The 113755-nt window shown below is 70.8% G+C and carries 104 protein-coding genes, 3 tRNA genes and 2 pseudogenes (2 of these 109 running past the window's edge); 44 read left to right on the top strand and 65 right to left on the bottom strand.

Going from position 1 to position 113755, the window contains the following annotated elements; translation table 11 throughout:
* Both ACIQCZ_RS02360 and ACIQCZ_RS02355 read left to right on the top strand, forming a co-directional pair.
* Positions 1-379, top strand: the final stretch of a protein-coding gene (locus ACIQCZ_RS02360) for a pyridoxal phosphate-dependent aminotransferase (RefSeq protein WP_351078066.1). It extends 848 nt beyond the left edge of the window; the window shows 379 of its 1227 coding nt (coding positions 849-1227); its start codon lies off the left edge, out of view; it ends in the stop codon at positions 377-379.
* A 122-nt stretch (positions 380-501) separates the two neighbouring features.
* Positions 502-1560 carry an adenosine deaminase gene (locus tag ACIQCZ_RS02355; RefSeq protein WP_402278895.1) on the top strand — a complete coding sequence of 353 codons (1059 nt, stop codon included), beginning with the start codon at positions 502-504 and terminating at the stop codon, positions 1558-1560.
* Between the two features lie 64 nt (positions 1561-1624).
* Here ACIQCZ_RS02355 and ACIQCZ_RS02350 read toward each other — a convergent pair whose 3' ends face one another.
* Positions 1625-2230: a TetR/AcrR family transcriptional regulator gene (locus ACIQCZ_RS02350; protein WP_402278893.1), complete on the bottom strand. Its 606-nt coding sequence runs from the start codon at positions 2228-2230 to the stop codon at positions 1625-1627.
* Between the two features lie 87 nt (positions 2231-2317).
* Here ACIQCZ_RS02350 and ACIQCZ_RS02345 point away from each other — a divergent pair, with 87 nt between their 5' ends.
* Positions 2318-2953, top strand: a complete 636-nt coding sequence (locus ACIQCZ_RS02345; RefSeq protein ID WP_402278891.1) for an NAD(P)-dependent oxidoreductase — start codon at positions 2318-2320, stop codon at positions 2951-2953.
* 223 nt (positions 2954-3176) lie between these two features.
* On the opposite strand, the gene ACIQCZ_RS02340 is transcribed toward ACIQCZ_RS02345, so the two are convergent.
* From ACIQCZ_RS02340 to ACIQCZ_RS02305, 8 genes are all read right to left on the bottom strand, one after another.
* Complete coding sequence (locus ACIQCZ_RS02340; RefSeq protein WP_402278889.1) at positions 3177-4232, bottom strand: UDP-N-acetylmuramate dehydrogenase; 1056 nt, start codon at positions 4230-4232, stop codon at positions 3177-3179.
* A 70-nt stretch (positions 4233-4302) separates the two neighbouring features.
* On the bottom strand, positions 4303-5733 hold the full coding sequence (locus ACIQCZ_RS02335; protein WP_402278887.1) for an MFS transporter: 1431 nt from the start codon (positions 5731-5733) through the stop codon (positions 4303-4305).
* Positions 5734-5808: 75 nt separating this feature from the next.
* Positions 5809-6357: a TetR/AcrR family transcriptional regulator gene (locus ACIQCZ_RS02330; RefSeq protein ID WP_402278886.1), complete on the bottom strand. Its 549-nt coding sequence runs from the start codon at positions 6355-6357 to the stop codon at positions 5809-5811.
* A 145-nt stretch (positions 6358-6502) separates the two neighbouring features.
* Positions 6503-6931 (bottom strand): MaoC family dehydratase, encoded by a 429-nt coding sequence (locus ACIQCZ_RS02325; protein ID WP_351085030.1) that lies wholly within the window; start codon positions 6929-6931, stop codon positions 6503-6505.
* Positions 6931-7383 carry a MaoC family dehydratase N-terminal domain-containing protein gene (locus tag ACIQCZ_RS02320; protein WP_402278883.1) on the bottom strand — a complete coding sequence of 151 codons (453 nt, stop codon included), beginning with the start codon at positions 7381-7383 and terminating at the stop codon, positions 6931-6933. Before ACIQCZ_RS02320 ends, ACIQCZ_RS02325 begins: the two co-directional genes overlap by 1 nt.
* 102 nt (positions 7384-7485) lie before the next feature.
* Complete coding sequence (gene rpmG / locus ACIQCZ_RS02315; protein WP_003956487.1) at positions 7486-7650, bottom strand: 50S ribosomal protein L33; 165 nt, start codon at positions 7648-7650, stop codon at positions 7486-7488.
* Positions 7651-7739: 89 nt separating this feature from the next.
* Positions 7740-7812: transfer RNA gene (locus tag ACIQCZ_RS02310), tRNA-Met, on the bottom strand.
* 45 nt (positions 7813-7857) lie between these two features.
* Positions 7858-7930 (bottom strand) — tRNA-Thr (locus tag ACIQCZ_RS02305).
* 303 nt (positions 7931-8233) lie between these two features.
* Between ACIQCZ_RS02305 and ACIQCZ_RS02300 the strand changes: the two genes are divergently transcribed.
* The gene (locus ACIQCZ_RS02300; protein ID WP_402278881.1) at positions 8234-9529 is read left to right on the top strand and encodes an amidohydrolase family protein; all 1296 of its coding nucleotides are present in this window, start codon (positions 8234-8236) and stop codon (positions 9527-9529) included.
* Between the two features lie 34 nt (positions 9530-9563).
* Positions 9564-10220 carry an SDR family oxidoreductase gene (locus ACIQCZ_RS02295; RefSeq protein ID WP_402278879.1) on the top strand — a complete coding sequence of 219 codons (657 nt, stop codon included), beginning with the start codon at positions 9564-9566 and terminating at the stop codon, positions 10218-10220.
* Positions 10221-10282: 62 nt separating this feature from the next.
* On the opposite strand, the gene ACIQCZ_RS02290 is transcribed toward ACIQCZ_RS02295, so the two are convergent.
* The gene (locus tag ACIQCZ_RS02290; protein WP_402280189.1) at positions 10283-10732 is read right to left on the bottom strand and encodes a DUF523 domain-containing protein; all 450 of its coding nucleotides are present in this window, start codon (positions 10730-10732) and stop codon (positions 10283-10285) included.
* Between the two features lie 98 nt (positions 10733-10830).
* Positions 10831-10912: transfer RNA gene (locus ACIQCZ_RS02285), tRNA-Tyr, on the bottom strand.
* A gap of 377 nt (positions 10913-11289) precedes the next feature.
* On the opposite strand from ACIQCZ_RS02285, the gene ACIQCZ_RS02280 reads away from it, so the two are divergent.
* The 3 genes from ACIQCZ_RS02280 to ACIQCZ_RS02270 all read left to right on the top strand — a co-directional run bounded on the left by ACIQCZ_RS02280 (position 11290) and on the right by ACIQCZ_RS02270 (position 13145).
* Positions 11290-11778 carry a YajQ family cyclic di-GMP-binding protein gene (locus ACIQCZ_RS02280; RefSeq protein ID WP_351085021.1) on the top strand — a complete coding sequence of 163 codons (489 nt, stop codon included), beginning with the start codon at positions 11290-11292 and terminating at the stop codon, positions 11776-11778.
* Positions 11779-11965: 187 nt separating this feature from the next.
* The gene (locus ACIQCZ_RS02275; RefSeq protein ID WP_402278877.1) at positions 11966-12475 is read left to right on the top strand and encodes a methylated-DNA--[protein]-cysteine S-methyltransferase; all 510 of its coding nucleotides are present in this window, start codon (positions 11966-11968) and stop codon (positions 12473-12475) included.
* Between the two features lies 1 nt (position 12476).
* Positions 12477-13145 carry an alpha-ketoglutarate-dependent dioxygenase AlkB gene (locus tag ACIQCZ_RS02270; protein ID WP_376210984.1) on the top strand — a complete coding sequence of 223 codons (669 nt, stop codon included), beginning with the start codon at positions 12477-12479 and terminating at the stop codon, positions 13143-13145.
* Between the two features lie 6 nt (positions 13146-13151).
* On the opposite strand, the gene ACIQCZ_RS02265 is transcribed toward ACIQCZ_RS02270, so the two are convergent.
* From ACIQCZ_RS02265 to ACIQCZ_RS02195, 15 genes are all read right to left on the bottom strand, one after another.
* A complete protein-coding gene (locus ACIQCZ_RS02265; RefSeq protein WP_376210982.1) occupies positions 13152-13424 on the bottom strand; it encodes a GlsB/YeaQ/YmgE family stress response membrane protein in 273 nt (90 codons plus the stop codon).
* A gap of 114 nt (positions 13425-13538) precedes the next feature.
* The gene (locus ACIQCZ_RS02260) at positions 13539-14096 is read right to left on the bottom strand and encodes an SMI1/KNR4 family protein (RefSeq protein ID WP_402278875.1); all 558 of its coding nucleotides are present in this window, start codon (positions 14094-14096) and stop codon (positions 13539-13541) included.
* A 179-nt stretch (positions 14097-14275) separates the two neighbouring features.
* Positions 14276-14668 (bottom strand): YccF domain-containing protein, encoded by a 393-nt coding sequence (locus ACIQCZ_RS02255; protein ID WP_376283555.1) that lies wholly within the window; start codon positions 14666-14668, stop codon positions 14276-14278.
* A complete protein-coding gene (gene htpX / locus ACIQCZ_RS02250; protein WP_351085008.1) occupies positions 14665-15528 on the bottom strand; it encodes a zinc metalloprotease HtpX in 864 nt (287 codons plus the stop codon). The genes ACIQCZ_RS02255 and htpX overlap by 4 nt, the downstream gene beginning before the upstream one ends.
* A gap of 213 nt (positions 15529-15741) precedes the next feature.
* Positions 15742-16200 carry an MscL family protein gene (locus tag ACIQCZ_RS02245; RefSeq protein ID WP_402278872.1) on the bottom strand — a complete coding sequence of 153 codons (459 nt, stop codon included), beginning with the start codon at positions 16198-16200 and terminating at the stop codon, positions 15742-15744.
* Positions 16201-16303: 103 nt separating this feature from the next.
* Positions 16304-17908, bottom strand: coding sequence for an NADH-quinone oxidoreductase subunit N (locus ACIQCZ_RS02240; protein WP_402278870.1), 1605 nt, complete (start codon positions 17906-17908; stop codon positions 16304-16306).
* Complete coding sequence (locus ACIQCZ_RS02235; RefSeq protein WP_402280187.1) at positions 17905-19455, bottom strand: NuoM family protein; 1551 nt, start codon at positions 19453-19455, stop codon at positions 17905-17907. The genes ACIQCZ_RS02240 and ACIQCZ_RS02235 overlap by 4 nt, the downstream gene beginning before the upstream one ends.
* Positions 19456-19482: 27 nt before the next feature.
* Complete coding sequence (locus tag ACIQCZ_RS02230) at positions 19483-21483, bottom strand: NADH-quinone oxidoreductase subunit L (protein WP_402278868.1); 2001 nt, start codon at positions 21481-21483, stop codon at positions 19483-19485.
* On the bottom strand, positions 21480-21884 hold the full coding sequence (gene nuoK, locus ACIQCZ_RS02225) for an NADH-quinone oxidoreductase subunit NuoK (RefSeq protein WP_351085000.1): 405 nt from the start codon (positions 21882-21884) through the stop codon (positions 21480-21482). The genes ACIQCZ_RS02230 and nuoK (ACIQCZ_RS02225) overlap by 4 nt, the downstream gene beginning before the upstream one ends.
* On the bottom strand, positions 21884-22447 hold the full coding sequence (locus tag ACIQCZ_RS02220; RefSeq protein WP_376210964.1) for an NADH-quinone oxidoreductase subunit J: 564 nt from the start codon (positions 22445-22447) through the stop codon (positions 21884-21886). Before ACIQCZ_RS02220 ends, nuoK (ACIQCZ_RS02225) begins: the two co-directional genes overlap by 1 nt.
* A complete protein-coding gene (locus tag ACIQCZ_RS02215; RefSeq protein ID WP_402278865.1) occupies positions 22444-23103 on the bottom strand; it encodes a NuoI/complex I 23 kDa subunit family protein in 660 nt (219 codons plus the stop codon). The genes ACIQCZ_RS02220 and ACIQCZ_RS02215 overlap by 4 nt, the downstream gene beginning before the upstream one ends.
* Positions 23103-24071 (bottom strand): NADH-quinone oxidoreductase subunit H, encoded by a 969-nt coding sequence (locus tag ACIQCZ_RS02210; RefSeq protein ID WP_402278863.1) that lies wholly within the window; start codon positions 24069-24071, stop codon positions 23103-23105. The genes ACIQCZ_RS02215 and ACIQCZ_RS02210 overlap by 1 nt, the downstream gene beginning before the upstream one ends.
* Positions 24068-25375, bottom strand: coding sequence for an NADH-quinone oxidoreductase subunit C (locus ACIQCZ_RS02205; protein ID WP_402278861.1), 1308 nt, complete (start codon positions 25373-25375; stop codon positions 24068-24070). The genes ACIQCZ_RS02210 and ACIQCZ_RS02205 overlap by 4 nt, the downstream gene beginning before the upstream one ends.
* Positions 25372-26049 carry an NADH-quinone oxidoreductase subunit B gene (locus ACIQCZ_RS02200; RefSeq protein ID WP_402278859.1) on the bottom strand — a complete coding sequence of 226 codons (678 nt, stop codon included), beginning with the start codon at positions 26047-26049 and terminating at the stop codon, positions 25372-25374. The genes ACIQCZ_RS02205 and ACIQCZ_RS02200 overlap by 4 nt, the downstream gene beginning before the upstream one ends.
* Positions 26040-26441, bottom strand: coding sequence for an NADH-quinone oxidoreductase subunit A (locus tag ACIQCZ_RS02195; RefSeq protein WP_189544080.1), 402 nt, complete (start codon positions 26439-26441; stop codon positions 26040-26042). Before ACIQCZ_RS02195 ends, ACIQCZ_RS02200 begins: the two co-directional genes overlap by 10 nt.
* Before the next feature lie 170 nt (positions 26442-26611).
* On the opposite strand from ACIQCZ_RS02195, the gene ACIQCZ_RS02190 reads away from it, so the two are divergent.
* The 6 genes from ACIQCZ_RS02190 to ACIQCZ_RS02165 all read left to right on the top strand — a co-directional run bounded on the left by ACIQCZ_RS02190 (position 26612) and on the right by ACIQCZ_RS02165 (position 36058).
* Positions 26612-27823, top strand: a complete 1212-nt coding sequence (locus tag ACIQCZ_RS02190) for a sensor histidine kinase (protein ID WP_402278857.1) — start codon at positions 26612-26614, stop codon at positions 27821-27823.
* Between the two features lie 402 nt (positions 27824-28225).
* Positions 28226-29581: a sensor histidine kinase gene (locus ACIQCZ_RS02185; protein WP_402278855.1), complete on the top strand. Its 1356-nt coding sequence runs from the start codon at positions 28226-28228 to the stop codon at positions 29579-29581.
* A gap of 185 nt (positions 29582-29766) precedes the next feature.
* On the top strand, positions 29767-30441 hold the full coding sequence (locus tag ACIQCZ_RS02180; RefSeq protein ID WP_305137553.1) for a response regulator transcription factor: 675 nt from the start codon (positions 29767-29769) through the stop codon (positions 30439-30441).
* 327 nt (positions 30442-30768) lie between these two features.
* Complete coding sequence (locus ACIQCZ_RS02175; RefSeq protein WP_376560851.1) at positions 30769-32724, top strand: 2-oxoacid:acceptor oxidoreductase subunit alpha; 1956 nt, start codon at positions 30769-30771, stop codon at positions 32722-32724.
* Positions 32717-33775 carry a 2-oxoacid:ferredoxin oxidoreductase subunit beta gene (locus tag ACIQCZ_RS02170; RefSeq protein ID WP_402278852.1) on the top strand — a complete coding sequence of 353 codons (1059 nt, stop codon included), beginning with the start codon at positions 32717-32719 and terminating at the stop codon, positions 33773-33775. The genes ACIQCZ_RS02175 and ACIQCZ_RS02170 overlap by 8 nt, the downstream gene beginning before the upstream one ends.
* Positions 33776-34102: 327 nt before the next feature.
* Positions 34103-36058, top strand: coding sequence for an APC family permease (locus ACIQCZ_RS02165; protein WP_402278850.1), 1956 nt, complete (start codon positions 34103-34105; stop codon positions 36056-36058).
* Here ACIQCZ_RS02165 and ACIQCZ_RS02160 read toward each other — a convergent pair.
* The gene (locus ACIQCZ_RS02160; RefSeq protein ID WP_402278848.1) at positions 36046-36468 is read right to left on the bottom strand and encodes a winged helix-turn-helix transcriptional regulator; all 423 of its coding nucleotides are present in this window, start codon (positions 36466-36468) and stop codon (positions 36046-36048) included. The genes ACIQCZ_RS02165 and ACIQCZ_RS02160 overlap by 13 nt on opposite strands.
* 107 nt (positions 36469-36575) lie before the next feature.
* On the opposite strand from ACIQCZ_RS02160, the gene ACIQCZ_RS02155 reads away from it, so the two are divergent.
* Positions 36576-37436 (top strand): SDR family oxidoreductase, encoded by an 861-nt coding sequence (locus ACIQCZ_RS02155; RefSeq protein WP_402278846.1) that lies wholly within the window; start codon positions 36576-36578, stop codon positions 37434-37436.
* A gap of 348 nt (positions 37437-37784) precedes the next feature.
* Positions 37785-38759 (top strand): EamA family transporter RarD, encoded by a 975-nt coding sequence (gene rarD / locus ACIQCZ_RS02150; protein ID WP_402278844.1) that lies wholly within the window; start codon positions 37785-37787, stop codon positions 38757-38759.
* Here the strand turns inward: rarD and ACIQCZ_RS02145 are convergent.
* Positions 38650-40098, bottom strand: a pseudogene (locus ACIQCZ_RS02145) (MFS transporter); the annotation flags it as partial. The gene rarD and the pseudogene ACIQCZ_RS02145 sit on opposite strands and share 110 nt — an antisense overlap.
* Before the next feature lie 140 nt (positions 40099-40238).
* On the opposite strand from ACIQCZ_RS02145, the gene ACIQCZ_RS02140 reads away from it, so the two are divergent.
* The 3 genes from ACIQCZ_RS02140 to ACIQCZ_RS02130 all read left to right on the top strand — a co-directional run bounded on the left by ACIQCZ_RS02140 (position 40239) and on the right by ACIQCZ_RS02130 (position 42658).
* The gene (locus ACIQCZ_RS02140) at positions 40239-40691 is read left to right on the top strand and encodes a winged helix-turn-helix transcriptional regulator (RefSeq protein WP_402278842.1); all 453 of its coding nucleotides are present in this window, start codon (positions 40239-40241) and stop codon (positions 40689-40691) included.
* Between the two features lie 70 nt (positions 40692-40761).
* Entirely contained in the window at positions 40762-42372 is a 1611-nt protein-coding gene (locus ACIQCZ_RS02135) for an FAD-dependent monooxygenase (RefSeq protein WP_402278840.1), read from the top strand.
* 94 nt (positions 42373-42466) lie between these two features.
* Positions 42467-42658 carry a hypothetical protein gene (locus ACIQCZ_RS02130; RefSeq protein ID WP_402278838.1) on the top strand — a complete coding sequence of 64 codons (192 nt, stop codon included), beginning with the start codon at positions 42467-42469 and terminating at the stop codon, positions 42656-42658.
* A gap of 32 nt (positions 42659-42690) precedes the next feature.
* On the opposite strand, the gene ACIQCZ_RS02125 is transcribed toward ACIQCZ_RS02130, so the two are convergent.
* Complete coding sequence (locus ACIQCZ_RS02125; RefSeq protein WP_402278836.1) at positions 42691-43332, bottom strand: CGNR zinc finger domain-containing protein; 642 nt, start codon at positions 43330-43332, stop codon at positions 42691-42693.
* Positions 43333-43354: 22 nt separating this feature from the next.
* Here ACIQCZ_RS02125 and ACIQCZ_RS02120 point away from each other — a divergent pair, with 22 nt between their 5' ends.
* Positions 43355-43804 carry a VOC family protein gene (locus ACIQCZ_RS02120; RefSeq protein ID WP_402278834.1) on the top strand — a complete coding sequence of 150 codons (450 nt, stop codon included), beginning with the start codon at positions 43355-43357 and terminating at the stop codon, positions 43802-43804.
* Positions 43805-44181: 377 nt separating this feature from the next.
* On the top strand, positions 44182-44988 hold the full coding sequence (locus ACIQCZ_RS02115) for an HAD family hydrolase (protein ID WP_402278832.1): 807 nt from the start codon (positions 44182-44184) through the stop codon (positions 44986-44988).
* A 97-nt stretch (positions 44989-45085) separates the two neighbouring features.
* On the opposite strand, the gene ACIQCZ_RS02110 is transcribed toward ACIQCZ_RS02115, so the two are convergent.
* From ACIQCZ_RS02110 to ACIQCZ_RS02085, 6 genes are all read right to left on the bottom strand, one after another.
* Positions 45086-45532: a hypothetical protein gene (locus tag ACIQCZ_RS02110; RefSeq protein ID WP_402278830.1), complete on the bottom strand. Its 447-nt coding sequence runs from the start codon at positions 45530-45532 to the stop codon at positions 45086-45088.
* Between the two features lie 51 nt (positions 45533-45583).
* A complete protein-coding gene (locus ACIQCZ_RS02105) occupies positions 45584-46177 on the bottom strand; it encodes a TetR/AcrR family transcriptional regulator (RefSeq protein ID WP_402278828.1) in 594 nt (197 codons plus the stop codon).
* A 196-nt stretch (positions 46178-46373) separates the two neighbouring features.
* On the bottom strand, positions 46374-47261 hold the full coding sequence (locus tag ACIQCZ_RS02100; protein ID WP_402278826.1) for an ABC transporter permease: 888 nt from the start codon (positions 47259-47261) through the stop codon (positions 46374-46376).
* Complete coding sequence (locus ACIQCZ_RS02095) at positions 47248-48234, bottom strand: ABC transporter ATP-binding protein (protein ID WP_351072649.1); 987 nt, start codon at positions 48232-48234, stop codon at positions 47248-47250. Before ACIQCZ_RS02095 ends, ACIQCZ_RS02100 begins: the two co-directional genes overlap by 14 nt.
* Before the next feature lie 138 nt (positions 48235-48372).
* Positions 48373-49635: an outer membrane lipoprotein carrier protein LolA gene (locus ACIQCZ_RS02090; RefSeq protein WP_402278823.1), complete on the bottom strand. Its 1263-nt coding sequence runs from the start codon at positions 49633-49635 to the stop codon at positions 48373-48375.
* 217 nt (positions 49636-49852) lie between these two features.
* A complete protein-coding gene (locus ACIQCZ_RS02085) occupies positions 49853-50863 on the bottom strand; it encodes a polyprenyl synthetase family protein (RefSeq protein WP_402278821.1) in 1011 nt (336 codons plus the stop codon).
* Between the two features lie 156 nt (positions 50864-51019).
* Between ACIQCZ_RS02085 and ACIQCZ_RS02080 the strand changes: the two genes are divergently transcribed.
* The 5 genes from ACIQCZ_RS02080 to ACIQCZ_RS02060 all read left to right on the top strand — a co-directional run bounded on the left by ACIQCZ_RS02080 (position 51020) and on the right by ACIQCZ_RS02060 (position 57407).
* Positions 51020-52519 (top strand): peptide MFS transporter, encoded by a 1500-nt coding sequence (locus tag ACIQCZ_RS02080; RefSeq protein ID WP_402278819.1) that lies wholly within the window; start codon positions 51020-51022, stop codon positions 52517-52519.
* A 9-nt stretch (positions 52520-52528) separates the two neighbouring features.
* Positions 52529-54523 carry a CocE/NonD family hydrolase gene (locus tag ACIQCZ_RS02075; protein ID WP_402278817.1) on the top strand — a complete coding sequence of 665 codons (1995 nt, stop codon included), beginning with the start codon at positions 52529-52531 and terminating at the stop codon, positions 54521-54523.
* A gap of 135 nt (positions 54524-54658) precedes the next feature.
* Positions 54659-55888 (top strand): fumarylacetoacetase, encoded by a 1230-nt coding sequence (gene fahA, locus ACIQCZ_RS02070; RefSeq protein WP_402278815.1) that lies wholly within the window; start codon positions 54659-54661, stop codon positions 55886-55888.
* Positions 55885-56562: a GPP34 family phosphoprotein gene (locus ACIQCZ_RS02065; RefSeq protein ID WP_402278814.1), complete on the top strand. Its 678-nt coding sequence runs from the start codon at positions 55885-55887 to the stop codon at positions 56560-56562. Before fahA ends, ACIQCZ_RS02065 begins: the two co-directional genes overlap by 4 nt.
* Positions 56563-56798: 236 nt before the next feature.
* Complete coding sequence (locus tag ACIQCZ_RS02060) at positions 56799-57407, top strand: Uma2 family endonuclease (RefSeq protein ID WP_402280185.1); 609 nt, start codon at positions 56799-56801, stop codon at positions 57405-57407.
* 28 nt (positions 57408-57435) lie between these two features.
* Here ACIQCZ_RS02060 and recQ read toward each other — a convergent pair whose 3' ends face one another.
* From recQ to ACIQCZ_RS01985, 15 genes are all read right to left on the bottom strand, one after another.
* Entirely contained in the window at positions 57436-59442 is a 2007-nt protein-coding gene (gene recQ / locus ACIQCZ_RS02055; protein WP_402278812.1) for a DNA helicase RecQ, read from the bottom strand.
* Between the two features lie 163 nt (positions 59443-59605).
* The gene (gene nuoN / locus ACIQCZ_RS02050) at positions 59606-61270 is read right to left on the bottom strand and encodes an NADH-quinone oxidoreductase subunit NuoN (RefSeq protein WP_402278810.1); all 1665 of its coding nucleotides are present in this window, start codon (positions 61268-61270) and stop codon (positions 59606-59608) included.
* Positions 61267-62838 (bottom strand): NADH-quinone oxidoreductase subunit M, encoded by a 1572-nt coding sequence (locus ACIQCZ_RS02045; protein WP_402278808.1) that lies wholly within the window; start codon positions 62836-62838, stop codon positions 61267-61269. The genes nuoN and ACIQCZ_RS02045 overlap by 4 nt, the downstream gene beginning before the upstream one ends.
* A gap of 5 nt (positions 62839-62843) precedes the next feature.
* Positions 62844-64739: an NADH-quinone oxidoreductase subunit L gene (gene nuoL, locus ACIQCZ_RS02040; RefSeq protein ID WP_402278806.1), complete on the bottom strand. Its 1896-nt coding sequence runs from the start codon at positions 64737-64739 to the stop codon at positions 62844-62846.
* A gap of 14 nt (positions 64740-64753) precedes the next feature.
* Positions 64754-65053 (bottom strand): NADH-quinone oxidoreductase subunit NuoK, encoded by a 300-nt coding sequence (gene nuoK / locus ACIQCZ_RS02035; RefSeq protein WP_093543641.1) that lies wholly within the window; start codon positions 65051-65053, stop codon positions 64754-64756.
* Positions 65050-65877, bottom strand: a complete 828-nt coding sequence (locus ACIQCZ_RS02030; RefSeq protein WP_402278804.1) for an NADH-quinone oxidoreductase subunit J — start codon at positions 65875-65877, stop codon at positions 65050-65052. Before ACIQCZ_RS02030 ends, nuoK (ACIQCZ_RS02035) begins: the two co-directional genes overlap by 4 nt.
* The gene (nuoI, locus tag ACIQCZ_RS02025) at positions 65874-66503 is read right to left on the bottom strand and encodes an NADH-quinone oxidoreductase subunit NuoI (RefSeq protein ID WP_402278802.1); all 630 of its coding nucleotides are present in this window, start codon (positions 66501-66503) and stop codon (positions 65874-65876) included. Before nuoI ends, ACIQCZ_RS02030 begins: the two co-directional genes overlap by 4 nt.
* Positions 66496-67899 carry an NADH-quinone oxidoreductase subunit NuoH gene (nuoH, locus tag ACIQCZ_RS02020; RefSeq protein WP_402278800.1) on the bottom strand — a complete coding sequence of 468 codons (1404 nt, stop codon included), beginning with the start codon at positions 67897-67899 and terminating at the stop codon, positions 66496-66498. Before nuoH ends, nuoI begins: the two co-directional genes overlap by 8 nt.
* Complete coding sequence (locus tag ACIQCZ_RS02015) at positions 67896-70403, bottom strand: NADH-quinone oxidoreductase subunit G (RefSeq protein WP_402278798.1); 2508 nt, start codon at positions 70401-70403, stop codon at positions 67896-67898. Before ACIQCZ_RS02015 ends, nuoH begins: the two co-directional genes overlap by 4 nt.
* Complete coding sequence (gene nuoF / locus ACIQCZ_RS02010; RefSeq protein WP_402278796.1) at positions 70400-71770, bottom strand: NADH-quinone oxidoreductase subunit NuoF; 1371 nt, start codon at positions 71768-71770, stop codon at positions 70400-70402. Before nuoF ends, ACIQCZ_RS02015 begins: the two co-directional genes overlap by 4 nt.
* Positions 71770-72531, bottom strand: a complete 762-nt coding sequence (gene nuoE, locus ACIQCZ_RS02005) for an NADH-quinone oxidoreductase subunit NuoE (protein ID WP_402280183.1) — start codon at positions 72529-72531, stop codon at positions 71770-71772. The genes nuoF and nuoE overlap by 1 nt, the downstream gene beginning before the upstream one ends.
* A gap of 29 nt (positions 72532-72560) precedes the next feature.
* Positions 72561-73919: an NADH-quinone oxidoreductase subunit D gene (locus ACIQCZ_RS02000; RefSeq protein ID WP_376271887.1), complete on the bottom strand. Its 1359-nt coding sequence runs from the start codon at positions 73917-73919 to the stop codon at positions 72561-72563.
* Positions 73919-74644, bottom strand: coding sequence for an NADH-quinone oxidoreductase subunit C (locus ACIQCZ_RS01995; protein WP_402278794.1), 726 nt, complete (start codon positions 74642-74644; stop codon positions 73919-73921). Before ACIQCZ_RS01995 ends, ACIQCZ_RS02000 begins: the two co-directional genes overlap by 1 nt.
* Entirely contained in the window at positions 74641-75195 is a 555-nt protein-coding gene (locus tag ACIQCZ_RS01990) for an NADH-quinone oxidoreductase subunit B family protein (RefSeq protein WP_030975705.1), read from the bottom strand. The genes ACIQCZ_RS01995 and ACIQCZ_RS01990 overlap by 4 nt, the downstream gene beginning before the upstream one ends.
* 18 nt (positions 75196-75213) lie before the next feature.
* Positions 75214-75573 (bottom strand): NADH-quinone oxidoreductase subunit A, encoded by a 360-nt coding sequence (locus tag ACIQCZ_RS01985; protein ID WP_003992243.1) that lies wholly within the window; start codon positions 75571-75573, stop codon positions 75214-75216.
* Positions 75574-76331: 758 nt separating this feature from the next.
* Here ACIQCZ_RS01985 and ACIQCZ_RS01980 point away from each other — a divergent pair.
* The 3 genes from ACIQCZ_RS01980 to ACIQCZ_RS01970 all read left to right on the top strand — a co-directional run bounded on the left by ACIQCZ_RS01980 (position 76332) and on the right by ACIQCZ_RS01970 (position 80100).
* A complete protein-coding gene (locus tag ACIQCZ_RS01980; protein ID WP_402278792.1) occupies positions 76332-77159 on the top strand; it encodes a C40 family peptidase in 828 nt (275 codons plus the stop codon).
* Positions 77160-77386: 227 nt separating this feature from the next.
* Entirely contained in the window at positions 77387-78607 is a 1221-nt protein-coding gene (locus ACIQCZ_RS01975; protein ID WP_402278790.1) for an MFS transporter, read from the top strand.
* 260 nt (positions 78608-78867) lie between these two features.
* Positions 78868-80100 carry an MraY family glycosyltransferase gene (locus ACIQCZ_RS01970; RefSeq protein ID WP_402278788.1) on the top strand — a complete coding sequence of 411 codons (1233 nt, stop codon included), beginning with the start codon at positions 78868-78870 and terminating at the stop codon, positions 80098-80100.
* A gap of 271 nt (positions 80101-80371) precedes the next feature.
* Here the strand turns inward: ACIQCZ_RS01970 and ACIQCZ_RS01965 are convergent, their stop codons facing one another.
* Together ACIQCZ_RS01965 and ACIQCZ_RS01960 are read right to left on the bottom strand one after the other, a co-directional pair.
* Complete coding sequence (locus ACIQCZ_RS01965) at positions 80372-81244, bottom strand: serine hydrolase (RefSeq protein WP_402280181.1); 873 nt, start codon at positions 81242-81244, stop codon at positions 80372-80374.
* Positions 81245-81258: 14 nt separating this feature from the next.
* A complete protein-coding gene (locus ACIQCZ_RS01960; RefSeq protein WP_402278786.1) occupies positions 81259-82188 on the bottom strand; it encodes a LysR family transcriptional regulator in 930 nt (309 codons plus the stop codon).
* Between the two features lie 115 nt (positions 82189-82303).
* Between ACIQCZ_RS01960 and ACIQCZ_RS01955 the strand changes: the two genes are divergently transcribed.
* Entirely contained in the window at positions 82304-83953 is a 1650-nt protein-coding gene (locus ACIQCZ_RS01955) for a penicillin-binding transpeptidase domain-containing protein (protein ID WP_402278784.1), read from the top strand.
* A 98-nt stretch (positions 83954-84051) separates the two neighbouring features.
* Here ACIQCZ_RS01955 and ACIQCZ_RS01950 read toward each other — a convergent pair whose 3' ends face one another.
* Positions 84052-85338: a geranylgeranyl reductase family protein gene (locus ACIQCZ_RS01950; RefSeq protein WP_402278783.1), complete on the bottom strand. Its 1287-nt coding sequence runs from the start codon at positions 85336-85338 to the stop codon at positions 84052-84054.
* Between the two features lie 97 nt (positions 85339-85435).
* On the opposite strand from ACIQCZ_RS01950, the gene ACIQCZ_RS01945 reads away from it, so the two are divergent.
* Positions 85436-85960: a GNAT family N-acetyltransferase gene (locus tag ACIQCZ_RS01945; RefSeq protein WP_402278781.1), complete on the top strand. Its 525-nt coding sequence runs from the start codon at positions 85436-85438 to the stop codon at positions 85958-85960.
* A 102-nt stretch (positions 85961-86062) separates the two neighbouring features.
* Here ACIQCZ_RS01945 and ACIQCZ_RS01940 read toward each other — a convergent pair whose 3' ends face one another.
* Positions 86063-86776, bottom strand: a complete 714-nt coding sequence (locus ACIQCZ_RS01940; RefSeq protein ID WP_402278779.1) for a demethylmenaquinone methyltransferase — start codon at positions 86774-86776, stop codon at positions 86063-86065.
* A 234-nt stretch (positions 86777-87010) separates the two neighbouring features.
* On the opposite strand from ACIQCZ_RS01940, the gene ACIQCZ_RS01935 reads away from it, so the two are divergent.
* The 4 genes from ACIQCZ_RS01935 (at position 87011) to ACIQCZ_RS01920 (ending at position 90542) form a co-directional block, all read left to right on the top strand.
* A complete protein-coding gene (locus ACIQCZ_RS01935; protein ID WP_402280179.1) occupies positions 87011-87643 on the top strand; it encodes a DUF3152 domain-containing protein in 633 nt (210 codons plus the stop codon).
* A 491-nt stretch (positions 87644-88134) separates the two neighbouring features.
* A complete protein-coding gene (locus tag ACIQCZ_RS01930; RefSeq protein WP_402278777.1) occupies positions 88135-88644 on the top strand; it encodes a SigE family RNA polymerase sigma factor in 510 nt (169 codons plus the stop codon).
* Positions 88645-88654: 10 nt separating this feature from the next.
* Positions 88655-89584: a hypothetical protein gene (locus ACIQCZ_RS01925; protein WP_402278775.1), complete on the top strand. Its 930-nt coding sequence runs from the start codon at positions 88655-88657 to the stop codon at positions 89582-89584.
* Entirely contained in the window at positions 89574-90542 is a 969-nt protein-coding gene (locus tag ACIQCZ_RS01920; RefSeq protein WP_402278773.1) for a DUF3152 domain-containing protein, read from the top strand. The genes ACIQCZ_RS01925 and ACIQCZ_RS01920 overlap by 11 nt, the downstream gene beginning before the upstream one ends.
* Positions 90543-90666: 124 nt before the next feature.
* Here the strand turns inward: ACIQCZ_RS01920 and ACIQCZ_RS01915 are convergent, their stop codons facing one another.
* From ACIQCZ_RS01915 to ACIQCZ_RS01900, 4 genes are all read right to left on the bottom strand, one after another.
* The gene (locus ACIQCZ_RS01915) at positions 90667-91320 is read right to left on the bottom strand and encodes an imidazolonepropionase-like domain-containing protein (protein ID WP_402278771.1); all 654 of its coding nucleotides are present in this window, start codon (positions 91318-91320) and stop codon (positions 90667-90669) included.
* A 7-nt stretch (positions 91321-91327) separates the two neighbouring features.
* Entirely contained in the window at positions 91328-92527 is a 1200-nt protein-coding gene (gene mqnC, locus ACIQCZ_RS01910) for a cyclic dehypoxanthinyl futalosine synthase (RefSeq protein ID WP_402278769.1), read from the bottom strand.
* A gap of 72 nt (positions 92528-92599) precedes the next feature.
* A complete protein-coding gene (locus tag ACIQCZ_RS01905) occupies positions 92600-94411 on the bottom strand; it encodes a serine/threonine-protein kinase (RefSeq protein WP_402278767.1) in 1812 nt (603 codons plus the stop codon).
* 442 nt (positions 94412-94853) lie between these two features.
* Complete coding sequence (locus tag ACIQCZ_RS01900; RefSeq protein WP_402278765.1) at positions 94854-95732, bottom strand: menaquinone biosynthetic enzyme MqnA/MqnD family protein; 879 nt, start codon at positions 95730-95732, stop codon at positions 94854-94856.
* A gap of 376 nt (positions 95733-96108) precedes the next feature.
* Here ACIQCZ_RS01900 and ACIQCZ_RS01895 point away from each other — a divergent pair, with 376 nt between their 5' ends.
* On the top strand, positions 96109-96312 hold the full coding sequence (locus ACIQCZ_RS01895) for a cold-shock protein (RefSeq protein ID WP_003967102.1): 204 nt from the start codon (positions 96109-96111) through the stop codon (positions 96310-96312).
* Between the two features lie 236 nt (positions 96313-96548).
* Complete coding sequence (locus ACIQCZ_RS01890; protein ID WP_402278762.1) at positions 96549-97376, top strand: MerR family transcriptional regulator; 828 nt, start codon at positions 96549-96551, stop codon at positions 97374-97376.
* Between the two features lie 73 nt (positions 97377-97449).
* Here ACIQCZ_RS01890 and ACIQCZ_RS01885 read toward each other — a convergent pair whose 3' ends face one another.
* Entirely contained in the window at positions 97450-98679 is a 1230-nt protein-coding gene (locus ACIQCZ_RS01885) for an amidohydrolase family protein (RefSeq protein ID WP_402278760.1), read from the bottom strand.
* 262 nt (positions 98680-98941) lie between these two features.
* Here ACIQCZ_RS01885 and ACIQCZ_RS01880 point away from each other — a divergent pair, with 262 nt between their 5' ends.
* Together ACIQCZ_RS01880 and ACIQCZ_RS01875 are read left to right on the top strand one after the other, a co-directional pair.
* Positions 98942-101911, top strand: a complete 2970-nt coding sequence (locus ACIQCZ_RS01880) for a BTAD domain-containing putative transcriptional regulator (protein WP_402278758.1) — start codon at positions 98942-98944, stop codon at positions 101909-101911.
* 203 nt (positions 101912-102114) lie between these two features.
* Entirely contained in the window at positions 102115-102288 is a 174-nt protein-coding gene (locus tag ACIQCZ_RS01875; RefSeq protein ID WP_402278756.1) for a hypothetical protein, read from the top strand.
* A 142-nt stretch (positions 102289-102430) separates the two neighbouring features.
* Here ACIQCZ_RS01875 and ACIQCZ_RS01870 read toward each other — a convergent pair whose 3' ends face one another.
* Entirely contained in the window at positions 102431-103993 is a 1563-nt protein-coding gene (locus tag ACIQCZ_RS01870; RefSeq protein WP_402278754.1) for a FadD3 family acyl-CoA ligase, read from the bottom strand.
* 92 nt (positions 103994-104085) lie between these two features.
* On the opposite strand from ACIQCZ_RS01870, the gene ACIQCZ_RS01865 reads away from it, so the two are divergent.
* From ACIQCZ_RS01865 to ACIQCZ_RS01855, 3 genes are read left to right on the top strand one after another with little or no spacing between them, the layout of a single operon-like run.
* Positions 104086-105234, top strand: a complete 1149-nt coding sequence (locus ACIQCZ_RS01865) for a lipid-transfer protein (protein ID WP_402280177.1) — start codon at positions 104086-104088, stop codon at positions 105232-105234.
* A gap of 9 nt (positions 105235-105243) precedes the next feature.
* Complete coding sequence (locus tag ACIQCZ_RS01860) at positions 105244-105696, top strand: Zn-ribbon domain-containing OB-fold protein (RefSeq protein WP_402278752.1); 453 nt, start codon at positions 105244-105246, stop codon at positions 105694-105696.
* Between the two features lie 6 nt (positions 105697-105702).
* A complete protein-coding gene (locus tag ACIQCZ_RS01855; protein WP_402278750.1) occupies positions 105703-106476 on the top strand; it encodes an enoyl-CoA hydratase/isomerase family protein in 774 nt (257 codons plus the stop codon).
* A gap of 76 nt (positions 106477-106552) precedes the next feature.
* On the opposite strand, the gene ACIQCZ_RS01850 is transcribed toward ACIQCZ_RS01855, so the two are convergent.
* On the bottom strand, positions 106553-107095 hold the full coding sequence (locus ACIQCZ_RS01850) for a hypothetical protein (protein WP_402278748.1): 543 nt from the start codon (positions 107093-107095) through the stop codon (positions 106553-106555).
* A 159-nt stretch (positions 107096-107254) separates the two neighbouring features.
* Between ACIQCZ_RS01850 and ACIQCZ_RS01845 the strand changes: the two genes are divergently transcribed.
* Positions 107255-107962 carry a hypothetical protein gene (locus ACIQCZ_RS01845; protein ID WP_402278746.1) on the top strand — a complete coding sequence of 236 codons (708 nt, stop codon included), beginning with the start codon at positions 107255-107257 and terminating at the stop codon, positions 107960-107962.
* A 108-nt stretch (positions 107963-108070) separates the two neighbouring features.
* On the opposite strand, the gene ACIQCZ_RS01840 is transcribed toward ACIQCZ_RS01845, so the two are convergent.
* The gene (locus ACIQCZ_RS01840) at positions 108071-110455 is read right to left on the bottom strand and encodes a PQQ-binding-like beta-propeller repeat protein (protein ID WP_402278744.1); all 2385 of its coding nucleotides are present in this window, start codon (positions 110453-110455) and stop codon (positions 108071-108073) included.
* 160 nt (positions 110456-110615) lie between these two features.
* Complete coding sequence (locus tag ACIQCZ_RS01835) at positions 110616-111557, bottom strand: VOC family protein (RefSeq protein ID WP_402278742.1); 942 nt, start codon at positions 111555-111557, stop codon at positions 110616-110618.
* 369 nt (positions 111558-111926) lie between these two features.
* On the opposite strand from ACIQCZ_RS01835, the gene ACIQCZ_RS01830 reads away from it, so the two are divergent.
* Positions 111927-112574: a TetR family transcriptional regulator gene (locus tag ACIQCZ_RS01830; RefSeq protein WP_376271933.1), complete on the top strand. Its 648-nt coding sequence runs from the start codon at positions 111927-111929 to the stop codon at positions 112572-112574.
* 360 nt (positions 112575-112934) lie between these two features.
* On the opposite strand, the pseudogene ACIQCZ_RS01825 reads toward ACIQCZ_RS01830, so the two are convergent.
* Together ACIQCZ_RS01825 and ACIQCZ_RS01820 are read right to left on the bottom strand one after the other, a co-directional pair.
* A pseudogene (locus tag ACIQCZ_RS01825) lies at positions 112935-113411 on the bottom strand (nitroreductase/quinone reductase family protein); the annotation flags it as partial.
* Positions 113411-113755 carry the 3' portion of an acyl-CoA dehydrogenase family protein gene (locus ACIQCZ_RS01820; RefSeq protein WP_402278740.1) on the bottom strand. The gene runs 942 nt beyond the window's last position, so 345 of the gene's 1287 nt are visible here — the last part of the coding sequence; its start codon lies off the right edge, out of view; its stop codon occupies positions 113411-113413. The gene ACIQCZ_RS01820 and the pseudogene ACIQCZ_RS01825, both read right to left, overlap by 1 nt.

Below are 113755 nucleotides of genomic sequence, written 5' to 3'. Positions count from 1 at the left end.
GGCCCAGGTGGCCGCGCTGGCCGCGGTCTCCGGCAGCCTGGACGCGGTCGCCGAGATGCGGACCGCGTTCGACCGGCGCCGGCAGACCATCGTCCGGATGCTCAACGAGATCGACGGCGTGCTGTGCCCCGAGCCCGAGGGCGCGTTCTACGCCTACCCCTCAGTGAAGGAGCTGCTCGGCAAGGAGATCCGCGGCAAGCGCCCGGCCACCTCGGTCGAGCTGGCGGCGCTGATCCTGGACGAGGCCGAGGTCGCGGTCGTACCGGGAGAGGCCTTCGGCACGCCGGGCTACCTGCGGCTCTCGTACGCCCTGGGTGACGACGACCTCGTCGAGGGCGTCTCGCGGCTCCAGAAGCTGCTGGGCGAGGCCAAGGCCTGACGCGTCCTGATTCCAGTGGGCGACCCCCCGGCTCCGGCCGGGGGGTCGCTTTCTTGTTCGGTGGCCAACTCGATAGGAAAAGCGGCTACCGCTGGACCCCACGCGTGCGGCAGGATCTTGGAATGGAGCGTGATGTACGGCTGTTGCCCAAGGCCCACCTGCACCTGCATTTCACCGGGTCGATGCGGCCCACGACCCTGCTCGAACTCGCCGACAAGTACGGCGTGCATCTGCCGGAGGCCCTGACCGGCGGCGAACCGCCCAGGCTGCGGGCCACGGACGAGCGCGGGTGGTTCCGCTTCCAGCGGCTCTACGACATCGCCCGCTCGTGCCTGAGGTCCGCCGAGGACATCCAGCGGCTCGTGCGCGAGACGGCCCAGGAGGACGTCGCGGACGGCTCGGGCTGGCTGGAGATCCAGGTCGACCCCACTTCGTACGCCCCGCTGCTCGGCGGCCTGATCCCGGCGATCGAGATCATCCTGGACGCGGTGGACAGCGCGTCGCGGGAGACCGGTCTGCCGATCCGGGTGGTGATCGCGGCGAACCGGATGAAGCATCCGCTGGACGCCCGGACGCTGGCCCGGCTCGCCGTGCGGTACGCGGACCGGGGGGTGGTCGGATTCGGGCTCTCCAACGACGAGCGGCGCGGGATGGCCCGGGACTTCGACCGGGCCTTCGCCATCGCCCGCGACGGCGGGCTGCTGGCGGCCCCGCACGGTGGCGAACTGGCCGGTCCTTCGAGCGTGCGGGACTGTCTGGACGATCTCGACGCGGCCCGGATCGGGCACGGTGTACGGGCCGCAGAGGACCCGCGGCTGCTGCGCAGGCTGGCGGAGCGCGGGGTGACCTGCGAGGTGTGCCCGGCGTCGAACGTGGCACTGGGCGTCTACGAGAAGCCCGCCGACGTCCCCCTGCGCACCCTGTTCGAGGCCGGGGTGCCGATGGCCCTGGGCGCGGACGACCCACTGCTCTTCGGCTCCCGGCTGGCCGCGCAGTACGACCTCGTACGGCGCCACCACGCGTTCACGGACGACGAGCTGGCGGAACTGGCCCGGCAGTCGGTGCGGGGCTCCGCGGCCCCGGCCGCGGTCCGGACGGAACTCCTGACCGGCATCGACGACTGGCTTTCGAAGCCGGCGGGTGAATCCGTCCAGGGCTTCCCGACAGCGAGCCCGGCGTGATCGGCATGATCCGAACAAGCGGCCCTGGCGCCTCTGGTTCCGGTGCCGCGGCATCCGGCCCGGCCTACACGCCCACCCCTCGCATCAGCACCCCGGCCAGGGACGCGGCGAAGTCGTCGAGGGACTGCGGCGGTGCTCCGGCCTCCGTGGCCTCGTAAGCGAAAGCCCGCTGCGCACAGGCCCCCAGGAGCAGTGAGGCGGCCGCGTACGTGTCCGCGTCGGCTCGCACCCGTCCGGCGGCCTGCTCGGAGCGCAGATAGGCGTCCAGGCCGCGGATGGGCATGTGCGGGCCGGTGCCCAGCTCCCGCATCGCCGCGTTGTGGCGTTCCTTGAGCGTGGGCTCGGCGTACAGCGAGGCGGCGATCGGGAAGCTCTGCTCGTAGAAGAGGGCCGCCTGGCGGGCGATCTCGGTGAGGTTCTGCTCGACGGTCCGCTCCCCCGCCCCAGGGCTCGCGATGAGCCGCTTCAGCAGCGGGTTGAGTCTGGGCAGCCGTTCCTTGAGCACGGCCACGAACAGCTCCTCCTTGCTCGGGAAGTGCTTGTAGAGCGCGGCCTCCGAGCAGCCGGCGGCCCTGGCGATCTCCTTGGTGGTGGCGCGGGCCAGGCCGATGGTGAGCATCAGCTGATGGGCGGCGTCGACGATGCGGACGCGGGCCGGCTTCTGCTCCATGTGGACTCCAGTGAAGCTTGACGAGGTGGTGAGTATCCGCTCACCCTAGGGGTGAGTGAATACTTACCCACCCCAGGAGGGTGCGCAATGAGGATCACAGTGTTCGGCGCGACGGGCGGGGTCGGTCAGGAGATCGTCCGCCAGGCGGTGGCGGCGGGGCACGAGGTGACGGCGGTCGTGCGCGATCCGGCGCGGCTGCAGGTCCCGCTCTCCGACGTACAGGTCCGCACGTTGGCGCGCATCGACGATCCGGAAGCACTGCGCGAGACGGTCACGGGCCGGGACGCGGTGCTCTCCGGACTCGGTTCGCGCGGCCGGAGGGCCGACGGCGTCGCGGAACGGCTCACCGGGTCGGTGCTGCGGGCGATGGAGGCCGAGGGGACGCGGCGGCTGGTCGTGGTCAGCGCCGCCCCGGTCGGACCCCGGCCCGCCGACGACCCGCTGCCGGACCGGCTGGTCCGCAGGGTGGTCGGAGCGATCCTCAAGGAGGTCTACGAGGACCTGACGCTGATGGAGGCCGCGCTCGCCAGGAGCGCGACGGACTGGACGTCCGTACGGCCGCCGAGGCTCACCGACGGGCCTCTGACGGGGAAGTACCGGACTGTCGTCGGCGGCAGTCCGCGCGGCGGCCGGACCATCTCACGGGCCGATGTGGCACACGCGATGCTGGCGCTGATCGACGATCCCGCCGCGGTGAAGCAGGGCGTGGGCGTGGCGTACTGAGCGGCGAGGCGGCGCACCGGGTGTCGCGAGCCGGTGAACCTTTCCGGTCACGTCGCTAGCTAGTGCTGTGGCCGGAAAGGTTTGCCGGGAAGCTCGCGGCGTTCGGTGCGGTGCTTCGCAAGGCGGAGGATCGCCCTCGTACGGGACGTACTCGGGTGATGCGACAACGCGGCGAGGTGCCGTGCCGGGCGTCGCGAGCCGGTGAACCTTTCCGGTCACGGCGCTAGAGGCTCACGCCGACCGTCACGGGTTCATTGACGAGCGTGACGCCGAAGGCCTCGTGGACCCCGGCGACGACCTCGCGGGCGAGCGCGAGCAGGTCCTCGGTGGTCGCGCCGCCGCGGTTGGTGAGCGCGAGGGTGTGCTTGGTGGAGATACGGGCCGGGCCGGTGCCGTATCCCTTGGTGAAGCCGGCCTTGTCGATGAGCCAGGCCGCGGAGGTCTTGGTGCGCCCTCCGTCCGCGGGGAAGGCGGGGGGCGTCACCTCATGACCGAGCCGGTCCTTGGCGCGGGCGAGGAACGTCTCGTACTCCGCCTGCTCCAGGATCGGATTGGTGAAGAAGGAGCCGGCCGACCAGGAGTCGTGGTCCTCGGGGTCCAGCACCATGCCCTTGCCGGCGCGGAGCTTGAGCACCGTTTCGCGGGCGGCCGCGACGGGCACGCGCTCGCCCTGCTCGACGCCCATGACACGCGCCGTTTCGGGGTACTTCAGGGGCGCGGACAAACCGCCTGCGTCTTCCAGTTCGAAGCGGACACGCAGCACCACGAAACGGTCGGGTTCGGCCTTGAAGCGACTGTGCCGGTACGAGAACGCGCACTCGGCGTTCGGAACGGTGACCGTTTCACGGGCGCGGCGGTCGTAGGCGACGACCTCAGTGATCGTGGAGGACACTTCCTGGCCGTAGGCGCCGACGTTCTGGATCGGCGTCGCACCCGCGGATCCCGGAATTCCGGCCAGACACTCGATGCCGGCGAGACCTGCTTCGACGGTGCGCGCCACGGCGTCCGTCCAGATCTCACCGGCGGCCAGTTCCAGCGTCGTGCCGTCCAGGGCGAAGCCCTTGGTCGCGATGCGCAGCGCCGTACCGTCGAAGCCCTTGTCGCCGATCACCAGGTTGCTGCCGCCGCCGATGACGAGGAGCGGGGTGCCGCTGTCGTCGGCCTCGCGCACGGCTTCGATCACCTCGGCGTCGGTCGTCGCCGTGAGGAGGCGGGCGGCGGGGCCGCCGAGCCGGAAGGTGGTCAGGGGGGCGAGGGGGGCGTCGTGGAGTTCCTGCACGGGGACAAGAGTACGGTCCGTGGCCCCGCCGCTCGGGCGGGGCCACGGACCGCGCGCACGGGACCGCGGTTCAGGCGGCCACGGGGACACGCTCCCCGGCGGCCTCGGGCTCCGGGACCGGGGCGTGGCGGCGGCCCGGTATCAGCAGGGCGACGAGGGCGGCCAGCGCCACCGCGCCGGCACCGATCCACACCGCCGGAACGGTCCCGTCCGTGAAGGACCGCGCCGAGTCGTAACCACCCTGCGAGGAGAAGACCGTGGCGAGCACGGCGACCCCGAGGGCTCCGCCGACCTCGCGCAGGGCGTTGTTGGCGCCGGAGGCGATGCCCTGCTCGGTGGGGCGGACGCTGGACATCACGAGGCTGGCGGCGGGTGCGAAGTACAGGGCCATGCCGGCGCCGCCGACCATCAGGCCGGGCAACTGCGAGACGTACGAGGTGTCGGGTCCGATGACCATCGCGAAGAAGGCCAGGCCGATCGCCTGGAGCGCGAGCCCGGCCACGACCACCGGCCGGCCGCCGAACCGGTCGGAGAGCGCCCCCGCGACGGGGGCGACCAGCATCGGCATTCCGGTCCAGGGCAGCATCCGCAGGCCGGCCTCGGTGGGCGTGTAGCCCAGCACGCCCTGGAAGTACTGGCTGAGCAGGAAGATCGAGCCGAACATCCCGAGGAACATCAGCAGACCGGCCATGTTGATCCCGAAGAACGCGCGGTCACGGAAGAGCCGCATGGGCAGCATCGGGTTCTTCGCACGGAATCCGTGGTGGATGAACCCGCCGATGAGCGCGGCGCCCACGAGCAGCGCGGTGAGGACGGTGGCGCTGGTCCAGCCGTCGGTGTTGGCGTTGACCAGGCCGTAGACGATGCCGAAGAGCCCGCCGCTGACCAGGAGTGTGCCGGGGACGTCGAGCCGCGAGTTCGGCGCGTACGACTCCGCCAGGCGCAGCCGCGCCAGTGGCAGCAGGACCAGACCGATCGGAACGTTCAGCCAGAAGATCCACTGCCAGGACAGGTGCTCGGTGAGGCTGCCGCCGATCAGCGGTCCGCTGGCCACGGCCAGTCCGGTGACGGCACTGAAGATGCCGAGCGCGGCGCCGCGGCGGGCGGCCGGCACGGCGGCCGTGAGCAGCGTGAGCGTCAGCGGCATCATGATCGCCGCGCCCACGCCCTGGACGGCCCGGAAGGCGATGAGTTCATTGATGCCGGGTGAGAGGGCGGCAGCGGCGGAGGCCCCGGTGAAGACGGTGAGCCCGGCGAGGAAGAGCCGGCGTCGGCCGAACCGGTCACCGAGCGCCGCCCCGAGCATCAGCAGCACGGCGAAGGTGAGGGTGTACGCGTTCACGGTCCATTCGAGCTCCGCCAGTTCACCGCCGAGACTCTTGCGGATGGAGGGCAGGGCGGTGGTGACGACGAGGTTGTCGAGAGCCGCCATGAATCCGGCGACGCTGGTGATCACGAGGGCCCAGACCGCTCCTGAGCGGCCTGCCGTGTGCTGGCTCACTGTTCCCCCTGGGGATTAGTTATCAATGACTAACTTGTCCGGGCAGAAAACCGGGCGGAACCCGGGTCGCACTGTTCAGGCGGCCGGCCTGGCCGAGTCGTAGAACCCCGACCAGACCCGGTGACCGGCCGGGAAGCCGAGCGAGGCGAGGGTGTTGACGAGCATGCCGTACGCAAAGAACGTCGTCGTCTCGTCGAGATCGGCACCGAGCGCCAGATGGACCTCGTCCCACATCTGCAGCCAGCCCGCACGGACCGACTCGCCGAACTCGTGATCCCCCGCCGCCTCGGCCGCCGCGACGGCCGCGTACATCTGCATCTGCATCAGCAGCTTGTCCGGGTCGCCGACGATCAGGCGCTGGTACGCCTCGGCCATGGCATGCAGCGCCTCGTCGCCCTCAAGACCCTCGGCCGCCTCCGAGAAGACCTTCCGGGTGTCCACGAGACAGCGCTCGGCGGCGGCCAGGAACATGGCCTTCTTGTTGGGGAAGAGGCGGAAGAGGTACGGCTGCGAGACCCCCACCCGCTTGGCGATCGCCTCGGTGGAGGTGGCGTCGTATCCGCCGCGGGCGAACTCGGTGACCGCCGCGCGGATGACGCTCTCGCGTCGCTCTTCTGCACTCATCCTTGCCATGCAATTAAGTTAGTACTCAATCACTAACTTGGTCAAGCGCGGGATCCCGGCCGCGACGGGCGCATGGGCAAGACGGGCGCATGCGTGAGGGGCACCGCCCCCACGGACGGTGCCCCTCACACCACATTCGGCGGCCTCAGCCGAGCTGCACCACGGCGCGGGACATGCCCAGCACCTTCTTGCCCTCGCTCATGACCGTCAGATCCACCCGCACCCGCTTGTCGTCCAGCAGGGCGGCCACCTTGCCCCCTACCTCGATCAGGGCGCCCTCGTCGTCGTTCGGGACGACGACCGGCTTGGTGAAGCGGACCCCGTACTCGACGACCGCACCCGGATCGCCGGCCCAGTCCGTGACCACCCGGATCGCCTCGGCCATGGTGAACATGCCGTGCGCGATCACGTCCGGCAGTCCGACCTCACGGGCGAACTTCTCGTTCCAGTGAATCGGGTTGAAGTCACCGGAAGCGCCCGCGTACTGCACCAGCGTGGCCCGGGTCACCGGGAAGGACCGCGCCGGCAGCTCCGTACCGACCTCGACCGACTCGTAAGCAACCTTCGCCGTCATCACGCCTCCTCGGCGGCGCGCGCCACCAGCTTCGTCCACGCGGTCACGACGTGCTCACCGGACTCGTCGTGGACCTCGCCACGGATGTCCAGGATGTCGTTGCCCGCCAAGGACTTGACGTCCTCGATCGTCGAGGTGACCGTCAGCCGGTCCCCCGCCCGAACGGGACGCGTGTAGGCGAACTTCTGGTCGCCGTGCACGACGCGGCTGTAGTCCAGACCCAGCTGCGGGTCCTGCACCACCTGCCCCGCGGCCTTGAAGGTGATCGAGAAGACGAACGTCGGCGGCGCGATCACATCGCTGTGACCGAGCGCCTTGGCGGCTTCGGGGTCGACGTACACCGGATTGGCGTCACCCACCGCCTCGGCGAACTCGCGAATCTTCTCCCGGCCGACCTCGTACGGCGGAGTGGGCGGATAGGTCCGCCCCACGAAGGAATGGTCGAGCGCCATGTGCTCGCTACCTCCTGATGAAAGATGAAAAGACCGAGGGACAGCCCCATACAACGACACGAGGCCGCCCCCGGTGGGGACGGCCTCGTGTACGAGCCTTTTTCAGCGCGTTTCGCGGTGCGCCGTGTGCGAGTTGCAGCGCGGGCAGTGCTTCTTCATCTCAAGACGGTCCGGGTTGTTACGCCGGTTCTTCTTGGTGATGTAGTTCCGCTCCTTGCACTCCACGCAGGCCAGCGTGATCTTCGGGCGGACGTCGGTGGCAGCCACGTGAGTGCTCCTTGGACGGACGGATGGACGGATGAACGCAAAAAAGAGTAGCCGATCGAAGGACCGACCCCACAATCGGCTACCGTAAGTAGCGGTGACCGGACTTGAACCGGTGACACAGCGATTATGAGCCGCTTGCTCTACCGACTGAGCTACACCGCTTTGATGAAGAGTCCCCCCGCCGAAGCGGGGTTTCCCGATCACCAGAGCCCCAATGCGGAATCGAACCGCAGACCTTCTCCTTACCATGGAGACGCTCTACCGACTGAGCTATTGGGGCGAGCGATGAAGACATTACACGGTTGGTCGCCGATCGCCCAAATCCGTTTCGGAGCCCCGTCCGGCGACCGTGACCGGCACCCGGCCGATCCCTTGACCGGCCGCTTTCCCGCCCGCCCATCAGCGGCTTGAGCAGCGCCTCGGCGACCACATGGACCGCTTCGGCCCCAGCAGCACACCCGTGCCCCGGATCCCTCTCGGGGGCCACACCGGTACGACTATTTCGCTCCTCCTCGAACCGGACCGAACACGCCCCTAGGCTCGTCTCACTCTGCGTGATCTTGTCCCCCTTCCCAGGAGCGCGATGCCCGACAGCCAGCCGTGGCAGCCGGACGACCACACCGCCGACGCGGCCGATGCGACCAGCAGCCCCGACACCGCCGAGACCGGCACCCTGGTGCTCTGCGGCGCCCGGCTCACCGACGGCCGCGTCGTGGACGTACGGCTCGGTGGCGGACGCATCGAGGCCGTCGGGACCGCGGGCAGCCTGACCACCCCCGGCCCGCGGGTGGACCTGCGCGGTCATCTGCTGCTCCCCGCCCCCGCCGAACCGCACGCCCACAGCGACACCGCGCTCACCGCCGGCGGTACGGGTCCCGACACCCCGGGCCCCGTGTCGCACCGCCCCGAGGACATCCAGCGCCGCGCCACCGAGGCCGCCCTGCTGCAGCTCGGCCACGGCGCCACCGCGCTGCGCGCGCACGTACGGATCGGCTCCGTCCAGGGCCTCGCCTCCCTGGAAGCGGTGCTGCGGGCCCGCGATTCGCTGCGCGGACTGGCCGAACTGACCCCCGTCGCCGTGCCTCGGCTGCTCACCGGCGTCGCGGGCGCCGACAATCTCGCCATGCTGCGTGAGGCGGTGAAGATGGGGGTCGGCGCGGTCGGCGGCTGCCCCGACCTCGATCCGGACCCGGCGGGGTACGTGGAAGCCGTCCTGGAGATCGCCGCCGAACAGGGCTGCCCCGTCGATCTGCACACGGACGGTGACGATCCGGCCCGGCTCGGCCGACTGGCCGCCATGTCCGGCGGGCTGCGGCCGGGCGTCTCCATCGGTCCGTGCGCCGGTCTCTCCCTGCTCCCTTCGCAGTCCTCGGCACGAGCCGCCGACCAGCTCGCCGCCGCCGGGGTGACGGTGATCTGTCTCCCCCAGGGCGGCTGCAGCGGGGTCGAGGGCCGGGGCACCGCGCCCGTACGGCTGCTGCGCGCGGCCGGCGTCCGGGTCGCGGCGGGCAGCGGGGCGCTGCGGGATGTCGCGAACCCGGTGGGCCGCGGGGACCCGCTGGAGGCGGCCTACCTGCTGGCCTCACAGAGCGGCTTGCGCGCCGACGAGGCCTACGAGGCGGTGTCCTCGGCCGCCAGGAGGGCGATGGGGCTGCCCGAGGTCCGGGTCGAGGCGGGCTTCCCCGCCGAGCTCCTCGCCGTGCGCGGGGAGCAGCTCTCGGGCGCGCTGTCGCTCGCCTACAGCCGGGTCGTGGTGCACCGCGGCCGGGTGGTGGCACGGACGAGCGCGGTGCGCGAGTACTGCGACTCGGAGACCGTCGTCGCCCTCGGCCTGCCGCGCCAGGGCCGGCCGGGTTCCGGCCCCTGCGGCGGGCCCTGAGCACGGTGGCCCGCGGCGGCGTACGGTCGTGAGCATGCGCATTGTCATCGCAGGTGGACATGGTCAGATCGCGCTTCGGCTGGAGCGGCTGCTCGCCGCGGGCGGGTACGAGGCCGTCGGCGTCATCCGTAATCCGGAACAGAGCCAGGACGTCCGGGCGGCAGGCGCCGAACCGGTCGTCCTGGATCTGGAATCCGCCTCCGTCGAAGAGGTGGCCCAGGTGCTGCGCGGCGCCGACGCGGCGGTCTTCGCGGCCGGCGCGGGCCCGGACAGTGGCGCGGCACGCAAGGAGACGGTGGATCGCGGTGCGGCCGTGCTGTTCGCGGACGCGGCGGAACGGGCGGGCGTACGGCGCTACGTCGTGGTCTCGTCGATGGGCGCCGATCCCGACCACCCGGGGGACGAGGTCTTCGACGCGTATCTGCGGGCGAAGGGCGCCGCGGACGCGTATGTGCGCTCCCGGAGCGCGCTCGACTGGACGATCCTGCGTCCCGGGATGCTGACGAACGACGCGGGCACGGGAACGGTCCTCCTGGCCGCTTCGGCGGGCCGTGGACCGGTGCCGCGCGACGACGTGGCGGCGGCGCTGGTGGAACTGCTGGAGACGCCGGCGACGGCGGGCCTCACGCTGGAGCTCGTCTCGGGGAGTGTGCCGGTGGCGGTCGCGGTGAAGGACGTGGCGGGGAACTGAGCCGTTGATTCGGCTCTCCGAGGCCGCGCGCCTCGCCCCGGCCGACGGCCCGCCCCTTCGGTTCAGCCGCCCGGCGCCGGGCGGACCGTGATGCCGTGGCGCTCCAGCAGGGCGGCGGTGACGCCGTCGCCCTCGCGGAGCTCGCCCGCGAACGTGCCGTCATAGACGCTGCCGCGCCCGCAGGAAGGGCTGCGGGCCATCAGCAGCGCCTCGGTGCACCCGGCCCGCCGGGCGGCCTCCAGTGCGCGCCGGGCGCCGTCCACGAACTGGTCCGTGACGTCGTGCCCGGTGTCGTCGACGACGCGGGCGCGGCCGTCGAGGACGTCGTGCCCGTCGCCCCCGACGATCTCGGCGGGGCGACGCGGGGTGGGCAGTCCGGCGGCGACCTCGGGGCAGAAGACGACGGGACGTCGGTCCCCGAGGGACCCGGCCACGGCGGCGGAGGTCTTGGCGCGGCCGTCGAAGCGGCAGGGCACACCGTGCAGACAGGCGCTGACCAGCACAGGTTCCATGTTCATGACCCTCCCGGCAGAAACGGCCCTCGCCGCAGGAACACTCCTCGCGGCAGACACAAAGAAGGCCCCCGTCCTAGGACAGGGGCCTTTCCATGTGGCGGCGCCAGGGTTCGAACCTGGGTAGGCTGAGCCGGCAGATTTACAGTCTGCTCCCTTTGGCCACTCGGGCACACCGCCAGGGATTGTCGCCATGAGAACCGCTTTTCGGCGGTGCTCCTTGGCAACGACGTAAACGATACCCGATGCCCAGGGGTGCTCCGCCACTGGATTGATCAGCGACCCGATCGGGCGCGGGTGACCGAGGGCTGTTCCTGTGTTCCCTGGTGGACCGGTGCGCGGCGTCGGCCCGCCGGGTCGCGGGCCGACGGGCGCCTTCGCGCCGGGCGCATTCGGGCGATACGGCGACGTGGCGGACTGTCGTGGCTGTCGTCGCACGCCCGCCGGGGACCACGGGACAGCCCTTAGGCTTTGATCGGCGACGCGGGGCCGGCAGGCCCGCCGCCGCCCGTATTGCACCCCGTTCCCAGCACCCCCGATACAAGGAGCCACACGTCATGGCCGACTCCAGTTTCGACATCGTCTCGAAGGTCGAGCGGCAGGAGGTCGACAACGCCCTCAACCAGGCCGCCAAGGAAATCTCGCAGCGTTACGACTTCAAGGGCACCGGCGCCTCGATCTCCTGGTCCGGCGAGAAGATCCTCATGGAGGCCAACGGCGAGGAGCGGGTCAAGGCGATCCTCGACATCTTCCAGTCCAAGCTGATCAAGCGCGGCATCTCGCTGAAGTCGCTGGACGCGGGCGAGCCGCAGCTGTCCGGCAAGGAGTACAAGATCTTCGCCACGATCGAGGAGGGCATCTCCCAGGAGAACGCCAAGAAGGTGGCGAAGACCATCCGCGACGAGGGCCCGAAGGGCGTCAAGGCGCAGGTCCAGGGCGACGAGCTCCGGGTCAGCTCGAAGAGCCGGGACGATCTGCAGGCCGTGCAGGCGCTGCTGAAGGGCAAGGACTTCGACTTCGCCCTGCAGTTCGTGAACTACCGGTAGGTCCTCGGCAGGTCGCGGGCCTTCCGGGCGCGGGGTGGCGCGGTGCGGGATGCGCCGCTCCGCCCCGCACCCGGGATGTGATGTCCGAATACCGCCGGTCGCGTCGGAGCGGGGGACGCAGACTTGTCCGTACCGGACGACGATCCTGTCGATTTCCGGCCGTGACGGACAAGGAGAGGGACGAGTCATGACCATGTACGCAACGGTCGACAGCCCGCTGGGTGAACTGCTGCTGGTCGGCGAGGAAGCCCCCGGCGCGGCCGGCGGGGTCGCTCTCACCTCGCTCTCGCTTCCCGGCCAGAAGGGCGCTGCGGTCGTCCAGGACGGGTGGGTTCACGCACCGGAGGTTTTCGCCGGGATCGCCGCACAGCTCCGGGAGTACTTCGAGGGACGGCTGACCCGTTTCGACATCGTCCTCGCGGACGGACTCGGCACCGATTTCCAGCGACGCGTCTGGGCCGCCCTGGACACGGTCCCGTACGGGGAGACCGTGTCGTACGGACAGATCGCCGAACGGATCGGTACGCCGGGGGCGGGCATGCGTGCCGTGGGTACGGCGATCGGGCGCAATCCCCTGCTGGTCGTACGGCCGTGCCATCGGGTGATCGGCTCCGACGGGATGCTGCGGGGTTACGCGGGGGGCGTGGGGCGCAAGGAACAGCTTCTGGGGCTGGAAGGCGCCCTGGCGGTGCGCTGACATGTCCGGGCTCTTCCCGAGGCCTCGGGCCGTCGTCGCGCCGGGGGCCGTGCATGTGCCCGAGTGGCTGTCGCCGCAGCGCCAACGGGAGCTGGTGGCGGCCTGCCGGGAATGGGCGCGGGGGCCCGTGCCCCTGCGGCACACCGTGCTGCCGGGTGGCGGGGTGATGTCCGTACAGACGGTCTGCCTGGGGTGGCACTGGCAGCCGTACCGGTACTCACGTACGGCCGACGACGTGAACGGGGCACGGGTCGCCGAATTGCCCGAGTGGCTCGCGGAGTTGGGACGGGAGGCCCTGCGGGAGGCGTACGGGGGCGAGGGCCCGGTGCGGACGTACGCGCCGGACACCGCCCTCATCAACTTCTACGACGGCACGGCCCGGATGGGCATGCACCAGGACAAGGAGGAGCGGTCCGGCGCTCCGGTGGTGTCGCTCAGCGTCGGCGACACATGCGTCTTCCGCTTCGGGAACACCGAGAACCGGGGAAGGCCCTACACGGACGTGGAATTGGCCTCCGGCGACCTGTTCGTCTTCGGCGGACCCTCACGCTTCGCGTTCCACGGTGTACCGAAGGTCTACCCCGGGACGGCCGATCCGGCGACGGGACTGAGTCGTGGCCGGCTCAATCTGACCCTGCGCGAGACCGGGCTGGGTGCTCCTGGGCGCTGACGGGCGTCAGCGGCGTTCGCGGGAGTTCCCGAAGAGCAGCCGGTAGAGGATCAGCAGGACCAGCGAACCGCCGATGGCCGCGACCCAGGTGGCCGTGTCGTAGAAGTCGTTGGAGATGGGGCGGTCGAGGAAACGCGAGGATATCCAGCCGCCGAGGAAGGCACCGATGATCCCGATGAGGGTGGTGCCGACCAGGCCGCCCGGGTCGCGTCCCGGGAGCAGGATCTTGGCGATGGCGCCGGCAAGCAGTCCGAGAATGATCCAACCAATAATGCTCATGCGTGCGAACCTACCCGTCACTCGGTCTTGGAATCCAAGACGTTCCTGCCGGTCGGACGGTTGCGAACGGGCGGTCGCGGCCGGCGGGCGGGCCGTGTCCCGCCCGCCCGCGGGTCATACGCGGGCGCTGAAATCCGGCCAGGGCGCCATCTCTGCCCCTTCATCCTCGGACTCCTCGCAGTACCACGCGGTGCCGTCCAGCCAGCCGCGCAGCCACTGGGCGAGATCGGGCTGATCCACGTACCAGGCGCGCTCCGGCTCGTCGGCGTTCGGCTCGAAGAGCAGCACCGTGGTGCGTTCGCTGCGGCAGTCGACGCAGGAATACATCCCGCATCCCAGGCTGCATATCGGCAGGACGCCCTCGGGCCACGGCCGGCCGTCCTCCTCGGCCGCGGCTCGGCGGTGGGCGAGGTACTGCGCGACGGCGGACTCCTCCCCGTCCGCGGCACGGTCGCCGATCAGCGGGAGCAGACCGTACTCCGGCCCGAAGCCCCCGTTGGCGATCCGGGTGTACAGCGCGGTGAGCAAGGGCGGCAGCGTGAACCCCAGGACGGCTTCGGCACGCGCGACGGCCTCGGTGGACAGGGGCGCCGGAAGGGGGTTCTTATCCCAGCGCGGGGTGGTGCGCGCGGTCTTCTCCGCGACTGCCAGCAACTGCTCGGTGTCGGTCATGGGTTCATGGTGAACGACGGCACTGACAATCGGCCGGGGCCGTCGGCGCGTGCGGCTCCCGGCGGCGCGCGCGGCGTCCGCACCGGCGCCGGGGTCCCGTCCCGGCCCTTCTCCCGTCGGCATCTCTCCCGTCGACGGATACCGGTGTCCTACCAGCCGGTGTCCTACCAGCCGGTGTCCTACCAGCCGGCGAACTGCTGGTCCGTCCGGACGATCTCCTTGCCGAAGGGCATCAGGGAGACGGGGATCATCTTGAAATTGGCGATGCCGAGCGGGATGCCGATGATCGTGATGCACAGTGCGATGCCGGTGGTGATGTGTCCGAGGGCGAGCCACCAGCCCGCGAGGATCAGCCACAGGACGTTGCCCGCGCAGGAGGGCGCGCCCGCGTCCCGGCGGTCGACGACGGTGTAGCCGAAGGGCCACAGCGCGTAGACGCCGATACGGAAGGCCGCGAGGCCGAACGGGATGCCGATGATCGTGATGCACAGCAGGAGGCCTGCGGCCATGTAGCCGAGGAACATCCAGAAGCCGCACAGGACCAGCCATATGACATTCAGGATTGTCTTCACGGACGATGACCTGCCATCTGCTCGAGTCGGGCGATGCGCTCCGCCATCGGCGGGTGTGTCGAGAACATCTTGGACATGCCCTGGCCGGGACGGAAGGGGTTCGCGATCATCATGTGGCTCGCGGTCTCGATCCTCGGCTCCGGGGGCAGCGGGAGCTGTTTCGTGCCGGCGTCGAGTTTCCGCAGGGCGCTGGCGAGGGCCAGTGGGTCGCCGGTCAGCTGGGCTCCCGAGGCGTCCGCCTCGTATTCGCGGGAACGGCTCACGGCCAGCTGGATGACGGACGCGGCCAGTGGTCCGAGGATCATGATCAGCAGCATGCCCAGGATGCCGGGGCCCTCGTCGTCGTTGGACCGGCCCACCGGGATCAGCCAGGCGAAGTTGACCAGGAACATGACGACGGAGGCGAGTGCTCCGGCGACGGACGAGATCAGGATGTCGCGGTTGTAGACATGGCTCAGCTCGTGCCCGATGACTCCGCGCAGCTCCCGCTCGTCCAGGATCTGCAGGATGCCCTCGGTGCAGCAGACCGCCGCGTTGCGCGGGTTGCGGCCGGTGGCGAAGGCGTTGGGGGCCTGCGTCGGGGAGATGTAGAGGCGGGGCATGGGCTGGCGGGCCGCTGTCGAGAGCTCGCGGACCATGCGGTAGAGCTGTGGCGCCTCGAACTCGCTGACGGGGCGGGCCCGCATGGCCCTGAGTGCCAGTTTGTCGCTGTTCCAGTACGCGTAGGCGTTGGTGCCGACGGCTACGAGGAGCGCGACGATCAGGCCCGTACGTCCGAAGAAGCTTCCGATGACGATGATGAGTGCGGACAGTCCCCCGAGGAGTACGGCGGTTTTCAGCCCGTTGTGCCGGCGGTGCACGGTACGCCCTCCAAGTGGTGCGGCAGGGGAACCCTTTGCTTGGTGGTCTCCACTCCCCCAGTGGAGCCTCCCGTACAGGTCAACGCCAGGCGAGGAGAGCTAGTTCCCTTGTGCGTGCGGCCGTGGGGCCGGGCCTGTCCGGCACATGTGGCCGGATCAGGCTCTGGGCCGTACGAGTGGAGGGGCCGCGTGCGACGGTCCGTGCCCGGTGGGTCAGCGCTGGGCGGGGAGGCCGGCGATCGCGAGGGCCTCGGGGTCCGGCTTGATCTCACTGGTGCAGTGGGCGCAGCGCGAGGCGATGGCCGGGATCTCGGTGTAGCAGCGGGGGCAGTCGCGCAGGGCGGCCTTGATGTCGACCTTCTCGTCCGCCTTGGAGAAGCGGCTCTGGACCTTCGTCATGGGAACGACGACGCCGAAGTAGAGCACCGCTGCGGTGATCAGGAAGGCGATGGCGGCGGCCAGGAACTTCCCGTACGGGAAGATGGCGCCCTCGATCGAGAACTCCGCCGAGCTGAAGTCGCCGACGGAGCCGGTGGCGAGCCCGATCAGCGGCGTGATGAAGGCGGTGCTGAATCCGGTGACGACTGCGGTGAACGCGGCTCCCACGGCCAGCCCGATGGCCATGGAGATGACGTTTCCGCGCAGGATGAAGTCCTTGAACCCGTTCAGCACTGCTCTTGCTCCTCTGGGAATGGGTGCGTGTGGGGATGTGCGGGCATGACCTTGCCCTGTGCGGGCGGTGCCGGGCAAACCGATCTTGGGAACGTCGGAAGAGTCAGAAGAGATTGACGGCGGCGAACCTGAGGACCGTCTGCGGGGCGCCGGAGAGCAGCACGCCGACGACTGCGGTGAGGGCGATCGCGAGGGTGAGGTGGGCCGGGGCGCGGTGCCCGGCGGGAACGGCGGCGCCCGCGGGTCCGCCTTCCGCCACGGGTACGGCTCCGCCCTCCGGGACCTCCTCCGGGGACCGGAAGAGCGCGGCGGTCCACTGCAGGTAGTAGTAGAGCGCGATCACGACGTTGACGGCCATGACGACGGCGAGCCAGCCGAGTCCCGCGTCGACGGCCGCGGAGAAAACCGTGACCTTGGCGAAGAGGCCGACGATGCCGGGCGGCAGGCCGGCCAGGCAGAGCAGGAAGAAGGCCATCGCGAGGGCGGCGAGGGGGCGGGTGGCGTACAGGCCGCGGTAGTCGGAGAGCCGGTTCCCCGCGTTCGTGCGGGCGACGAGCGCGGCGACCGCGAAGGCGCCGAGGTTCACGACGGCGTACATGAGGGCGTACGCGACGGTGGAGCCGATGTGTTCGTCACTGGAGTACGCGGCGGCGGCGATCGGCACCAGGAGGTAGCCGGCCTGCGCGACGGACGACCAGGCGAGCAGGCGTACGGCGCTGCGGACGCGGGTGGCGTTCTGGCGCAGGGCGGCCACGTTGCCGATCGTCATGGTGAGCGCGGCGAGGACGGCGAGGGCCGGCCCCCAGACGTCGGCGTACGCCGGGAACGCGATCACGCCGACGAGGATGAGGCCGGAGAAGCCGACCGCCTTCCCGACGACCGAGAGGTAGGCGGCGACCGGCAGGGGGGCGCCGACATAGGTGTCGGGCACCCAGAAATGGAAGGGCGCGGCGGCCGTCTTGAAGGCGAAGCCGACCAGGGTGAGGACGACGCCCGCCTTGGCGAGGGTGTCGAGCTGCCCCGGCACGTCGTCGAGCCGGGTGGCGAGCTCCGTGAGGTGCAGGGTGCCGGTGGTCGCGTACACGAAGCTGACGCCGAGCAGCATGACGGCGGTCGCGACGACGGAGGAGAGGAAGAACTTCAGCGCGGCTTCGGAGGACCGCCGGTCGCCGCGCTTCATGCCGACCAGGGCGAAGGCGGGCAGCGAGGCGACTTCGAGGGCGACCACGAGGGTGGCGAGGTCGCGGGCGGCGGGCAGGAGTGCCGCGCCCGACGCCGAGGACAGCAGGAGGAACCAGAACTCGCCGGCGGGGAGCCTGCGTGTGTCGCCGAGGGAGAGCAGGGCGGTCAGCAGGGCGCCGCCGAGCACCAGGGCCTGGATGACGAGGGCGAAGTGGTCGGCGGTGTAGCTGCAGGCACCGGGGCCACCGGTGGCGGTGGTCGCGGCGGTCAGGCAGAAGGTGGAGCGGTCCCCGTCGCGCAGCGGGACGAGGAAGGCGAGTGCGGCGACGAGTCCGGCCATGGTGACCCACCCGAGGAGCGGCTTGCGCTCCTCGGGGAGGAAGAGGTCGGCGACCAGGACGATCAGGGCGACGGCCGCGACGACGACCGGGGGCGCGATGGCGAGCCAGTCGACGGACTGGACGAGGCTGGTGGTGTTCTCGGCCGCTGTGGTGACGACGCCCGGGGTGACGACGGCTGTGGTCACGACTTGCCTCCTGCGAGGAGCTTCTGCACGGCGGGGTCGGTGAGGCCGAGGAGGACGGCGGGCCACAGACCGGCGAGGACGGTGAGGGCGACGAGCGGGGTCCAGGCGGCGAATTCATAGCTCCGGATGTCGGCGATCCGGTGCGCTTCCTCGCGCTTCTCGCCCATGCAGACCCGGCGCACGACCAGGAGCATGTACGCGGCGGTGAGCAGGGTGCCGAACGCGGCGATCGACATGAAGGTCAGGAAGGCGGGGCGGCTGAGCCCCTCGGCCGGGTGGAACGAGCCGAACAGGGCGAGCATCTCGCCCCAGAAACCGGCCAGTCCGGGCAGGCCAAGGGAGGCGACGGCGGCGAAGGCGAGGAGGCCGCCGAGGCGGGGCGCGCGGCCGTAGAGCGCGGCCCCGGTGGCGCCGGAGAGGGTGTCGAGGTCTGCGGTGCCGTACCGCTCCTTGACCGCGCCCACCAGGAAGAACAGCAGGCCGGTGATGAGGCCGTGGGCGATGTTCGCGAAGAGCGCGCCGTTGACCCCGGTGGGGGTCATGCTCGCGATGCCGAGGAGCACGAAGCCCATGTGTCCGACGGAGGAGTAGGCGATCAGACGCTTGAGATCGCCCTTGGAGCCCGGCCGGACCAGCGCGAGGCAGGCGAGCGATCCGTAGACGATGCCGACGACCGCGAAGGCGGCGAGGTAGGGCGCGAAGGTGTGCATCCCGTCCGGGGCGATGGGGAGCAGGATACGGACGAATCCGTACGTGCCCATCTTCAGCAGGACGCCCGCCAGCAGGACCGAGCCGACGGTCGGGGCGGCGGTGTGGGCGTCCGGGAGCCAGCTGTGCAGCGGCCACATCGGGGTCTTCACGGCGAGCCCGACACCGATCGCCAGAACGGCGATGACCTGCACGGACGAGGTGAGGCCCCGGCCGTTGTCAGTGGCGAGTGCCACCATGTCGAAGGTGCCGCTCTTCAGTCCGATGAGGAGCAGGCCCAGCAGCATGATCACCGAGCCGAGCAGTGTGTAGAGGATGAACTTCCAGGCGGCGGCCTGCCTCGCGGCACCGCCCCAGCGGGCGATGAGGAAGTACATCGGGATGAGCACCATCTCGAACGCCAGGAAGAACAGCAGCAGGTCGAGGACGGCGAAGGTCGCGAGGGTGCCGGACTCCAGGAGGAGGACGAGTGCGACGAAGGCCTTCGGGGAGGGGCCCGCGGGCATTTTGAAGTAGCTGTAGAGCGCGCAGAGGAAGGTCAGCAGCGCGGTCAGCACGAGAAGGGGGAGCGAGATGCCGTCGATGCCGAGATGGATGCGGACGTCGAGCGCCGGGATCCAGCTGATGTCGGTGGTGGCCTGCATCTTCGACGGATGGTCGTGGTCGAAGCCCGCGGCCAGCACGATCGTGGCGAGAAGGATCGCGCCGGTGACGGTCACACCGTGGCGGAGCACGGCCTGGTCGGGGCTGGATCCCTTCAGTCCGGGCGGGGCCGGCAGGAGCGCGGCCACGGCGCCGACGAGGGGGGCGACCACGATGAACGCGAGAAGGAACTGCATCACGGATGCGCTGATATCGATCACGGCTCACGACCCGGCGTTGATGGTGGCGAAGACGACGGCGGCGACCGCCAGGACCAGGGAACCGGCGAGGAGTGCGCTGAGGTAGGTCTGCACATTGCCGGTCTGGGCGCGGCGGACGGCGGTGCCGAGCCAGCGGGCGCCGGTGCCGGAGCCGCGTACGTACGTGTCGATGACCTCGCGGTCCAGGAAGCTGACGAGACTCGCCGCGGCCCGTACGGGGCGGACGAACAGCGTCGTGTACACGGCGTCGAGGTGGAAGCCGGCGGCGGCGTGGCGGTGCAGCGGGCCGAGCAGCAGGCGGCCCGGATCGGCCGGGTCGGGGACCTCTCCGTCCGCGCCGTAGGCGGCTGTGTGGGCGGTCATCGCCTGGGCTTCGAGGAGGGCGGGTTCGGCGTCGGGGTGGGCGACGACCGTGCCCGCCGGGGTGCGGGCGGCGAGTGCCGAGGTGTGGCGCCAGGCACCGTACGTGACGAGGCCGCCGGCGAGCCCGACGCCCGTGGAGAGGACGGCGGTGGTCAGGGACGGGCTGAGGCTGTGCCCGTCGAACCAGTCGGTGATCGCCCCGACGGTCAGTCCGAAGGCGATGGTGGGGACGGCGAGGACCCAGAGGACGGCGGTCATCGCGACGGGCTGCCTGCCGTGATCGGGGGCTTCGGCGCCGCGGCCCCGGAAGGCGAGGAGCCAGAGGCGGGTGGCGTAGGCGGCGGTGAGGACGGCGGCGAGCAGCCCGGCGACGAGGACGGTCCAGCCGGCGGCGGCCGGGGCGACGTGCCGGTCCCCGAGTGCGGTGTGCTCGGCGGCGACGAGGACGGCTTCCTTGGAGAAGAAGCCGGCGAACGGCGGGATGGCGGCGAGCGCGAGAAGGGCGACGGTCATCGTCCAGCAGGCGTCCGGGATGCGCTTCGCCAGGCCGCCCATGCGGGACATGGCGGCCAGTGAGTTGGTCCCGGCGGCGTGGATGACGACACCCGCCGCGAGGAAGAGGACGGCCTTGAACGCACCGTGGGACAGGAGGTGGAAGACGGCGGCGCCGCGGTCGCCGACGGCGAGGGCGCCGGACATGTAGCCGAGCTGGCCGATCGTCGAGTACGCGAGGACGCGCTTGATGTCGTCCTGGGCGAGGGCGGCGAGTCCCGAGCCGATCATCGTGATCGCCGCCATCACGGCGAGGACGACGAGGGCCGCGCCGGACTGGGCGAAGACGGGCAGGAGCCGGGCCACGAAGTAGATGCCGGCGGCGACCATCGTCGCGGCGTGGATCAGCGCGGAGACGGGGGTGGGGCCGGCCATCGCGTCGGGCAGCCAGGTGTGCAGGGGGAACTGGGCGGACTTGCCGGCGACGCCCGCGAGGAGCAGCAGGGCGATGAGCGTGGGGTGGTCCAGGCCGCCGTTCGCGACGGCGCCCAGGATGCGGGTGATGCGGAACGAGCTGGTGTCCGCGGCGAGCGCGAACAGGCCGATCAGGAAGGGGACGTCGCCGAGCTTGGTGACCAGGAAGGCCTTGAGGGAGGCGGCGCGGGCTTCGGCCGTCTCCCAGTAGTGGCCGACGAGGAAGTACGAGCAGATGCCCATGATCTCCCAGCCGACCAGCAGCACCATCAGGTCGCCGGAGTAGACGACGAGCAGCATCGCGGAGGTGAAGAGGGAGACGAGGGCCGCGTACGAGGGGTAGCGGGGGTCGTCGCGCAGGTAGGCGGTCGAGTAGATCTGCACGCAGGTCGCGACGAGCCCCACCAGGACGGCGACGAGAACGGCGAAGCCGTCGAGGTGCAGGGCGAGGTCGATGGGGACCGAGCCGGTGGGGGTGAGCCGGGTCGCCGCGTCGATGGCCCGTCCGCCGCCCTGGCGGGAGGCGATGACGGCGGTGAGCACGAAGGCGGTGAGCGTGGGCAGTACGGCCAGGGGGCGTACGTAGCCGGGCGCGCGGCGTCCGAGAAGGAGACCGGCCGCGGCGCCCAGGAACGGAAGGAGGGGGACGAGGACGGCGAGGGTCGTGGTGGTCACGCGGTGGCCTCTGCCTTCTTTGCCTTCCCTGCCGCAGCAGTGGCCTGGTCTTCGGTGCCGATGGCCTCGTCGCCGGGGAGGGATTCGGCGGCGTCGGTCTCGGCGGTGTCTCGGAGGCGGTCGACGTCGGAGGTGCCGCGGTTGCGGTGGACGGCGAGGACGATCGACAGGCCGATGCCGATCTCCGCAGCGGCGATGGCGATGGTGAACAGCGTGAGGGCCTGGCCGGAGTGGAGGGTGTCGCGGAGCCAGACGTCGAAGGCGACCAGGTTGAGGTTGACGGCGTTGAGCATCAGCTCGACGGACATCAGGACCAGGATCGCGTTGCGGCGGGCGAGCACTCCGTACAGCCCGGTGCAGAAAAGGAGGGCGGCGAGCACGGCGGGATAGGCGAGGTGCATCAGCTCTGCTCCTTACCGCGCTTGCGGGACAGGACGATCGCGCCGACGAGGGCGGCGAGCAGCAGGACGGAGAGTGCTTCGAACGGCAGCACCCAGTGCCGGAAGAGGAAGGAACCGGTCGCCTCGGTGGAGCCCCGGGCCGGTCCGTCCAGGTCGATCCAGGTGGTGCGGAAGGCGTCGACGACGACCCAGACGAGCGTGCCGGCGGCGGCCGCCGCCACGCCGAGGGCGGCCCAGCGGTTGCCGGAGTCGGCATCCGGGGAGCGACCGATGGGGGCCTTGGTGAGCATCAGTCCGAAGAGCAGGAGGACGACCACGGAACCGACATAGATCAGTACCTGCACCCAGGCGATGAACTCCGCGGTGAGCAGGAGGTACTCGACGGCGAGACCACCGAGCGCCACGACCAGCCAGAGGGCGGCGTGCACCAGTTGCTTGGTCGTGACGGTGACGAGGGCCGCGCCGAGGGTGGCGATGCCGACGAGGACGAAAGCGATCTCGATGCCGGTCGGTGAGAGGAAGCCGGAGTGGGCGGAGTGGGCCGCGGCGGCTGCGAGTGTCACTCCTCCCCCTCTTCTTCCGTCGGGACCTGCTGGGACTGCTGGGCTTCCTGTGCCTGCTGTGCCTGTTCGGCTTCCTGTGCCTGCTGTGCCTGTTCGGCTTCCTTGATCCGCTGGGCTTCGAGCTTCTCCGCCGTCTTGCGGGCGGCGGCGATCTCCTTCGGCTCCTCCGCGCCCGGGTCGAGCGCGGGCGGTTCCGGCACCGTCCACATCCACTCGCGGAGCTTGTCGCGCTCATGGGTGAGTTCGAGGATGTCCGTCTCCGCGTACTCGAACTCCGGCGACCAGAACAGTGCGTCGAAGGGACACACCTCGATACAGATACCGCAGTACATGCAGAGCGAGAAGTCGATCGCGAAACGGTCGAGGACATTGCGGCTGCGTTCGCGGCCGCCCGGCGTGGCGGCGGGCACCGTCTCCTTGTGGGAGTCGATGTAGATGCACCAGTCCGGGCATTCACGGGCGCAGAGCATGCAGACCGTGCAGTTCTCCTCGAACAGGGCGATGACGCCGCGGGAGCGGGGCGGGAGCTCGGGCTGGACGTCCGGGTACTGCGCGGTGACCGTCTTCCTCGTCATGGTCCGCAGGGTGACGGCCAGGCCCTTGGCCAGGCCGGAGCCGGGGATGCGGGGCCGGGAGGTCGGGAGCGACTCGGCCATCAGTTCATCGCCACCTTCACGATGCCGGTGAGCGCGATCTGCGCGAGAGCGAGCGGAATGAGGGTGGTCCAGGCGAGCTTCTGCAGCTGGTCCTCGCGGAGCCGGGGATAGCTCACGCGCAGCCAGATGACGACGAAGGCGAGGACCGCGATCTTGAGGAGCGTCCAGACCCAGCCGAGGCCGCCGGCGCCGAAGGGGCCGTGCCAGCCACCGAGGTAGAGGACGGTGGTCAGTGCGCACAGGACGACGATGCCCGCGTACTCGGCCAGCAGGAACAGCGCGAAGCGCAGGCCGGTGTACTCGGTGTACGCGCCGAAGATGATCTCCGAGTCGGCGACCGGCATGTCGAACGGCGGGCGCTGCAGCTCGGCGAGCCCGGCCACGAAGAAGACCAGGGCGCCGACGATCTGCCAGGGCAGCCACCACCACTCGAAGGCGTCGAGGATGCCGGGGAGGGAGACGGTGCCGGCCGCCATGGCCACGGATGCGGCGGCGAGCAGCATCGGCAGTTCGTAGGCGAGCAGCTGGGCGGCGGTACGCAGGCCCCCGAGGAGGGAGAACTTGTTGGCCGAGGCCCAGCCCGCCATCAGCGAGCCCAGCACTCCGACGCCCATCACGGCGAGCACGAAGAAGATGCCCGCGTCGACGACCTGTCCGACCGCGCCCTCGCCGGGGCCGATCGGGATGGCGACGAGCACGAGGAGGTACGGAAGCAGGGCGACGGCCGGTGCGAGCTGGAAGACACGGCGGTCGGCCTCGGCCGGGACGATGTCCTCCTTCTGCGCGAACTTCACGCCGTCCGCGACGAGCTGGGCCCAGCCGTGGAAGCCGCCCGCGTACATGGGTCCCAGACGGCCCTGCATATGGGCCATCACCTTGTGCTCGGTCTGCCCCACGACGAGCGGGAGGACCATGAACACGGCGAAGACGATGACGAGCCGGAGGGCGACGTCGAGTACGTCGTTCACGCGCCATCGCCTCCGGAAGGACGGTCGGGATGCGGCTCGGACGTGGGGTCCGGGGCCGGGGTGGTGGGCTGGTCGGGAGCCGTCTCGTCGCGGGCACCCGTGGAGGGCGGCTCGGGTTCGGGGGCGTCGGTGGAGAACGGTTCGGGCTCGGACACGTCCGCAGCGGACGGTTCGGGCTCGGAGACGTCCGCAGTAGACGGTTCGGGCTCGGACGCGTCGGCAGCGGACGGTTCCGGCTCGGACACGTCGGCAGCGGACGGTTCGGGCTCGGGGGTGGCGTCGTAGGCCGGGCGGGCGTGGTGCCAGGGGGCGTCGCCGCTTCCCGACTTCGGCGTCGGCTTCTTCCGCGACGGCTCCGGGGCCGGCCCGCTCGGACCTGCCTCGCCCGGACCCACCTGGTCCCGGGCCGCCTGGTCCCGGGCCGCCTGGTCCGAGGTCGGTCCCATGGGTGTCGTCCCGGATGCGGCCTGTCCGGTCGTGGCCGGTCCGGTCGTGGCCGGCTTCTCCGGCCCGGGCCGCTGGCTCGCCGAGCCCTGCGACGCGCTCCGGGCACGGCGCGGGGCTGCGGGAGGCGCGGCCCCGGCCGCCGACGCCGACGCCGCCGACTCCGGCTGCTGGCTCGCCGAGCCCTCGCTCACACTGCGAGCGCGGCGCACCGGGCGGTCACCCGCGGCGCGCGGGGTACGGGCCGGACGGGACGGGGCGGGCGGGAGCTGGCCCTTCAGGGGGCCCCATTCGTTCGGGTCGGGGACGCCGGGCGGCAGCATCGTGCGCCGCTTCGGGCCGCCGTGCTCCGACTCGCCCGGCTCCTTCGCACCCGGCCAGGCCTTCGCGACACGTGCCGCCAGCACGAAGTCCTTGCGCAGCGGATGGCCCTCGAAGCCCTCGGGCAGCAGCAGCGGCACCAGATGCGGGTGCCCCTCGAAACCGATGCCGAACATCTCGTGCGTCTCGCGCTCGTGCCAGGCGGCGCCCGCGTAGACGTCGATGGCGGTGGGGAGGACCGCCGCGTCGTACGCGACGGTCGTACGGATCAGGAGCCGACGGACCCTGCCCTCGGCCAGGGCGGCGACGTGGACGCAGACGCGAAAGCCCGTACCCGGCTCGTCGACCGCGCTCAGCCAGTCGAAATAGGTGCAGCCCAGCGTGTCGCGGGCCGTTTCGAGGGCGGCGGTCCAGGAGGCGGCCGGGACGTCGACGGTCAGCAGGTCGTACGCGGACTCGGCCGTCGCTCCTTCCCCGAAGAACTCGGCCGCGGCATCCGGGAGGCGGTCGTAGGCGTCGCCGGCAGAGGCGTCGGTCATGTGCGGTCCTCCCCCGGTGTCGGCGGGGCGGCCACCAGGCCGCTGCGCAGTGCGGCGGTGGAGGGACGGCCGCCGCCCGACGTGTAGCGCTCGCCCAGCGACTCGCGGGCGATCTTCTCCTGAAGCTTGAGGATGCCCTGGAGGAGCGCCTCGGGCCGGGGCGGGCAGCCGGGTACGTAGACATCGACCGGAATGATCTGGTCGACGCCCTTCGTCACGGAGTACGAGTCCCAGTACGGACCGCCGCAGTTGGAGCAGGCGCCGAAGGAGATGACGTACTTGGGCTCGGGCATCTGCTCGTACAGCCGCTTCACGGCCGGGGCCATCTTGTCCGTCACCGTGCCGGAAACGATCATGAGGTCGGCCTGGCGCGGACCGGGCGCGAAGGGGATCACACCGAGCCGGATGAAGTCGTGCCGGGCCATGGAGGCGGCGATGAATTCGATGGCGCAGCAGGCGAGCCCGAAGTTGAAGACCCAGAGGCTGTAGCGGCGGCCCCAGTTCAGGACCACCTTCATCGGCTCCGGGGCCAGGCGCGACAGGACGCCGAGCCGCTTGGGCTCCGGCAGGAACGTCGGAACGGGCTGCGGTTCGGGCCCCGCCCCGGGAACCGGCTCCGTCCCCGATCGCGCTGCGGGGCGGTGCTCGGGGGGCGGCGGGCTCGTCACGTCCATTCGAGGACGCCCTTCTTCCATGCGTAGAGCAGTCCTACGGCCAGGAAACCGAGGAAGATGAACATTTCCACCAGAGTCGTCGCCCCGTATCCGGGAGCGGCGAATACGGTCGCCCACGGAAACAGGAAGATCGAGTCGACGGCGAAGATCACGTACAGGAAGGCATAGACGTAATAACGGACCTGGGTATGTGCCCATCCTTCACCCACCGGGTCCACGCCGCACTCGTACGTCAGGAGTTTCTCCGGCGTGGGAACCACGGGGCGCAGCAGCCGGCCGGCCCCGAAGGCCACCGCGACGAACAGCACACCGATCACGGCGAGCAGTCCGACCACGGAATAGCCGTGGAAGTAGTCCGACGCGAGAACGGTCGATTCCGGCAGATCAGCCACGTCCGTCCCTCGCTCCCTCGAACCTGTTCGACGATCTGTACGCACGGGAGTCTAGGCCCTGTTAAAGGGAGGGTAAGCAGCCGCATCGGACAACGGGTGGGGTTATCCCTACTTCACGCCACCCACGGGCCCCATGGCATGCGCGGGCGCCGCCCGGCAGGCTGGGGCGTATGACCATGAGCCCCCTGGTGCCCGACAACGACCGGCCACCGCCCGCCCGCTTCGCCCTCGATCGGTGGACATGGAAGGAGATCGGCCATCTCCTCGCCGACCTTCCCATGGCGCTGGCCGGGTTTGTTTACACAGTTTTCATGCTCGGCGTCGGCGTGGGGCTTGCGGTCACGGTGATCGGTCTCCCTCTGCTCGCCGCCGGACTGCAGGGAGCGCGGCTGATCGGCCGGGCCGAGCGGGGCCGGGCTCGGGCCATGCTCGGGGTGTGGGTCGACGAGCCCAGCCCGACGGTCCTGTCCCGCCGCGAGCAGGGCTTCTTTCCCTGGCTCTGGTCGAGCCTGATGGACCCGGTGGGCTGGCGGGCGGTGCTGTACTCCTTCATCCGGCTGCCCTGGGGCGTACTCACGTTCGTCGTGGTCCTTGTGAGCCTCTTCCTGCTGTGGCCGGTGCTCCCCTTCATCGCGCGGTTCCTCGCCAATGCCGACCGGGCGATGGTGCGCGGGCTGCTGTCGCCCTCCGACGAGCTGGAGCGCAGGATCGCCGAGCTGGAGTCGGACCGCGGGGTGGTCGTCGACACCGCCGCCGCCGACCTGCGCCGCATCGAGCGCGACCTGCACGACGGCGCACAGGCCCGCCTCGTCGCCCTCGCCATGGGCCTCGGCCTCGCGAAGGAGAAGCTGACCGACGACCCCGAGGCCGCCGCCCGCATGGTCGACGAGGCCCACGGCGAGGTCAAGGTCGCCCTCCAGGAACTCCGCGACCTCGCCCGCGGCATCCACCCCGCCGTCCTCACCGACCGCGGACTCGACGCCGCACTCTCCGCCATCGCCTCCCGCTGCACCGTCCCCGTGACGGTGGGGGTGGATCTGGCGTCCCGGCCCGCCCAGGCCATCGAGGGCATCGCGTACTTCACCGTCTCCGAGCTGCTGCAGAACGTGAGCAAGCACAGCGCCGCCCGTTCGGCGTCCGTCGAGGTGTGGCGGGCCGGGGACCGACTGCTGGTCCAGGTCACCGACGACGGGCGGGGCGGCGCCCGGATGGACGGCGGTACGGGCATGGCCGGGCTGGCCGAACGGCTGGGCGCCGTCGACGGGCTGTTCGTCCTCGACTCACCGGTCGGTGGGCCCACTACGGTCACCGCGGAGCTGCCCTGGCGGGACCGGGAGGCGGAGAAGGCGCCGAACCGCCCCCGGGCGGCCGGGCGGCCGTGAGGCCGGGTGGGCCCGGCCCGTCCCGGGCCCACCCGATCCCGTTTGGACCGGCGGGATCGTGCCTGACCGACCCGTGCCCCTGACCTGTGCCGATCCCGGCCGGCCCGGGGCCGCCGCATCCCCGCCCCGGCGCGGCACGATCCCGCCCGATCCGGCAAGCTCTCCGGGACGGACACCCCCGGCCGTCCTCGCCAGGTGGGGAAAACCCCCGGTCGAAGACGGATACCGCCCTCATGGTGCGCCGGCCCGGGACCCAGCACCCTTGATGGAGCGGCCGGAGCCCCGGAATCACCGGGGCGCCGGCCACCGCCCCGGAACGCCGGATCCCCGGGACCCCGGGGAAACCCGGAACACGAACCCTCGACCGCATCCCAGACCGCCGAGAAGAAACGGACAGCACCCATGGCCACGGCATATGGACCGGACACTCGGGACCACCAGCGGTCCGGAGCCGGTTTCGGGGACCGACCCCCGGTGAAGCACGTCCTTCCCGCCGCGCTGCGCGCGCCGCTGGAGGGCAGGACCTGGCGCGAGTTCGGCTATCTCCTGCTGAGCCTGCCGATCAGCACGGTGCTGTTCAGCCTCTCGATCGCCCTGACGTCCTTGAGCGCCGGCATGCTGATCACCTTTCTCGGCATCCCGATCCTGGCCGGCACGCTGGCCATGTGCCGGGGGTTCGGCGCGCTGGAGCGGGCCCGTGCGCGCGGGCTGCTCGGGCTGGACGTGGCGGACCCGGCACCGGCGCGGGGCAGGACCGGCGGGCTGATGCCCTGGGTGGGCGCGGTCCTGAAGAGCGGGGTCTCCTGGCGGCATCTGCTCTACGCGCTGCTGCACTTCCCGTGGGCGGTCTTCGCCTTCGTCGTCTCGCTGACCTTCTGGTCGTGCGGGTGGGCCACCTTCACCTACCCGCTGTGGCAATGGATCTTCCCGGCGACCATCGGGGCCGGCGGCATCCAGCTGTACGGCGACGACCACCGGCGGATCTACCTCGACTCCCCCTTCGAGCTGGCCGCGACCAGCGTGTGCGGTCTGGTGGTCGTCCTCGTCACCCCGTGGATCATCCGTGGCCTGACGAGCGTGGACCGGCTGATGGTGACCGGGCTGCTCGGGCCGTCCCGGCTGGCGACGCGCGTCTCGGAGCTGGAGTCGGACCGCGGGGTGGTCGTCGACACCGCCGCCGCCGACCTGCGCCGCATCGAGCGCGACCTGCACGACGGCGCACAGGCCCGCCTCGTCGCCCTCGCCATGGACCTCGGCCTCGCGAAGGAGAAGCTGACCGACGACCCCGAGGCCGCCGCCCGCATGGTCGACGAGGCCCACGGCGAGGTCAAGGTCGCCCTCCAGGAACTCCGCGACCTCGCCCGCGGCATCCACCCCGCCGTCCTCACCGACCGCGGACTCGACGCCGCACTCTCCGCCATCGCCTCCCGCTGCACCGTCCCCGTGACGGTCGAGGTGGATCTGGCGTCCCGGCCCGCCCAGGCCATCGAGGGCATCGCGTACTTCACCGTCTCCGAGCTGCTGCAGAACGTGAGCAAGCACGCCCGCGCGACCCATGCGTCGGTCGATGTGTGGCGGGCCGCGGGCCGACTGCTGGTCCAGGTCGTCGACAACGGGCGCGGCGGCGCCGACGTGTCGTCCGGGAGCGGACTGGCCGGTCTGGCCGAGCGGCTGGAGGCGGTGGACGGCGTCCTCGTCGTGGATTCGCCGCAGGGCGGTCCGACGCGGATCACGGCCGAGCTGCCGTGGCGCGGCTGAGCACACCCGCATGGTGACGTGACGGGAAAACCCCAGGTCGCAGCGGTTTTCACTGCGCCTCGTCCCCGGTCGCCGTACCGGCTCGACTCCGAGCCGGTACGGCGACCGGGGACATCGCGCTGTCGATACTGGGATGCTGGAAGCCGGTACGGGCAGAACCAGCGAACAGTGGGGGAAACAGCGTCATGGTGGAGGACAGGGTGCGGGTAGTCATCGCCGAGGATTCGGTACTGCTCCGGGAGGGGCTCACCCGGCTGCTGACCGATCTCGGGCATGACGTCGTCGCCGGGGTGGGGGACGCCGAGGCGCTGATCAAGACGGTGCACGACCTCGCCGGACAGGACGCGCTGCCCGATGTGGTGGTCGCCGACGTGCGGATGCCGCCGACCCACACCGACGAGGGCGTGCGGGCGGCCGTACGGCTGCGCAAGGACTATCCCGGGATCGGGGTGCTGGTCCTTTCGCAGTACGTCGAGGAGCAGTACGCGACCGAGCTGCTGGCCGGGTCCAGCCGGGGTGTGGGGTATCTGCTCAAGGACCGGGTCGCCGAGGTCCGGGAGTTCGTGGACGCCGTGGTCCGGGTGGCACAGGGCGGCACGGCGCTGGACCCGGAGGTGGTGGCGCAGCTGCTGGGCCGCAGCCGTAAGCAGGACGTCCTGGCCGGGCTGACGCCGCGCGAGCGCGAGGTGCTCGGCCTGATGGCGGAGGGGCGGACGAACTCCGCGGTGGCCCGGCAGCTGGTGGTGAGCGACGGCGCCGTGGAGAAGCACGTCAGCAATATCTTCCTGAAGCTGGGCCTGTCGCCCAGTGACGGGGATCACCGTCGGGTGCTGGCGGTGTTGACCTATCTGAACTCCTGAGGAGCTGACACCCTGTCAGATATCTGATGGGGGTCGCGCGAATCACCGAGGTCACCGCGGGGACCGGCGCCGGCCACCGCGGTGACCGGGATCCCGACCACCGGAGAGCGCCCCGGGTCCTAGAACCAAAGAATGAGTGCACAGCGTCTTCGTCGAACGGCTGGGGGGCTTGCAAAATATGACAAATCGCTATCAAATCGCGTCTCAAAACAACGTCCACCATATGATCGGTCCAGGGAAGGCGACCCTTACCGACGTAGGGTGGGCCTTGGGACCGCCGGCGGGCCGGCCGGTCCCGAGCCGCCGCCCCGAGGGAGGTCCAGTTCAGTGACCAGCCAGGTCAGTAGCCCAGCCGAACAGGCCGATGAGGCCAGCGAGGCGCTCGTCGGGGGACAGCGTGCCCCCCGCCCCGGTCACGCGGGCGCCGGCGAGAAGGAGATCCGCCGTCTGGACCGGGTGATCATCCGTTTCGCGGGTGACTCCGGTGACGGTATGCAGCTCACGGGTGACCGGTTCACCTCGGAGACCGCTTCCTTCGGGAACGATCTTTCCACGCTGCCGAATTTCCCCGCCGAGATCCGCGCCCCCGCAGGCACCCTGCCGGGGGTTTCCTCGTTCCAGCTGCATTTCGCCGATCACGACATCCTGACGCCGGGCGACGCCCCGAACGTCCTGGTCGCGATGAACCCTGCCGCCCTCAGGGCGAATCTCGGCGATGTGCCGCGCGGCGCCGAAATCATCGTCAACACCGATGAATTCACCAAACGCCCGATGGCGAAGGTCGGCTATGAGACCAGTCCCCTGGAGGACGGCTCACTGGAGGCGTACAACGTCCACCCGGTGCCGCTGACCACGCTGACGATCGAGGCGCTGAAGGAGTTCGGGCTCTCCCGCAAGGAGGCCGAGCGCTCGAAGAACATGTTCGCGCTCGGGCTGCTCTCCTGGATGTACCACCGGCCGACCGAGGGAACCGAGGCGTTTCTTCGCGCCAAGTTCGCGAAGAAGCCGCAGATCGCCGAGGCGAACGTGACCGCGTTCCGGGCCGGGTGGAACTTCGGGGAGACGACGGAGGACTTCGCGGTCAGCTACGAGGTGGCGCCCGCCTCCCACACCTTCCCGACCGGCACGTACCGCAACATCTCCGGGAACCTGGCGCTGTCCTACGGCCTGATCGCCGCGGGCCGGCAGGCGGATCTGCCGCTCTACCTGGGCTCGTACCCGATCACCCCGGCCTCCGACATCCTGCACGAGCTCAGCAAGCACAAGAACTTCGGTGTACGCACCTTCCAGGCCGAGGACGAGATCGCCGGCATCGGTGCCGCGCTGGGCGCCGCGTTCGGCGGGTCCCTCGCGGTGACGACGACCTCCGGGCCGGGTGTGGCCCTGAAGTCGGAGACCATCGGGCTCGCCGTCTCCCTCGAACTGCCGCTGATCGTCGTCGACATCCAGCGCGGCGGCCCGTCCACCGGCCTGCCCACCAAGACCGAGCAGGCCGACCTGCTCCAGGCGATGTACGGGCGCAACGGCGAGGCCCCGGTCCCGATCGTCGCCCCGAAGACCCCGGCGGACTGCTTCGACGCCGCGCTCGACGCCGCCCGGATCGCGCTGACCTACCGCACCCCGGTCTTCCTGCTCTCCGACGGCTACCTCGCCAACGGCTCCGAGCCGTGGAAGATCCCCGAGATCGACGAACTGCCCGATCTGCGCGTCCGGTTCGCCACCGGCCCGAACCACGAACTGGCCGACGGCACCGAGGTGTTCTGGCCGTACAAGCGCGACCCGCAGACCCTGGCCCGCCCGTGGGCGATCCCCGGCACTCCCGGCCTCGAACACCGCATCGGCGGCATCGAGAAGCAGGACGGCAGCGGCAACATCTCCTACGACCCCGCCAACCACGACTTCATGGTCCGCACCCGCCAGGCCAAGATCGACGGCATCGAGGTCCCCGACCTCGACGTCGACGACCCGGCCGACGCACGGACGCTCGTGCTGGGCTGGGGCTCCACCTACGGCCCCATCACCGCCGCCGTCCGCCGGCTGCGCGCCGCGGGGCACCCCATCGCCCAGGCCCATCTGCGCAACCTCAACCCCTTCCCGAGGAATCTCGGCGAGGTGCTGAAGCGTTACGACAAGGTGGTCGTGCCGGAGATGAACCTGGGCCAGCTCGCCACGCTCATCCGGGCCAAGTACCTCGTCGACGCGCACAGTTACAACCAGGTCAACGGTATGCCGTTCAAGGCCGAACAGCTCGCGACGGCTCTCAAGGAGGCCATCGATGCCTGACACCAACGAACTTCTCCAACTGGTGCCCAAGGCCGAGGCCAAACGGTCCATGAAGGACTTCAAGTCCGACCAGGAGGTGCGCTGGTGCCCCGGCTGCGGTGACTACGCGGTCCTCGCCGCCGTCCAGGGCTTCATGCCCGAACTCGGACTGGCGAAGGAGAACATCGTCTTCGTCTCCGGCATCGGCTGCAGCTCCCGCTTCCCGTACTACATGAACACCTACGGGATGCACTCGATCCACGGCCGCGCCCCGGCCATCGCCACCGGCCTCGCCTCCTCCCGTCGCGACCTGTCCGTCTGGGTCGTCACGGGCGACGGCGACGCGCTGTCCATCGGCGGCAACCACCTCATCCACGCACTGCGCCGCAACGTGAACCTCAAGATCCTGCTCTTCAACAACCGGATCTACGGACTCACCAAGGGCCAGTACTCCCCCACCTCCGAGATCGGCAAGATCACCAAGTCGACGCCGATGGGCTCGCTCGACGCCCCCTTCAACCCGGTGTCCCTGGCCATCGGAGCGGAGGCGTCCTTCGTCGCCCGCACCATCGACTCCGACCGCAAGCACCTCACGAGCGTGCTGCGCGCGGCGGCCGACCACCCGGGCACGGCGCTGGTGGAGATCTACCAGAACTGCAACATCTTCAACGACGGCGCCTTCGAGATCCTCAAGGACAAGGACCAGGCGCAGAACGCCGTCATCCGGCTGGAGCACGGCCGGCCGATCCTCTTCGGCACGGACGACACCAAGGGTGTGGTCCGCGACCCGGCCACCGGCGACCTCCAAGTCGTCACGGTCACGGAGGAGAACCGCTCGCAGGTCCTCGTCCACGACGCCCACGCCGCCAGCCCCACCACGGCCTTCGCGCTGTCCCGGCTCGCCGATCCCGACACCCTGCACCAGACCCCCATCGGGGTGCTGCGCAGCGTCGACCGGCCGGTCTACGACACACAGATGGCCGAACAGCTCGACACCGCCGTCGAGTCGGACGGCAAGGGCGACCTGGCCGCACTGCTCGCGGGCAACGACAACTGGACGGTCGTCGGCTAGGGCGTGTTTCGAAAGTAGCGTCGTCCGCCCGCAGGGCGGGCCGGGCGGCGTCCGGTGCATGCGATCGCAAGGCGGAGGGTCGCCCCGATACCGGTCGTATCGGGGCGAGCCCGACAACGCAGCGAGCGTGCGTGCCAGACGCCGCCTGGCAGGCGGGACTTTCGAAACACGCCCTAGCTGTGGCCTTGCGTCCGGATCCGACGCGATCCGGGCAGAAGGCCCTCGTCGGCACCCGCAGGGGTACGCCGCCTCGCCGGACGGGCTGAATTTCGGCCCGTCCGGCGTTTGCGACCAGGGGTGCGACCGGCCACCGCGCACCATGTGGCCATGGCCCTGGACCGCCCCGCGTACCGCATCAAGCGGCGTCTGCTCGGCAGAGCGCTCACCACCGAGCGCATCAGCGAGGAGAAGCTCGACAACCGGACGGCGCTCGGGGTGCTCGCCTCCGACTGCATCAGTTCGTCCGCGTACGGCTCCGAGGAGATGCTCCGGGTCCTCGTGCCCGTCGTCGGTGCCGCCGCCTTCACCCTGCTCATGCCGGTGACCGGCGCGATCCTGCTCGTCCTGCTGCTGCTGACCCTCTGCTACAGCGATGTCGTGATGATCTACACCCGGGCGGGCGGTTCGTACGTCGTCGCCCGGGAGAACTTCGGTCCCAACGTCGCGCAGATCGCCGCCGTGGCGCTGCTGGTCGACTACATCGTCACCGTCGCCGTCCAGGTCTCGGCCGGCACCAACGCCCTGATTTCGCTCGCCCATCTGATCGGCAACGGCTTCACCGGCCTGGACCATCTCCAGCTGCCGGTCTCCGTCGCCGTCATCGTGCTGCTCGCGTACGGGAATCTGCGCGGGGTCCGCGAGGCGGGCCGGGCCTTCGCGCTGCCCGCCTATCTCTTCATGACCGCCGTCGGCCTCATCCTGCTCGTCGCCGCGCTGCGCGGGCTCACCGGTGAGCTGCCGCACGCCGATCTGCACGCCGACGGCGTCGTGCCGCTCGGCACCCCGGGCAACGGCTGGCTGTACGGCGCCTCGCTCTTCATCGTGCTGCGCTCGTTCGCCAACGGCGGCTCGTCCCTCACCGGGCTCGAAGCGATCTCCAACGGCATCTCCACGTTCCGTGAACCCCAGGGCCGCAACGCCCGCCGCACCCTCATCGCCATGAGCGTGGTCCTGGGCATCCTCGTCCTCGGTGTCTCCACGCTGGCGCACTTCACCCATGCCGTCCCGTACACCGACGGCACTCCGACCGTCATCGCGCAGGAGGCCCATCTCGCGTTCGGCGGCGGCCCGCTCGGGACGGTCGGACTGGTCTTCGTACAGCTGGCGACCGCGCTGGTCCTGTACACCGGCGCCAACACCCCGTTCACCGGCTTCCCGTACCTCGCCAGCTTCGTCGCCGCGGACCGGTTCCTGCCGAGGATGCTGACCCGGCGCGGGCACCGGCTGGCGTTCTCCAACGGCATCATCGCGCTGACCGTCGTCTCGCTGGCGCTGCTGCTGGTGACCGGCGCCAGCGTGGACCGGCTGGTGGCGCTGTACGCGATCGGCGTGTTCACCGCCTTCACCATGGCCGGGGCCGGCCTCACCGCGTACCACCTGAGGCGCCGGGAGCCGTACCGCAGGCTGAAGATCGCGGTCAACGGGCTCGCCGCGGCCAGCTCGGCCACCGTCGTACTGATCTTCGCAATCACCAAGTTCACCGAGGGCGCCTGGCTGGTCGTGGTGGTCTTCCCGCTCGGGGTCTGGGCGCTGACGCGGATCAACCGCGAGTACCGGCACGAGGCCGCCGCGCTGCAGAGCATCCATGCTCCGGGCGCCGACCGCGCGCACTACCGCCGCCATCTGGTCTTCGTCCTCGTCGAGACGCTCGACCTGGCGACGCTGAAGGCCCTGCGGTACGCCCATGAACTGCGCCCGGACGAGATCCGGGCGGTGCATTTCGCGATCGACGAGGCTTACGGCAGACGGCTGGCCGCCCGCTGGGAGGCGACGGACGCCACCTCCGTCTCGCTGGAGCTGGTGCAGTGCCCGGACCGGCGGCTGCGCCACGCGATGAAGGAGCTGGCCTCCCGCACCACGGAGGACGGGAACACCTGGCTGACGGTGCTGGTGCCCCGGCGGACGTACAGCAATGTGCTCGGGAAGCTGCTGCACCGGGGCACGGGCGAGCAGATGGCGAAGACACTGGCGCAGCTGCCGCACGTGGCGGTGACGATCCTGCCGTTCGACGTCTCGCGGGCGCTGCGGGCGCTGGAGGAGGGGCGCTCGCCTCAGCTGGACTGATCCTGGAGCCCTCGGGCGTCCTGCGCCTCGCGCGCCTTCTGCCGGTCATAGGTCCCGCGCGCCGCCTGCACGGCGTCCAGGCGGCGCTCCGTCCAGCGTGCCAGCGCCCACACCTGCTCGGCGGCCTCCCGGCCCAGCGCGGTGAGCGAGTAGTCCACCCGCGGCGGGATCACCGGTTTCGCGTCCCGGTGCACGAAGCCGTCGCGCTCCAGCGTCTGGAGGGTCTGGGCCAGCATCTTCTCGCTGACGCCGCCGACTTCGCGGCGCAGCTCGCTGAAGCGGTACGAGCGTTCCAGCAGGGCGGCGAGGACCAGCACGCCCCAGCGGCTGGTGACATGTTCCAGCACCAGCCGGGAGGGGCACATCTGCCGGTTCACATCGGGCTTCGGGTTCAGGGCACTCACGCTCATGCCAGTACCTTACTTCAAAGTGGGTACTTTCGATTGGTTAGTGCACTCGTAGAGTGAGTGACACCGGACCGAACAAGGGCCAGTGCCACCCAAGAGGAGAAACCCCCATGAGCATCGTTGTCACCGGAGCCACCGGAGAGCTCGGCCGCCTCGTCGTCGACCAGCTGCTCACCACCGTGCCCGCGAACGAGATCGCCGCCGTCGTCCGCGACGAGGCGAAGGCCGCCCCGCTCGCCGCCCGCGGCATCGAGCTCCGCGTCGCCGACTACGACCGCCCGGAGTCCCTCAAGGACGTCTTCCGGGCCGGTGACCGCGTCCTGCTCATCTCCGGCAGCGAGGTCGGCAGGCGTGTGCCGCAGCACACCGCCGTCGTCGACGCGGCCAAGGCGGCGGGCGTCGCCCAGCTCGCGTACACCGGCGTACTGGGCGGCCCCGACGCCGACTTCCAGCTGGCCGCCGAGCACAAGGTCACCGAGCAGCTGATCCTGGACTCCGGACTGCCGCACACCTTCCTGCGCAACGGCTGGTACACCGAGAACTACACCGCCAACCTCGCCCCCGTCCTGGCGCACGGCGCCGTCGTCGCCAACGCGGGCGACGGCCGGGTCGCCTCCGCCACCCGCGCCGACTACGCCGCCGCCGCGGCCGCCGTGCTGACCGGCGAGGGCCACCTGGGCGCGGTCTACGAACTGAGCGGCGATGTCGCCTGGTCGTTCGCGGAGTACGCCGCCGAGGTCGCGCGGGCCACCGGCAAGGAGATCGTGCACAAGAACGTGCCGGCCTCCGTGCACCAGGAGATCCTGGTCGGCGCCGGTCTGCCCGAGGGCTTCGCGGCGATCCTGGTCGACGTGGACGCGGCGATCGAACGCGGGCTGCTCGCCGGGACGAGCGGCGACCTGGCCCGGCTGATCGGCCGCCCGACGACGCCGCTGGCCGAGACGGTCGCGGCCGCGGTGGCCTCGGCGTAACCCCGCCCGACCGCCGCTCCCCCTCCCCCGCACCTCAGAGCCCGTCGGGTGACCTCCGACCGGGCGGCCACGCCCCGGCACGCACGCTTCCCGCATCGTCGTCGGTCGCCGACGCTCCTTCCCCGAGCTCTCAGCCGCGTTCGAGCGGGGGAGACCCCATCCGGCTCCCTCCTCCGCCTCGCAATCGCACGCACCGGGTCGCGTCCGCCATCCGGTCCGAGGCCACCTGACAGGCTCTCAGGGCCCCATGTCATGACCGTATGGCGATACGGCTATGACATGGGGCCCCTTCGGCGATACCGTCGTGCAGTCGGCGGAGCAGTTGACACAGACTTGCCGGGAGGGTCCGTGAAGGGGACAAATGAACAGCGGGCCGGACTGCTGTCCGGCATCGGCGCCTACGGCCTGTGGGGTCTCGTCCCCCTGTTCTGGCCGCTGCTGAAGCCCGCCGGCGCGATCGAGATCCTCGCCCACCGCATGGTCTGGTCCCTCGCGGTCGTGGGCATCGCGCTGCTCGTACTGCGCCGCTGGTCATGGATCGGTGAGCTGATACGTCAGCCGAGGAAGCTCGGCCTGATAGCGGTCGCCGCGGCCGTGATCACGGTCAACTGGGGCCTGTACATCTGGTCCGTGAACAACGGCCATGTCGTCGAGGCCTCGCTCGGCTACTTCATCAATCCGCTGGTCACCATCGCCATGGGTGTCCTGCTCCTCGGTGAACGGCTGCGCCCCGCGCAGTGGGTGGCGGTCGGCACCGGCGTCGCGGCGGTGCTCGTCCTGGCCATCGGTTACGGACAGCCGCCGTGGATCTCGCTGATCCTGGCGTTCTCCTTCGCGACGTACGGCCTGGTGAAGAAGAAGGTCGACATGGGCGGCCTGGAGTCGCTCACCGCCGAGACCGCCGTGCTGTTCGTGCCGGCGCTCGGCTATCTGCTGTGGCTGGGCGCCCGGGGCGGCTCGACGTTCGGCTCCGACGGCCTCGGTCACGCGTCGCTGCTGGCCGCGACGGGGGTCGTCACGGCCACGCCGCTCGTCCTGTTCGGGGCGGCGGCGATCCGTGTGCCGCTCTCCACGCTGGGCCTGCTGCAGTATCTGGCACCGGTCTTCCAGTTCGTCCTCGGCATCCTGTACTTCCACGAGGAGATGCCGCCGGAGCGGTGGGCCGGGTTCGCCCTGGTGTGGCTGGCGCTCACCCTGCTGACCTGGGACGCGTTCCGGACGGTGCGGCGGACGAGGGCGCAGGCGCTGGCTCTGGCCGCGCAACCGGCGCCGTCGGCCGGGGACGCCGCTTCGTCCTCGCCTTCCGCAACCCCAGCGCGGTGACCAGCGCCCCCACCGCCACCATCACCACCGGGACGACGAGCGCCGCCCGGTAGGCCGCCAGAACGGCTCCGGGCGAGCCGTCCGTGCCCGCCGACGCGATCCCGTACACGGCCGTCACCGCCGAGACACCGACGGCCGAACCGAACTGCGTCGAGGTGTGCAGGAGCCCGCCCGCCAGACCCTGCTCCCGGTCCGGTACGCCGTCGGTCGCCGCGATGGTCAGCGGACCGTAGGCCAGGGCGAAGGCGGCCCCGATGAGGATCAGCGTCGGGAACATCGCCGCGTACGACCAGTCCGTCCCGACCGGCAGGAACAGCGTGTACGAGACGACGGCGAGGACGAAGCCGCCGAGGGCGACCCGGACATTGCCGAACCGGTTCACCAGGCGCGGGGTGAGGGTCGGCGCGATGACCGCGTCGGCGCCCATCGCCACCAGGGCGAGTGCGGTCTGCAGCGAGGACCAGCCGCGCAGTTCCTGGAGGTAGAGCGTCACCACGAACTGGAAGCCGAAGAACGAGCCGACGAACAGCAGGGCGCCGAGGTCGGCGCGGATCATCGAGGCCCGGCGCAGCAGGGCGAGTTCGACCAGCGGCGCCGCGGAGCACCGCTCGATCAGGACGAAGGCCGCGATCAGGAGCAGCCCCGCGGCGAACGCCCCCGCCGACCATCCCCAGCCCGCCGCCCCGTGCTCCAGGCGCACGATCCCGTACGCGAGCAGCAGCATCGCCCCGGCCGCCGCGGCGGCCCCCGCCAGGTCGAAGCCGCCGGTACGCGCCGGACGCATCTCGGCCGGCACGATCCGGAGCGCGGCGAGCAGGATGGCACCGGCCAGCAGCACGGGGGCGAAGAACACCCATCGCCAGCCGAGCTGGGTGAGCAGCCCGCCGATGACGAGGCCGAGCGAGAAGCCGCCGGCCGCGGTGCCGGCGAAGACCAGCAGCGCCTTGTTGCGCTGCGGCCCCTCCTCGTAGGAGGTGGTGATGAGCGACATGGCGGCCGGGGTCATGAACGCGGCGGCCACCCCGGTGACGAAGCGGGCGACGAGCAGCATCCAGCCGTGCTCCGCGAAGCCGCCGAGGCCTGAGAAGAGCAGGAAGACGGTGAGCCAGAGCAGGAACATCCGCCGTCTGCCCAGCAGGTCGGCGGCGCGCCCGCCGAGCAGGGTGAAACCGGCGTATCCGAGCACATAGGCGCTCATCACCCACGCCGCGCTGCCGGTCGACAGACCGAGGTCGGCCCTGATCGAGGGCACGGCCACGGCGAGCATGGCGACGTCGATGCCCTCCAGGAAGATCGTGCCGCACAGGACGAGGAGCAGGACGCGGGCACGGGCGGTCATCACGGGCGGTCGGCTCCGGGCAGGCGATTCGGGCGCGGCAGACACAGCTGTCCCCTTCGGGTACGTGAATGGATCGGTTACGCGGAAGAAGGTCGGTTCCCTCTTGTAACCAATGGCATCGTGCGCCAGCATCGGTTGCCATGGAAGAAGGCACTTCGAAGTCACCGAGTCACCTCAAGGGCACCGGGAGCGCGGGCGAGTTGATCGGCGATCCCGATCCGTTCCAGTGGGACACCCGCGAGGGCTGCGAGGTGCGGCAGATCCTCGACCGCGTCGCCGACAAGTGGTCGCTGCTCGTCATCGCCCTGCTGGACCGGCGCAGGCTCCGCTTCACCCAGCTGCGCCGCGAGATCGACGGCATCAGCCAGCGGATGCTGACGGTCACCCTGCGCCAGCTGGAGCGCGACGGGCTGGTCGAGCGGACGGTCCACGCGGTGGTGCCGCCGCGCGTGGAGTACGAGCTGACGCCGCTCGGCGGCACGCTGCACGCCACGATCCGGGCGCTCGTCACCTGGACCGAGGAGCACCGGAACGAGATCGCGAGGGCGCGTGCCGCGTACGACGCCCGCGAGGCCACGGACACACAATTTTAGTTACCGAGTTGCTTTTATGACTCGGTTGCGTTTTCCTGGATCTCCGCGCAACCGCGACCGAGGAGCCTCCATGCCCGCACCCACCCCAACGCCCACCACCCAGGTACTGATCGTCGGCTCGGGCCCGACCGGCCTGACCCTGGCCTGCGAGCTGGCCCGGCGCTCGATCGACGTACGGATCATCGACAAGTCCCCGGACTTTCCGCGCAGTTCGCGGGCCAAGGGCCCCAACCCCCGCTCCCTGGAGGTCCTGGAGGACCTCGGCATCGTGGACCGGGTGCTGGCGGCGGGCTCCAGGCCGCCGCTCATGCGCAAGTACCGCAACGGGCTGCCGATCGCCGACACCGACCCGTTCGAGGCGTCCGCCCCGACACCCGACGCCCCGTACGACCGGCCGTGGATGATCGCCCAGTGGCAGCTGGAGGAGATCCTGCGGGATCGCCTGGCGGAGTACGGAGTACGCGTCGAACTCGGTTCCGAGGTGGTCGGGTTGACGGCCGGCCCCGAATCGGTGACGGTCGCGCTCACCGACGGCCGGAGCATCGGGGCGCGGTACGTGGTGGGCTGCGACGGCGCTCACAGCCCGGTACGCAAGCTGCTCGGCGTCACGTTCGAGGGGGCGACGACCGAGGAGCAGTCGATGGTCTGCGGGGACGTGGAGGCGGACGGCCTCGACCGCGGCTACTGGCACCAGTGGTTCGACGAGGACGGCGCCGTGCTGCTGTGCCCGATCCCGGGTACGGGGGCGGGCTGGTGGTTCCAGGCGGGTCCGGAGCGGGACGGCTCCGGAGCACCCGTCCCGCCCTCGCTGGAGAGCTTCCAGCGGCTCTTCGCCAAGCACACCGGGCTGCCGGGCGCCCGCCTGTCGCGGGCCGACCTGCTGTCCACGTACCGGGTCAACGAGCGCCTGGCCGACCGCTACCGGGTGGGCCGCGTGCTGCTGGCCGGGGACGCCGCGCACGTGCACTCCGTCGCGGGCGGGCTGGGCATGAACACCGGGATCCAGGACGCGTACAACCTGGGCTGGAAGCTGGCCCGGGTCGTGGCCGGCCGGGCGGATCCCGGGCTGCTGGACACGTACGAGGAGGAGCGGCTGCCCGTGGCCTCCTGGACGCTCGGCATCACCTCCGAGCGGCTGCGGGTCACGCTCGACGCGATTCTGCGGCCCGGCGGCGGGCTGGACTCGGCGGTCAGCGGCGAGACCATGGGGCTGGGCCTCGGCTACCGCTGGAGCTCGCTCTCCCCCACGGGCTCCACCACCCGCCTGCGAGCGGGCGACCGCGCCCCGGACGCCCCGTGTCTCGACGCCGGAACGGGCGCACCCACCCGTCTCTTCGCGGCGTTCGCCGGCCCGCACTTCACCCTGCTGGGCTTCGGTCCGGGCACGGCGGAGGCGCTACGGGCGACGGAAGCGGCGTACGGCGACGAGGTGCGGGCGTACGCGGTGGGCGGCGGCCCCACCGGGGCGGACGGGGACGGCCCCGCCCGGCTGACCGACGAGGCGGGCCACGCCCGGACGGCGTACGGCATCGAGCCCGGCAGCGACACGCTCGTCCTGGTCCGCCCGGACAATCACGTGGGCCTGATCGCGCCGGCGACGGACCACCGGGCCGTCGGGGCCTATCTGGACCGCCTGGACCATGTGGACCACGTGAGCGATACGGCATTCAGGCGGCTCTGAGCGCGTCGCGCCGGACACGCCTCGAAATCATCACACTTTTATATTTTCCTGACATCTTATGAACCGACTCATGCTGATGTCAGGGAGCTCCCGCATGCTCCTGCGCACCGCCGTCGCGGCCCTGTCCACGCTGTCGTTCCTCGTCTTCGGAACCTCGCCCACCGCCCACGGGGACACCGGCACGGGCCGGGTCCTCCCGTCCGGCCCCGATTCCCCGCAGCGCGCCCGTGCCATCGAGGCGTACGCCCGGCAGCACACCCCCGGCCCCTGGGTCACCGCGTCGTGACCGCTCCCATGCGGGCGGCGGGATCGCGGCCCTCAGAGCCTGTCGGGTGACCCGGCAGGCTCTGAGTCGTTCGGGGCGTGCCGGGCGCGGTGGGCCCGGACCTTGTGGAGGTTTCCGCAATGCTCCATCGCGCACCAGCGCCGTCGACCCGGGCGTGAGGTGTCGACGAAGAGCAACTTGCAGTTGTCGGAGCCGCATTCGCGGAAGCGGTCGGCATAGGGGCCGGTGAACAGCTCCACCGCGTCACGGGCGACGGTCGACAGAAGGGCCGTTCCGGTGGCGGCCGGGGCCCAGGCGAGGCCGCCGGAGCCGACGTCGATGCGAGGAACGAGCGGGGGCTCGGCCGCCACGGCGTTCACCGTGGCGAGGTCGGCCGCCGGGAGCGGGCGGCCGTGCGCGCGGGCGGCGGTCAGATCCCAGAGGGCGCCGCGCAGCTCGTGCGCGCGGCGCAGCTCCGCCGCACTCACCGAGAGGGACAGGCCGTCCGGCAGCCGGCTCTCGCCCGCCCATCGCACCAGGTCGGCGGGGGTGTGCAGCACCTCGTACGCCGCGTATCGCGCATACCCGCCGGTGGGCAGCAACTCCAGGCACAGAGCGCCGGGATCGAAGCGATACGGGCGGCCTTCCCGGGTACGGAGGATCAGTCCCGGTGTGCCCATTGCCGACTCGGTCATGTAACCACTATAAACGGTTTCCATGACTCTGCACTGGAAGATCGTCATCGACGCGTCCGACCCGCATGCCCAGGCCGCCTTCTGGGCCGAGGCCCTCGACTACCTGGTCGAGGACAACAGCACACTGATCGAGCGAGTACTCGACCTCGGGGCAGCGCCGGAAGAGGCAACCGTCCTGGTCGACGGCCGCCGGGCCTGGCGCGACCTCGTGGCGGTGCGGCACCCGGACGATCCGTACGAGGAGGAGAGCGGAACGGGCCTCGGGCGGCGGCTGCTGTTCCAGCGCGTACCGGAGGCCAAGACCGTGAAGAACCGCCTCCACCTGGATGTGCACGCGGGCCCGGGGCGGCGCGAAGCCGAGGTGAAACGGCTGGAGGCGCTGGGCGCGACGGTGCTCCACGAGGTCGAGCAGCCCGGGGGCACGTGGACGGTTCTCGCCGATCCCGAGGGCAACGAGTTCTGCGTGCAATAGCGTCGCACGACGCCGGCGCCATGGAATTCCCGTCGCGTCCGGGTGCGTCGGCCGCCGCGGTGAGCCCCGGCCGGGCCGCGCGTGCACGGAAGCGTGCGTCGGCCTCCGCCTTCACCCGCGCAAAAACCCCGGCAGGAGGCTGCCGCGACGTCGCCCCGGGGCCGGCGGGGCATCCCGGTTCCGGCCAACTACGCTGCCCCACAAGCTGGTTGCCCGCCCTCCGAGACGGCTCCGCCTGCGGCGGACGCGTCGGCCACCCCGTACGATCAAGGGAAGGCGGGACGCCCCGTCCCTGCCGCGCCCGAACGCATCCCACTCCCACCGGGGGAAAGTCAGTGATCACCGTCAGCCTGACAACGGCCCCCCGGGCCTGATCCGTGCCCGTGCGACCCGCGTACGCCCTCGTCGCCACCGATCTGGACGGCACCCTGCTGCGCCGCGACGACACGGTGAGCCCCCGCACCCGTACCGCGCTCGCCCTGGCCGCCCGAGCCGGGGCGCGGCACCTCGTGGTCACCGGGCGGCCCGTACCCGGCGTGCGAGGACTGCTCGCCGGGCTGGGCTACCGGGGGCCCGTCGTCTGCGGGCAGGGCACCCAGCTGTACGACGCCGGGACCGGGCGCCTGGTGCACGCGATCACCCTCGACCGGGAGGCGGCCGACAGCGCGCTCGGCAAGATCGAGGCCCAGGTGGGGCCCGTCTTCGCGGCCGTGGACCAGGACGGCGTCGAGGGCCGGACGCTGATCGAGCCGGGATATCTGATGCCCCATCCCACGCTCCCCGCCCAGCGGACGCGTCATCGGCACGAGTTGTGGTCCGCCCCCGTCGTCAAGGTGCTCGTCCGGCACTCCGAACTGGACGACGACGCGCTGGCCGAGGCGGCCCGTACGGCGGTCGGCGATCTCGCCTCCGTCACGCTCTCCGGCCCCGGCACCGTCGAACTGCAGCCGTTCGGCGTCGACAAGGGCAGCGGGCTCGCCCTGGCCGCCGACTTCCTGGGCGTGGACGCGCGCGACGCGATCGCCTTCGGGGACATGCCCAACGATCTGCCGATGTTCCGCGCGGCCGGGTACGGCGTCGCGATGGCCGACGCCCATCCGGACCTCCGGGCCGCGGCGGACGAGGTGACGTCGTCGAACGAGGCCGACGGGGTCGCCGAGGTGCTGGAGCGGGTCTTCCGCTGAGCGGCAGGCCTCGCTCGCCGGGCAACACGCCTCGCCGGACCGGAACCCGCCCGGGTCGGACCCCGTGCCCTCCGGGAGCCCGGCGCTCGGCCGGGCGTCAAAGAGACATCAGGCAGTAGAGCCGGTGCGGTTCGCGCCGGGCTCCGGCCTCCGCGGCCAGGGCCGCCAGTTCCTTGAGGAAGTCGGCCAGCGAGCCCGGCTCGCAGTCGTCGTGGAACTCCTCGATGCGTGACCAGGGTCCGGCCACGGTCTCCAGCTGTCCGGGCCGCGCGGACGCGAGGGCGTCGCGCAGCTCGTCCGTGAGGGTGACCAGCCATCCGGAGTCGTCCTCGGGAGAGCTGAGCAGCCGGTTGAAACGCGGGAGCGCGACGACATCCGTGTACGGCAGGCCGGTGAGCAGGCTCTCGGCCTGCCCCAGTTGCACATACGGGTCGATCCCCTGGAGCGGGAGCAACGGCAGCCCGGCCGCTTCGACACCCGGACCGAAGACCGTCAGGGCCGTGGTGTCGTCAGGTGCGCTGAAGTAGTCGTACAGGCTTCCCATGCCCGCATGCTCGCACGCCCGTCCGACAGTGTGCTGCCGTCCGGCCGGATCTCATGGCTCCGGCGTCGCCCCCAGCGCCCGCAGCACGTGATCGACCAGTGCCCTGATCGTCTCCTCGTCCTGCATCGGCTTGCGCAGCACATGGCGGTAGTACACCGGGCCGTACAGCATCTCCACCGCCAGCGGGAGGTCCGCGTCCGGCGGAATCCGGCCTTGCTCCTGGGCCCGTCGCAGACGGTCGACCGCCTCCTCGAAGCGGGGGTCGATCAGCTTCGTCCGAACAGTTTCCGCCAGTGCGTCGTCGTGGTGGACCTCGGAGAGGATCCCGGCGTACGCGGGGCCGTAGGGCGGCGTGGAGAGCAGCTTCACCGCACCCATCACATTGGCCCGCAGGTCGGCGGCGATGTCGCCGGTGTCGACGAACGGCGTCGTGCCGACCAACGCGTCGGTGAACGCCTCCAGCATCACCGCGCTCTTCGAAGGCCACCAGCGGTAGATCGTCTTCTTGCTGACACCCGCCCTGGCGGCGATGGCCTCGATGGTGACGCGGCCGTACCCCTTCTCGGTGCACAGCGCGAGGGCGGCCTCCAGGGTCGCCTTTCGTGATCTCTCGCTGCGACGCAGTGAACTCGGCGATGTGATCATTCGGTGAGCATAGGCGTGTTTGAGCCAATCCTTGTTGACAGTCCGTCGCCAGAAGTCGAACAATGCTGAAGCGGAAACGGAACGTGCCGTGTCGCATCGTTCCCGCTGTTCGCACCGTTCGTGCCGTTCGTGCCGCGACGAGCCGATCGGGGGACGGCTCGCCCGGCCGACGGTGCGAGGGCGATGCCGTCGGGTGTCAGGCGGTGATGTCCTTCGCCGTGAAGCGGGCCCAGGCCGCCGAGCCGAACACCACCGCGTACAAGCCCTGAAGTCCCAGGTTCTTGACCACCTCGTCCCAGCGGACGGGCTCGCGCAGCAGGTCCGCGTACGACATCCAGTAGTGCGGGAAGAGATACGGGTGGATGCCGTTCAACTGCGGGATCGTGTCCACGATCTGCACGGTGATCAGCATTCCGACGGTGGCGGCCATCGCCGCGATTCCGCTGCCGGTGAGGGTCGAGATGAACAGCCCGATCGCCGCGAATCCGATCAGTGACGCCGCGACCACCACCGCGATCAAACCGGCCCGCAGCAGCCCTTCACCGAAGCCGATCCGGGTCCCGGAGATGGTGGTGACCTCGCCGACGGGGAAGAGCAGCGACCCCACGGCGAGCGCCGAGAGGGCCACGACCAGGGTCGCGGCCAGGCAGAACGCGAGGACGGAGGCGTACTTCGTCAGCAGCAGCCGGGTCCGGCCGGCCGGGGCGACCAGCAGATAGCGCAGGGTTCCGGCGTTGGCCTCACCGGCGATCGAGTCGCCCGCCACGACCCCGACGGCCATCGGGAGGAAGACCGGGAGCGTCACCGCGAGGGCCGCGAAGACCAGGAAGAGGCCGTTGTTGGTGACCTGGGAGAGGAACGCGGGGCCGCCCCCGCCACCGCCCGGTCCGGGTGAGGAGCCGTGGCCGGTCTCGACCTTCACCGCGATCCCTATGAGCACGGGAACGGCGGCCAGCACCCCGAGCAGCGCGAGGGTGCGCCAGCGGCGGAATGTGGTGGCCAGTTCGGAGCGAAGGATTCCGAAGGTCCACAGCGGGTTGCGCGTCCTGTCCGCCGCCACGGGTACGACTTCAGCCTGCGACATCGAATCCCTCTCCGGTGAGTGCGACGAAGGCATCCTCCAACGAGGCCCGTTCGATGCCGAAGGACCTCAGACGAACGTCGGCGTGCACCAGCGCCGAGCTGAGGTCCGCGAGCTCGACATCGCCCGGCGGGGCCTCGGCACTCACCCGGTCACCGTCGACCGTGACGCCGGTGAGGCCCCGTTCCTTGAGGACGCGGGCGGCATCGCCCGGGTCCGGGGTGGTGACGGCCAGCCGGCCGCGGGCGCCCGCCGCCAGATCCGCGACCGGCCCCTGGACGACCAGCCGGCCCCTGGCCATCACCGCGACATGGGTGCAGACCTGCTCGATCTCGTCGAGGAGGTGGGAGGAGAGGAAGACGGTGGTGCCCTCCGCCGCCAGTTCCCTCACCAGCGTGCGGATCTCGCGCATGCCCTGCGGGTCCAGGCCGTTGGTGGGCTCGTCCAGGACGAGCAGGCGGCGCGGCTGGAGCAGGGCCGCGGCGAGACCGAGACGCTGCTTCATGCCGAGCGAGTACGCCTTGGCCTTCTTGCCGGCCGCGGCGGCCAGCCCGACCCGGTCCAGGGCCTGGGCGACCCGGACCCGGCGGGTGCGCGGATCGGCCGTCGGGTCGGCCGAGTCGTAACGCAGCAGATTGTCCCGGCCGCTCAGGAAGCCGTACAGCGCGGGCCCCTCGATCAACGCCCCCACCTGCGGAAGTACGGTGCGGGCCGCGTCCGGCATGGACTGACCGAGTACCTGCGCGGTGCCGGACGTGGGGTCGATCAGGCCCATCAGCATCCGGATCGTGGTGGTCTTCCCGGAGCCGTTGGGCCCGAGGAACCCGAAGACGCTGCCGCCGGGAACGTCGAGGTCGAGGCCGTCCACGGCGAGCTGGCCGCCGCGGTACCGCTTGGTCAGGCCCCGCGTCTCCACAACGGCCCCGGCGGACTCGGTCACCGCCTCCGGCCCGATCGCGGTCCCAGGCTCTGTCATGCGTACTCCCCAAGGGTCGGGTAGGGCCGGATCCGGCGGATCGGGGCCGGACAGCACGGCTCGGCGCGGGCCGCCCCGCCGTACGGAGAGTACGGCGGGGCGGGTGAGCAGCGGCGCGCAACGCGGTGCGCCCCTGTGTCAGGCGGCGTCGTTCGCCGCCTTGACCAGCGCGTCCGGCGTGACCGCGCCGACATACACCTTGCCGTCGTCCGTCATCAGGGCGTTGACCAGGCGGGTCTTGAAGACCGTGCCGGAGCCGAACTTGCCGCTGACCTTGTCGCCCAGCGCGTCGAGGAACTGCTGCGCCTCGGCCGGTACGTCGCCCGACGCCTTCGAGGGGAGAGGGGAGCCGCCCGGGGTCCTGATCTCGGCGATCGCGTTCCAGCCCTCGCCGATGACCTTCGTGTCCTTGCCGCCCTCGGCCCCGGCACCCGGTCCGCCGGCACCCAGCCCCTCCGCGCCCGGGAACAGCCCCGGACCCTTGTCCCCGTCGGTCTTCCGCTGCGCCTTCGCGTCGTCGGCCTCGGTCACCTTGGTGCCCTTGGGCGGGGTGAACGTGAACGAGGAGGCGGCGGGCTTCCCGAAGTCGACCTTGGTGAACCCGGCGTCGACGACGGCCTTGCCGCCGCTGCTCGCAAGCAGTGTGAACTTCAGCGGCACACCGTTCTTCGCGTCGACCGCGACCGTGAACGAGCCGATCGTGGAGCCGCTCTGCCGGGGCTTGATGACCAGCTTGTACGCGTCACGTCCGGCGATCCGCGCCGTGCCGTCGACCGTCACCGACGTGGTGGGGCCCGCGGCCTTCAGGACCTGCTCGGCGAGTGCCTTCGGCGTGGTCGGCATGGACTCGGGGGCCGGGGCCGGGTGCCCGGCCTTCTTCCCGCTCCCGTCCTCCGTGGCGTGGTACGCCTCGTTGGAGCTGCTGTCGTACGCCCAGACCTGATCGCCGTTGCGGATCAGGCTGTACTCCGCCGCGCTGTCCAGGATCGACACCCGCTGCTTGTCGGGACCGTCGGCGGCCACCCGCAGGGTGTGCGTGCCGGACGCCAGCTCCGTCATCTTCTTCTGCGGGTCGGCGCCGGAATCACCCTTGCCGCTGCCGCCGCCCTGGGCGAAGGAGCCGGCCAGACCGCCGAGCGACGGAATGCCGAGGTCCGTGCTGATCTTCACCGTGCCGGAGAACTGCTGGGCGTCCGAAGCGGCGATCTTCTCGATGAGCTGCTGTGCGGTGATCTTCGGCAGATCGGGGTCACCGGTGCTCGCGAGCGCCGGGACGAGCCCGATCGTCGCGGCCGCCACCCCCGCCACCGCGACCGGGACGATGTAGCGCGCCGCCTTCCGGCGGCCGACGGCGGTGCCCCTGGTCCCGCCGTTCGTCTCAACGCTGTCGTTCGGTGCCATGTGTGCCCTACCTCCGTGGTCGGCGGCTTCCGTCCGGATGCACTCGTCCACTCCGCGCCGCCATTCTCACCCGATTTGCTCAGGAGTGGTTGTTCTCCATCTGACCAAACCGGCGATGCGAAAGCGTCACTCCCGGGGAGCAACTGCGCCTACCTCTTCGGTATGACACCCCCGGGGCGGGCCCGCCCCGTCCCGTAGGGGTACCGCACCCGGGCTCTCAGCCCGCGCGGTGCACCACCGCGTCGCACAGCTCCTCCAGCGCGGCCTTCGCGTAACAGTCGGGCAGCGGGGCCAGCGTCCTGCGTGCCTCCTGCGCGTACCGGACGGCGTCCCGCCGGGCCTCGTCCAGCGCCGGGTGGGCGCGCAGCCTGCGCAGCGCCTCGGCGTGCCGCGCGTCGTCGCTCAGGTCGCCGTCGAGCAGCTCGACGAGTTCCAGGTCGTCCGGCTTCCCGTCGGCCGCGGCGCGGGCCCGCAGATGGAGCACGGGGAGTGTCGGGATGCCTTCGCGCAGGTCGGTGCCGGGGGTCTTGCCGGACTCGTGGGAGTCGGAGGTGATGTCGAGCACGTCGTCGGCGAGCTGGAAGGCGACGCCGAGCCGCTCCCCGTACTGGGTGAGGATGTCGACGGCCGACTCGTCCGCACCGGCCGTCATCGCGCCGAACCGGCAGGCCACGGCGACCAGCGAGCCGGTCTTGCCGCGCAGTACTTCGAGGTAGTGCTCGACCGGGTCGCGCCCGTCGCCCGGACCCGCGGTCTCCAGGATCTGGCCGGTGACCAGCCGCTCGAACGCCTCCGCCTGGATGCGTACGGCCTCCGGACCGAGGTCGGCCAGTATGTGGGAGGCGCGGGCGAAGAGGAAGTCGCCGGTCAGGACGGCCACCGAGTTGCCCCAGCGGGTGTTGGCGCTGTCGACGCCACGGCGTACGTCCGCCTCGTCCATCACGTCGTCGTGGTAGAGCGTGGCGAGGTGGGTCAGTTCCACGACGACGGCCGCGGGCACGACACCCGGCGCGTCGGGGTCGCCGAACTGGGCCGCCAGCATGCCCAGCAGCGGCCGGAAACGCTTGCCCCCGGCGCGTACGAGATGCTGCGCGGCCTCCGTGATGAAGGGCACGCCGCTCTTGGTGGCCTCGAGCAGCCCCGACTCGACAGCAGCCAAACCGGCCTGGACATCGGCCTCGAGAGCGTGGTCCCGCACGCTCAGTCCGAACGGCCCGACGACGGTCACGAGGGGATCTCCTGTCTACTGACGATCACACGGAATGTCGATGTGTCGCTGTCATCACTCAAGTCAGCGTATCCGGTCCCCTTTGGATCACCGTGGGCGCCTTCCCGCCACCGCCGGTATGTTCGGGATCAGCTCATACGATCTGGAGTTCTCCCTTTGTCCCCCACGGCCACCGACACCGAACCGACTCAGCCGCCACCCGGCGACGATCATGCCTTTTTCGGCCAGCCACGGGGCCTGATGACCCTGTCCGGCCTGGAGGTCTGGGAACGGTTCTCGTTCCTCGGCATGCAGGCGATCCTGGTCCTCTACTTCGCCGACACCGTCGCCCGCGGCGGCATGGGGATGGAACCGGGCACCGCGGCCTCCGTCTCGGCCGCCTACGGCACCCTCGTCTACCTGGTCTCCGTGGCCGGCGGCTGGCTGGCCGACCGGATCCTCGGCTCGTACCGCGCCGTCCTGTACGGCGGAATTCTCATTGCCTGCGGGCATTACGCCATGGCGGTGCCCAGCGACGCCATGACATGGACCGGCCTCGGTCTGATCAGCGCCGGCACCGGTCTGCTCAAGCCCAATGTGGCGACCATGGTCGGCAAGCTCTACCGCACCGCCGACGAGCGTCGTGACGCCGGCTTCGCGCTCTATTACATGGGCATCAACATCGGCGCGTTCCTCGGCCCGCTCGTCACCGGCTGGCTCGGGGACCACGCGAGCTGGCACTGGGGCTTCTCCGCGGCCGCCGTCGGTATGACCCTCGGCCTGATCCAGTACGTACTGGGCCGGCGTCACCTGGCCGGCCGAAAGCACAGCGCCGAATTCGCGCTGGAACCGGCACCGATGCGCCGTGCCGTACGGCTGATCGTGATCGGCGCCGTCGTGGTCGCCGCCGTCGCCACCGCCCTGGCCCTGACGGGCCTGCTCACCATGGGCCGCTTCGTCGATCTACTCACCCTGGTGTCGGTCATCGCACCGGTCGTGTACTTCGCGGTGATGTTCCGCAGTCCGCGGGTCACCGGAGAGGAACGCGGCAGGCTGCGCCCGTACGTGGTGCTGTTCCTGGCCTCCGTCGTCTTCAACTTCATCCTCTTCCAGGCGTACTCGACGATGATGCTGCTCGCGTCGACCAACGCCCGTACCGAGATCCTCGGCTTCCACTTCCCGGCGAGCTGGTACGCCTCGGCGCTCGGCGCCTTCGAGGTCGCTCTCGCCCCGGTGGTCGCCGCCGCCTGGGCCCGGATGGGCCCGCGTCAGCCGCACGCCTCCAACAAGATCGCGATCGGGGTGATCCTCGGCGGACTGTCCTTCCTGCTGATGGTGCTGCCGACCTCCGGACACACCGGCGACACCTATCGGATGGCCGCCTGGTGGATCGTCGGCTCGTACCTGCTGCTCGGCCTCGGCGACATCCTGCTGGAGACCTCCGGCATGTCCGCGACCACCAAGCTCGCGCCCAAGGCGTTCGCCAGCCAGACGATGGCGCTCTGGTTCCTCTCGCTGGCCCTCGCCAACGGCATCCAGGCCCAAGCCGTGAAGCTGTACGGCGAGGTGTCCAACCCCGCCTACTTCGGTGTCAATGGCGCGATCGCGGTGGTGGCCGGTGTGGCTGTCATCGCCGCCGCCCCCTGGCTCAAACGCACCATGCACCCCGTCCACTGAGGTACCGCCATGCACATCCGCACCACGTTTCCGTATGACACCACCCATGAGGACGTCTACATTCCGCTGCCGGACGGCACCCGGCTGTACGCCCGGATCTGGCGGCCCGTCACCGACGAACCCGTGCCCGCGCTCCTCGAATACCTGCCGTACCGGCTGAGCGACTGGACGGCGCCGCGCGACTGGCAGCGCCATCCCTGGTACGCGGGCCACGGCTACGCCTCCGTCCGGGTGGACGTACGCGGACACGGCAACAGCGAGGGCCTGCCGGGCGACGAGTACGACGCGACGGAACTGGCCGACGGGGTCGCCGTCATCCACTGGCTGGCCCAGCAGGAGTGGTGCTCCGGCCGGGTCGGCATGTTCGGCATCTCCTGGGGCGGCTTCAACTCGCTCCAGATCGCGGCACTGGCCCCCGAACCGCTGAAGGCGATCGTCACCGTCTGCTCGACCGACGACCGCTACGACAACGACGTCCACTACATGGGCGGTTCGGTCCTCGGCGTCGACATGCATGCCTGGGCGGCCACCATGCTGGCCTTCGTCTCCCGGCCGCCGGACCCGGCGCAGGTCGGCGAGGGCTGGAAGGACATGTGGCTGCAGCGGCTGGAGACGGTCGAACCGTTCATCCACACCTGGCTGGCGCACCAGACCCGCGACGACTACTGGAAGCACGGCAGTGTCTGCGAGGACTACTCCGCGATCCAGGCCCACGTCCTCGCGGTGGGCGGCTGGCACGACCCGTACCGCGACACGGTCCTGCGGCTCGTCGAGCACCTCGCCCCGGACAAGGTGCGCGGGCTGATCGGCCCCTGGTCGCACCAGTACCCCGACCGCGGTCTGCCGCCCGGTCCGGCGATCGGCTTCCTCCAGGAGACGCTGCGCTGGTGGGACCAGCACCTGAAAGACGAGGACACCGGCATCATGGCGGAGCCGCTGCTCCGGTCCTGGATCAGCGAGTCGCACCGCCCCGCCACGGCCTACGAGACACTGCCGGGACGCTGGGTCGGCGACACCGTCTGGCCGTCCCCGGACATCACGCCCGTCGTGTACGGCCTCCAGGGCGGTCCGCAGATCGTCGACTCGCCGCAGCAGACCGGTCTGGACGCCGGGCGCTTCTTCCCGTTCGGCAACGACGCCGACCTGCCGCCCGACCAGCGCGACGAGGACGCCAGATCGGTCTCGTTCGAGTTCCCGGTCGAGGACGCCCCGATCGAGATCCTGGGCCGCGCCCGGGTGAAGCTGCGCATCCGGATGGACGTGGCGCGTGGCCAGGCCATCGCCCGGCTCTGCGACGTCGCGCCGGACGGATCCTCCACCCTGGTCACCCGCGGGGCGCTCAACCTCTCCGCCCGGCACGGCCGCGACCGCGCGGACGACTGGCCGGTGGGCGCGACCGAGGACGTGACCTTCGAGCTCAACGGCATCGGGCACACCTTCCCGCCCGGCCACCGGATCAGGCTCGCGATCTCGTCCTCGTACTGGCCGTGGATCTGGCCGCAGGCGGGCTCGGTGGGCTTCACCCTGGACGCCGACGGCAGCTCCCTCGAACTGCCGGTGCGCCGGCACACCGAGGACCCGGCGATCCGTTTCGAGGAACCGGAACAGTCGGAGCCGCTCGGCGTCGTCCACCCCGTGACGCTCGACGGACAGCGCCCCGAACGCCTGATCGTCCGCGATGTCGCCAAGGGCGAATGGCGGCTGGAGGTCGACCCCCGCTACGGCGGCACCCGCGTCTATCCGGACGGCCTCGAATTCACCGAGGACGCCCTGGAGACCTACACGATCCAGGAGAACGACCCGCACTCCGCCCGTACTCGCTCCGACTGGACGATCCGGCTGCACCGGCCGGAGATGGCGTGGGACGTACGGATCGAGACCCGGTCCGAGATCAGCGCGGACGACACCGGCTTCATCACGTCCGACGAGGTGGTGTGCAGGGACGGCGGCGAGGTCGTCTTCCACCGGACCTGGGAGAAGCGGATCCCGCGCACGGCCGGATGAGCCACCGCCGTGCCCCCGCACACCGGGGGCACGGCGGAACTTTCCGGGCATCAGGAGCAGTTGGGACACTCCCGCGGGGCGGCGGCACCGACGTAACGTGTCCTCCAAGCGACCTGGAAAGCGAGGCAGCAACACATGCCCGAGCAGAGCAGCCCGCTCGATCTGGCCGAGGGCGACCCCTTCGGTCCGCACAACCTTCCCTACGGTGTGTTCTCCACCCCCGACCACCCCCGGGACCGCCGGGTCGGCGTCCGCATCGGCAACCACGTACTGGACGCCGGAGCCGCGGCGCACGCACTCGGCTCGCCCTACGCGCAGCTCCTCGCCCAGCCGGACCTGACCGCACTGCTGGCCGCGGGCCGCACCGCCTGGCGGGACGTCCGGCGGGCCCTGACCGCATGGGTGACGGTCCCGGCACACCGCGCGGACATCGAACCGCTGCTGCACCCGGTCGAGTCCGTGACACTCCACCTGCCGTACGAGGTCGCGGACTACGTCGACTTCTACGCGAGCGAGCACCACGCCACCAACGTCGGAAAGATCTTCCGGCCGAACGGTGACGCGCTGACGCCCAACTGGAAGCACCTCCCGATCGGCTACCACGGCAGGTCCGGCACCGTCGTCGTCTCCGGTACGGACGTGGTGCGCCCCTCCGGCCAGCGCAAGGCGCCGTCCGACGCGGCCCCGGTCTTCGGCCCGTCCGTCAAGCTCGACATCGAGGCCGAGGTCGGCTTCGTCGTCGGAGTCGGCTCCGAGCAGGGCCGCCCGGTCCCGCTCGGCGACTTCCGCGAGCACGTCTTCGGGCTCTGCCTGCTCAACGACTGGTCGGCGCGGGACATCCAGGCCTGGGAGTACGTCCCGCTCGGCCCGTTCCTCGGCAAGTCCTTCGCCACGTCCGTATCGGCCTGGGTGACACCGCTCGAAGCCCTGGAGGCGGCCCGGATCGCGCCCCCGGCCCGCGACTTCCCGCTGCTCCCCTATCTGGAGGACGCGGGCGAGGAGGAGGCCGGCGGCCTCGACCTGCGGATCTCCGTCGCCATCAACGGACAGCCGGTCGCCGAGCCGCCGTTCGCCACCATGTACTGGACGGCGGCCCAGATGCTGGCCCAGATGACGGTCAACGGGGCGTCGCTGCGCACCGGTGATCTGTACGGCTCGGGCACGGTCAGCGGCGCCGAGCCCGGACAGCGCGGCTCCCTCCTGGAGCTGACCTGGAACGGCCGCGACCCGCTGGACCTCCCGGACGGCAAGCGGACGTTCCTGGAGGACGGCGACACGGTGACGATGACGGCCTGGGCACCGGGCCCGGACGGCACCCGGGTCGGCCTCGGCGAGGTCACGGGACGGATCGTGTCCGCGTCGTGAACCCCGCCCTCCCGGAGCACACGCTCCCCGAGGAACTGCTCCTGCTCGCCCTGGACCCGCGGCGCGGCAAGCCGTACTGCCGAAACCGTTTCCTGGAGTACGGGGTCGCGGGCGCGGTCCTCGCGGAGCTGGAGCTCCACGGCCGGATCGCCGAACACCTCGGCAGGGTACGGGTGATCAGCCCGCAGGCTCCCCAGGACCCGCTCCTCGCGCAGGTCCTGGGGAGCCTGCCGGCCCCGGACGGGGGCGGGCTCGCGGGCGGCGTCGGCGTGAAGGCGTGGATCCGGCGGACCGGCCGATACGTCGAGGAACTGTGCCTGGAGCATCTGGTGGGCCGAGCGGTCCTGCGCAGGGAGACCCACCGGCTCCTCGGCCTGCTCCCCCACCACCGCCACCCGACGGCGGACCCGGCCCTGCCGGCCGCGGTCCGAGAACGCTTCGCGGCCGCCGAGGCGGCCGGCTTCCCGGACCGGCGCAGCCGCACCCTGGCCGCCCTGGTCTCGGCGACCGGCCTGTCGGGCGCCGTGGCACAGGGCGGCTGGAGAAGCCGTTCGGCGATGCACGACCTGGTGCGCGACGAGTGGACCGCGGACGCGGTACGCCGGAACGTACGCCAGGACAAGGCCAACCGGAGCGGCTCGGGCGCGGGAGGCGGCGGAGGCGGGGACGACTGACCGGGGCGGTCGGCCGGACGCAGTGGCGGGACGCGGCGGCGGGGACGGGCACGACCGGCCCGGACGGCGTGGCCGGGGGCAGCGACCGACCGGTGTCCGGCTGACCAGGGCAGACACCGGCCGGGGCACCCGACGGTCAGCGGTGCGCCGGGCGTTCACACGTTCGGGGGAGCCCTATTCCATTCCCGGCGGATACGCTGGAAAGTCCCACCAGACTCTGCGTCATGGGAGCACTGATGAGCATCGAACCCGAGGCCTCCGAGCCGCGGTGGGCGGTTCCACCCGTGGGCGGCTGGACCGCCGATGACCTGGACACACTCCCGAATCTGCCTCCGCACACGGAGCTGATCGACGGGAGCCTTGTTTTCGTGAGTCCGCAGACCCTGTTCCATTCACGGGCGGTCGACTTCTTCAACTGGCAACTGCAGTCGCTGGTGCCACATGATCTGGAGGTCGTGCGTGAGTTCACCATCGACATCGACCGCTACAACCGGCCCGAACCCGATGTGATCGTCGTGGACGGCGAGATCATCCAGGACCCGAACCAGACTCGCTTCCCCGCCGAGTCCGTACGGCTGGCGATCGAGGTCGTCTCCCCGGAGTCCCTGACCCGGGACCGCGAGACCAAGCCCGTGAAGTACGCGCGGGCCAGGATCCCCCACTACTGGCGAGTGGAGAACCACGACGGCAGGGCGGTGGTCTACGTCTTCGAGCTGGAGCCGTCGACCGGGGCCTACACCTCCACCGGCATCTTCCACGACCGGATGAAGGTCTCCGTCCCCTTCACGGTCGATCTCGACCTCACCGCGATCACCCCGCGCCGCCGGGCAGCGGCCCCGGAGTAGCTCCGGCGCCGCCATCCGTCCCCCGCACTCACTCGTACTCGGGCGGTTCCTCGTCCCAGCCCCACTCCGGGTCGGCGTCAGGGGCCGACGTCCCCCGGCCCGGAGCCGCAGACGCCGCCGGGACCGGTGCGGCGGGAGCCGCCTCAGGGCCGGGCTCCGGACCCGCCGCGACATCCCCGAACGACGCGAGCACCTCCAGCACCCCTTCCCCGTACGTCGCCAGTTTCTTCTCGCCCAGGCCGCTGATACCGCCCAGCGCGGACACCGAGTCCGGCCGGACCGTGGCGATCTCGCGCAGCGTCGCGTCGTGGAAGATGACGTACGCCGGGACGCCCTGCTCCTTCGCCTGCGCGCCGCGCCAGGCCCGCAGTGCTTCGAAGACCGGGACCGCCTCGGGCGCCAGCTCGGCGGCGACCGCCTGGGACTTCGCCTTGCGTTCGCCCTTCGTGGAGCGCGACGCGGGCTTCGGTGCCTCCTTGCGCAGCAGCACCTCGCGCTCCCGGCCGAGGACGGAGCCGCTCTCCTGGGTCAGCACCAGCGTGCCGTACTCGCCCTCGACCGCGATCAGCCCCTGGGCGAGCAACTGCCTTACCACTCCGCGCCATTCGGCCTCGGACAGCTCCTCACCGATACCGAAGACCGAGAGCTGGTCATGGTCGAACTGGATGACCTTCGCCGTCTTGCGGCCGAGCAGGATGTCGATGATCTGGCCCGCACCGAACTTCTGCCCCCGCTCCCGCTTCAGCCGGACCACGGTCGACAGCAGCTTCTGCGCGACCACCGTGCCGTCCCAGGACTCGGGCGGGGTGAGGCAGGTGTCGCAGTTGCCGCAGGCCGCCGCGCCGGGCTCCTGGCCGAAGTACGTCAGGAGCTGGCCGCGGCGGCACCGGACCGTCTCGCACAGGGCCAGCATCGAGTCGAGGTGGGAGGCGGCTCGGCGGCGGAACGCCTCGTCGCCCTCGCCGCCCTGGATGAGCTTGCGCTGCTGGACGACGTCCTGGAGTCCGTACGCCATCCAGGCCGTGGACGGCAGCCCGTCACGCCCGGCACGGCCGGTCTCCTGGTAGTAGCCCTCGACCGACTTCGGCAGGTCCAGATGGGCGACGAAGCGTACGTCCGGCTTGTCGATGCCCATGCCGAACGCGATGGTCGCGACGACGACCAGGCCCTCCTCGCGCAGGAAGCGGGACTGGTGGGCGGCGCGCGTGGCCGCGTCCAGGCCGGCGTGGTACGGGACGGCGTCGATGCCGTTGCGACAGAGGTACTCGGCGGTCTTCTCCGTCGAGTTGCGCGACAGGCAGTAGACGATGCCCGCGTCCCCGGAGTGCTCCTCCTTGAGGAAGGAGAGCAGCTGCTTCTTCGGATCGGCCTTCGGCACGATCCGGTACTGGATGTTGGGCCGGTCGAAGCTGGCGACGAAGTGCTTCGCGTCCGGCATGCCCAGACGCTGGGTGATCTCCTGGTGCGTGGCGTTGGTCGCGGTGGCCGTCAGGGCGATGCGCGGTACGTCGGGCCAGCGCTCGCCGAGGACGGACAGCGCCAGGTAGTCGGGCCGGAAGTCGTGGCCCCACTGGGCCACACAGTGCGCCTCGTCGATGGCGAAGACGGAGATCTCGCCGCGGGAGAGCAGGCCGAGGGTGGAGTCCAGGCGGAGCCGCTCAGGGGCCAGGTAGAGCAGGTCGAGCTCGCCGGCGACGAACTGGGCCTCCATCGAGCGGCGCTCGTCGAAGTCCTGCGTGGAGTTGATGAAGCCGGCCCGCACACCGAGCGCACGCAACGCGTCCACCTGGTCCTGCATGAGGGCGATCAGGGGTGAGATGACAATGCCCGTACCGCCTCTGACCAGGGACGGGATCTGGTAGCAGAGGGACTTTCCGCCGCCGGTCGGCATGAGCACGACGGCGTCGCCGCCCGCGATCACATGGTCGACGATCGCTTCCTGCTCGCCACGGAATGCCTCGTACCCGAACACCCGGTGCAGCGTCCGCCGCGCATCGCTCTCGGTCACGTCCATGGTCCCGCCCGTCACGCTCATCGCTCTGTCCCCCGAGATCCCGGGTCCGTCCCGGGTCCGTCCCGTTCCGTCCTGCCACCGTCCCCTGCCACGATAGGCGCCGCCTACGACAACGCCGGACGGGCTCGACTTCTCAAGCCCGTCCGGCGTTGTCATGGCGGTGCACCGGCTGTGCGCGTGTGCGCTACCTCACGAACACTCCCGCCTGGCCGGCCAGGTCCAGGAAGTACTGCGGGGCGAGGCCCAGCACCAGCGTGACCGCGACACCGACCGCGATCGTCGTCATCGTCAGCGGGGACGGGACGGCGACCGTCGGGCCGTCCGCCTTCGGCTCGCTGAAGAACATCAGCACGATGACGCGGATGTAGAAGAACGCGGCGATCGCCGAGGAGATCACACCGACCACGACCAGGCCGCCCGCGCCGCCGTCGGCCGCGGCCTTGAAGACGGCGAACTTCCCCGAGAACCCGGAGGTGAGCGGGATACCGGCGAAGGCCAGCAGGAACACCGCGAAGACCGCGGCGACCAGCGGCGAGCGCCGGCCGAGCCCGGCCCACTTCGACAGGTGCGTCGCCTCGCCGCCCGCGTCACGCACCAGGGTGACGACGGCGAACGCGCCGACCGTCACGAAGGAGTACGCGCCCAGGTAGAAGAGGACCGACGAGATGCCGTCCGGGGTGGCCGCGATGACACCGGCGAGGATGAAGCCGGCGTGGGCGATCGAGGAGTAGGCGAGCAGCCGCTTGATGTCGGTCTGGGTGATGGCGACGATCGCACCGCCCAGCATCGTGACGATCGCGACGGCCCACATGACCGGGCGCCAGTCCCAGGCGAGGCCCGGCAGCACCACGTACAGCAGTCGCAGCAGCGCGCCGAACGCCGCGACCTTGGTGGCCGCGGCCATGAAGCCGGTCACCGGGGTCGGGGCGCCCTGGTAGACGTCCGGGGTCCACATGTGGAACGGGACGGCGCCGACCTTGAAGAGCAGGCCGGTCAGGATCATCGCGCCGCCGATCAGGAGCAGCGCGTCATTGCCCATGGTGTCGGCGAGCGCCGGATCGATCCGGGTGACCGAGCCGTCGACCACGTTCGCGATGGTGGCGTACGAGACGGAGCCCGCGTAGCCGTACAGCAGGGCGATCCCGAAGAGCAGGAACGCCGACGAGAAGGCACCGAGCAGGAAGTACTTCACCGCGGCCTCCTGCGACATCAGCCGCTTGCGGCGGGCGACGGCGCACAGGAGGTAGAGCGGGAGGGAGAAGACCTCCAGGGCCACGAAGAGGGTCAGCAGGTCGTTGGCCGCCGGGAAGACCAGCATCCCGGCCACGGAGAACAGGACCAGCGGGAAGACCTCGGTCGTGGTGAAGCCGGCCTTGACCGCGGCCTTCTCGCTGTCGCTGCCGGGGACCGATGCGGCCTGTGCGGCGAAGGAGTCGACGCGGTTGCCGTGCGCGGCGGGGTCGAGCCGCCGCTCGGCGAAGGTGAAGACGGCGACCAGCGAGGTCAGCAGGATGGTGCCCTGCAGGAACAGCGTCGGGCCGTCGATCGCGAGGGCGCCCATCGCGGCGATGTGCGCCTTCGTCGTGCCGTACCCTCCGGCCGCCAGGCCGACCACCGCGGCGAACGCGGCGGCGAGGGCGACGACCGTCAGGAAGACCTGTGTGTAGTAGCGGGACCGGCGCGGCACGAAAGCCTCGACGAGCACGCCCACGACGGCGACACCGATCACGATGAGCACCGGGGTCAGCTGGGTGTACTCGATGACCGGTGCCTTGAATTTCTCGGCCGGGGCGGCCGATGTCACCCCGCCCGCCGTCGTCCACAGGCTGTGGACAGCTGTTGCGCTCACTTGGCGGCCTCCACCTCAGGCTGGGGGTCCTTCTTCTGGACGTCCGACATGGTGTGCTGCACCGCCGGATTCACGATCTCCGTCAGCGGCTTCGGATAGACACCCAGGAAGAGCAGCAGCGCGATCAGCGGGAGAACCACCGCCAGCTCCCGGACCTTGAGATCCGCCATGCCCCGGACCTCTGCCTTCACCGGGCCCGTCATCGTCCGCTGGTAGAGGACTAGGACGTACAGCGCGGCGAGCACGATGCCGGTCGTGGCGACGATGCCGGCCGCCGGGTACGCGCTGAACGTGCCGACCAGGACCAGGAACTCACTGACGAACGGGGCGAGTCCGGGCAGCGACAGGGTGGCCAGACCACCGATCAGGAAGGTGCCGGCCAGGACGGGCGCCACCTTCTGCACCCCGCCGTAGTCGGCGATGAGCCGCGAGCCGCGCCGGGTGATCAGGAAGCCCGCCACCAGCATCAGCGCGGCCGTCGAGATCCCGTGGTTGACCATGTAGAGCGTGGCGCCCGACTGACCCTGGCTCGTCATCGCGAAGATGCCGAGGATGATGAAGCCGAAGTGCGAGATCGACGCGTAGGCGATCAGCCGCTTGATGTCGCGCTGGCCGACGGCGAGCAGCGCCCCGTACACGATGCTGATCAGCGCCAGGACGACGATCACCGGCGTCGCCCACTTGCTGGCCTCGGGGAAGAGCTGGAGGCAGAAGCGGAGCATCGCGAAGGTGCCGACCTTGTCGACGACCGCGGTGATCAGGACGGCGACCGGGGAGGTCGCCTCGCCCATGGCGTTGGGCAGCCAGGTGTGCAGCGGCCACAGCGGGGCCTTCACCGCGAAGGCGAAGAAGAACCCGAGGAAGAGCCAGCGCTCCGTACCGGTCGCCATGGAGAGCGAGCCGCTGGCCCGCGCCTCGGCGATCTCGGAGAGCGAGAACGTCCCCGCGACCACGTACAGCCCGATCACGGCGGCCAGCATGATGAGCCCGCCGACCAGGTTGTAGAGGAGGAACTTGACGGCGGCGTAGGAGCGTTGCGCCGCCGCGTTCTCGTCGCTGCCGGTGTGTGCCCGGTCCCCGAAGCCGCCGATGAGGAAGTACATCGGGATGAGCATGGCTTCGAAGAGGATGTAGAAGAGGAAGACGTCGGTGGCCTCGAAGGAGAGGATCACCATCGCTTCGACCATCAGGATCAGGGCGAAGAAGCCCTGGGTCGGCCGCCAGCGCGAGGACTTCGTTTCCAGGGGGTCGGCGTCGTGCCAGCCCGCCAGGATGACGAAGGGGATCAGCAGGGCGGTGAGCGCCATGAGCGCCACCCCGATGCCGTCCACGCCCAGTTCGTACCGGACACCGAAGTCCTTGATCCAGGCATGCGATTCGGTGAGCTGGTAGCGGGCGCCGCCGGGCTCGAACCTGGCGAGCGCGATGCCCGCCAGCACGAGCGTGGCCAGCGAGAACAGCAGCGCCAGCCATTTGGCCGCGGTGCGCCGGGCGGCGGGGACGGCGGCGGTGGCGATCGCACCGATCGCCGGGAGGGCCGCCGTCGCCGTCAGGAGGGGAAAGGACATGGTGATCAGACCGCCCTCATCAGCAGGGTCGCGGCGATGAGGACCGCCGTACCGCCGAACATCGAGACCGCGTAGGAGCGGGCGTAGCCGTTCTGCAGCTTGCGCAGCCGGCCGGAGAGCCCGCCCATCGAGGCGGCCGTGCCGTTGACGACGCCGTCGACCAGGGTGTGGTCGACATACACCAGGGAGCGGGTGAGGTGCTCGCCGCCGCGGACCAGGACCACATGGTTGAAGTCGTCCTGGAGGAGATCGCGACGGGCCGCCCGGGTGAGCAGCGAGCCGCGCGGGGCGACGACCGGGACCGGCTTGCGTCCGTACATCGCCCAGGCGATGGCGACACCGACGACGAGCACCACCATCGTGGCCGCCGTGACGGTCGTGGCGCTGACCGGGGCGTGCCCGTGGCTGTGCCCGGTGACCGGCTCCAGCCAGTTCAGGAAGCGGTCGCCGATGGAGAAGAGGCCTCCGGCGAAGACCGACCCGAAAGCCAGGACGATCATGGGGATGGTCATCGACTTCGGGGACTCGTGCGGATGCGGCTCGTTCCCCTGCTCGTCCGGCTGCCAGCGCTTCTCTCCGAAGAACGTCAGCAGCATCACGCGCGTCATGTAGAACGCGGTGATCGCGGCGCCCAGCAGGGCCACCGAGCCGAGGATCCAGCCCTCGGTGCCGCCCTTGGCGAAGGCCGCCTCGATGATCTTGTCCTTGGAGAAGAAGCCGGACAGGCCGGGGAAGCCGATGATCGCCAGATAGCCGAGGCCGAAGGTGATGAAGGTGACCGGCATGTACTTCCGCAGGCCGCCGAACTTCCGCATGTCGACCTCGTCGTTCATGCCGTGCATGACCGAACCGGCGCCGAGGAAGAGCCCCGCCTTGAAGAAGCCGTGCGTCACCAGGTGCATGATCGCGAAGACATAGCCGATCGGGCCGAGCCCGGCGGCCAGGATCATGTACCCGATCTGCGACATCGTCGACCCGGCGAGGGCCTTCTTGATGTCGTCCTTCGCGCAACCGACGATCGCACCGAAGAGCAGCGTGACCGCGCCGACGACCACGACGACCAGCTGTGCGTCCGGCGCGGCGTTGAAGATCGCGCCGGAGCGGACGATGAGGTAGACGCCCGCGGTCACCATGGTCGCGGCGTGGATGAGGGCCGAGACCGGGGTCGGGCCCTCCATCGCGTCACCGAGCCAGGACTGCAGCGGCACCTGGGCCGACTTGCCGCAGGCCGCCAGCAGCAGCATCAGGCCGATCGCCGTCAGCTTGCCCTCGCTCGTCTGGCCGGTCTCCGCGAGCACGGGACCGAAGGCGAACGTGCCGAAGGTGGTGAACATCAGCATGATCGCGATCGACAGGCCCATGTCGCCGACGCGGTTGACCAGGAATGCCTTCTTGGCGGCCGTGGCCGCGCTGGGCTTGTGCTGCCAGAAGCCGATCAGCAGGTACGACGCCAGACCGACGCCCTCCCACCCGACGTACAGCAGCAGGTAGTTGTCCGCGATGACCAGGATCAGCATCGCCGCGAGGAACAGGTTCAGATAGCCGAAGAAGCGGCGCCGGCGCTCGTCGTGCGCCATGTAGCCGATCGAGTAGATGTGGATCAGGGTGCCCACACCGGTGATCAGCAGCACGAACGTCATCGACAACTGGTCCAGCTGGAAGGCCACATCGGCCCGGAAGCCCTCGACCGGGATCCAGCTGAACAGCTTCTGGTGCAGCGCCCGGTCCTCCGCGCCCTTCCCCAGCATGTCGAGGAAGAGCACGACACCGATGACGAAGGACACGGCGGCGAGCAGGGTGCCGATCCAGTGTCCGGCGCGGTCCAGCCGTCGGCCGCCGCAGAGCAGGACCGCCGCTCCGAGCAGAGGCGCCGCGACGAGCAGCGCAATCAGGTTCTCCACGATTCAACGTCCCCTTACAGCTTCATCAGGCTGGCGTCGTCGACCGAGGCCGAGTGGCGGGAACGGAACACCGACACGATGATCGCGAGCCCGACCACGACCTCCGCGGCGGCGACGACCATCGTGAAGAAGGCGATGATCTGGCCGTCGAGATTGCCGTGCATCCGGGAGAAGGTCACGAACGCGAGGTTGCAGGCGTTGAGCATCAGCTCCACGCACATGAACACCACGATCGCGTTCCGCCGGATCAGCACCCCGGCCGCACCGATCGTGAACAACAGGGCGGCCAGATAGAGGTAGTTGACCGGATTCACTTGGCGACCTCCTCGTCTTCGTTGTCCCGGCCGAGCCGCTCCTCGGCGCGCTGCTCCAGCGCCTTGAGCCGGTCCAGCGACTCGTTCGACACATCGCGGATCTGGCCGCGGCTGCGCAGCGTCTGCATGACGGTGAGCTCGGACGGTGTGCCGTCCGGGAGCAGACCCGGGATGTCCACGGCGTTGTGCCGGGCGTAGACGCCGGGGGCGGGCAGCGGCGGCAGCTGCTTGCCGCGTACGCGCGCCTCGGACATCTCCCGCTGGGTCCTTGCCCGTTCGGTGCGCTCCCGGTGGGTGAGCACCATCGCGCCGACCGTCGCCGTGATCAGCAGGGCGCCGGTGATCTCGAAGGCGAAGACGTACTTGGTGAAGATGAGGCTGGCCAGCCCCTCGATGTTCCCGCCGTGCTCGGTGTTGGCGGTGCCGAGACCGTTGAAGCTGTTCAGCGAGGCGTTGCCGATGCCCGCGATCAGCAGGACCCCGAAGCCGATCCCGCAGCCCGCGGCGAGCCAGCGCTGGCCCTTGAGGGTCTCCTTCAGCGAATCGGCCGCCGTGACACCGACGAGCATGACCACGAAGAGGAACAGCATCATGATCGCGCCGGTGTAGACGACGATCTGGACGACACCCAGGAAGTAGGCGCCGTTGGCGAGGTAGAACACCGCCAGGACGATCATGGTCCCGGCGAGGCTCAGCGCGCTGTGCACGGCCTTCTTCATCAGTACGGTGGACAGCGCGCCGAGCACGGCGACGATGCCCAGCACCCAGAACTGGACGGCCTCGCCGGTCGAGGTCTGGGAGGCCGCCGCGGCCAGGCCGGTCATGCGTCCACCTCCCGCGCCGAGCCGTTGTTCTCGCGGTCGCCGTCCGACGGCTTCTCGCCCTTGGAGACCGCGGTCTGACGCTCCGTGCCGGGCGCGGCCTCGGTGACCAGACCCCGGTAGTAGTCCTGCTCGTCCATCCCGGGGTAGATCGCGTGCGGGGTGTCGACCATGCCCTCCTCCAGGCCCGCGAGCAGCTCGTCCTTGGTGTAGATCAGGCTCTCGCGAGTGGTGTTGGCGAGCTCGAACTCATTGGTCATCGTCAGCGCCCGGGTCGGGCACGCCTCGATGCACAGTCCGCAGAGAATGCAGCGCGCGTAGTTGATCTGGTAGACGCGGCCGTAGCGCTCACCCGGGGAGTAGCGCTCCTCGTCGGTGTTGTCCGCGCCCTCCACATAGATCGCGTCCGCCGGACAGGCCCAGGCACACAGCTCACAGCCGACGCACTTCTCCAGACCGTCCGGGTGACGGTTGAGCTGATGCCGGCCGTGGAAGCGCGGCGCCGTCACCTTCTGCGTTTCCGGATACTGCTCGGTCAACCGCTTCTTGAACATGGCCTTGAAGGTCACGCCGAAGCCGGCGACGGGGTTCTGGAACTTCTCCCCCGAGGGTTCTGATGACTCAGACACCGTCAGCCTCCTTTCCGTCACTCGAATTTCCGTCACTCTCAGTATCCGACCCACCACTGACAACGAGCTCCCGCTCGCCGCGCGGCCTGCGGCGCGGCACCGGCGGCAGGGTCTGTCCGGGCAGTGGCGGCACCGGGAATCCGCCCGCCATCGGGTCGAACGCGGGCTCCGGTCCGGCGTCCGCCGCCTCGGCCCGGCCCTTCTTGTCGCGGAAGATGTCGGCGACGAAGGAGATCAGCAGGATCGCGATCACGGCCCCGGCCACGTACAGCACGATCTTCGAGAAGTCGTAGCCCTCGTTGCGCAGCGCCCGCACCGTCGCGACCAGCATCAGCCAGACCAGCGAGACCGGGATCAGGACCTTCCAGCCGAGCTTCATCAGCTGGTCGTAGCGGACCCGGGGCAGCGTGCCGCGCAGCCAGATGAAGAAGAACAGCAGCAACTGGACCTTGATGACGAACCAGAGCATCGGCCACCAGCCCTGGTTCGCACCCTCCCAGAAGGTGCTGATCGGCCACGGGGCCCGCCAGCCGCCCAGGAACAGGGTCGTGGAGACCGCCGAGACGGTGACCATGTTGACGTACTCGGCGAGCATGAACATCGCGAACTTGATCGACGAGTACTCGGTGTTGAAGCCGCCGACGAGGTCGCCCTCGGACTCCGGCATGTCGAACGGGGCCCGGTTGGTCTCACCGACCATCGTGACGATGTAGATGATGAAGGAGACCGGCAGCAGCAGGATGAACCAGCGGTCCTGCTGCGCCTCCACGATCTTCGAGGTCGACATCGACCCGGAGTAGAGGAAGACCGAGGCGAACGCGGCGCCCATCGCGATCTCGTAGCTGATCATCTGCGCGCAGGAGCGCAGGCCGCCGAGGAGCGGGTACGTCGATCCGGACGACCAGCCCGCCAGCACGATGCCGTAGATCCCGACCGAGGCGACCGCGAGGATGTAGAGCATCGCGATGGGCAGGTCGGTGAGCTGCATCGCCGTACGGTGCCCGAAGATCGAGACCTGGTTGTCGGACGGGCCGAACGGGATCACCGCGATCGCCATGAACGCCGGAATGGCGGCGACGATCGGCGCCAGCACGTACACGACCTTGTCGGCCCGTTTGACGACGACGTCTTCCTTCAGCATCAGCTTGATGCCGTCGGCGAGCGACTGGAGCATGCCCCAGGGGCCGTGCCTGTTGGGTCCGATGCGCAGCTGCATCCAGGCGACGACCTTGCGCTCCCACACGATGGAGAAGAGCACGGTCACCATCAGGAAGGCGAAGCAGAACACCGCCTTGATGACGACGAGCCACCACGGGTCGGTGCCGAACATCGACAGATCCTCGGCGGCGAGTACGGCGTGGTGCGGTGCCGCGGCCAGTTGAGCGAAGGCAGTCACGCCCTCACCTCCGGTGTGATGTCGGGAGTGCCCGGTGCGGCGGGGCCGATCCGGACCAGACCGCCGGGCCGGGCACCGGTGTCGGCCGGGATGCCCCGCCCGACGGAGTTCAGCGGCACCCAGACCACGCGGTCCGGCATGTCGGTGACCTTCAACGGGAGTTCGACGCTGCCCGCAGGGCCGGTGACGGCCAGCAGATCGCCGTCCTTCACACCCGTCTCGGCCGCGGTGACGGCGGAGAGCCTGGCGACCGAGGCGTGCCGGGTGCCGGCCAGCGCTTCGTCGCCCTCCTGGAGCCGGCCCAGGTCGAGGAGCATCCGGTGGCCCGCGAGGATCGCCTCCCCGTCTCCGGGCCTGGGCAGCGGTCGCGCCGACTCGTTCGGGTCGGTGGCGTGCGCGCCGGCCCAGCCGCCGAGCCGGTCCAGCTCACGGCGTACGGACTTCAGGTCCGGCAGCGCGAAATGGGTGTCCATGGCGTCGGCCAGCATGTGCAGCACCCGGGCATCGGTCGGCGCGAGCGTCCGCGTCATCTGCTCGGGCTTCAGCGCGGCCTCGAACATCCGCGCCCTGCCCTCCCAGTTGAGGAAGGTGCCGGGCTTCTCGGCCACCGCGGCGACCGGGAGGACCACATCGGCCCGCTCGGTCACCTCGCTGGGCCGCAGCTCCAGCGAGACCAGGAATCCGACCTGGTCCAGGGCCTCCAGGGCCCGCGCCGGGTTCGGCAGGTCCACGGGCTCGACCCCGGCGACGAGCAGCGCGCCCAGTTCGCCGGTGGCCGCGGCCTCCACGATCTGGCCGGTGTCACGGCCGAAGCGGGACGGGAGTTCGGCGACGTTCCAGACGGCCGCCACCTCGTCCCTGGCCCGCGGGTCGGTCGCCGGCCGGCCGCCGGGCAGCAGCGACGGAAGCGCGCCCGCCTCCACCGCGGCGCGCTCGCCGGCCCGCCGCGGGATCCACACCAGCGCGGCCCCGGTCGCGGTGGCGGTCCGTACCGCGGCGGTCAGTCCGCCCGGCACCGCGGCCAGCCGCTCGCCGACCACGATCACCGCACCCTCGCCGCGCAGCGCCTCGGCCGCGACGGCTCCGTCGCCGTCGAGTCCGACGCCGCCCGCGATCGCGTCCAGCCACTCGGTCTCGGTACCGGGGGCGGCGTGGAGCAGTGTGCCGCCCGCCTTCTCCAGTCCTCGGGTGGCATGCGAGGCGACGGCGAACGTGCGCTGCCCGTGCTTGCGGTTCGCCTTGCGCAGCCGCAGGAAGACGCCGGGTGCCTCCTCCTCCGACTCGAACCCGACCAGCAGCACCGTCGGGGCCTTCTCCAGCGAGGTGTACGTGACACCCGTGCCGTCCAGGTCCCGGCCCCGCCCGGCGACGCGGGCGGCCAGGAAGTCGGCCTCCTCGCCGCTGTGCGCCCGCGCCCGGAAGTCGATGTCGTTCGTGTCGAGGGCGACCCGGGCGAACTTGCTGTACGCGTACGCGTCCTCGACAGTCAGCCGGCCGCCGGTGAGGACACCCGTCCTGCCGCGTGCGGCGGTCAGTCCGGCGGCCGCGGCGGCCAGCGCCTCGGGCCAGCTCGCCGGTTCCAGGACACCGTCCGCGTTGCGTACCAGCGGGGTGGTGAGCCGGTCCCGTTGCTGCGCGTAGCGGAAGCCGAAGCGGCCCTTGTCGCAGACCCACTCCTCGTTGACCTCGGGGTCGTTGGCGGCGAGCCGCCGCATGACCTTGCCGCGCCGGTGGTCGGTACGGGTGGCACAGCCGCCCGCGCAGTGCTCGCACACCGACGGCGACGACACCAGGTCGAAGGGCCGGGACCGGAACCGGTACGCCGCAGAGGTCAGCGCCCCGACCGGGCAGATCTGGATGGTGTTCCCGGAGAAGTACGACTCGAACGGGTCGCCCTCGCCCGTACCCACCTGCTGGAGGGCGCCGCGCTCGATCAGCTCGATCATCGGGTCGCCCGCCACCTGGTTGGAGAAGCGGGTGCAGCGCGCGCAGAGCACGCACCGCTCGCGGTCCAGCAGTACCTGGGTGGAGATCGGGACGGGCTTCTCGTACGTCCGCTTCTTCCCGTCGAAGCGGGAGTCGGCGTCGCCGTGCGACATCGCCTGGTTCTGCAGCGGGCACTCGCCGCCCTTGTCGCAGACCGGGCAGTCCAGCGGGTGGTTGATGAGCAGCAGCTCCATCACACCCTTCTGCGCCTTCTCGGCGACCGGCGAGGTCAGCTGCGACCGCACCACCATGCCGTCGGTGCAGGTGATGGTGCAGGACGCCATCGGCTTGCGCTGGCCCTCGACCTCGACGATGCACTGGCGGCAGGCGCCGACCGGATCGAGGAGCGGGTGGTCGCAGAAGCGCGGGATCTCGATGCCGAGGAGTTCGGCGGCCCGGATGACCAGGGTGCCCTTGGGCACGCTGATCTCGATGCCGTCGATCGTCAGCGTGACGAGGTCCTCGGGCGGAACGGCCGCCTCGCCGCCCCCGGAGGGCGCACTCGTGGTGACTGTCATGCGTTCACCCCCTGGTGAGCGTTCTTGTCGTCGGCCCAGGCGGTCGACCTGGCGGGATCGAAGGGGCAGCCCCGGCCCGTGATGTGCTGCTCGTACTCCTCGCGGAAGTACTTCAGCGAGGAGAAGATCGGCGAGGCGGCGCCGTCACCGAGGGCGCAGAAGGACTTGCCGTTGATGTTGTCGGCGATGTCGTTCAGCTTGTCGAGGTCGGCCATCTGTCCCTTGCCGGCCTCGATGTCGCGGAGCAACTGGACCAGCCAGTACGTGCCCTCGCGGCACGGTGTGCACTTGCCGCAGGACTCGTGGGCGTAGAACTCGGTCCAGCGGGTGACCGCCCGCACGACGCAGGTCGTCTCGTCGAAGCACTGCAGCGCCTTGGTGCCGAGCATGGAACCGGCGGCGCCGACGCCCTCGTAGTCGAGCGGCACGTCGAGGTGCTCGTCGGTGAACATCGGGGTCGAGGAGCCGCCCGGGGTCCAGAACTTCAGCCGGTGTCCGGGGCGCATGCCGCCGCTCATATCGAGCAGCTGGCGCAGCGTGATGCCGAGCGGGGCCTCGTACTGGCCGGGGCTCGCGACGTGCCCGCTGAGCGAATACAGCGTGAAGCCCGGGGACTTCTCGCTGCCCATCGACTTGAACCAGTCCTTGCCCCGGTTCAGGATCGCGGGAACCGAGGCGATGGATTCGACGTTGTTCACCACAGTGGGGCAGGCGTACAGACCGGCGACCGCGGGGAAGGGCGGCCGCAGCCGGGGCTGGCCGCGTCGTCCTTCGAGCGAGTCGAGGAGTGCGGTCTCCTCACCACAGATGTACGCGCCCGCGCCCGCGTGCACGGTGAGTTCCAGGTCGAGCCCCGAGCCCAGGATGTTCGTCCCGAGGTAGCCCGCCTCGTACGCCTCGCGCACGGCCTCGTGCAACCGCCGCAGCACGGGGACGACTTCACCGCGCAGATAGATGAAGGCGTGCGAGGAACGGATCGCGTAGCAGGCGATCACGATGCCCTCGATGAGGGAGTGCGGGTTGGCGAAGAGGAGCGGGATGTCCTTGCAGGTCCCGGGCTCCGACTCGTCGGCGTTGACGACCAGGTAGTGCGGTTTGCCATCGCCCTGCGGGATGAACTGCCACTTCATCCCGGTGGGGAAGCCCGCGCCGCCGCGGCCGCGCAGACCGGAGTCCTTGACGTACGCGATGAGGTCGTCCGGCGACATGGCGAGGGCCTTGCGCAGCCCCTCGTATCCCTCGTGGCGCCGGTAGGTCTCCAGGGTCCAGGATTCCGGTTCGTCCCAGAAGGCGGAGAGGACGGGGGCGAGCAGCTTCTCGGGGCTGCCCCCGCTGCCGTTGTCGTTGATCTGGGTTGCCAACGTCATCACTCTCCCTCCTCGCCTGTCGGGCCGGACGGGTGCTCCGGGTTCTGCGGGGCATCGGCGTGCCCCGACTCACCCCGCGGGGCGACGACCCTCGGGGGCGTCTCCTCGCCCCTGGCGAGCCGGAGTCCGATCAGCGAGGCGGGACCCGCGCCACCGGACGCCTCGACGGCGCCGGGGCGTGTGTCGGGGAAGCCGGCCAGGATCCGGGACGTCTCCTTGTACGAGCACAGGGGCGCGCCGCGGGTGGGTTCGACGGTGCGCCCGGCGATCAGGTCGTCGACCAGCCGTGTCGCGCTCTCGGGGGTCTGGTTGTCGAAGAACTCCCAGTTGACCATCACCACGGGAGCGAAGTCGCAGGCCGCGTTGCACTCGATGTGTTCGAGGGTGACCTTGCCGTCCTCGGTCGTCTCGTCGTTGCCGACGCCGAGGTGATCCTTGAGCCGGTCGAAGATGGCGTCGCCGCCCATCACCGCGCACAGGGTGTTGGTGCAGACACCGACCTGGTACTCGCCGCTCGGCTTGCGCCGGTACATCGTGTAGAAGGTGGCGACCGCGGTGACCTCGGCGGTGGTGAGGCCGAGCTGCTCGGCACAGAACGCCATGCCCGTACGGGAGACGAAGCCCTCCTCGGCCTGCACCAGGTGCAGCAGCGGCAGCAGGGCGGAGCGGCTGCCGGGGTAGCGGGCGATCACCTCCTTCGCGTCCGCTTCGAGCCTGGCGCGCACCTCGGCCGGGTAGGCGGGGGCGGGGAGCTGCGGCATCCCCAGACTGACTTCCTGACGTGCTTCGGTCACCGGTCGACGCCTCCCATCACGGGGTCGATGGACGCGACGGCGACGATGACGTCGGCGACCTGGCCGCCCTCGCACATCGCCGCCATGGCCTGCAGATTGGTGAAGGACGGGTCGCGGAAGTGGACCCGGTAGGGGCGGGTGCCGCCGTCCGAGACGACATGGACGCCCAGCTCGCCCTTGGGCGATTCGACCGCGGTGTAGACCTGTCCGGGCGGGACGCGGAATCCCTCGGTCACCAGCTTGAAGTGGTGGATCAGGGCCTCCATGGAGGTGCCCATGATCTTCTTGATGTGGTCCAGCGAGTTGCCGAGCCCGTCCGGTCCGAGCGCGAGCTGCGCCGGCCAGGCGATCTTCTTGTCGGCGACCATCACCGGTCCGGGGGCGAGCCGGTCGATGCACTGCTCGATGATCCGCAGCGACTGGCGCATCTCCTCCAGCCGGATGAGGAAGCGGCCGTAGGCGTCGCAGCTGTCGGCGGTGGGGACGTCGAACTCGTAGTTCTCGTATCCGCAGTAGGGGTCCGTCTTGCGCAGGTCGTGCGGGAGCCCGGCGGAGCGCAGGATCGGGCCGGTGGCGCCGAGTGCCATGCAGCCGGTCAGGTCGAGATAGCCGACGTCCTGCATACGGGCCTTGAAGATCGGATTGCCGGTGGCGAGCTTGTCGTACTCCGGCAGGTTCTTCTTCATGGTCTTCACGAACTCGCGGAGCTGGTCGACCGCGCCGGGCGGCAGGTCCTGAGCGAGTCCGCCGGGCCGGATGAACGCGTGGTTCATCCGCAGCCCGGTGATCAGCTCGAAGAGATCGAGGACGAGTTCACGATCACGGAAGCCGTAGATCATGATCGTGGTGGCGCCGAGCTCCATGCCGCCGGTGGCGATGCACACCAGGTGGGAGGAGATCCGGTTGAGCTCCATCAGGAGCACGCGCAGGACGGTGGCCCGGTCCGGGATCTGGTCCTCGATGCCGAGCAGCTTCTCGACGCCCAGGCAGTACGCCGCCTCGTTGAAGAACGGCGTCAGGTAGTCCATGCGCGTCACGAAGGTGGTGCCCTGGGTCCAGTTCCGGAATTCGAGGTTCTTCTCGATGCCGGTGTGGAGATAGCCGATGCCGCAGCGGGCCTCGGTGACGGTCTCGCCGTCGATCTCCAGGATCAGCCGCAGCACCCCGTGCGTGGACGGGTGCTGGGGACCCATGTTGACGATGATGCGCTCGTCGTCGGACTTGACCGCGGACTCGACGACCTCGTCCCAGTCGCCGCCGGTGACGGTGTATACGGTCCCCTCGGTCGTGTCGCGGGCATCCGAGAGGGGCGTCCCGGAAGGACCCGGTGAGGGGTGGGCATGGGAAGTAGACATCAGGAGTACGACCTCCGCTGGTCCGGAGCCGGGATCTGGGCGCCCTTGTACTCGACGGCGATGCCGCCGAGCGGATAGTCCTTGCGCTGCGGGAAGCCCTGCCAGTCGTCCGGCATCATGATCCGGGTGAGGGCGGGATGACCGTCGAAGACGAGCCCGAAGAAGTCGTAGGCCTCGCGCTCGTGCCAGTCGTTGGTCGGGTAGACCTCGACGAGCGACGGGATGTGCGGATCGCTGTCCGGGGCCGACACCTCCAGGCGGATCACCCGGCCGTGCGTGATCGAGCGCAGGTGGTAGACGGCGTGCAGCTCGCGGCCCTTGTCGCCGAGGAAGTGGACGCCGCCCACGCCGGTACAGAGCTCGAAGCGCAGCGCCGGGTCGTCGCGCAGGGTGCGGGCGACCCGGACCAGGTGCTCGCGGGCGATGTGGAAGGTGAGTTCGCCGCGGTCGACGACGGTCTTCTCGATGGCGTTGGCGGGAAGCAGGTCCTGTTCCTCCAGGGCCCCTTCGAGCTCGTCCGCGACCTCGTCGAACCAGCCGCCGTACGGACGGGACGTGGCGCCCGGCAGGGTCACCGTGCGGACGAGGCCGCCGTAGCCGGAGGTGTCGCCGCCGTTGTCGGCGCCGAACATGCCCTTGCGTACGCCGATGACCTCGCCGGTCTCGTCACGCGGTGCGGGCACGCCGTTGTTGCTCTGCTCGTCGTGATGACGGTTCTCGCTCACCGCAGCAGCCCCTTCATCTCGATCAGGGGCAGTGCCTTGAGGGCCGCGTCCTCCGCCTCGCGGGCGGCCTCCTCCGCGTTGACCCCGAGCTTGGAGCTCTGGATCTTCTGGTGGAGCTTGAGGATCGCGTCCATCAGCATCTCGGGCCGCGGCGGGCAGCCCGGCAAATAGATGTCAACAGGAACAATGTGATCAACACCTTGAACAATGGCGTAATTGTTGAACATCCCGCCCGATGATGCGCAAACCCCCATGGAGATCACCCACTTGGGGTTGGGCATCTGGTCGTAGACCTGCCGCAGGACGGGCGCCATCTTCTGGCTGACCCGTCCCGCCACGATCATCAGATCCGCCTGCCGCGGCGATCCGCGGAAGACCTCCATCCCGAAACGGGCCAGGTCGTAGCGCCCGGCCCCGGTGGTCATCATCTCGATGGCGCAGCAGGCGAGGCCGAAGGTGGCGGGGAAGACGGACGACTTCCGCACCCAGCCGGCGGCCTGCTCGACAGTGGTCAGCACGAAGCCGCTGGGCAGCTTCTCTTCGAGTCCCATGGTGTGCCCCTCAGCCCCTCAGTCCCATTCCAGGCCGCCGCGACGCCACACATACGCGTAGGCGACGAAGACGGTGAGCACGAAGAGCAGCATCTCCACGAGCCCGAAGATCCCCAGGGCGTCGAAGGTGACCGCCCAGGGATAGAGGAAGACGATCTCGATGTCGAAGACGATGAAGAGCATCGCCGTCAGGTAGTACTTGATGGGGAAGCGGCCGCCTCCGGCTGGAGTGGGGGTGGGTTCGATACCGCACTCGTACGCTTCGAGCTTTGCTCGGTTGTACCGCTTCGGGCCGATAAGCGTGGCCATGACCACGGAGAAGATCGCAAACCCTGCCCCGAGGGCGCCGAGCACGAGGATGGGCGCGTAGGCATTCACGCTCCTCGCTCCTTCCAGTCGTCCTTGACCGTTGGACCGCATCGGGCGATTCGGCTCGCCACCCCACCAAGATCGTGCACATGTGAGGCAGTTCACAAGCCCGACTGCCCCGCATCCTATGCCCGCCATCCTGTGATCTGCGACACGGGGTACGACAACGAGTTTGTGATCTCCACCACCCGGCGAAGGCTCACGAAGCCACCTGAGCGGTGATCTTCGTACGTAAAGCGGCCGAGCGGTCACGAGACGTGACATCTGATGCTGTTAGCGCTGGTCAACACGGTGTTGCACTAACAATCAGATACCCGTGGAGGCAAATTGGCAATGGACGGCCTGGGAGTGATAAGGGGGTCTGCCCCACTCTGGCCTCACTCGAGCGAGGGGACCCCGGGGAGCGAAGTGGACGTGTGCACCCATTCACGATCTTCCGGATGAATGGCCGCGGCCGAAATCCGACGGCCTTTCAGACGAGGAGCGCACACACCTCCCCACGCCACGGTCACCCTGTGACCTGCGTCACTTCAATCAGGCGCCGATAAAAGCGGGCTTGGCCATCGGTATCAACGGATGGTAAGCGGCGGGCAATTCGGGCGTATTACCGAAAGTCCGTGATCACAGCGCTGATCAAGCGTGCCCGGTTTGCCCGTTACGGCGTCAATAAGGGCCATCAGGAAGCGGATTCACAGATTCCGGACGTAACTGTGTCGCAACACACGTTTCTTGAAGGGAGCCCCGGGGCCCTGATAGCGCTAGTACACATGTCCCACACCGCTCACATACCCAGCCACCGGAAGCCCCGCCGAAACGCGCCGAAGACGGCGCTGCGGGCCGGAGTTGCCGGTGGCGTCCTCAGCACCATCGCGGTGGCAGGCGCTGCCGGTCCGGCCCAGGCCGAGCCGGTGACCCAGACCATCGAGATGCCCACCATCACCGCCGGGCTCTCCACTGCCGTCGCCGCGTCCGCCCAGGCCACGCAGCAGGTCGCCCAGGACCTGCAGACGCAGGCCCAGGAGGACGCCGCCGCCACCACCGCGGCCAAGACCGCCAAGAAGGCCAAGGCCGAGGCGGTCCGCAAGGCAGAGGCCAAGAAGAAGGCGGAGGCCGCCGCCAAGGCCAAGGCGGAAGCCGCCGCCCAGCGCGCTTCCCGCTCCGCCGTCCGTACGACGCTCAGCGCGACCTCCGGCTCCACCGCCGTGGCCTCGACCGCTTCCTCCTCCTCGTCGAGCGCCACCGGCTCCGCCGCGTCCGTCATCGCCTTCGTGAAGGCCCAGGTCGGCGACGCGTACGTGTCCGGCGGCACCGGACCCAACTCGTGGGACTGCTCCGGTCTCGTCCAGGCCGCGTTCCGTTCGGTGGGTGTCGACCTGCCGCGCGTCTCGCAGGCCCAGTCCACCGCGGGCACCCAGGTCTCCCTGAGCAACCTCCAGCCGGGCGACATCCTGTACTGGGGCGGCGCGGGCAGCGCGTACCACGTCGGGGTGTACGTGGGCGGCGGCGAGTTCGTCGGCGCGCAGAACTCCAGCACCGGTGTGGTGCAGCGTCCGCTGTCCTACGACCCGCCGTCGGGCGCGGTCCGCGTTCTCTGAGTCCGCCGGTTCCACCGAGTTCTCGGATTCACAAGCGCCGCTGAGGCGCGCGGCGAAGGGCCGTCACTCCCCCGCTCGGGAGCGACGGTCCTTCGTCGTTGTGGCGGAAACACGACATCACCCCGGGCGGGTGCCGTCGACGTCGCGAACCTGCCGGACACCTCCCACCGGTGCTTGTGAACTGGGGCGAACAGCCCTCGCGTCACCGAGCACAGGACGGCACCGCCATGACCACCGCGGCCACCACGCCCATCCGACCGACCGCCACCGCGCCCCGCACACCCCTGCGCGGCCGGCTCGCCGTCCTCTCCGTGACGCTGGGCATCTTCTCGATCGTCACCACCGAGATCCTGCCCATCGGCCTGCTCACGTCCATCGGGTCCGACTTCGCCGTCTCGGACGGCACCGCGGGCCTGATGATGACCATGCCCGGAGTCCTCGCCGCCGTCTCCGCCCCCGTGGTCACCGTGGCGACGGCGCGCGTCGACCGTCGGGCGATGCTCTGCGTCTTCATGCTCCTGCTGGCCCTGGCCGACTTCCTCACCGCCGCGGCGAGCGACTACCGCATCGTCCTGGTCTCCCGTGTGATGGTCGGTGTCACCATCGGCGGCTTCTGGTCCATCGGGGTCGGGCTGGCCGGGCGGCTGGTCCGCCCGGCGTCGGCCGGCCGGGCGACCGCCGTGATCTTCTCGGCGGTCCCGCTGGGCTCCGTGCTCGGCGTCCCCGCGGGTACGTTCATCGGCGGTCTGGCCGGCTGGCGGACGGCGTTCGTGGTCATGGGGGTGCTGAGCGCGGGCGTGCTGGCCCTGATGCTGCTCGTGCTCCCGGCGCTGCCCCCGACCCGGGTCACCCGCGCGAGCCTGCTGCGTACCGTGCTCGGCCGGACCGGCACCCGGTTCGCGCTGCTCCTCACCTTCCTCATCGTTCTGTCGCACTTCGCCACGTACACCTATGTGACGCCCTTCCTGGAACAGGTCACCCACGCCGGTCCTGCGCTGATCACGGTGTTCCTGCTGATCTACGGCGCCGCCGGCATCGTCGGCAATTTCATCGGCGGCGCACTCGTTTCGCGTCGGCCGCGCACCGCGGTCTCCCTCGCCGCGGGGATGATCGCCGCCGCGACCGCGCTGCTCCCGGTCCTGGGCCGGTGGCAGGTGGGAGCCGTCGCGCTCCTGGTCCTCTGGGGTGTCGCCTACGGCGCGGTGCCGGTCTGCTCGCAGGCCTGGTTCGCGAGGTCCGCGACCGACGCCCCCGAAGCTGCGTCCGTCCTCTTCACCGCCTCCTTCCAGGCGACCATCGCCATCGGCGCCCTGGCGGGCGGGGCCGTCCTCGACCATCTGTCCGTGTCGGCGGTCATGCGGCTCGGCGGGGTGGTCGCGGCCGCCGTGGTGGTCGTGGTGGCCCTGGCCGGGACGCGCTTCGGACGCCTCGGCGCACGGCGAGGGTGAACCGCCCCGTCCTCGTCGTCTGCGACCGCCGTACGAAGCGGTCGCCGCCCCGCGCCCCGCCACACCCTCGTCGCACAGAAATCCGCATGGGTTAGGCTCGCCGGGGCGCAGCGAGGGGCCTCGACCGGGGTCCGGGCATCACATGTCACCGCATCGGACTCGCCACCGGCCCCGTCCCACCCTGAGCGGCGATCCCGGAACAACCGGAAAGAACTGTTCAGGTATCGGCCCGCTGCTGGGCCGGAATGTGAGGGCCGCCCGTGCGGGACTACTTGCTCATGCTGTTCATCACGGCTGCGGTGACCCATCTCCTGACCGGCCCCGTACGGAAGTTCGCCATCGCCGTCGGGGCGATGCCCGAGATCCGGGCGCGCGACGTCCACCGCGAACCCACTCCCCGCCTCGGTGGCATCGCCATGTTCGGCGGGCTGCTGGCCGGATACCTGGTGGCCTCGCACCTCCCGCACCTGGAGGAGATCTTCACCCAGAGCTCGACGCCCCGGGCGCTGCTGTCCGGTGCCGCGCTGATCTGGCTGCTGGGGGTGCTCGACGACAAGTGGGAGCTCGATTCGCTGGTCAAGCTCGGCGGGCAGCTGCTGGCCGCCGGTGTGATGGCGTTCCAGGGGCTGACGATCCTCTGGCTCCCGGTACCGGGCACCGACGGGATCTACCTCGCCGACTGGCAGGGCACCCTGCTGACCGTGGGACTGATCGTCTTCACCATCAACGCGGTCAACTTCGTCGACGGGCTCGACGGGCTGGCCGCCGGTACGGTGGGCATCGCGGCGACGGCGTTCTTCCTGTACGCCTACCGGCTCTGGTACGGCTACGGCATCGAGGCCGCGGCGGCCACCACGCTGGTCTCCGCGATCCTGGTGGGCATGTGCCTCGGCTTCCTGGTGCACAACTCGCACCCGGCCCGGATCTTCATGGGGGACTCGGGGTCCATGCTGCTCGGGCTGCTTCTCGCCGGGTGCGCCGTCTCCGTCACCGGTGAGGTCGACCCGAGTCTCCTCAAGCAGACCGTCGACGGTACGTCCGGGTCGGCCGCGATGGTGCCGGTCTACATTCCGCTGCTGATGCCGCTCTCCGTCATCGCGCTGCCGGTCGCGGACCTCGTGCTCGCCGTGGTCAGGCGTACGTGGAACGGACGGTCCCCCTTCTCCGCCGACAAGGGCCACCTCCACCACCGGCTGCTCCAGCTCGGCCACTCGCACCGTCGGGCCGTGCTGCTCATGTACTTCTGGTCGGCGCTGTTCTCGTTCGGGATCGTGGCCTATTCGGCGCGGGGCGCCAAGTCCTGGATGCTCTCCGGGATCGCGTTCGTCTGCGGGCTGGGCCTGCTTCTGCTGCTCCAGCCCCGCTACGACTTCGCCATCACCGACCTGCTGGCCCGGATGAGGCTGATACGGCCCAGGGCCGGGGGGCGTGTGGTCGCCGCCGGCGGAAAGCGCACCGAGGCCGACGAGGAACGGCGGGTGTCGGCCGGGTGACGGGGGTGCCCTGCTCGCCGGGGGCCGCGACCTGAGCAGCCGCTCCCCGCGCCCGGTTCATCCCTTGGTCGCACACCCGCAGATCTTCGGGGGAGGCCCGCCCCCGCACCCGCTCGGCGGGCCGGCGGCGACACGCGAACCCCGGAGTCCGACCGGCACCGGGAACCGAAGCAGGCCTTCCGTGCCCTGGCCCGGTGCTACGGACGAGCGGGGCGCCGCTGACGCGCGTCGCCCGGAGGGCCGCACGGAAGGCGGCGGCCTGCACATCGCGCTATCGGTTGCGCAGCGCGTCCACGGCGATGCGGGCGGCCGTGCCGATGACGGCGTCGGCCGCGGGGAGCGTGGCCGCGGTGTGGGCGGTGCGGGTGAAGACGGCGACGGCGTAACGGCCGCCGTCGGGGTACTCGACGACGCCCACCTCGTTGCGCAGCGTCGGCAGCGATCCGGTCTTCCCCGCGACGTGCACGTCGTCGAACGGGAAACCGGAGGCCAGGCGGTGCGGCCACACCTGGAGACCCATCACCCGTCTGATGGCGGCGCCGTGTTCGGGCGGGCACGCCTCGTCGCGCCAGAGGGCACGCAGCAGCCGGGTCATGTCCCGCGGGGTGCTGTGGTTGGAGCGGGCCGGGTCGAGGGCGCGCAGCCGCGCGACGACGTGCGGGTCGGCCAGCGCCTGGGCCCCGGCGGGTCCCGCGTCCTCCTTGATGCCGGCGAGCATGGCGCCGAAGGTGTGCACGGCCCTCGTCGCGTCGAGGCCGAGGCGGGCCGTCGCGCGGTTGACCGCGTCGAGACCGACCCGGGCCAGGAGCAGATCCGCCGCGGCGTTGTCGCTGACGGCCATCATCAGGTACGCGAGATCGCGCAGCGACAGCCTGGTGGCGTCCAGCATCGCGGCGAGCCCGGTGGGCCCCGGGGTGCGGCCGTCCGGCGAGCATTCGACCTGCTCCGTGAGGTCGAGGTCGCCGGTCGCGGCCAGGTCGTGCAGCGCGACCAGCAGGCACAGTTTGTGGACACTCGCCGTGCAGACCAGCTGGTCGGCGTCGACGCCGAGCCAGGCGCCGGAATCGATGTCGAGGGCGTGCAGCCGCCCGGTCACTCCGGCATCGGCGAAGGCCGCACGGATCCGGTCGGGGGCGTCGGGCACGTTCACGGTTCGGGTCACAGCCAGTACTCCGCTGCCGGGCGCAGATGCATCGGGCGGGTGGGGGTGTCGGGGCGGGCGTCGGCGGTGGTGCGCAGCGCGTGCGTGGCCGCGTCGGCGAAGGCTCGTACGGCGGTGTCGCCGTGCCCGCGCGGCCAGGCGACGGAGTGCCGCCAGGCCAGCGGGGCGCCCGCGAGCGGGCGCCACACCAGGTCGGTGTCGGGTTCGGCGGGCTGTGCGTCGCGCGGGCCGAAGGCGACGGCGCCGACGGAGAGCACGAGACCGCGCACGAAGCTGGCGCCCTGGCCGTGGCGGACCGCGGGCGGTGTGTAGCCGCCGCGGGCACAGGTGGTGAGCAGATCGTCGTACAGCACGGGGGCGCCGGCCCGCGGGAAGAGGATCAGGTCGGATCCGGCGAGCGCGGAGAGCGGCACCTCGGCGAGTGCGGTCGCTTCGGCGTCGCGCGGCAGCAGCACGCCGAGCTCGCGCCGGAGCACCGGGCCGAGTTCGAGGCCGGTCACGTCGCAGGGGTGGTGGATGAGTCCGACGTCGAGTTCGTGTGCGGCGAAGCGGGCGAGCTGATCCGTGGTGGACAGTTCGTGCAGCTCCAGCTCCACGCCGGACCGCCGGTCCCGGAACCCCGTGAGGAGCGCGGCGACGGTGTCACCGGCGATGTCGGGCGGCAGCCCGGCCCGCAGCAGTCCGCTCTCGCCGTCCCTGATCCGGCGCGCGGCCGCCCGCAGTGACTCGGACCGGGCGAGCAGCTCGCGCGCCTCGGGAAGCAGCAGCAGGCCCGCCTTGGTGATGGCCACCTGGCGGCTGGACCGGTCGAAGAGCCGCACCTCCAGCTCCCGTTCCAGCCGCTGGATGCGCTGCGACAGGGGCGGCTGAGCCATCCCGAGGCGGGCCGCGGCACGTCCGAAGTGTGACTCTTCTGCAACAGCCACAAAGCACTCCAGGTGCCGGATCAGGTCCACGATCAGCAATCATATGTAATTTTGATCGTTTGCCCATTGATATCCGACTTGGACAGAAACCCGGCCCGATTGCTCTCCTCACGGCATGACGCACCCTTCCTCATCTGCCGACGCGGACTTCGGGCACACCGCCACCCACCTCCACCGCAACCGTCGCCCCGGCCTCCGGGCGGGCATCGCCGTGACCGTCGTGACGGCCGTCGCCGCAGGCGGCGCGTATGCCGCCGGACTCGGCCCCTTCGAGCCCGACGACACCCCCGACCCCGCCGCGACCGCTCAGGCCCGGGCGTTCCTCGCGGACTGGGCGGGCGGCCGGCTCGACAGTGCGGGCTCCCGCACCACGAGTCCCGCGAAGGCTCAAGAGGTGCTGCGCAACTTCACCTCGGGTCTCGACATCAGCAAGCCGGAGCTCACCCCGGCGCGGGCCACGAAGGAGGACGACGGCACGGTCCGGGTCGCCTTCACGGCGAAGATGCCCGTCACGGGGCTGGGCACCTGGACCTACCGGTCCCGGCTCCCCGTCCGGGAACAGAAGAACGGGGCCTGGAAGGTCGACTGGTCCCTGTCGCTCGTCCATCCGCGTCTCAGCGACACCGCCAAGTTCCGCCTGGAGCGGGAGGACACTCCTGAGCCGAAGGTCACCGACCGGAACGGGACGTCCCTGACGGGCGATGCCCATCCGTCCCTGCGGCCGGTGCTGACCCGGTTCGCCGGGGGCGGCACCGGACCGCGCGGGGCGATCCGGCTCGTCGACCGGGCCACCGGCGAGGTCGAGGGCACGGAGACCACCTTCGGGAAGAAGGACGGGCAGCCGTCCGGCAGACCCGTGACCACGACGCTCGACGCCACCTGGCAGGCAGCGGCCGACAAGGCCCTGGCCGACGCGGCCGACGGCAAGAACGCCTCGCTCGTCGCCCTGAGGGTCGACAACGGCGAGATCCTCGCGATGGCCAACTCCCCCGCCACCGGTTTCAACCGGGCGGTCTCCGGTACGTACGCGCCCGGCTCCACCTGGAAGATCGTGACGAGCAGCGCGCTGCTGCTCAAGAACGCCGTCGCGCCCGACGACGTCGTGGACTGCCCCAAGTACCTCACCGTCGGCAAGGAGTTCCACAACGTCGAGACGTCCGAGTTCCCGGGCGCCACCTTCCGGCAGGACTTCACGAAGTCCTGCAACACCGCCTTCATCAGCCTGCGCGACAAGCTCGGTGACGCCGAACTCGGCGATGTGGCCCGGGAGTACTTCGGGGTCGGACAGGAGTGGCACGTGGGGATCCCGTCGTACGACGGCTCGGTGCCGGTGCCCAAGGACGAGACGGAGAAGGCCGCTTCGATGATCGGACAGGGCCGCATCCAGGCGAACCCGCTGATCATGGCGTCCGTCACGGCGACCGCGGCGTCCGGCCGGTTCCACCAGCCGACCATCGTCCCCGGCGCCGAGGACACCACCTCGACGAAGCCGCTCCCGTCGTCCGTGGTGACTCGACTGCGCGCGATGATGCGGGCCACCGTCACCGACGGCACGGCGCATGTGCTCGCCGATCTGCCCGGTGACATCGGCGCGAAGACCGGCACCGCGGAGGTGTCCGAGAGCGAGCCCAACAACGGCTGGCTCGTCGCACGGCGCGGCAATGTGGCTGTGGCGTGCGTCGTCGAGCAGGGCGTCACGGGTGGCGGTTCAGCCGGTCCGATCCTGCACAGCCTCTTGTCCGCCGTCCCTGACGACCCGTCGTGACGCCGGGCTCCGGGCTCCGGGCTCCGGGCCCCGGGCCCAGGGACGAGACGAGACCGGCTCACGACGGGGCCGGCCCCCACTCCCGGCCGGTCTCCGGCTCAGGCCTTCGGGGCCACCTTCGAGAGGCCGTTGATGATGCGGTCCATCGCGTCGCCGCCCGTGGGGTCGGTCAGGTTGGCGAGCATCTTCAGCGTGAACTTCATCAGCAGCGGGTGCGTCAGGCCGCGCTGGGTGGCGACCTTCATGACCTTCGGGTTCCCGATCAGCTTCACGAAGGCGCGGCCCATCGTGTAGTAGCCGCCGTAGGTCTCCTTGAGCACCTTCGGGTAGTTGGTGAGAGCCAGTTCGCGCTGGGCCGGGGTCGCGCGGGCGTGGGCCTGGACGATGACGTCGGCGGCGATCTGGCCCGACTCCATGGCGTACGCGATGCCTTCGCCGTTGAACGGGTTGACCATTCCGCCCGCGTCACCGACGAGCAGCAGGCCCTTGGTGTAGTGCGGCTGGCGGTTGAACGCCATCGGGAGAGCGGCGCCGCGGATCGGACCCGTCATGTTCTCCGGGGTGTAGCCCCAGTCCTCCGGCATGGACGCGCACCACGCCTTGAGGACCTCGCGCCAGTCCAACTCCCTGAACGCGGAAGAGGAGTTGAGGATGCCGAGACCGACGTTGGACGTGCCGTCGCCCATGCCGAAGATCCAGCCGTAGCCGGGCAGGAGCCGGTCCTGGGGGCCGCGCCGGTCCCACAGCTCCAGCCAGGACTCCAGGTAGTCGTCGTCGTGGCGGGGCGAGGTGAAGTACGTACGCACGGCCACGCCCATCGGGCGGTCCTCGCGCCGGTGCAGGCCCATGGCGAGCGACAGCCGGGTGGAGTTGCCGTCGGCGGCGACGACGAGCGGGGCGTGGAAGGTGACCGGGGTCTTCTCCTCACCGAGCTTCGCGTGGACGCCGGTGATGCGGCCGGTGCGGTCGTCGACGATCGGGGCGCCGACGTTGCAGCGCTCGTACAGCCGCGCACCCGCCTTCTGTGCCTGGCGGGCCAGCTGCTCGTCGAAGTCGTCGCGCTTGCGGACCAGTCCGTAGTCCGGGTACGCGGCGAGATCGGGCCAGTCCAGCTGGAGCCGGACACCGCCGCCGATGATGCGCAGACCCTTGTTGCGCAGCCAGCCGGCCTCTTCGGAGATGTCGATGCCCATGGAGACGAGCTGCTTGGTCGCACGCGGGGTGAGGCCGTCACCGCAGACCTTCTCCCGGGGGAAGGCCGTCTTCTCCAGAAGCAGGACGTCCAGTCCGGCCTTGGCGAGGTAGTACGCGGTCGTGGAGCCGGCCGGGCCGGCCCCGACGACGATCACATCCGCGCTGTGCTCGGAGAGGGGCTGCTCGGTCACGGTCGGATCTCCCGAAGACTCGAAATCGCGTGCCGCGCGGCACCTGTCCCATGCAGTCTATGGGGGTCCGCTGATCAACTTTCCGAAGGGCTCCCCGATGTCGACCGTGCCACTCGCCGCCCCTTCCCTGCAGTTGCGTGTCCCGACCGACGAGGACGCGCTCTCCTGGCACCGCGCGTTCGACGATCCCGAGGTGATGGAGTTCTTCGGCGGTGCGTCGGAGGAACTTTCGATGTACGAGGAATGGACCGCCCGACAGCGCAGACTCGACGCGGAGCTGGGGTACTGCCTGTGGACGGTGCTCGGCGAGGACGGCGAGGTCGCGGGCTTCACCGGCGCCCAGCCCTGGCCGCAGACCGCGTACGGCCCGGTGGGCGAGACCGAGATCGGCTGGCGGCTGGCCCGCTCGGCCTGGGGCCGGGGTTACGCCACCACCGCCGCGCGCCTCACGCTGGAGCGGCTGCGCGCGGCCGGGGTGGAACGGGTCGTGGCGACGATCGACGCGCGCAACGAGCGCTCGGTCGCCGTGGCCCGGCGGCTGGGGATGGAACGGGCGGAGAGCTTCACGGCACCGCGGTCCGGGAATGAGGTGTGCTGCTTCCGGCTGGAACTGGCCCCGTGACAACGGGCCGGCCGGCCCTTCGGGGTTCGGGCCCGGTCGCTCGGGCCGCAGAGCCACCCCGCCGGGCCGCGGGCCCCGCCTGCCGGGGCAGGGGCCCGGTCCTCAGGGCCGGGACCCGGAGGACGGCGGGCGCACGCCCCGGTGCAGTGCCACCACACCACCGGTGAGGTTGCGCCAGGCGACCTTCGACCAGCCGGCCCGCTGGAGTTTCGCCGCGAGCCCGGCCTGGTCGGGCCAGGCCCGGATGGACTCGGCGAGATAGACGTACGCGTCGGGGTTGGACGACACCGCGCGCGCGACCGGCGGCAGCGCCCGCATCAGGTACTCCGTGTACACCGTGCGGAACGGCGTCCACGTCGGCTGCGAGAACTCGCAGATCACCACCCGGCCGCCCGGCTTCGTCACCCGGTACAGCTCGCGCAGCGCCGCGTCCGTGTCCTGGACGTTGCGCAGCCCGAAGGAGATCGTCACCGCGTCGAAGGTCTCGTCGCGGAACGGCAGCCTGGTGGCGTCGCCCGCGGTGAAGGGCAGCCAGGAGTTGCGCTTCTTGCCCTCCTGGAGCATGCCGAGGGAGAAGTCGCACGGCACGACGTACGCGCCCGTCGCGGCGAAGGGCAGCGAGGACGTCGCCGTGCCCGCGGCCAGGTCGAGGACCTTCTCCGCGGGCCGGGCGTGCACCGCCTTCGCGACCTCCTTGCGCCACAGCCGGGCCTGGCCGAGCGACAGCACGTCGTTGGTGAGGTCGTAGTTCGCCGCCACGTCGTCGAACATCGTGGCGACTTCGTGCGGCTGCTTGTCCAGGGAAGCTCGGGTCACCCGCCCATTCAAGCAGCCCCGGTCCGTCGTGCTTCGCGCCGGTCGCGAGTCGTGTCCGTGCAGACTGAACCGATTCCGTCCACCGGCGGTCAGTACAGGGGGAGCACGGAGTCATCGGGAGCAGGGGGAGCACAGATGTCCGCACAGGGCACGCGCCGGCGGTTCTGGCCGGAACGCGGCCGGAACCGGCTGCTCGTCGCCGTGGTCGTCCCGGCCGTACTGATCTGTGCCGCCATGGTGGGGCCCCGGTGGAACGGTGGCGGTGACGGGAAGGCGGCCACACCGTCCGCGTCCGGGAGCGTGTCGGAGACCGGCAGGTTCACCGTCGCCCGCGCGGGCGTCGCGGACGGGGGCAGGCCCAGGGCCGGAGGCAACGCCTACCGGGTCGAGGCGGAGAACGGTTCGGGCATCGACCCGGACGAGGCCGCCGCCGAGATCGCCCGCATCCTGGCCGCGCCACGGGGCTGGTCGCACCACGGTGAGCACACCTTCCGCCAGGTCGCCGACGGCCCGGCGGGACTGGTCATACGCATCGCCACCCCAGGGACCACCGACGCCATCTGCGGGCGGGGCGGTCTCAACACCCATGGCGAGGTCAACTGCCGGGTCGGCGCCGATGTCGTGGTCAACCTCAAGCGCTGGCAACAGGGGTCGCCCGAGTTCCACGGTCCGCTCGCCGACTACCGGGCCCTCGTCATCAACCACGAGGTCGGGCACTGGCTGGGCCACGGCCACGAGACCTGTCCAGGCAAGGGCCGTCCCGCCCCGGCGATGATGCAGCAGATCGACGGGCTGAAGGGGTGCGTCTCCAACGCCTGGCCGTACGACGCCGAGGGCCGGTACCTGGGCGGCCCGTCGGTGCCGTGACGGGCCCGTCCGTCGGACGGGCCCAGGGGCTGTCCCTGCGATCACGCGCGAAAGCGCCCGATGCGCAGGTGTGGCCGGCACCGGTTCACTGATGCCCGGGGCGCGGGCGGGTGGCGCCGCAGCCGGGTCCGGCGGCGAGGTTGCGGCCCCGTCCGGGAAACCTCACCACGGCCTGCTCTTCGGAGTGAGAGCGTGCCCGGTCCCCGCAGGCCGGCCCTGATCCGGCGCGCAGTACGGCAACCGGCGCACACGGGCTCGGCCGCGGCGGAGGACCAGCCGTCCGTCGAGCACCCTCGCCGCGCAGCTCACGGCGCCCGCGGTGCGCAGCGCCGCGAGGTCCCGATATGCCGAACACCGCTGCCCGTTCGGCTCCGCCTCGCACCGGTCGCGCACCGGCGCCGGAACGTTCCGGAACTCGACTTCAACCTTTTGGCCACGGCATTACTCAGTAAAGGGGTGAGAGACCACCGAGACCCCGGAGAGGGGGACAGATGACCGCAGACGGCAGTCGGGACTCCACCGGATTCGAGGAGTTCGCCCGGGCGAACCAACGGCGTCTGTACCGGACCGCATATCTGCTGTGCGGCGAGGCGGAGAGCGCCCGCGACCTGACCCAGACGACGCTGGCCAAGCTCTTCCAGCACTGGCACCGGGCGAGCAAGGCCGACCACCCCTCAGCCTATGCGCGCACCGTCCTCACCCGGACGTATCTCGCCGAGCGCCGACGCCGGCTCCGCGACTTCCTGGCCCACAGCCATGTCGATGCCCCGAACCCCTCGGTGGGCCCCGAGCTGACGGTGACGCTGCTGACCGCGCTCGACGAACTGCCGCCCCGCGCCCGGGCGATGGTCGTCCTGCGCTACTGGGAGGACCTGGACGTGCGGACGGTCGCCGAGCTGCTGCGCTGCAGCGAGTCCACCGTCAAGAGCCAGTGCTCACGCTCGCTCGCCACGCTGCGCACGCGGCTGGGCGACCGGTACCTCTACACCACCCGCAGCTGAGGAGAACGTCATGGACATGTTTCCGGAAAGCGCGCCGCAGGAGACCGCGGACCGACTGATCAGGGAGGCCATGGCGGAGGCGGCCGAGGGGGCGCCGCCGCTGCCGGACCTGGTGCCCATCGCCCTGGCCGTGGGCCGCAGGCGCCGCATCAGGGCGCGGACGGCGATCGGCGGCGGGATGGTGGGAGTGGTGGCGCTCGGGGTGTTCGGCGCGACGCTGCCGTCCTGGGGCACGGGCGCCGGTACCGGCGACGACACCGCGCAGGCCGGGGCGCCCTCGCACGTGCCGAGCACGAGTCATGTGAGTCCCTCCCCCGTACCCACCGGGCCCACGCCCGGCTTCCCGACGCCGTTCCCCTCGTACACCGGGCCGACACGTACGCCCGTCCACGTCGAACCCACTCCGGGCGAGTCGTCCATGGCCGATCTGTCCGCGCCCGAGCGCGGGCGGCAGGAGAAGTTCCAGCAGCAGGCGGCGGCCGTGCTGGACGAGCTGTTGCCTGCGGCGTTCGGCACGGTACGCCCGGTCGACCTGGCCGTGAGCCGCTACCAGGGCGGGTCCGGGGGGCATGTCTTCCCCGTCGTCTTCTCCGTACGCCCCGCCGGTGGCCCGCAGGAGCCCTGCCCGTACGACCCGGAGGGGAAGGAGAAGTACCAGTGCGACAAGGTGACCCTGCTGAACGGGATCGTGGCCCGCGCCGTCACCACGACCGGGAACTCGAAGGGCGGGAAGGACGTCGTCGGCGTCAGCGTCAGCTTCGCGTTCGAGGACAGCGCCGTCGTCCTCTCGGCCGACGGCGACGGCTCCGCCATGGTCTCGGCGCCGGTCACCGCCGACCAGCTGCTCCACGTCGCCCGGGACGACCGCTTCCTGCGCCTGGTGCGTTACGCCCAAGCGTTCCCGATGGAGCCGAGGCAGGAGTCCGTCCATGGTGGGTGAGGAGCGGGGCCGCCGGGCGCGTGGCCGTGGCAGCAGTCGTGGTGCGGCCCGGCGGGCCCGCCGCCGGAAGACCCGGATACGGGTGATGGGCGCCGTGCTGGTGCCGGGTGCGCTGCTGCTCTGCGGGGCGTTGGTATGGGGGCCGTGGGGTGGCGGTGAGAGAGCGTCGGCACGGGCAGGGGCCGCGTCGGGCCGGGGGGCGGTGTCGTCGTCCCCGGGACCGGGCGTCGAGCCCGGCTCCCCTTCGACGCCCGGCAGTCCGCGCCCCTCCGCCTCGGCCGGCGACACCGACGACGACGCCGATTCCGGCGCCGGGAAGGGGCGCACGGAGAGGAGGAAGCCGGAGCCCGGAGAGCGGGCGGACGAGTCCCAAAGCTCGTCCGGGTCCGTGCCCGTGCACGGCTCCGGTGAGTTCGTCACCGCTGCCCCGGCGCACACCGGCAGCCACGGCACCGGCACCGTCCACCGCTACCGCGTCGAGGTGGAGCGGGGCACCGGTCTGGCCACGCGTCCCGCCGCGGCCGCGATCTCCGAGGTGTTCGCCGACCCGCGCGGCTGGACCCGCACGGGGCACGACGCGTTCCGGCAGGTCGGCTCGGGCCCGGCGGGTCTGGTGATCCGGATCGCGACACCGGACACCGTGGACCGGCTCTGCGGGGCGTACGGGCTGAACACACACGGCGAGGTCAACTGCCGCGTCGGCACCACGGTCGTGGTGAATCTGAAGCGGTGGATGCGGGGGTCACCACGGTTCGACGGCCCGCTGGCCGAGTACCGGGCGCTGATCATCAACCACGAGGTCGGCCACTGGCTGGGCCACGGCCATGAGACCTGCCCGGGGCCCGGACGCCGCGCGCCCGCGATGATGCAGCAGATCGACGGACTGAAGGGGTGCGTCGCCAACGCGTGGCCGTACACGTCCGCAGGCACGTACCTGCGCGGCCCGTCCGTCCCGTGACGGCGCGGCGGGCGTGCGTGCCGGACGCCCCGGCCGGACGGGACCACCGAGAACGCGCCGGGGCGTGTTTCGAAAGCAGCGTCGTCCGCCCGCAGGGCGGGCCGGGCGGGGTTCGAAACACGCCCTAACGGCGCCGGTACACCAGCCGCCCGCCCAGCACCGTGGCCACGCACCGCCCCGCCCCCACCGCGCACAGCGTCGCCTCATCGGGTACGTCGAAGACCGCGAGGTCGGCGCGGCCGCCGACAGTGAGCGGGCCGTGCACGGAACCGGGCAGGTCGTACCCCTCCATGAACGGGTCCGGGCTCGGCCTGCCGGCCAGGATGCCGGGGGCGCCGACGGCCGAGACCTCCGTCAGACCCGAGCGGGCCACGGCCATGCGGACGGCCGGGTCGTGGAAGCGGCCCGCGACGTGCGTCGTGCCGTACCGGAGCATCTGCTGCAGCCCGCGCCGTACGCTGCCCGCCCGCCGCGTCGCGTCCATCCCGGCGGCCAGCCGCTCGAACTCCTCGCCCCACAGCGGCTGGTCGCCGAGCGCGTCCGCCTCGCGCGGGTCGGGGTGGTAGCAGCGGGTGAGCAGCCACAGCCCGTGCCACTGCCGCAGTCCCGGCGTGATGACGCCCGGCCATGAGCGGACCCGGGCCGCGGGGTGGGCGGCGACGACCTCGTCGTACGGCCCGAGGGCGACGATCCGGTCGCCCTCCACGGCCACCGCACCCTGCGCAACGGCAGCCGCGCCGACCGGCAGAACCAGCGGCGCGGCATGAACAGTCAGCAAAACCGCCTCAGTTGGCGTTCAGGAGCTTCAGCTCCGGGTGGGCCGTGCCGCCCTCGATCGCGGTGGACGAGATGTGCGAGACCACCCGCTCGTCGATGGGGTCGTTCGCCGGGTCGTCGTGGACGACGAGGTGCTCGTACGTCGTGGCGCGCTGCGCCGGCACGCGGCCCGCCTTGCGGATCAGGTCGATGATCTCCATGCGGTTGGAGCGGTGCTTGGCGCCGGCCGACGAGACGACGTTCTCCTCCAGCATGATCGAACCGAGGTCGTCGGCGCCGTAGTGCAGTGACAGCTGGCCGACCTCCTTGCCGGTGGTCAGCCAGGAACCCTGGATGTGCGCGACGTTGTCGAGGAAGATCCGGGCGATGGCGATCATCCGCAGGTACTCGAAGAGCGTCGCCTGCGTCCGGCCCTTCAGGTGGTTGTTCTCCGGCTGGTACGTGTACGGGATGAACGCGCGGAAGCCACCCGTGCGGTCCTGCACGTCGCGGATCATCCGCAGGTGCTCGATGCGCTCGGCGTTGGTCTCGCCGGTGCCCATCAGCATGGTGGAGGTGGACTCGACACCCAGGCGGTGCGCGGCCTCCATGATCTCCAGCCAGCGCTCGCCGGACTCCTTGAGCGGGGCGATCGCCTTGCGCGGCCGGGCCGGCAGCAGTTCGGCGCCCGCACCCGCGAAGGAGTCGAGACCCGCGGCGTGGATGCGCTGGATGGCCTCCTCGACGGAGACCTTGGAGATCCGGGCCATGTGCTCGATCTCGGAGGCGCCGAGCGAGTGGATGACCAGCTGCGGGAACGCCTTCTTGATGGCGGAGAAGTGCTCCTCGTAGTACTCGACGCCGTAGTCCGGGTGGTGTCCGCCCTGGAACATGATCTGCGTACCGCCGAGCTCGACGGTCTCCGCGCAGCGGCGCAGGATGTCGTCGAGGTCGCGGGACCAGCCCTTGGCGGTGTCCTTGGGCGCGGCGTAGAACGCGCAGAACTTGCACGCCGTGACACATACGTTCGTGTAGTTGATGTTGCGCTCGATGATGTACGTCGCGATGTGCTCCGTACCGGCGTAGCGGCGTCGGCGCACGGCGTCGGCGGCCGCGCCCAGCGCGTGCAGCGGCGCCGACCGGTAGAGGTCGAGAGCCTCCTCCGGAGTGATCCGACCGCCCTCGGCGGCTCGGTCGAGGATGGGCTGGAGGTCGGCCTTCTCGGTCACCGGGCTGTCACCTTTCGGCGGTTTTTCAACGGATCTACGGACCGGTTCACCCTACGCCAGCCCCTGTCGGCGTCAGCTGCCGGACCGGCTGAGGGTGCCGTACGGGAGTCCCGCGCCCCTCTCCTCGGAGCGGAAGCGGAGGGTGCCGTCGGCGGCACGCGTGAAGTGGATGTCGGACTGGGTGGAGGTGCACAGGGCCGGGTCGCTCGGGCGGTCGGGGTCGGCGCGCTCCCTGAGCGTCAGTTCCTCGTCCGTTCCGGAGGAGAGCCGGGCGATGCTGTTGCAGCGCACGCTCAGTCCGAGGGCGGACACCTCCGTGGTCATGCGGACCACGTCCGTGCCCTTCTTCCCCGCGGTGAAGACGGCGGTGAGCGTGCCGTGCGGCTCCCCGGTGGTCTTCTCGGTGAGCGGCCCTTTCCAGGTGCCGGTGAACGCCTTCGGGACCTCGGTGACCTGGTCCGGGCCCGCCGTGCCCGCCGAGCCGTCCGAGTCCCCGGCGCCCGGTTCCGAGCCCGAGGGCTGCGAGTGTTCCGAGGAGGGCGTGGCGGCCGGGGAGCTGCCGACACCGCCGTGCTCGGCCGCGTCCCGGTCGCCGCCGCCCGGCATCAGATCGAAGAGGTACGCACTGCCCACGGTCACGGCGGCGAGCGCACCGGCCACGGCGAGGGCGACGGTGCAGCTCAGTCTCCGGCCCCGGTTCGCGTCGGGACGGGACGCCTCGGAGTCCGCGCCGACCGTGACGGAGAAACGGGGGTCCGCCATGCGTTGCCCCGGCCGCCCGGACGGCTGCGCCGCCCCGGCCGCGCCCGCGGCGGTCAGGGGCCACGGGTGCGGCCCGTTCGGCCGGGGCGGCCGGGTGGGTTCGTGCGAGGGGGACGGCTCGACCGGCGGGCCGAACCCACCACTCGCGCCGCCGCCGTCGGGCGCACCGATCACCCCCCACGAGGCACCGCTGAACGGCACCGGCCCCGACTGCACCGGCGCGTCCTGCGGCTCCAGGTCCAGCAGCGCGACCGCCGCCCGGCTGACCTCGCGCACCAGCGGGCCGGGCAGCCACCCCGCGGCCACCAGCGCGGCGGCCCCGCCCGGCGCCAGTTGCCGGGCCAGTTCCGTGGGGGTCGGGCGGTCCTCCGGGTACTTCGCCAGGCACCCGGCGACGATGTCCCTCAGCTCCCCCTCCAGTTCCCCCAGCTCCGGCTCCTCGTGCACCACCTTGTAGAGCAGTACGGCGGAGGAGTCGCCGAGGAAGGGCGCGGTACCGGTGGCCGCGTACGCGAGCACCGCGCCGAGCGAGAAGACATCGGCCGCGCCCGAGATGTCCACGCCCCGGATCTGCTCCGGCGCCATGTAGCCGGGCGAGCCGACCGACACCCCGGTGGAGGTGAGCGAGGCGGTGGCACCGATGGCGTGGGCGATCCCGAAGTCGATCAGCCGGGGACCGTCGAGGGCGAGCAGCACGTTGGAGGGCTTCACATCGCGGTGGATGAGGTCCTGGGCGTGCACCGCGGCCAGCGCCTCCCCGAGTCCGGCGCCCAGTGTCCGCACCGCGTGCTCGGGCAGCGGGCCGTGCTCGACGACCGCGACGGACAGCGGGGGCCCGGCCACATAGCCGGTGGCGACCCAGGGAATGGGGGCGTCCGGGTCGGCGTCCAGAACGGGCGCCGTCCACTGCGCACCGATCCGCCGCGCCGCGTCCACCTCCCGCCGGAACCGGGCCCGGAATTGCTCGTCGAGAGCGAAGTGGGGGTGCACGACCTTGACCGCGACGGTGCGTCCGCCCGCGCTGCGCCCCAGATAGACCCGGCCCATGCCGCCCGCACCGAGCCTGCCGAGCAATCGGTAGGAACCGATGGTCAGCGGTTCGCCGGCTTCCAGCGGCTGCATATGGACTCCCCCTGTGGACCGGCCGGACCTCCGACCGAAGCCTAGGGTGCGAAGGTCATCGGGTCCCAGAGGAAACCATCCGCCGATTTCACTCCCAAGGGAACGAACAACGGCTTTCGACACAACAAAAGGCGTGAATACGTCGTTCACCCGAGCGATTCCGGTTCAGGACCGGGACTCTCCTCGGACGCCGTCCGGGAATCGGCTATTCGACGCGTATTCACCCGAATCGATGGCACGCGAGGAGAAGCGGCCGGAGAAGGGCGGAGGAAGGACGGGAGAAGGCCGGGAAGAGATATCCGACCGAAGAGGTACAGGATTCATCCATATCCCGGCCCATTCCCGTCGAGCGCCTCCGGGCGCGGCGCGCACCGGGCGCACTCGGTGCGGCCCCGCGTCCCGCCCCCCGCATCCGCGGCGTCGGCCGCGCCCAGGCCTCCGGTCAGCCGCCGAGCAGTTCGACCTTCACGTCCGCCGGGAAGCCGGTCGTCGGGCCGACCCGGCGCGCGAACTCCCGCACCCCGGCCAGCTGGTCCGAACCGAAGCGGAAGTCCAGCGTCGTGAAGTAACGCTCCAGCACCTCCGCGTCGAAGGCCTCCCAGCGTGCCGCCTGCTCCGCGACCTTGGTGACCTCCTCCAGGGAGACGTCCCGCGAGGCCAGGAAGGCCTCGTGCGCCTTGTTCACGTGGTGGGGCTCGGCCGCCAGATAGTCCTTGCGGGTCGCCCAGACCGCGAAGACGAACGGCAGCCCGGTCCAGTCCTTCCACATCTGGCCCAGGTCGTGGACCTGGAGGCCGAGCCGGGGCGCGTCGTGCAGGTTGGCGCGCAGCGCGGCGTCACCGATGAGCACGGCGGCGTCCGCCTCCTGCATCATCACGCCGAGGTCCGGCGGGCAGGTGTAGTAGTCCGGGCTGACCCCGTACCGCTCGGCGAGCAGCAGCTGGGCCAGACGCACGGAGGTGCGCGAGGTCGAGCCGAGCGCCACCCGGGCCCGGTCCAGCTGGTCCAGCGGCACCTGCGACACGATCACGCACGACATGACGGGCCCGTCGCATCCCACCGCGATGTCCGGGAAGGCGACCAGGTCGTCGGCGTTGCGCAGGAACTCGACCAGGGTGACGGGGCCGATGTCCAGATCGCCCCTGATCAGCTGCTCGCTGAGCTTCTCCGGGGTGTCCTTCGAGAGCTCCATGTCGAGCAGGGTCCCGGTTCTCGCCAGTCCCCAGTACAGGGGAAGGCAGTTCAGGAACTGGATGTGACCGACGCGCGGCCGGCTGCGACGGGCGTCGCCCGCGACGGTTGAGACGGTTGAATTGTCCACATCGCGAGGCTAGACCCGTGGTGCCGTCCGGACGGCACCGGGTGCGCGAGGCGTCGTCCCGCCCCTCTCGCGGGGGCACCGATACCGCCCCGGAGCCGTATCGGAAGTCTTCATTCCGTATCCCTTGAGGACACCTCCACGACACCCCCCGGGAGACCCGCTTCGTCAGCTCATCGGCACGGCAATCAAACATCCGGGTGAAGTGATCTTTCCCTCTACCCTTCCGTACACGCTGCGTGCTAGGCTCGACGCAAGTTGCAGTTTGGTTTCCCTTGCAGTACAGAGCCTGCGGAGCATGTAACCCGCAGGCTTTTGTAGTTTTCAGACTTCTTTGCAGGTTCTGGAGCAGGGCAACCCTTTGGCCCAAGGAGGGCTTATGGCTACCGGAACCGTCAAGTGGTTCAACGCTGAAAAGGGCTTCGGCTTCATCGCCCAGGACGGCGGCGGCCCGGATGTCTTCGTTCACTACTCCGCGATCAACGCGTCCGGGTTCCGCTCCCTCGAGGAGAACCAGGTCGTGAACTTCGACGTCACTCAGGGACCCAAGGGTCCGCAGGCTGAGAACGTCACCCCGGCCTAGTTGCCCGGGTCGGCCGATCGCGGCCGGCTAGCAGTACCCAAGGAGCCCCGCTCCTCCGCCTCGGCGGGGAACGGGGCTCCTGCCTTTTCCACTCCCGCCTGTTCCACTCCCGTCTGTTCCACTCCCGTCTGTTCCACTTCCGCCCTTTCCGCTCCCACCCCTTCCGTTCCCGGCAGCACCGGGGCGCCGTGGAGCTTGACCTTGCCACCGTGTGAAGCCGTGCACTGGGAGACATCATGTTCACCATCGGAGACTTCGCCCGGTACGGACGGGTCTCGGCCCGGATGCTGCGCCACTACGACGCCATCGGACTCCTGCACCCGGACCGCACGGACCCCGCCACCGGCTACCGCTACTACGGGGCCGCCCAGCTCTCCCGCCTCAACCGCATCATCGCCCTGAAGGATCTCGGCTTCACGCTCCAGCAGGTGCAGGCCGTCCTCGACGAGCAGGTGGGGGCCGAGGAGTTGCGCGGCATGCTGCGACTGCGGCGGGCGGAGCTGGAGGAGGCCATGGCGGCAGCGGCCGCACGGCTGACACGGGTCGAGGCGAGGCTCCGGTCGATCGAGAGCGAGGGACGCATGCCCGAGGACGAGGTAGCGGTCAAGAGCATTGCCGCAGTACGGGTCGCCGAGTTGACCGGGACGGCGGCGGGCTTCGAACCGGAGCACATCACTCCGGTGATCGGCCCGCTGTACGACCGGCTCTTCCCGCTGCTGGGCACGGTGGGGGTCGGCCCGAGCGGCCCCGGGATCGCCTATTACGAGGACGCCCCGGAGGGCGGCGGCGCGATCGTCGTCCACGCGGGGGTGACGGTCTCCGCCCCGGTGGGCCCGCTCGGCGACACCGGAATCACGGTGGTCGAGCTGCCCCCGTTCGAGGCGGCGACCATCGTGCACCGGGGCTCGATGGACGGCGTACTGCCGACGGCCCAGACCCTGGCCCGTTGGATCGACGCCAACGGCTACAGGTCCACGGGATACGCCCGCGAGATCAACCTGGAGTGCCCCGACGACCGGGACACATGGGTGACGGAGCTCCAGGAGCCGGTCACCAGGGCCTGACCTCTCCGGAGGTACCGGGGCTCCACGCGGAACGTGACACCCGGGGTGCCGGGTGTCACGTTCCGCGCCCTCCCTACCGCCCGCCGGACCCCGCCCACAGCCCGTCGTCCGTCAGCCCCAGCAGGTCGATCGCGTTGCCGCGGACGATCCGGTCCACGACATCGGCGTCCAGATGTCCCATCTGCGCCTCGCCGACCTCGCGCGACTTGGGCCAGGTGGAGTCGGAGTGCGGATAGTCGGTCTCGTACAGGACGTTGCCGACGCCGATCGAGTCCAGGTTCCTGAGCCCGAAGGCGTCGTCGAAGAAGCAGCCGTAGACATGCTCGGCGAACAGCTCCGACGGCGGACGGTGGACCTTGTCGGCGACGCCGCCCCAGGCGCGGTTCTCCTCCCAGACCACGTCGGCGCGCTCCAGGATGTACGGAATCCAGCCGATCTGCCCCTCCGCGTACATGATCCGGAGGTTCGGGAACCGTTCGAACTTGCCGCTCATCAGCCAGTCGACCATCGAGAAGCAGCAGTTGGCGAAGGTGATGGTGGAGCCGACGGCGGGCGGGGCGTCGGCCGAGGTGGACGGCATCTTCGACGACGAGCCGATGTGCATCGCGATCACCGTCCCCGTCTCGTCACAGGCCTGCAGGAACGGATCCCACTCGTCCGTGTGAATCGACGGCAGGCCGAGATGCGGCGGTATCTCGGAGAACGCCACCGCGCGCACACCGCGCGCCGCGTTGCGCCGGACCTCCTCCGCGGCCAGCCGCGCGTCCCAGAGCGGGATCAGGGTGAGCGGGATGAGCCGGCCTCGCGCCTCGGGCCCGCACCACTCCTCCACCATCCAGTCGTTGTACGCCCGCACCCCGAGCAGCCCGAGTTCGCGGTCCTTCGCTTCGGTGAAGGTCTGCCCGCAGAAGCGGGGGAAGGTGGGGAAGCAGAGCGCGGACTGGACATGGTTGACGTCCATGTCCGCGAGCCGGTCGGGGACCGAGAACGAACCCGGGCGCATCTGCTCGTACGTGATGACCTCGAGCTTGATCTCGTCCCGGTCGTAGCCGACCGAGGTGTCGAGCCGGGTGAGCGGGCGGTGCAGGTCCTCGTACACCCACCAGTCGCCGATCGGCCCGTCATCGCCCTTCGCGCCCATCACAGGCGCGAACTTGCCGCCCATGAAGGTCATTTCCTTGAGCGGTGCGCGGACGATCCGCGGACCGCGGTCGAGGTACTTGGACGGGAGCCGGTCCCGCCAGACATGAGCGGGCTCCACCGTGTGGTCGTCCACCGAGATGATCTTCGGGAAGGTCTCCATGCTCACCACGGTAGCGCTGATCTGACGTACCGTCAGCTATCTGTACCGGCCCCCGTCCCGCAATCACTGTCGAGGGCTTGTGCAGAGAGTCACCCACTGCTGACGTGTCCGCCTATAACAAGGCAGACTGTTGAGCGCGATACCAGCGGTACGGAACAATCCGGATCCCCCGCCCCGGACCGGCACACGGGCGAGGAATCCGGAACGAACAGCACCGGCACGATCGGCAGGACCGGCGGGGCGAGCAGGACAGGGGGCATCAATGGACCGTGACGACCACGGGCCACGCGTGCGTGTTCCGGGGCAGCGGGCTCCGCAGCAGCAGTCGGCCGACGGCGCCGATCTGCGCTTTTCCGTGCTCGGCCCGGTACGGGCCTGGCGGGACGGAGAAGCGCTGCCGTCCGGTTCGCCTCAGCAGCGCGCTCTGTTGACCGCACTGCTCCTGCGCGACGGCCGCACGGCCACGGCCTCCGAACTCATCGACGCCATCTGGGGCGAGGAACCGCCCTCGCAGGCGCTCGCCGCCGTACGCACGTACGCCTCTCGGCTCCGTAAGGTCCTCGACCCGCAGACGCTGGTCAGCGCCGCCGGCGGCTATGCGATCCGGACCAGGAACGACGCCCTCGACCTGACCATCGCCCAGGAGTTGGTGGCCGAGGCGGAGAAGGCCCGCGCGGGCGGCGACCGCGCCCAGGCCCGCGGTCTCTTCAGCAAGGCGCTCGGCCTGTGGGACGGCGAGACCCTGGCCTCCGTGCCCGGCCCGTACGCCGAGAACCAGCGCACCCGGCTGGAGGAGTGGCGGCTCCAGCTCACCGAGACCCGGCTCGACCTGGACCTGGAGGTCGGCTGTCACGCGGAGGCGGTCTCCGAACTGACCGCGCTCACCGCCGCGCACCCGCTGCGCGAGCGGCTGCGCGAACTCCTCATGATCGCCCTGTACCGCAGCGGCCGACAGGCCGAGGCACTCGCCGTGTACGCCGACACCCGTCGGCTGCTGGCCGACGAGCTGGGTGTCGACCCGCGCCCCGAGCTCTCCCAGCTCCAGCAGCGCATCCTGCAGGCCGACGAGGAACTGGCCCGCCCGGCCGACGAGCCGGCACCTGCCCCGGCGCCGCTGCGTCCCGCCCAGCTTCCCGCCACCGTGCCGGACTTCACCGGCCGCGCCTCCTTCGTACGGGAACTGAGTGGCCGGCTGGCGACCGCCGAGGGTTCGGTCATGGCCGTCTCGGCACTGGCCGGCATCGGCGGCGTCGGCAAGACGACCCTCGCGGTGCACGTCGCCCACCAGGCGCGCCAGCACTTCCCGGACGGTCAGCTGTATGTGGACCTCCAGGGCGCCGGCGCGCGCGCCGCCGAACCGGAGACGGTGCTCGGCGCGTTCCTGCGCGCGCTGGGCACGGCCGACTCGGCGATCCCCGACTCCCTGGACGAACGCGCCGCCCTCTACCGCTCCACGCTCGACGGCCGCCGCATCCTGGTCCTCCTCGACAACGCCCATGACGCGGCCCAGATCCGCCCCCTCCTCCCCGGCACCGCGGGCTGCGCGGCCCTGGTCACGAGCCGCGTCCGGATGGTCGACCTGGCGGGCGCGCACCTGGTCGACCTGGACGTGATGTCCCCGGAGGAGGCGCTCCAGCTCTTCACCCGCATCGTGGGCGAGGAACGCATCAACTCCGAGCGCGAGGCCGCCCTCGACGTGGTCGCCGCCTGCGGCTTCCTCCCCCTGGCCATCCGCATCGCCGCCTCCCGCCTGGCCTCCCGCCGCACGTGGACGGTCTCCGTCCTGGCCGCCAAACTCGCCGACGAACGCCGTCGCCTGGACGAACTCCAGGCAGGCGACCTCGCGGTGAAGGCCACCTTCGAACTCGGCTACGGCCAGCTGGAGCCGGCCCAGGCGCGCGCGTTCCGCCTGCTGGGCCTGGCGGACGGCCCGGACATCTCCCTGGCCGCGGCGGCGGCCCTGCTCAACCTGGAAGCCCACGTGGCGGAAGACCTGCTGGAGGCCTTGGTCGACACCAGCCTCCTGGAGTCGGCTGCACCGGGCAGGTACCGGTACCACGACCTGGTGCGCCTCTACGCGCGTTCCTGCGCGGAACGGGACGAGCAGGATCCGGAGGAACGGGAGTTGGCGCTGTCGCGACTGCTGGACTTCTATCTGGCGACGGCGGCGGGGGTGTACGCGCTGGAGCGGCCGGGGGAGCGCGTGCTCGACCACTTCGAACCGACGCTGCGCCCGGGGCTGTCGTTCTCGACCCCTGCGGCGGCGCTGGACTGGCTCTTCAACGAGTCCAGCGGACTGCTCGCATGCGCCCGGCAGTCCGCGGCGCAGGGGATGCTCCGCAAAGCCGCCGATCTCCTCATGGCCGCCGTGGATCTGGGCGAATCGGGAGCCAGTTCGCACCAGTTCACCCAGGCGGCGACCGCGGTCTCCGAGGCGGCCCGGACTGCGGGTGACGTTCAGGCGGAGGGTCGCGCGCGCACCATGCTGACCCATGTGCACAGCATCTCGGGCCGGTTCACCGATGCGGAGAACGACGCCCGGCGGGCCTTGGAGTTGGGGCTGGCCGCCGGAGACCCGGTCTCATCCAGTCAGGCACCCAACCAACTCGGAATCATCGCCCTCTACGAGAACCGTCATACCGACGCAGAGGCCCATTTCACCCAGGCTCTGGCTGCCTTCCGGGCGGACAACAACAAGTCGGGCGAAGCCTCGGCGCTCTGCAACATGTCCAGGGTCCACCTGGCCACCGACCGGAAAATGAGCGCGGTGAGCCTGGCCCAGCAAGGCATCTCCCTCTACGAATCGGACGGCAGAGAACAGGCCCTCCGCCTGGCCAACGGCAAATACGCTCTCGGTCTGGCCTTCACCGGTGCGGGCCAGACGTCCCAGGCGCGGCAGGTACTCACCGAGGCCCTGGAGGTCTTTCGGGACAGCAGGCAGCGGTTCTGGCACGGCATGACACTGTTTCGACTGGCAGAGGCGGACCTGGCCGACCACGAACCCGCGCAGGCCGCCGCACAGGCGGAGCAGGCCCTCGCCGTACTGCACGGAATCGGCGGCGAGTGGAGACGTGCCAACATCCTCACCGTGCTCGGCCTCAGTCTCACCCCTCTCGGTCAGACCGATCGGGCGCAGGCCTGCTGGCGTGAGGCGCTCACGGTCTTCGAAGACCTGGGGGCGACCGAAGCCGACCATGTGCGCGCCCTGCTGCATCCGGTCACAGTGATCTGAGGTTCGTCCGCCGCGTTCATCATTCGTTTATCGCTCCCCGGCATTCTCTTACTCATCGATCCGTCGCGTCGGGGGGCAGACGGGTCTGTGTGTGGCCTCACCGCTAGGGTGAACGGCCCTGGAATGCCCGTCCGGCGATCCACGGGGGAACCGCCGGACGGGCACACCACCCACTATGTCCACACTTTCAGGAGTTGACCTTCATGGCCGACAACAACAGCATCCTCAAGCCGACCAACGCGCACGCATCCGGCGCGGACATCACCACGCAGGACGCCCACGCGTCGAGCGAACCTCTCAAGCCGACGGATGCGCACGCGTCCGGCGAGGAGATCACCACCCTGGACGCCCACGCGTCGGCACCGAAGCCCAACTAGGACCTTCACCTGCACGGGGAGCGGCCGCGGCGGCGCGGAGGGGGAGCCGTCGCGGCCGCTGTTTTCATTTCGACGCCTCTGCGGTGCTCACGCTTTCACTGCCTGGGGCTTCCGGTCCGGAGCCCCGGCTCGCCGTGAGCCGTCAGAACCCCGCCCGCCCTCGCAGCTCGCCCTTCAGCACCTTGCCGCTCGCGTTCCGGGGCAGCTCGCTCACGAACTCCACCGCCCTCGGAACCTTGTAGTTCGCCATCTCCCGCCTGGACCAGGCGATGAGGTCGTCGGCCGTCAGCGTCGCGCCCGGCCTGCGTACCGCGTACGCCTTGCCGACCTCGCCCAGGCGGGGGTCCGGGACGCCGATCACCGCCACGTCGGCCACGTCCGGGTGCAGGCCGAGGAGTTGTTCGATCTCCGCCGGGTACGCGTTGAAGCCGCCGACGATGAACATGTCCTTGATCCGGTCGGTGATCCGGAGGTTGCCGTTCTCGTCGAGGACGCCGATGTCCCCGGTGCGGAGCCAGCCGTCGGAGGTGATCGCGGTGGCCGTGGTCCCCGGGTCCTCGAAGTAGCCCCGCATCACGTTGAACCCGCGGACCAGCACCTCGCCGGGGGTGCCGGGGGCGGCCAGGACGCGGACCTCCGTGCCCGGGATCGCCCGGCCCGATGTCGAGGCGATCGTCTCCGCCGGGTCACCGCGTCGGCACATGGTGACGATGCCGCTCGCCTCGGAGAGGCCGTACGCGGTGAGGACCGTCGCGATGCCGAGCTCCGTGCGCAGGCGTTCCACCAGCCGCAGGGGCACCACCGCCGCGCCCGTCACGACCAGGCGGAGGGCGGAGAGGTCGTGGGCGCCCCGCGCCGGGTGGTCCAGGAGGGACTGGTGGAGGGTGGGCGGACCCGGCAGGACCGAGATGCGCTCGGCGGCGATGTTGGCCAGGACCGTGTCCACGTTGAACACCGGTTGCGGGACCATCGTGGCGCCCCGCATCAGGCACGCGATGATGCCCGCCTTGTAGCCGAAGGTGTGGAAGAACGGGTTCACGATCAGATAGCGGTCGCCCTCGCGCAGGTCAGCCAGTTCGCTCCAGATCGCGTAGCAGCGCAGGGTCTGGGCGTGGGTGATGACGGCACCCTTGGGCCGGCCCGTGGTGCCCGAGGTGTAGATGATGTCGCAGGGGGCGGAAGGAGCGATGGCGGCGGCTCGGGCGCGTACCGCCTCCGGCGACACCCCCTCCCCCGCTGCCAGGAAGTCCTTCCAGGTGACGTAGTCGTCGGGGGCGCTGTCCGCCAGCACCACCACCCGTTCCAGGTGCGGGAGCGGTACGTCGGCCCGGCGCAGGGACGCCACGTAGGACGTGCCGAGGAAGGTGCCCGTGACGAAGAGCAGCTTCGCCCGGCTGCGTTCCAGGATGTACGCCGCCTCCGTGCCCTTGAACCGGGTGTTGAGGGGGACGAGCACCGCTCCGGCCGTGACGGCGCCGAGTGCGGAGACGATCCAGTCCAGGGTGTTCGGGGCCCAGACCGCCACCCGGTCGCCCGGCTCGACCCCCGAGGCCATGCATGCGGCGGCGGCGCGTTCGACGCGGTGGCCGAGTTCGGCGTACGAGATCCGGGTGCGGCCCTCGACGACCGCCTCCCGGTCCCCGTACCGTCGCGCCGCCGCCCGTATCAGCTTCGGGATGCTGCCCCATTCCTCGTCGCCGCGCATCGTTCGCCCTCTCTGACGCAGTAGCTGACTATCCGTCAGATTAGCTGTAGCCTCAGCCGCTGTCAGCAGTGACGACGGCCTCGGAGGTGGCGGTGGCGGCGCTCAAGGACGTGACAGCGATAGCCGGCATAGGACAGACGGCCTTCGCGAAACAACTGCCCGAATCCGAGAAGACACTGGCCTGCCGGGCCATCGTCGCGGCGCTCGACGACGCGGGCATCGCCGCCTCGGAGGTGGATGCCTTCGCCTCGTACACGATGGAGGAGACCGACGAGGTCGAGATCGCCAAGGCCATCGGGGCGGGCGATGTGACCTTCTTCAGCAAGGTGGGGTTCGGGGGCGGCGGCTCGTGCGCGACGATCGCGCATCTCGCCGCCGCCGTGGCGACCGGGCAGGCGAGCGTCGGTGTCGCCTGGCGGTCGCGGAAGCGGGGGTCGGGGCCCCGGCCCTGGAAGAACACCGCCGTGCAACTGCCCACCCCCGCCCAGTGGACCCGTCCGTACGGACTGCTGCGGCCGGCCGACGAGATCGGGATGCTGGCCCGGCGATACATGCACGAGTACGGGGCGACCCGCGACCATCTCTTCAACGTCGCCCTCGCCTGCCGCAACCGCGCCAACCAGAACCCGGACGCGGTGATGTACGAGCGGCCACTGACCCGCGACATGTATATGACCTCGCGCTGGATCAGCGAGCCGCTCTGTCTGTTCGACAACTGTCTGGAGACGGACGGCGCGCTGGCCTGCGTCATCGTCTCGGCGGAGCGGGCCCGCGACTGCCGGCAGAAGCCCGTCTACATCCACTCCGTCGCCCAGGGGCTGCCCGCCCAGCACCACGGGATGGTCAACTACTGGAACGACGACCCGCTCACCGGACCGGCCTGGACGGCCGCCCGGCAGCTGTGGAAGCAGGCCGACTTCGGCCCGGACGACGTGGATGTCGCGCAGATCTATGACGCGTTCACCCCGCTCATTCCGCTCTCCCTGGAGGGCTACGGCTTCTGCGGGCGCGGCGAGGGCGCCGCGTTCACCGAGGGCGGGGCACTGGAGAGCGGCGGGCGGCTGCCCATCAACACCGGGGGCGGCGGGCTCAGCGAGGCGTACGTCCACGGCTTCAACCTCATCAACGAGGGTGTGAAACAGCTGCGCGGTATCTCCACCGCCCAGGTCCCGGGCGCCGGGACGTGCCTGGTCACCGCCGGCGAGGGTGTGCCCACCTCCGCCGTACTGCTGAGGAGTTGAGGAGCCGACATGGGTGCTGACACGGATGCTCTGCTGATGCCTGTCGTGGACGAGGACGGTGCCCCCTTCTGGGAGTACGCGGCCCGTGGCGAACTGCGCGTCCAGGCGTGCGCCGCCCCGGAGTGCGGAAGGCTCCGCTTCCCGCCCCGGCCGTGCTGCCCGCACTGCCAGTCCTTCGCGAGCGAGTGGCGGCCGATGAGCGGACGTGGTCGCGTCTGGTCGTACGTGCTGCCGCATCCCCCGCTGCTGCCCGCGTACGCCGCACAGGCCCCGTACAACGCCGTGGTGGTCGAACTGGCCGACGCCCCGGAGATCCGGTTGGTCGGGAACGTGGTGAGCGGTCCCGAAGCCCCGCTGGACTCGGTCGACCCGGCGCGGCTGCGGATCGGGGCACCGGTACGGGCCGTGTTCTGCCCGGACGCCTCCGGGGTGACCCTCGTGCGCTGGCTGCTGGAGCGGTGAGCGGCGATGGCCCTGCGGACGGAGACGGACAAGGAGACCGGGGTCGCGCTCGTCACCCTGGACCGGCCCGAGAAGCACAATGCGATCGACCTGGCGACGGCCGCCGAACTGAGCGCCGCCTGGCGGGCGTTCCGCTTCGACGACGGAGTGCGGGCCGTCGTCGTCACCGGGGCGGGCGGCCGGGCCTTCTGCACGGGGATCGACCGGGGCGTGGAGGTGCCGCAGCCCTCGTCCCCGTACGCGATCGACGATCCGCTGATCGCGATCGGGCCCAAGGCGAACGACCTGTGGAAGCCGGTGATCGCGGCCGTGGAGGGGATGGCCTGCGGCGGGGCGTTCTATCTGCTGGGCGAGGCGGAGTTCGTCATCGCGTCGAAGGAGGCGACGTTCTTCGATCCGCACACGACGTACGGCATGGTCAGCGCGTACGAGGCGATCTCCATGGCGCAGCGGATGCCGTTCGGGGAGGTGGCACGGATGTCCCTGATGGGCACGGCCGAACGGGTCACGGCCCAACGGGCGTACGAGACCGGGCTGGTCAGTGAGGTGACGGCGCCGGGCGGCGCGGTGGCGGCGGCACTGCGGGCGGCGGGAGTGATCGCCTCGTACCCGACGGAGGCGGTGCAGGGGACGGTACGGGCGGTGTGGTCCGCGAAGGAGGCGGCCAGGGCGCAGGCCATGGCCCACGCCCCGCACCTGATCGCGCTCGGGAACCTGCCGCCGGAGCGGCAGGCCGAGTTGTTCCGGGGGCGGGGCGGCAGCGGATTCCGGACCCGGTGAGACGGCGGGTCGGTGGTGCGGCGGGTCGGTGGTGCGGGCAGGCCGCAGGGCGGTGAGGCCCGCGGAGCCGGTGGGGTCAGTAGCTCAGCTGCGCCTCGACCCGGCACTTCTTCACCTGGGAGACCTTGCGCGGACTGTCCATCCGCACGGGGACGGTCCTGGTCTCGCCGCCGTCGACGGCGACCTTCGCCTCCCCGGTGTCCACGGTGTTGCCCCGCGCGTCGAGGAACGTCACATCGACTTCGTAGGTGTGTGAGCCGGCCGCGCTCGCCGTGAGCCTGACGGTGGAGGAGGTGACGGCCTTGCGTGTGCCCTTGCGGGGCTGGGCGCAGCGGAAAACGTACGCCCGGGGCTCGTCCGAGGCACTGACGCTCGGGGTCGGCGACTCGTAACCGGTGTCTCCGGAGGAGCCGCTCGACGAACCGTAGTCGTTGTTGTCGTCGTAGTCGCTGCGGTGGTAGCCGCCGTTGCTCTTCTCGGAGTTGGAGCAGCCGCCGCCGCTGCCGCTCGATCCCCTGCTCTTGCCGCTTCGGCCGCCGTGGCTGGAGGTCGAGAAGCCGGTGAGTGCGAGGACCACCACGACCAGTACCGCGGAAAGCCTTATGTGCTGCCGCATCATCGATGCAGCCCCCCTTGTGTTGTTGTCCGATTCTGCTGTTGTCGAACGACCGCGCGACACCGTAGCGCAAGGTGCGGGAGGCAGGGGCCAGGCGTAGCGTCGAGGCGGAGAGCGGTGCCGATACATGACACCGGTCCGCGCACACGCAGGAGGCCGACGATGGTCCGCAACGTCCTCGGCTCGGTCCTCGCTCTCGTAGGAGCGGCGGCCGCCGTGCTGAGCCCCTTCCGAGACTGGTACGACGGCCGCCTGGGGCGTCATTACCGGATCGACGAACTGTTCACCGGGATCACCGGCAGCCGGCCCGGACCGCTGGGCTCGATCCTGGTCGCCTTTCTCTTCGCCGCCCTGCTGACCGTGCTGGGGGTGGTGCTGCGGTCGCGGCTGCTGGTGGCGGCCGCGGGCGTGGTGGTGCTCGGGTTCACCGTGCTGTGGATGGTGCGCCAGGGGCAGTCGGTGGGCAGTCTGAGCGTCTCGGGCAACGGCTCCGGGCTGCAGTGGGGGGTGGCGGGAGCCCTGGGCGGCGGGGTGCTGCTGCTGTTGGGCGCGGCGTTGATGTCGGGGCGGCGCGGCGGTGGGCGCCGCGTCCCGCGCGAGGACGGTGTCCGGCCGTATTCCGCGCCCGGCTCGCAGGACCCGGACACCTGGCCGCCGACACAGGAGCCGGGACCCTCCGTGCAGACGAGTCCGCTGCCGGAACCGGAGCCGGAACCGTACACGGGGCCTCCTCCGGGAGCCCGCCGTCCGGGCCCACGGGCCCGGGAGACGTCCGCGCGCCCCGGGACCGGACCGGAGGACCAGGACACGGCCCCGCACCCCGTCGTACCGGACGAGGGCCCCGCCCCGGACCGGCCGCCGCGCCCCTGAGGCCCCGCGCCTCCGAGGCCCCGCGCTTCCGAGCCCCTGGGCTTCTGAGGCTCCGAGCCTCCGAGTGTCTGAGTCTCCGAGGAACGGGCCGCGAGTGGCGACCGGGCGCTACGTCCGGGCCCGGTTGCCCGTGCCCGTTCCCTTCAGCGCGTCCAGCGCGTACACGCAACGGTCCTTGCTGCACGCGTACACGACACCGCCCCGCGCCACCGGCGAACCCGTGATCTCGCCGCCCGTCGCCAGCTTCCAGCGGAGCTGGCCGCCCGCCGCGTCCAGGGTGTACAGGACGTGGTCGGCGGAGCCGAAGTGGACCCGGCCGTCGGCGACCACCGGGGCGCCCACCACCTCGCCGCCCGCCGCGAACCGCCACTTCGGGGTGCCGGTGACCGCGTCGAGCGTGTACAGCGCGCTGCCGCTGCCGACGTGGACGTTCCCGCCCGTCACCAGGACCGGCTCCGTCGACTGCCGGGCCTCCGTGGCGATGCGCCAGCGGTCCTTGCCCGTCGAGGCGTCGATCGCGTACACCGTGCCGAGGTAGTCGGCGAGGTACACGCCGCCGCCGGTGACCGCGGGCCCCGGTGCGAACGCGGGCGGCGAGAGGAAGACGGCGGGCGACTCGAAGTGCCAGCGGACATGGCCGGACACGGTGTCGACGGCCAGGACCCGGGCCCCCGCGCTGACGTACACGAAGCCGTCCTCCGCGGGGGTCACTCGGACCGGCACCCCGCCGCAGGAGGCCGCGTCGCCGATCGGGTACGACCAGCGCTCGATGCCGGAACGGGCGTCGACGGCGCGCAGCCGGGCGTCCTGCCAGAGGTAGACCGTGCCGTCGTGGACGACGGGCCCGGCCTCCGCCGTCTCGAAGTCGGTCTGTACGCCGCCGCTCTCCCACAACTTCTCGCCCGTGGACGCCTCCCACGCCTGGACGCCGCCGCCCCGGGTACCGGTGACGACGGTGCCTCGGTCCGCCTTGAGGGAGTACACCCAGGCATCGGTCTGCAGCCGCCACCGCTCGGCGCCGGTCGTCGCGTCCAGGGCGTACAGCGACGGCCCGTCGGAGGCGTGGATCCGGCCGTCCTCCACCGCCATCACCCAGGCCACGTCCCGGGTCTTGAACTGGCGGCGCCCGTTGCCCACGTCCAGGGCGTGCACCTCGAACGAGGTGACGTAGAGCAGGTCTCCGGCGACGACGGGCGTCCCCCAGACGTCGTTGGACATCCGGAAGCGCCAGGGCCGCCAGCGGTCCGGGGCCGCCGGCGCGACCTCGGGGGCGTGCGTGGGCGCGGGCAGCGGGGCGGGCGGGGCGGCGGGTGCCGCGCCGTGCGCCCCGGTGGGCGGGCGCACCCAGCCGGTCGCGGGGCCGGCGTCCGCGGTGGCCGTGGCGGTGGCCCGGACGTCCTGGGCGCGCGGGCCGGGGCCGATGGGCACCTTCGCGCCCGCCAGTCGTACCGGACCGCTCCCGTCGGGCAGCTGCGCCACCGCGGCGGCCGGGGAGCGCAGGTCGCCGCCGCTGCGCCAGGCGGTGTCCCGGTCGGCGCCCGGCGGCTGCGGGGGCGGCGGGACCGGGGCCGGGGCGACGGGAGCGGCGGGCTTGCGGACTCCGCCGCGGCGTTGCTCGATCATCGCGGTGGCGGAGGTCGGCAGCCAGGCCGAGGCCGTACCGCTGTCGTCGCCGCCGGAGGCGAACAGGTGCGGGGCGAGCTGGGCCTGCAGATCGGCCGGGGTGGGCCGCAGCCCGGCGTCCATCTGCATGCAGGACTCGATCAGCGGCCGGAGCTCGTCGGGCAGGCCCTCCACATCGGGGCCCTCGCGCAGCAGCATGAAGACGGTCTCGACGGGGTTGGCACCGTGGAACGGCGCATGCCCGGTGGCGGCGAAGACCAGCGTCGAGCCGAGCGAGAAGATGTCGCTGGCGCCGGTGACACTGCGGGAGTCCCGCGCCTGCTCGGGCGACATGTAGGCGGGCGTGCCGACGGCGACGTTCGTCATGGTCAGCCGGGTGTTGGAGACCCCGGACGCGATCCCGAAGTCGATCACCCGCGGGCCGTCCTCGACGACGAGCACGTTCGACGGCTTCATGTCGCGGTGGACGAGCCCCGCACCGTGGATCGACTGCAGCGCCTCGGCGATTCCGGCGGCCAGCCAGCGCACCGCCTGGACCGGCATGGGTCCGCACTCGGTCACTATCTCTTCGAGCGAGGGGGCGGGCACATAGGCGGTGGCCAGCCACGGCACCGCGGCCCGCGGGTCGGCGTCGACCACTGCGGCCGTGTAGAAGCCGCTGACGGCCCGAGCGGCCTCCACCTCACGTGTGAAGCGGACCCGGAACAGCTGGTCCTCGGCAAGTTCCGTGCGTACCGTCTTGATCGCCACCCGCCGGCCCGAAGCCGAGCGGGCGAGATAGACCAGCCCCATGCCACCGGCCCCGAGCCGTCCCAGCACCTCGAACGGGCCGATCCGTCTCGGGTCGTGCTGCGTCAGCTGCTCCACCACTTGCCCTGCCACCTCCCCGTACGGGCCTCAGGAACAGAAGCCCGCGAAAACCCGCCCTGTGCGGCGTCTCACCACTGGGCACCACCCGGCGGTGCGCACCCCGATTGTTCCTGGCTGAGGCCCTGGTTGCGAACCCGGGGGCGGACCTGGGTGTCACAGCTCACTCTGCCCTCTTCCCGGACACAGGGGGCTGAAGTACGGCGAACACGGCACCCTGATCGTCCTGGAGGATCGCCATCCGTCCGTACGGGATGTCGAAGGGCGGTGCCGAGATCCGGCCGCCGAGGCGTACGGCGTGTCCGGCGGTGGCATTGCAGTCCTCGACGGCGAAGTAGGTGAGGAAGTAGCTGGGCATCTCGGCCGGGAAGGCGTCGGTGATGACGCTGCGCCCGCCGACCGCGGTGTCCGGTCCCGGTTCCGTGCCCGCCGGGGACCACATGCGGAAGTCGACGTCGCGGCCGGACTCCGCCGCGCCGGGCCGGGGCTCGCCGGGCCCGGCCTCACCGGGCTCCTCCTCGCCCGGTTCTCCCCCGCCGGGCTCCTCCTCGCCGGGTTCTCCTCCGCCGGGCTCCTCCTCGCCGGATTCCTCCCCGCCGGATTCCTCCTCGCCCGAGGTGCCGAGGTCGGTGCCCTGGAAGCCGAAGACCTCCTCGTAGAAGGCGTCGACGCGGTCCTTCTGCCGGGTGTGGACCTCGGTCCAGCAGAAGGAGACCGGTTCGTTCTGCTTCTCGAAACCCTCGCGGTCACCGGCCTGCCAGAGCCCGAAGACCGCTCCGCCGGGGTCGGCCGCCTGGGCGACCGCTCCGGCCCGGCCGGCCCGCACGGGGTCGATGATCACCTGGCCGCCCGCCTCCCTGATGCGGGCGACGGACGCGACGATGTCGTCGGTGGCGAAGTAGATCCCCCAGGCGGTGGGCATCCGGCCGTCCTGCTTGGCGACGAGTGCGGCGACGAGCTTCCCGCCGCTGAAGGCGTCCGCGTACGGGCCGTCCCCGGCCCGGAAGGTCCAGCCGAACAGCTCACCGTAGAAACGCTTGCCCGCTTCGAGGTCGGGCAGCTGCACGTCCACCCAGCACGGCGCGGATTGCGCGAATGCGGCCATGGGCCCGGTCCCTCCGTCGCGGTCGTTCGCGGTCGTTCGCCGCCGGTTCGCGGTTTGTTCGCAGTTGTCCGCGGTCGTTCCCGGTCGCTCGCGATTCACCACGGTGACGCTCGTCACAGCAAACGTAACCGCGGGTGGCGCGCACCGCCCCCCGACCCGTCCACATCGAACACATTTCCGACAGAAGAGTTCCTTGCTCGCCGCGTCACGGAAAGTTATCCACCGAAGTTATCCACAGGCTGTTGATAAGACTTATCCCCTGTGGGGCGCATGCGTCGATATCCGGCCACTCCCCCCGGCGCGTCTGCGGCGCTCCCCATTTGCAGTCGGCCGAATCGCGCTCCGATCACCCCTCGGTAAGCTGACGGCATGACAGGACAAGTACGCACCGTCGACGGCCGCGTGGCCGGTCGACGCGGACAGGCGACGCGGCAGAAGCTGCTCGACTGCCTCAGCGAGATGCTCAGTTCCTCGCCGTACCGGGACGTCAAAGTTATCGACGTGGCCCGGAAGGCGGGGACTTCACCCGCGACCTTCTACCAATACTTCCCCGACGTCGAGGGCGCCGTCCTCGAAATCGCCGAAGAGATGGCCAAGGAGGGCGCCGGACTGACCGAACTGGTCGCAGGCCGCTCCTGGGTCGGCAAGGCCGGCTGGCAGACCGCCGAAGAACTCGTCGAGGGATTCCTCGACTTCTGGCGACATCACGACGCGATCCTGCGCGTGGTCGACCTCGGGGCGGCCGAGGGCGACAAGCGGTTCTACAAGATCCGCATGAAGATCCTGAACTCGGTCACCAACTCCCTTACGGACGCGGTGAAGGAGCTCCAGGCCAAGGGCAAGGTCGACAAGGACGTCAGCGCCGCCGCGATGTCGGGATCACTGGTCGCGATGCTGGCCGCGGTCGCCTCGCATCAGAAGGGCTTCACCACCTGGGGCGTGAAGCAGGCCGAACTCAAGCCGAATCTCGCACTGTTGGTTCATCTGGGCATCACCGGCAAGAAGCCGACGAAGTAACGCCGGCACCGGGACGCCACGCGTACCGGGCCACCTCCCGCACTGGGCACCGCGCGGCCGTTCCGGGCGCCCCAGGTCCTGTCTCACACACGGCGGACCACACGCATGGTCCGCCGTCTGTGCACCCGGACCGTTCCACGGATCGCCCCAACAGCCTTTTGCGCGAACTGTTTTCGCACCCCCCACCGGGCGGCTCCCGCGCACCGGGCGCCATGCGCACCGTTCCTCGCCCATCGCTTCCGCACCCACCGCTTCCGCGTCCGGCCGCGTGCAGCCCGGTCAGCCCCCGTCGGCCCCGCCGGCCCCCTCGGTCCCGTCGGCCCCGTCGGTCCCGTCGGTCCCGTCGGTCCCGGAGTCGTCCCGCCGTTCCAGTCTGAACAGCCGGATCTCCCGCTCGACCCGTGCCTGATACGTCGCGTAGGGCGGCCAGAACTTCAGCGCCGTACGCCACACCGCCTCCCGTTCCGCCCCCTCCAGCAGCGTGGCGCGCACCGGAATGTCCCGGCCCTGCCAGTTGACGACGGCCCGGTCGGGCCCCGCCAGCAGATTCGCGGTCCAGGCCGGATGCCCCGTACGGCCGAAGTTGCTGCCGACCAGGATCCAGCTCTGCTCCGTCCCGTTCTCCGGCATGCAGGCCAGCGGAGTGGTCCTGGGCCGTCCGCTCCTCGCGCCCGGCACCGTCAGGATCAGCCCCGGCAGCATCTGGGCGCTGAGCAGCACCTTTCCGCGTGTGAGCCGGTGCACCGCGCGGTCCATGGCGGGGACGACGTGCGGGGCGATCCTCGCGAACGCGCGGGTGGAGGACACCTTCTGGACCAGCCGGACGCCGGGCGCCATCAGACCGCCACCCGCTCGGCCGATCCGGAGGCGGACGGCGCCGGGCCGCCGGACGTCCGCTCGGCGGGCACCCGACCGGCGGACACCTCACCGGCGGACGCCCGCCCACCGCTCGACGGCGCGAACAGCCCGGCCCGGTGGGCCGCATGGTCGCGGAGCCGGTGAACGGGGCCGAAGAGCAGTTCGTCGGCGGCGGCCCGCCGGAAGTACGGATGCGCCTCGTGCTCCCCGGCGAAACCGCTCCCGCCGGGCAGCTGAACGGCCTCGGCGGTGGTGATCCGCAGCGCCTCCAGCGCCTGGGCGAGGGCGAGGCCCCCGGCCGTCGGCTCCCAGACCGCGTAGTA

The sequence above is a fragment of the Streptomyces sp. NPDC093149 genome, from assembly GCF_044754145.1.
Taxonomy (GTDB): domain Bacteria; phylum Actinomycetota; class Actinomycetes; order Streptomycetales; family Streptomycetaceae; genus Streptomyces.
This window is presented reverse-complemented; position numbering and strand designations above follow the sequence as displayed.

Bases quoted from the DNA above. Each gene is read 5' to 3' on its own strand.
- ACIQCZ_RS02355 (WP_402278895.1), top strand. From the start codon at position 502: ATGGAGCGTGATGTACGGCTGTTGCCCAAGGCCCACCTGCACCTGCAT.
- ACIQCZ_RS02350 (WP_402278893.1), bottom strand. From the start codon at position 2,230: ATGGAGCAGAAGCCGGCCCGCGTCCGCATCGTCGACGCCGCCCATCAG.
- ACIQCZ_RS02345 (WP_402278891.1), top strand. From the start codon at position 2,318: ATGAGGATCACAGTGTTCGGCGCGACGGGCGGGGTCGGTCAGGAGATC.
- ACIQCZ_RS02330 (WP_402278886.1), bottom strand. From the start codon at position 6,357: ATGAGTGCAGAAGAGCGACGCGAGAGCGTCATCCGCGCGGCGGTCACC.
- ACIQCZ_RS02325 (WP_351085030.1), bottom strand. From the start codon at position 6,931: ATGACGGCGAAGGTTGCTTACGAGTCGGTCGAGGTCGGTACGGAGCTG.
- ACIQCZ_RS02320 (WP_402278883.1), bottom strand. From the start codon at position 7,383: ATGGCGCTCGACCATTCCTTCGTGGGGCGGACCTATCCGCCCACTCCG.
- ACIQCZ_RS02300 (WP_402278881.1), top strand. From the start codon at position 8,234: ATGCCCGACAGCCAGCCGTGGCAGCCGGACGACCACACCGCCGACGCG.
- ACIQCZ_RS02295 (WP_402278879.1), top strand. From the start codon at position 9,564: ATGCGCATTGTCATCGCAGGTGGACATGGTCAGATCGCGCTTCGGCTG.
- ACIQCZ_RS02290 (WP_402280189.1), bottom strand. From the start codon at position 10,732: ATGGAACCTGTGCTGGTCAGCGCCTGTCTGCACGGTGTGCCCTGCCGC.
- ACIQCZ_RS02280 (WP_351085021.1), top strand. From the start codon at position 11,290: ATGGCCGACTCCAGTTTCGACATCGTCTCGAAGGTCGAGCGGCAGGAG.
- ACIQCZ_RS02275 (WP_402278877.1), top strand. From the start codon at position 11,966: ATGACCATGTACGCAACGGTCGACAGCCCGCTGGGTGAACTGCTGCTG.
- ACIQCZ_RS02270 (WP_376210984.1), top strand. From the start codon at position 12,477: ATGTCCGGGCTCTTCCCGAGGCCTCGGGCCGTCGTCGCGCCGGGGGCC.
- ACIQCZ_RS02265 (WP_376210982.1), bottom strand. From the start codon at position 13,424: ATGAGCATTATTGGTTGGATCATTCTCGGACTGCTTGCCGGCGCCATC.
- ACIQCZ_RS02260 (WP_402278875.1), bottom strand. From the start codon at position 14,096: ATGACCGACACCGAGCAGTTGCTGGCAGTCGCGGAGAAGACCGCGCGC.
- ACIQCZ_RS02235 (WP_402280187.1), bottom strand. From the start codon at position 19,455: ATGCAGTTCCTTCTCGCGTTCATCGTGGTCGCCCCCCTCGTCGGCGCC.
- nuoK (WP_351085000.1), bottom strand. From the start codon at position 21,884: ATGCACCTCGCCTATCCCGCCGTGCTCGCCGCCCTCCTTTTCTGCACC.
- ACIQCZ_RS02215 (WP_402278865.1), bottom strand. From the start codon at position 23,103: ATGGCCGAGTCGCTCCCGACCTCCCGGCCCCGCATCCCCGGCTCCGGC.
- ACIQCZ_RS02205 (WP_402278861.1), bottom strand. From the start codon at position 25,375: ATGACCGACGCCTCTGCCGGCGACGCCTACGACCGCCTCCCGGATGCC.
- ACIQCZ_RS02200 (WP_402278859.1), bottom strand. From the start codon at position 26,049: ATGGACGTGACGAGCCCGCCGCCCCCCGAGCACCGCCCCGCAGCGCGA.
- ACIQCZ_RS02190 (WP_402278857.1), top strand. From the start codon at position 26,612: ATGACCATGAGCCCCCTGGTGCCCGACAACGACCGGCCACCGCCCGCC.
- ACIQCZ_RS02185 (WP_402278855.1), top strand. From the start codon at position 28,226: ATGGCCACGGCATATGGACCGGACACTCGGGACCACCAGCGGTCCGGA.
- ACIQCZ_RS02180 (WP_305137553.1), top strand. From the start codon at position 29,767: ATGGTGGAGGACAGGGTGCGGGTAGTCATCGCCGAGGATTCGGTACTG.
- ACIQCZ_RS02170 (WP_402278852.1), top strand. From the start codon at position 32,717: ATGCCTGACACCAACGAACTTCTCCAACTGGTGCCCAAGGCCGAGGCC.
- ACIQCZ_RS02165 (WP_402278850.1), top strand. From the start codon at position 34,103: ATGGCCCTGGACCGCCCCGCGTACCGCATCAAGCGGCGTCTGCTCGGC.
- ACIQCZ_RS02160 (WP_402278848.1), bottom strand. From the start codon at position 36,468: ATGAGCGTGAGTGCCCTGAACCCGAAGCCCGATGTGAACCGGCAGATG.
- ACIQCZ_RS02155 (WP_402278846.1), top strand. From the start codon at position 36,576: ATGAGCATCGTTGTCACCGGAGCCACCGGAGAGCTCGGCCGCCTCGTC.
- ACIQCZ_RS02140 (WP_402278842.1), top strand. From the start codon at position 40,239: ATGGAAGAAGGCACTTCGAAGTCACCGAGTCACCTCAAGGGCACCGGG.
- ACIQCZ_RS02135 (WP_402278840.1), top strand. From the start codon at position 40,762: ATGCCCGCACCCACCCCAACGCCCACCACCCAGGTACTGATCGTCGGC.
- ACIQCZ_RS02130 (WP_402278838.1), top strand. From the start codon at position 42,467: ATGCTCCTGCGCACCGCCGTCGCGGCCCTGTCCACGCTGTCGTTCCTC.
- ACIQCZ_RS02125 (WP_402278836.1), bottom strand. From the start codon at position 43,332: ATGACCGAGTCGGCAATGGGCACACCGGGACTGATCCTCCGTACCCGG.
- ACIQCZ_RS02120 (WP_402278834.1), top strand. From the start codon at position 43,355: ATGACTCTGCACTGGAAGATCGTCATCGACGCGTCCGACCCGCATGCC.
- ACIQCZ_RS02110 (WP_402278830.1), bottom strand. From the start codon at position 45,532: ATGGGAAGCCTGTACGACTACTTCAGCGCACCTGACGACACCACGGCC.
- ACIQCZ_RS02105 (WP_402278828.1), bottom strand. From the start codon at position 46,177: ATGATCACATCGCCGAGTTCACTGCGTCGCAGCGAGAGATCACGAAAG.
- ACIQCZ_RS02100 (WP_402278826.1), bottom strand. From the start codon at position 47,261: ATGTCGCAGGCTGAAGTCGTACCCGTGGCGGCGGACAGGACGCGCAAC.
- ACIQCZ_RS02095 (WP_351072649.1), bottom strand. From the start codon at position 48,234: ATGACAGAGCCTGGGACCGCGATCGGGCCGGAGGCGGTGACCGAGTCC.
- ACIQCZ_RS02090 (WP_402278823.1), bottom strand. From the start codon at position 49,635: ATGGCACCGAACGACAGCGTTGAGACGAACGGCGGGACCAGGGGCACC.
- ACIQCZ_RS02075 (WP_402278817.1), top strand. From the start codon at position 52,529: ATGCACATCCGCACCACGTTTCCGTATGACACCACCCATGAGGACGTC.
- fahA (WP_402278815.1), top strand. From the start codon at position 54,659: ATGCCCGAGCAGAGCAGCCCGCTCGATCTGGCCGAGGGCGACCCCTTC.
- ACIQCZ_RS02060 (WP_402280185.1), top strand. From the start codon at position 56,799: ATGAGCATCGAACCCGAGGCCTCCGAGCCGCGGTGGGCGGTTCCACCC.
- recQ (WP_402278812.1), bottom strand. From the start codon at position 59,442: ATGAGCGTGACGGGCGGGACCATGGACGTGACCGAGAGCGATGCGCGG.
- ACIQCZ_RS02045 (WP_402278808.1), bottom strand. From the start codon at position 62,838: ATGTCCTTTCCCCTCCTGACGGCGACGGCGGCCCTCCCGGCGATCGGT.
- ACIQCZ_RS02030 (WP_402278804.1), bottom strand. From the start codon at position 65,877: ATGACCGGCCTGGCCGCGGCGGCCTCCCAGACCTCGACCGGCGAGGCC.
- ACIQCZ_RS02015 (WP_402278798.1), bottom strand. From the start codon at position 70,403: ATGACAGTCACCACGAGTGCGCCCTCCGGGGGCGGCGAGGCGGCCGTT.
- nuoF (WP_402278796.1), bottom strand. From the start codon at position 71,770: ATGACGTTGGCAACCCAGATCAACGACAACGGCAGCGGGGGCAGCCCC.
- nuoE (WP_402280183.1), bottom strand. From the start codon at position 72,531: ATGCCGCAGCTCCCCGCCCCCGCCTACCCGGCCGAGGTGCGCGCCAGG.
- ACIQCZ_RS02000 (WP_376271887.1), bottom strand. From the start codon at position 73,919: ATGTCTACTTCCCATGCCCACCCCTCACCGGGTCCTTCCGGGACGCCC.
- ACIQCZ_RS01990 (WP_030975705.1), bottom strand. From the start codon at position 75,195: ATGGGACTCGAAGAGAAGCTGCCCAGCGGCTTCGTGCTGACCACTGTC.
- ACIQCZ_RS01980 (WP_402278792.1), top strand. From the start codon at position 76,332: ATGTCCCACACCGCTCACATACCCAGCCACCGGAAGCCCCGCCGAAAC.
- ACIQCZ_RS01975 (WP_402278790.1), top strand. From the start codon at position 77,387: ATGACCACCGCGGCCACCACGCCCATCCGACCGACCGCCACCGCGCCC.
- ACIQCZ_RS01955 (WP_402278784.1), top strand. From the start codon at position 82,304: ATGACGCACCCTTCCTCATCTGCCGACGCGGACTTCGGGCACACCGCC.
- ACIQCZ_RS01945 (WP_402278781.1), top strand. From the start codon at position 85,436: ATGTCGACCGTGCCACTCGCCGCCCCTTCCCTGCAGTTGCGTGTCCCG.
- ACIQCZ_RS01935 (WP_402280179.1), top strand. From the start codon at position 87,011: ATGGTGGGGCCCCGGTGGAACGGTGGCGGTGACGGGAAGGCGGCCACA.
- ACIQCZ_RS01930 (WP_402278777.1), top strand. From the start codon at position 88,135: ATGACCGCAGACGGCAGTCGGGACTCCACCGGATTCGAGGAGTTCGCC.
- ACIQCZ_RS01925 (WP_402278775.1), top strand. From the start codon at position 88,655: ATGGACATGTTTCCGGAAAGCGCGCCGCAGGAGACCGCGGACCGACTG.
- ACIQCZ_RS01920 (WP_402278773.1), top strand. From the start codon at position 89,574: ATGGTGGGTGAGGAGCGGGGCCGCCGGGCGCGTGGCCGTGGCAGCAGT.
- ACIQCZ_RS01905 (WP_402278767.1), bottom strand. From the start codon at position 94,411: ATGCAGCCGCTGGAAGCCGGCGAACCGCTGACCATCGGTTCCTACCGA.
- ACIQCZ_RS01895 (WP_003967102.1), top strand. From the start codon at position 96,109: ATGGCTACCGGAACCGTCAAGTGGTTCAACGCTGAAAAGGGCTTCGGC.
- ACIQCZ_RS01890 (WP_402278762.1), top strand. From the start codon at position 96,549: ATGTTCACCATCGGAGACTTCGCCCGGTACGGACGGGTCTCGGCCCGG.
- ACIQCZ_RS01885 (WP_402278760.1), bottom strand. From the start codon at position 98,679: ATGGAGACCTTCCCGAAGATCATCTCGGTGGACGACCACACGGTGGAG.
- ACIQCZ_RS01880 (WP_402278758.1), top strand. From the start codon at position 98,942: ATGGACCGTGACGACCACGGGCCACGCGTGCGTGTTCCGGGGCAGCGG.
- ACIQCZ_RS01875 (WP_402278756.1), top strand. From the start codon at position 102,115: ATGGCCGACAACAACAGCATCCTCAAGCCGACCAACGCGCACGCATCC.
- ACIQCZ_RS01870 (WP_402278754.1), bottom strand. From the start codon at position 103,993: ATGCGCGGCGACGAGGAATGGGGCAGCATCCCGAAGCTGATACGGGCG.
- ACIQCZ_RS01860 (WP_402278752.1), top strand. From the start codon at position 105,244: ATGGGTGCTGACACGGATGCTCTGCTGATGCCTGTCGTGGACGAGGAC.
- ACIQCZ_RS01855 (WP_402278750.1), top strand. From the start codon at position 105,703: ATGGCCCTGCGGACGGAGACGGACAAGGAGACCGGGGTCGCGCTCGTC.
- ACIQCZ_RS01850 (WP_402278748.1), bottom strand. From the start codon at position 107,095: ATGATGCGGCAGCACATAAGGCTTTCCGCGGTACTGGTCGTGGTGGTC.
- ACIQCZ_RS01845 (WP_402278746.1), top strand. From the start codon at position 107,255: ATGGTCCGCAACGTCCTCGGCTCGGTCCTCGCTCTCGTAGGAGCGGCG.
- ACIQCZ_RS01835 (WP_402278742.1), bottom strand. From the start codon at position 111,557: ATGGCCGCATTCGCGCAATCCGCGCCGTGCTGGGTGGACGTGCAGCTG.
- ACIQCZ_RS01830 (WP_376271933.1), top strand. From the start codon at position 111,927: ATGACAGGACAAGTACGCACCGTCGACGGCCGCGTGGCCGGTCGACGC.